The sequence below is a fragment of the Allobosea sp. LjRoot9 genome (assembly GCF_964252745.1).
In the GTDB taxonomy this organism is placed as follows: Bacteria; Pseudomonadota; Alphaproteobacteria; order Rhizobiales; family Beijerinckiaceae; genus Allobosea.
This window is the reverse complement of sequence record NZ_CAXUPC020000005.1, coordinates 111404-221876: the sequence shown is the minus strand read 5'-3', so window position 1 is coordinate 221876 and position 110473 is coordinate 111404. Positions and strand designations below refer to the sequence as shown.

The following is a 110473-nucleotide window of genomic DNA, read 5'->3' as shown; positions in this document are numbered from 1 at the left end:
CCCGCTGATCTCGCCGACCCCACAGCCGTCGAAGCGATCCTGCCGGCGGTAGAGGCGGTGCTCGGCCCGGTCACCCTGCTCGTCAACAACGCATCGAGCTTCCTGCTCGACGATGTCCGCACGATCGACGTGCCGACCTGGAACCGGCAGTTCTCGATCAATCTGCGCGCGCCTTCGGTGCTCGCCGGCGCAATGGCCAACCGTCTGCCCGCCGGGACAAATGGCGCGATCATCAACATCATCGACCAGCGTGTCTGGAAACTGACGCCGCAATATTATTCCTACACCCTCAGCAAAGCCGCCCTGCTGACGGCGACGCAGACCATGGCGCAGGCGCTGGCGCCGCATATCCGCGTCAACGCCGTCGGCCCCGGCCCGACCCTGCCCAATTCGCATGATGGCGCCGCGCTGATGGAAGCGGAGATCGCCGGAACCCTGCTCCGGCACAAGGTCGACGCGGCCGAGATCGCCGAGGCCGTGCTCTACCTCGCCCGGGCGCGCTCGGTGACCGGACAGATGATCGCGGTCGATGCCGGCCAGCATCTCGGCTGGCGTACGCCCGATATCGTCGGCTGATCAGGTCGGAGCATTGCTCACGCGAAAAAACGGGTGCCGGCTTTTTCGCGTGAGCAATGCTCGCGACACTTGGAAGCGCGGAACTTCGGGCCAGCGTCAGACTCGCGCGTCGGTCAGACTTGCGCGTCGGTCAGATCTGCGCGTCGTCGCGATAGGCCGCGCGCTGGCTGCTCAAGGCATCGTCCAGCAATTCGAGCCGGTCCTGCCCCCAAAACACCTCGCCATCCAGCACATAGCTCGGCGCGCCGAACACGCCGGCCGTGATGGCGCTGTTGATCGTCGCTGCATAGAGCTGAAGCACGGCCTCGCTGTCGGCAGTCTCAAGCAGGGCGGCGCCGTTGAAGCCAGCCGCATCGGCGATACCGGCGATCAGATCGCGCCGCGACAGATCCTCGTCCCGCGCCCAGACGCCGGCGAGCACCTCTCCCACGAAAACGGAAGGATCGCCCCCCGCCTCCCGAATCGCGATCACGACCCGGTCCGCCAGCGAGACGTCGAATGGGAAATGCTGCGGGTAGAGCACCAGCGGCAAGCCGCGCTTCTCGCGCCAGCGCTGGAGTTCGAGAATGCGATAGCGCTGGCGCACCGGATGACGCTTCGGCAAAGGCAGGCCGCCGGTCTCGTCGAAGACCATGCGCAGCGGCGTCGGCCTGTACACGATCTCGCAGCCATGCCGCCGCGCCATCGCGACGAAAGCGGAATGGCCGAGATAGGTCCAGGGCGAGAGCAGCGTGAAATAGTAGTCGATGGAGCGGGGCATGCTTGTTTCAACTCGTTGGAGGCAAACGAAGCTACGATCCTTCGGCACAACGAAACAAGGGCGCGCCCGATCCAGGCGCGCGCCCTTGTTGCGTCAGGGCGTTTTCGAGCGAAGTGGCTACCGGTTTCCCCGCGACAAACGCGAAGCGTTTGCGCGGAGAAAACGCGTTAAAACAAAAATCGAGAGCCATTTTCGATCCAATCGGATCGGAAATGGCTCTCGTGTCGGATAAAATCAGCCTCGGATCTTTCCAGCGACAGCCGGCCAGACCAATCGCCGCTAGCCCAGGCTCAGGCCGCCTTGTTCTTCACCGCACCGATGATGGCAGTCAGGATGGCGCCGCCAGCGCCGCCGCTGATCAGGCTCGTGAGGATGCTGCCCACGCTGAAGCCGCCGCCTTGCGCCGCCGTGGCGAGGGCTGGCAGGACGAGCGGGATGAGCTGACCGAGAACGCCGCCGCCGACAAGGCCGGAGATGGTATTGCCCAATGTGCCGAGATCGAAGGTCGGAGTGGCCTTGCCCGCCGCGTTTCCGCCGATGGCGCCGGCGACGAGGTTCATCAAGATTTGTTCCATGTTCCCCCCAAGAGACCACCCCATGTGGCGCATGGACGATGACTCCGTCTGCGGATCGATGCAACTCCCGATCGAAAGACGTAAAAAACTCGCCTTTACCGCTCAATCCAGCGTGATCGCCGAGATCAACCGGCCATAATCCTGCTCGGCGCGGTGAGTTGTGCGGCGATAGCTGAAGAAACGCTGCTCATCGCCATAGGTGCAAAGACCCAGATCGACGAATCGACCGATGCCGGCTTCCTGCGCCCGAAGCCCGATGAAGGCGGGCAGATCGAACATGGCATGGGCTGGCCGCTCGGAGGCCGCGAAGAAGCGCGCATAGGTCGGATTCGCGGCCTTGAAGCGCTCGACGAATTCGGGGCCGACCTCATAGGCCTTGGCGCTGATCGTCGGGCCGAGCACGGCCAGGATGCGCTCGCGCCTCGCCCCGAGCTTCTCCATCGCCGTCACCGTCGCGGCGACAACTCCGGTGAAGGCGCCCTTCCAGCCGGCATGCGCCGCGCCGATGACACCAGCCTCGCTGTCGGCGAAGAGGATCGGCCCGCAATCGGCGCTCGACGCCCCGAGTGCAACGCCATGGGCCGTGCTCACCATCGCATCCGCCTTGGGCCTTTCGCCCGGCCAGGGACCGGTCACGACCTCCACATCGGCGGAATGCACCTGGTAGAGGCTGATCAGATGATCGGGCGCGACCTTGAGATGGGCCGCCATGCGCGCCCTGTTCTCGGCGATGGCCGCAGGTTCGTCGGATGAGCCCATGCCGCCATTGAGCGATGCGAAGATCCCGGTCGAAACGCCGCCCTCGCGGGTGAAGAAGGCGTGGCGGATGCCGGTTTCATTGGCGAGATCGGGGGAGGTGATGAACATCGCTTGTCCGGTTTCATCTGGTAGAGCCGGATGATTTAGGATGGAATCACATAGTGATCCCGTCCTAAATCTGAATCCGTCTCTCATCTAAGAGTTGAGAGCCGGATGCGAAAAACCGGTTCCCACCTTTTCGCATCCTGCTCTCGTGCAGCGGGCTTCAGACCTGCTCTGGCAGCCGATGAAGGTCAAATCCGGGCAGCGGCGGCAGGTTCCGATGCGATAGCGACAAAACCTTGAATAATTCGCCCATGCCGGTCGCGCCCTGCTCCGTCAGGCGTTCGAAGGCAGCAGAGATCGCGGCCGCCTGGTCGCGACTGGCCTTGTGCGACAGCGCCTGCGCACGCGCCGCCAGGCCCAGCGCCAGCAGGAAATCTCGCTGGGTCGCAGGACCATGCGCCGCCGCACCGGACGACAGGCCGGCCTGCGCCACACGCGCGAAATCGACATGAACGGTGAGATCGGCCTCGCCCGGCTCGCTGAGCGGCGGCGTGAAGGCGTGGCGCTTCATCGCCTGGAGCGTGTCGCCAAAGCCGGACCGGGCTGAGCCATAATCGATCAGCAGCGCCACCCCGCCGGCCTCGGCAAGGTGACGGGCAAGCACTGCGACGATATCGAGCGCCACAAGCGGCTGCTCGAGGAGCGCCCCCTGTGGCGCAGCCAGCGACAGCCCGGCATCGACTGCAGCCAGGCCAAAGCCCAGCTCACCCGCGGCATCGAGCCCGACCAAGCGCTCGCGCCAGCCCTGCGGCGTCATCACGAACTGGTCGAGCGGCAGCGCGTCGAGGAATTCATTGGCGAGGACGAGCACCGGGCCGTTCAGCGCAGTCGCGATGCCGTCATGCCAGACCGGCGCGGCCTGCCCTGCCAGTGCCAGTGCCTGCACGGCGCGCAGCGCCGGGCTGGTCTCGACGAGATGGACAGAGACAGCCTCGCGAAAGCCGGGAACGATTTTCGTCGCACGCAGGACATCGGCCATCAGCGTGCCGCGCCCCGGCCCGAGCTCGATCAATCGCAGCGAGGCTGGCGCGCCCATCGCCTGCCAGGCATGCGCGGCCCAGAGTCCGATCAATTCGCCGAACATCTGGCTGATCTCGGGCGCAGTGGTGAAATCCCCCTGCGCGCCGAAGGGATCGCGCTTCATATAGTAGCCATGACGCGGGTGGCCGAGGCAGAGCGCCATGTAGCGCGAGACGCTGATCGGCCCCTCCTCGCGGATCAGGCCGACAAGCTCGGCCTTGAGCGCACTCACGCGCTGGAGCCGGATTCGGACATCTGCTGGGGGCGCCTTGCCCGCAGCACCAGCACGAGCCCGGCGAGGAAGAGCGGCAGCGAAAGCAGCATGCCCATGGTGACGCCGCCACTCAGCGCGTCGACATTGCCGCCGAACAGGAAGCCGAGCTGCGGGTCAGGCTCGCGGAAGAACTCGCAGACGACGCGCGCGACCGCATAGCCCATGCCGAAGACGCCGGCGACCAGCCCCGGCCGCTTGAGGCCGCCGAGGCGCACGACGAGCCCGAGCAGCACAAACAGCAGCAATCCCTCGCCAAAAGCCTCGTAGAGCTGGCTCGGATGGCGCGGCAACGGCCCGGCATTGGGGAAGACCATGCCCCAGGGCAGCCCGGGCGCCGGCCGGCCCCAGAGCTCGGCATTGATGAAATTGGCGATCCGGCCGAGGAACAAACCGATCGGCACGACAGCAGCGGCAAGGTCGAACATCGCCAGCACCGGATAGCCGCGCCGCTTCGCGAACAGCCACAGGCCGGTCGCCGCTCCGAGCAGCCCGCCATGGAAGGACATGCCGCCCTGCCAGATCGCGATGATGTCCTGCGGGCGAGCGAGGTAGCGCTGCAGGTCATAGAACAGCACGAAGCCGAGCCGCCCGCCGAGCACGACGCCCAGCGCCACGAACAAGATCATGTCGTCGAGCTCTTCCGGCTTCGGCCGCGACCGCCCGGCCCAGAGCGGATCAGCCGAGACCAGCCGGCGCGAATACCACCAGCCGCCGAGCAGGCCCGCGACATAAGCAAGCCCGTACCATTTCACCGAAAGCGGGCCGATCGACAGCGCAACCGGGTCGATCACCGGGAAGGGAATGGCGAAGACGGGCATGGGCAAAGGGTCCGGTGGCGATGCGGATGTTGATGGCCATCCGAATGAGGCAGGGTCAAGGGGGCCGCGCCCCGGATAGTGGGATCGACGATGCAATCATTGATGCTATAATGATAGCATTGATATCATCGGAAAGGATGCTGGCAATGCCATCCGTCACCATTCGCCAGCTCTCGGCGGAAACCCATCGGGCGCTGAAACTGCGGGCGGCTCATCACGGCCGCAGCACGGAAGCTGAGATTCGCGCGATCCTCGATACCGCCGTAAAGCCCGAGACGAGCGTTCGGCTAGGTTCGCTTCTCGCCGAGATCGGCCAGGCAAGCGGCGGGGGCGAACTCGACATCATCCGCGATAAAGCGATTTCCGAGCCGATGCGCTTCGAATGATCTTGCTCGACACCAACGTCGTCTCCGAGCCGCTCAGGGCAAACCCTGACCCGGCCGTGCTGCGCTGGCTCGATGCACAGACCATCGAGACGCTCTGCCTGTCGGCGATCGGGCTCGCGGAGCTCCTGTTCGGGATCGCGGCGCTTCCCGATGGGCAGCGCAGGAGCCAGCTTCAGACACGGTTGGAGCGGGACGTATTGCCTCTGTTCGAGGGCCGCATTCTGGCTTTCGACATCGCAGCCGCAAGCGCCTACGCATCCCTACACGCAAAGGCGCGCGCGGACGGCAAGGCGATCGCCACAGTCGATGGCTACATCGCGGCGATCGCAGCGGCCAACCGACTGACCGTAGCAACGCGTGACACGAGCCCCTTCGAAGCAGCTGGCGTGCCTGTCATCAATCCGTGGACGATATGACGATCGCTCGAGAGATGTCTCGTCGGGCAGCTCTCAAATTTTGACGATCAGCTTGCCGAAATTCTTGCCCTCGAGCAGGCCGATGAAGGCCTCGGGCGCATTGGCCAGCCCCTCGACGATGTCCTCCTTGTATTTCAGCGCGCCTTCCGCGATCCAACGCGGCATCTCCTGTTCGAAGGCCGGGCGCTGCGCGACGAATTCACGTTGGATGAAGCCACGGATCGTCAGGCTCTTGGACAGCACCTGGCGCATGACGACCGGCAGCCGGTCGGGTCCCTCGAAATCGCCCTCGCTGTTATATTGGGCGACGAGGCCGCAGACCGGAATCCGCGCAAAGCTGTTCAGCAGCGGGAAGACGGCGTCCCAGACCTTGCCGCCGACATTCTCGAAATAAACGTCGATGCCGTCGGGACAGGCCGCCGCCAGTTTCTCCGCAAAATCGGGAGCGCCATGATCGATGACGGCGTCGAAGCCGAAGGTTTCGCGGACAAAGGCGCATTTCTTCTCGCCGCCAGCGATCCCCACGGCGCGCGCGCCCTTGATCCGGGCGATCTGGCCGACGGCCGAGCCAACCGGCCCGCTGGCCGCCGCCACGACCACGGTCTCGCCGGACTTGGGCTGGCCGATCGTCAAAAGGCCGGCATAGGCGGTGAAACCCGGCATGCCGAGCACGCCCAGCGCCGTGGTGACGGGCGCCACAGTGGGATCAAGCTTGCGCAGATGGGCCCCGCCAGCCACCGCATGGGACTGCCAGCCGGAATGGGAGAGCACGATATCGCCGGGCTTGAAGCCGGGATGGCGGCTCTCCAGCACCTCCGCAACCGTGCCGCCTTCCATCACCTGGCCGATCTCGACCGGCGCGGCATAAGATTTCGCGGCGCTCATCCGCCCGCGCATATAGGGATCGAGCGAGAGATAGAGGATACGCAGCAGCACCTGCCCCTCGGCCGGGCTCGGGCAAGCGACGCTCTCAAGCCTGAAATTGCCGGGCGTCGGCCGGCCGGCGGGGCGGGAGGCGAGCACGATGCGCCGGCTATCCTCTGCGGTCATGATCGATCTCCCATCCTTCGGCGCAAACCGTAGCGTTCGACGTCGCAACGATGCCGGTTTCCTCTAAGCTCGGCACAACAGGGCCGGAACGCAAGACACTCCGGAACGCAACACTCCCGAACGCAAGATTCCCCGAACGCAAGACTTCGGAGCCGCCCCATGAAACGAGAAGTCATTCGCGTCGAACCGTTCTCGAGCTGGGGCGAGCGCCTGAAGGTGCCGGTCTCGACACTGGTCCGCCATGGCGACACGCTCTATCTCTCGGGCATTCCGCCCTTCGATCCAGCGACCGGCGCGATCGTCCAGGCATCGATCGAACGCCAGACCGAGATCGTGTTGGAGCAGATGAAACTCTGTCTCGAAACCGCCGGTTCGTCGCTGGAGAATGTGCTGAAATGCAATGTCTATTGCACCTCCGTCGAACAGTTCGCGGCCGTGAACGCGGTCTATGCGCGCTATTTCCCCAAGGACCCGCCGGCTCGCATCTTTCTTTGCGTGCCGGCATGGTTCGGCCCGTTCGACATCGAGATCGACTGCATCGCGGCGGCGTGAGCGCATCGTCGCCAGACCATCGATCTTCGAGACCGACCGGCACGGCACAGGATTGCGGCACTTGCACTCCGGCACTTGCACTCGGGACTTGCACTCGGGACTTGCACTCAGGCAGAGCTCAGCGATAGCCGAGCGCCGTGAACTGTTCCTTGAACCACCAGAATCCGGCCGCGGTCGCCACTGCGACGAGCACGAACATGAACCAGCCGGTCGCGGTCAGGTTCTGATGCGAGGCGTCCCGGTATTTGAGCCTCTCGCCGAACAGGACGAAAGCCAGTCCGCAAATGACGCAGAGCGGTACGACCGCGAAGATCTTGAGGAAATACCGTACTTCCGGCGCGCCTTGCCGAGCTTCCTGAAGCGGTCCCAGGACGAAGTACCAGCCCAGGCCCAGCCCGAGTGCGATAAGGACAAGGCCACCCAGCCGCGCCTTGAGATCTTGCCACATGAGCCGAGCTTTCCGCTTGTTCTCGAAGCTGAGGAATCGACCGGCCTTGTATCGACCAATGACAGCGGAGAGGATCCTCGCGTACCTCTTTGGCGTTCCGAGCCAGGCGGCCAGCCCGGTATCGACTTCTGGGACGGCCGGTGCCTCAATGCAATCTCTCGAAGGGTCAACCGCCGGGATCGAGAATCGCACGCTCCTGACATGACGAAACCCGCATCACGTCCTACATGCGTGGCATGAATCGCGAACGTCCAGACGACCTGCCGGATGCCGAGATGGAGGATGAGGAGGAAAGCCTCCCGCTTCCCGTCCCTGCGGCTGATCTCACAGAGGCAACTCCCGGCGCGCTGAAGCACGGCATCGAGGTGATCGCCGGTTTCGCCAGGCATCTGCCGGGCAAGCCCGGCGTCTACCGCATGTTCGATCGTGCGGGCGAGGTGCTCTATGTCGGCAAGGCCAAGAACCTGAAGAACCGGGTCACGGCCTATGCCCGCGGCATGGCCCACACCAACGCCGTCGCACGCATGATCGCCGAGACGGCGAATATGGAGTTCGTTACCACCGGCACCGAAGCCGAGGCGCTGCTGCTCGAATCCAACCTGATCAAGCAGCTGCGGCCGCGCTACAACGTGCTGCTGCGCGACGACAAGTCGTTCCCCTATATCCTGCTCAGTGGCGACCACGAGGCGCCGCAGATCGCCAAGCATCGCGGCTCGCGCCAGCGCAAGGGCGATTATTTCGGCCCCTTCGCCTCGGTCTGGGCGGTGACGCGTACCATCGATGCGTTGCAGAAGGCCTTCCTGCTGCGCTCCTGCACCGACTCATTCTACGAGAACCGCACCCGGCCCTGCCTGCTTTTCCAGATCAAGCGCTGTTCCGGCCCCTGCACCGGAGAGATCTCGATCCCCGACTATCAGGGCCTCGCCAGCCAGGCCCGCGATTTCCTGTCGGGGCGCTCATCGACCGTGAAGCAGACCTTGTCCGCCCGCATGCAGGAGGCGGCCGAGGAGCTCGAATTCGAGAAGGCGGCGCGCTATCGCGACAGGCTCGCGGCACTCTCGGCCGTGCAGGCCGGGCAGGACATCAATACGCAAGACGTAGAGGAGGCGGATGTCTTCGCCATCGACGAGCAGGCCGGGCAGTTCTGCGTCGAAATCTTCTTCTTCCGCAACCACCAGAACTGGGGCAACCGGGCGCTGTTCCCGCGCGCCGACAAGAGCCTGACCCCGGCAGAGGTCCTGGCCTCGGTGGTCAGCCAGTTCTACGACGACAAGCCGCCGCCGCGCCTCGTGCTGCTCTCCCATCCTGTCGAAGAGATCGAGCTGATCGCGCAGGCGCTCTCGACCCGCGCCAACCGCAAGGTCGAGGTCACGGCACCCAAGCGCGGCGAGAAATACGATCTCGTCGCCCATGCCCAGAAGAACGCTCGCGAGGCACTCTCCCGCAAGCTCGCCGACAATGCCGGCCAGCAATCGCTGCTGGCGGCGCTGGGGGCCGCCTTCGGCATGGAGAAGCCGCCGCGCCGCGTCGAGGTCTACGACAACTCGCACATCATGGGCACCAATGCGGTCGGCGGCATGGTCGTCGCCGGCAAGGACGGCTTCATGAAGAGCCACTACCGCACCTTCAACATCTCGACGGACACCATCGCGGGCGACGATTTCGGCATGATGCGGGAGGTGCTGCAGCGACGGTTCGCGCGGTTGGCGAAGGAGAGCGGAGGAGCCGGCCCGGCCACCGAAGAGGGAGATGTCGGGGGGGCGAGTCCCTCTCCCGCTACCAATTCCCCGACTGTCTTGGAGCCCGAAAGCGACGCCGCCTTCCCCTCCCGGCCCGACCTCGTCATCGTCGACGGCGGCAAGGGGCAGTTCGAGGCGGCGCGTAAAATCATGGCCGAGCTCGGCGCAACCGACATTCCCCTCGTCGCCATCGCCAAGGGCGCCGACCGCAATGCCATGCGCGAGACCTTCTTCATGGCCGGCCGCGAGCCCTTCAAGCTGCCGCCGCGCGATCCGGCGCTCTATTTCATCCAGCGGCTGCGCGACGAGGCGCACCGTTTCGCCATCGGCACCCACAGGGCCAAGCGCAAGCGCGACACGATGACGAACCCGCTCGACGAGATTCCCGGCATCGGCCCCTCGCGCAAACGCGCGCTGCTGCTGCATTTCGGCACCGTGAAGGCGATCCAACGCGCCAAGCTCGACGACCTGATGCGCACGCCCGGCGTCAACGCCGCCACCGCCAAGGCCGTGCACGACCATTTTCACGAGCACTGACGGCGCGTCGCCTCAGAGCTTCGCAGCGATCTGCTCCACCGCCTGGTCGGCCGCGTTCTGCAAGCCGAAATCCCAGGCCGGATAAGGGATGGTGCCGACGCCGCTGCCGACGAGGCGCGCCGTCGGCCGCCTGGCCCGGTCGAAGAACACGATGTTGATCTCGACCGTGGACTTGTCGCCGCTGACCTTGCCGGGACGTGTGCGTACGTCGACGACGGCCGTGCTCGCATGGCCCGCCGCAATCGACGACGACAGATCCTTCGCCACGTCGACGCTGGGATAGCGCCGCTTCAGGGCTGCGATCAGGCGCGCATGGAGATAGGTCGGATCGATGTCCTGCTGCGCGGCTGTGTTGACGAGCACGAAGCTCCCCAGGCTTTCGTGAATCTTCTTGGAGTCCTGCAAGGAGCGCTCGGTATTGGCGTTGACGACCAGCCCGATCCGTCCGGCGCTGGGAGCGGAGCCGGAAGAGGCGAGCGCGCGTCCCCCGCCGAGCGCCGCATCGTCGTATTTGGGCGGCTCATAGGCGACGCAGCCGGCAATCGCAGCAAGTAACGGCGTCACGCAGAGCACAAATATTCGCCTGCCGCGGCTGAACTGGATCATATTCCCCCCTATGGCGCCGAACAGCAGGCCGATTTATGATGCGACGATCACTGCTGCATTCTTCCGGGGGGCGATGATGCGCGAGATCACGAGCAGACGAAAGTGGCTCGCCATGGCGTTCACAGCGCTTTTCACCATAGGCATGCCGCAAAGTCAGGCTCAGGAGCTGGCGGCGAATTCGTCCTGCGGACCCGTCTATCCCTATCGGCTCGAGGGCAGCGTTTGCAGAAAGATGCGCCAGGCCAGCGGCCAGGATGATTACGGCGGCTCGGGCGTCCATGTCAGCGTGCCGCCCGGAGCCACGCCGGTATGCTGCGTCACCAAGGAGTTCGCGACCCAGAACGACTATCTCCGGCGCGATACCCAAGCCGAACGCTGCGGCGGATATTTCAAGGACTGGCAGGAGGCCTCCGCCGCGGGGAACGGCCAGGCCTCCCGCCGGCTCTACGACCGGATCAAGTCGAGATGCCCCGCGGAGCTGCGCGCAGTCGCAGCCGCGGCCAATGTCCGGCTCGACCGACCCGCCCGGCCACAGGAGCCCGCGACCGGACAGCTCGGCGGCGACCTTTATCGCAGCCTCGCCGGCAAGAGCTCCGGAGAACTCGAGGGCATTGCCGCCGCGCGCCGGCGCGACCCGAGCCAGGACATGACCATTGCCGACGCGATGATGCTTGGAGTGCAGATCGGCTCGATGGCGGCGAGCATGTATCCCGCCCGTTCGATTTCCTATGGCCGCGCCTATGCGCCGTCGCACAACGCCGCTCCGTCGCGGCCGGTCTATATCCCAAGCGGCCCGCCCCGACGCTCGAGCAGCGATATCACGGGACTCGGACGCTAAAGCTAGCGGCTAGTCACGCTCCTGACGCCATTGCGTGTTGACGCTGCCGCAAACGCGCTGCTTTGGTGTTTTCGTGACGATTCTTCCAGAAGCCATAAGGCGGCGGGGCCCCTGGTCGCTGCCAAACCTCCTGACCTACGGCCGGATCCTGGCGATTCCGGCGCTGGTCGGCCTGCTATTCTGGCCCAAGGACGACTGGGTCCGCTGGATCGCGCTCGCCGTCTATGTGCTGGCGGCCGTCACCGACTATCTCGACGGCTGGATCGCGCGCGCCTGGAGCCAGCAATCGGCAATCGGCCGCATGCTCGATCCCATCGCCGACAAGCTGCTCGTCTGCGCGCTGCTCTTGATGCTGGTCCACACCGAGACGATCAAGGGCTGGGCGATCTGGGCCGCGATCGTCATTCTCTGCCGCGAGATCCTGGTCTCGGGCCTGCGCGAGTTCCTGGCCGATCTCAAGGTCAGCGTTCCCGTCAGCAAGGTCGCGAAATGGAAGACCGCGGCGCAATTGCTGGCGCTCGGCTTCCTCGTCGCCGGCCCCGCGGGCGACACGGTGCTGCCTCACAATACGCAGATCGGCATCGTCATGCTCTGGATCGCTGCGGGGCTGACGATCTATACCGGCTGGGATTATTTCAACGCCGGCATCCGCCACCTCGTCGAGGAGGATACCCGCACGCCATGACCGAAACGCTGACCCAGGTTCGCACTGTAAAGCTGGTCTATTTCGCCTGGGTTCGCGAGCGCATCGGCGTGTCCGAGGAGACCGTCGCGCCGCCTGCCGGCACGGAGACGATCGCCGATCTGGTGCGCTGGCTGAAGACACGCGACGAGGGCTATGAGGCCGCGTTCGAGAATGAGGCGATCGTGCGCGCCGCGATCGACCACCATCACGTCAAGCCGAATGCGGTGATCGCCGATGCCCGCGAAATCGCCTTCTTTCCCCCGATGACGGGTGGATGATAGTGCGCGCCGCCCCATTGTCATTCCGGGGCGCGTCGAAGGCGCGAACCCGGAACCCACGACCGGGCGAGCCTTTTTCGATGCGCAATCCAATCCACTACACCCGGTCATGGGTTCCGGGTTCCGCGCTGTGCGCGGCCCCGGAATGACAGGTGGAGCCATGACGCCCGTCATCCGCATCCAGCGCGAGGATTTCGATCTCTCGGCCGAGATCGCAGCGCTCACGGCCGGCCGCAGCGATATCGGCGCCGTCGTCAGCTTCGCCGGGCTCTGCCGCGACGAAGGCGGGCGGCTGAAGGCGCTCGAACTGGAGCATTATCCAGGCATGGCCGAGGCCGAGATCGCCCGCGTCGCAGAGGAGGCGACGCGGCGCTGGCCGCTCTTGGGCCTCGTTGCGATCCATCGCCATGGGCTGGTCGCGCCGGGCGAGCAGATCGTGCTGGTGATTGCGACTTCCGCCCATCGCCGCCCCGCTTTTGAGGCGGCCGAGTTCCTGATGGACTATCTCAAGACCCGCGCCCCGTTCTGGAAACGCGAGCATCTGGTCGACGGCACGATTGGCGGCTGGGTCGAGGCTAAGACGGAAGACGACGCCGCAGCGCAACGCTGGGACTAGGATATGGTTCGGTTGGGACATTCTTTGGCTGGAGGGTTGGCTCTCGCTCTGCTGCTGTCAGGTGTTGCCTGGGCCGCCGGCCCGGCGAGCAAGACATTCCGCGATTGGGTCGCCGGCTGCGACAACGTCAAGAGTTGCACGGCCCTGTCCCTACCGGGCGAGGCAGGGGAACAGATCGCCTTCCTCAAGCTCGAACGGCCGGCCGGGCCGGCTGGCCTCGCAAACCTCGCGATCAAGGTCCGGAGCGAAAAGCTGAAAGCCCCGCTCGCGGCCGATCTCGCGATCGACGGCGCGCCCTTTCCCGCGGCAGGAAAGCGCCTCACGGCCGCGATAGTCGACGAGGAGAACGCGACGATCGCGCTCTCGCCCACGGAAACCGAGGCGCTGATCTCGGCCGCGCGCAAAGGCACCAAGCTCACCGTGAAGCTCTCCGGCAAGAACTATGGCGTCTCGCTCGCCGGCTCAGTCGCCGCGATGCTCTGGATCGACGAGCAGCAGGGAAGGCTCAACACCACTTCGGCGCTGATCCGAAAGGGGCCCGGCACGACCGTCCCGGCCGCGCCGGCGCTGCCCGTCATTACGGCGAAGAGCTCAGCCCTGCCCGCCATCCCGCCCAAGGCGGCGAAGGCGCTGACCGTGGCGCTGCGCAAGCAGCTGAAGCAACTCGATCCCGACGCCTGCGAGGACAATCCCGAGGATTTGGCAGATACCGAAAATGCCTGGCCGCTGGACGCCGCGACGCGGCTCGTTGGCCTACTCTGCTCGCGCGGCGCCTATAATCTCTCGACGGGCTTCTGGATCGTGCCGGGCATGGATGTCGCCAAGGCGCACAAGGCCGTGTTCCCCCAGCTCGACGGCGGCAAGGACAATCTCCTCGTCAATGCTGCGTTCGACCCCGCCAGTGGGCAGGTCAGCTTCTTCAGCAAGGGGCGAGGCATAGGCGATTGCGGCGCCAACGGCAGCTATGTCTGGACCGGCTCAAGCTTCGCGCTGGCCACGTTCCAGGCGATGGACGAATGCAAGGGCCTGATCGGCGACGACTGGATCACGCTGTTCCGCAGCGAAGTGAAAGTCACGAAGTAGATTGGCATCACTCCGGCCGTCGTGCCCGGCCGAAGTGCAGCGGAGACCGAGAATCTCCGGAGATAGATGCTCGGGACAAGCCCGAGCATGACGAGTTTGCCTCACGCCGCCTCGGACTGCGGGCGCACCGCAGCTGAGTAATCCTCCATGATCACCTTGCCCATATTGCCGGTGATGAAGGAATAAGGCCCGATCTCGGAGACCAGCGTCACTTCGGCGGCCGAACCGGTGATGAAGCACTCGTTGAAGCTCTCCAGCTCCTCGGGGCGGATGCGGCGCTCGATCACCTCGAAACCGCGCTTCTTGCACTGCTCGATCACCGACTGGCGGGTCAGGCCGTTGAGGAAGCGGTCGGCGAGCGGGGTATGGACCACGCCATCCTTGATGAAGAAGATGTTGGCGCCGGTGCATTCGGCGACATTGCCTTCCCAATCCAGCATCATCGCATCGGCATAGCCGGCGCGCTCGGCCTTATGCTTAGACAGCGAGCAGATCATATAGAGGCCCGCCGCCTTGGCGTGGACCGGGGCGCAGGCCGGATCGGGCCGGCGATAGGCCGCGACGTCGAGGCGCACGCCCTTCAGCTTCTGCGCCATGTCGAACATGCTCGGCCACTCCCAGACCGCGATCGCGGTATGGATCGTGTTATTCATGCCGGACACCGCCATCATCTCCGAGCCGCGCCAGGCAACTGGGCGAATATAGGCGTCCTTCAGTCCGTTTTCCTTCAGGCAGAGATATTTGGCGGCGTCGAGCTCGGCGACCGAATAGGGGATCGTGAAATCCATGATCTCGGCCGATTTGTGGAAACGCTGCGAATGCTCGGTGCCCTTGTAGATGACGCCGTCATAGGAGCGCTCACCCTCGAACACGCAGGAGCCGTAGTGCAGCCCATGGGTCAGTACGTGCACCTTGGCGTCCTTCCAAGGCACGAGCTTGCCGTCGAACCAGATGACGCCGTCGCGCTGGTCGAAAGGAATGACTGACATGGGGTGCTCCTCTTGCACATCCGATTTTGGACATCCGGTTCGGCCAAACACCGCCACAACGGCGCAAAACGCGCAAGTCCGGACCGAAAAATGCGTGGCGGCAGCCTATTGCGACATATTCCGTCGCCATGCACGCTTGACCGGTAATCTTACGTCTGAGATATGTCAACATCACTGACGTATAGCGGGGATGCTTCTGGTGACGGACACGCACGCTCGACCGATCGACCCGGCCAAAGTCCCGGCAATGACCGAAGAGGTGCCCTTCGATCTGATCGAATTGCTATTCTTCGCCTATCGCGATTTCGTTGGCGATCCCGACCGCATCCTGTCCGAATACGGCTTCGGACGAGCCCATCACCGCGTACTGCATTTCGTTCTGCGCCGGCCGGGCCTCACAATCGCCGAGCTGCTCGACATCCTCCAGATTACCAAGCAGAGCCTGAACCGTGTCCTCAAGGAGCTGGTCGAGACCGGCTATGTCGAGCAGCGCACCGGCGTCCAGGACAAGCGTCAGCGCCATCTCCACAGCACGCCGGCGGGCGAGAAACTCGCACTCAGCCTGGTGCAATTGCAGGCCAAGCGCATCAACGCCGCACTCGACGGCATCGGTCCCGAGGCGGCCCCAATCGTCGCACGCTATCTCGCGGGGTTGATCGACACGTCGGAACGCCACAAAGTGCTGGGATTCCTCGCCAAGCCTCGATGAGCGAGGGGGCCGGGGGCCAGCAACACGCCAGCGTCACCATGGCGTGCCAGAAGGATGGCTTGACCGGCATGCCGGGTGCCGCTCCGGCCCGAAAACAAGGATGTGAACAGCCGATGGCCGCCGCCAGCGCGCGACAACCGCTCCCCGACGAAGCACCCCATATCCTCGTGGTCGATGACGACCGCCGCCTGCGCGATCTGCTGGGCCGCTTCCTCGGCGACAATGGTTACCGCATCACCACCGCCGCCAGTGCCGCGGAAGCCGATATGCGGCTGACAAGCTTTGTCTTCGACGCCATCGTGCTCGACATCATGATGCCGGGCGAGAACGGTTTCGATTTCGCCAAGCGCTTCCGCTCCGATTCCGCCATTCCGATCCTGATGCTGACCGCTCGCGCCGACAGCAAGGACCGCATCAACGGGCTCGAACTCGGCGTCGACGACTACCTCGCCAAGCCCTTCGAGCCGCGCGAATTGCTGCTGCGGCTCGGCAACATCCTCAAGCGCACCATCGTCGTCGATACCGCGCAATCCGCGACGCGCCCGGATTTCGTCCGCTTCGGCCCCTTCGTCTACGGGTTGGCGCGCGGCGACCTCCACAAGGGCGAGGAGATGATCCGCTTGACCGAGCGCGAGCGCGAAATCCTGACCGCACTGGCCGAACGCGCCGGCGAGGTCGTGCCGCGCGAACAGCTCGCAGCCCAAGGCAGTGCCGCCAATGACCGCACCGTCGATGTGCAGATGAACCGTCTGCGCCGCAAGGTCGAGCGCGACCCCGCCGATCCGCTCTATCTGCAGACCGTGCGCGGCGTCGGCTATCGCCTCGTGACGGATCGCGCGTGACGCCCGTGCAGCCCGCCGATCGCCGGTCGCGCCTGACCCGGGCGGCAGGGCTGGGCGTGAACCGGGCGCTGGCGGCGAGCGCGCGCTGGCGCGCCAGCCTGCACAGCACGCTGAAACCGATGTTGAAGGCCGCTGGCCGGCCGCTGCACGGCATCGCCCGCTACATGCCCAAGGGGCTCTATCCGCGCGCCCTCGTCATCGTCATCGCGCCGGTCGTATTGCTGCAATCCGTCATCGCCTATGTCTTCATGGAGCGGCATTGGCAGACCGTGACGCAGCGCCTGTCTTCGGCCGTCTCGGCCGACATCGCCATGTTGATCGACGTCTATGAGAGCTATCCGCAGGACGCCGACACCACGATCCTGTCGCGTATCGCGGCCGACAGGCTCGGCATGGATGTCGATATCCTGCCCGATTCCGATCTGCCGGCACCGGGCCCGCGGCCCTTCTTCTCGCTGCTCGACAACGCGCTCTCGACCGAGCTGAGCCAGCAGGTCGCGCGGCCGTTCTGGCTCGACACGGTCGGCCGCTCCAGCCTGATCGAGATCAGGATCAAGCTCGGCAAGAACGTGATGCGCGTGCTGACGCGGCGCAACTCGGCCTATGCCTCGAACAGCCATATCTTCCTGCTCTGGATGCTCGGCACCTCGCTGATCCTGCTGACGATCGCGGTGCTGTTCCTGCGCAACCAGATCCGACCGATTCTCAAGCTGGCCGATGCGGCGGAGGCCTTCGGCAAGGGCCGCGACGCCGAGTTCCGCCCGCGCGGTGCGCGCGAGGTCCGCCGCGCCGGCAACGCCTTCATCGAGATGAAGCGCCGCGTCGAACGCTCCATCGGCGAGCGCACGACGATGCTGAACGGCGTCAGCCACGACCTGCGCACCATCCTGACCCGCTTCAAGCTCTCGCTCGCGCTTCTTGAGCGCTCCACCGAGATCGACGCACTTGAGAAGGACGTCGACGAGATGAGCCGCATGCTTGAGGACTATCTCGCCTTCGCGCGCGGCGACGCCGGTGAAGCGGCGGTCGAAACCGACATCCGCGCTCTGCTCGAGGAATTGAAATTCGACGCGGAAAGGCAGGGCCACCAGACCGAGCTCGAGGTCGTCGGCGACCCGCTCGTCGTAATCCGGCCCGACGCCTTTCGCCGCCTGCTGACCAACCTCGTCTCCAACGCCGCCCGCTTCGGCGACCGCATCGCCATCCGCGCGACGCATGACGCGCGTTATCTGATCGTGATGGTCGAGGATGACGGCCCTGGCATCCCGCCCGAGCAGCGTGAGGAGGTCTTCCGCCCCTTCTTCCGGCTGGACGAGGCCCGCAATGTCGATAGCGGTGGCACGGGGCTCGGCCTCGCCATCGCCCGCGACATCGCCCGCGCCCATGGCGGCGACATCATCCTGGCGGATTCGAGCCTGGGCGGATTGCGGGCGACGGTACGGCTGCCCGTCTGACCAAGCCCCAGCAGATCATCTCCGGACGTTTGTCGGTAAACGCCAGATCGTCCCGGCGGCAGCCGGAACGATCTGTTATTCTTCTATGTCCCGCTGAAGCCGGCCTACTGCTACCGGCGCTTCCAGAACGCCCAGCGGGCCGTCTCGTTCACCCGCTCCACATCGCTGCGCGACAGCGCGATGTCCGAGAGCGCGGAATCGTCCATGCGATAGAGCGCGCGTGCGCTGGCCCGCGCCGTGAGCCAATCCTCCAGGCGCAGGAACAGGCCGTACAGCCCGTGCGCGCTGCGGTGTGTGGCAAAGGCAAGATTTTCTGTGGCGATCATGGCCGGCATAGCGGCCTCCTGTGATAGATTTCCTGCCCGTAAATTTGGGGGTTGTGGCCCCTGCAAGCAAATGAGAAGTTCTTCGCTCATGCCCAAGCATAACTTGGCCTCACGATGACCCGCCGCCAACTCCCGCCCCTCACCTCCTTGCGCGCCTTCGAGGCCGCGGCGCGGCACCTCAACTATGAGCGAGCGGGTGACGAGCTCGCCGTCACCGCCAGCGCGGTCGGCCAGCAGGTAAAGACGCTCGAAACCTGGCTCCGGCGGCCTCTCTTCGTCAGGCTGCCAAGCAAGGGCATCGCGCTGACCGGCATCGGACAGCGCTATGCCGCCTCGATCTCGCAATTGCTCGACCAGCTCGACGAGGCCACGGCGCGGGCGCTGCGGCCCGATGTGTCGAACGTCCTGACGGTCAGCACCATGCCGAGCTTCGCCCTGAGCTGGCTGATCCCGCGGCTCGGCTCGCTCAAGCAGCGCCACCCCGAGCTCGAGGTTCGCATCTCGGTTTCGCTGCACCTGACCGACTTCGCGCGCGAGGACGTCGATGTGGCGGTCCGCTACGGTCCCGGTGGCTATCAGGGCCTGCACTCGGAGCTGCTGATGGCGGAGAGTTTCTTCCCCGTCTGCAACGCGGCACTGCTCAACGATCCGGCGCGCCCGCTGCGCCAGCCCTCGGATTTGCGCCACCACACCTTGCTGCACGAGCACGCGGAGGGCATCCCGGACTACGTCACCTGGCCAAAATGGCTCGCCTTCGCCGGCGTCGACGACATCGATGCGACGCACGGCCCGCGCTTCTCGCACACCTTCCTCGCCTTGCAGGCGGCGGCCTCCGGCCAGGGCATCGCCCTGGCGACGAGCGCCCTGATCGGCGACTATCTCGACGCCGGGCGCCTTGTCCGCCCGTTTCCGCAACAGCTGCAGAGCTCCTTCCAGTATTATGTGGTCTGCCCGGAAGCCTTTGCCGAGCGGCCCGCAATCGCGGCGTTCCGCAGCTGGATCCGCGAAGAGGCGGCCGAGCACGCCGATCTGCGCTGATCACCAGTAGCGTCCGACCCCACCCCGTCGCATCATGGCTTCCGGCGAACGAGCCACGGCTTCCCGAGCGGAGACAGGGGGAACGGATGACGGTGACGATGAGGATGCTCTTGCTCACGGCGCTGCTGGCGCTGCCCTGCGCTGCTTCGGCCGAAGAGGTCGTCGAACTCGGCGGCGGCCTGTTCGGCAGTGGCCGGGCCTTGCTCAACAAGCCGGCCGGCAAGGCCAGGGCCGGGCTTGTCCTGCTGACAGGTGGCGACGGCTATGTCGGCATCGGCAGCGGCGGCGATGTCGCCCGGCAAGGCAACTGGATCGTGCGCATGCGCGGCGCCTATGCCCGCAGCGGCATCGCCAGCATCCTCGTCGATGGCGACGCCGACCCCAGCAAGGCGATTGACCTCATGCGCAGCATCGCACCGCGCGTCATCGTCGTCGCGATGAGTCGGGGTTCGCTCAAGGTTCCAGGCCTGCTCGCGTCGCGGCCCGACGGCGTCGTCTTCGTCTCGTCGATGCTCGACGACGTCCGCGCCACGCTGGGCGATCCCGCGCGCCTGCCGCCGACGCTGGTCGTGCATCATCGCCAGGATAGCTGCCGCGTGACGCTGGCTGACTCGGTCGCGCCTTTCCAGGCTTGGGCAGGCAACCGCGCCAGGACGGTCTGGATCGATGGCGGCACCTCGGCGGGCAATCCCTGTCAGGCACAAGCCTATCACGGCTTCATCGGCCGCGAAGGCGCCGTCGTCTCCGCGATCACCGGCTTTGCCGGATCGCTGCGCTGAAGCATTCCGGATGTCGCGGCGTCAGCGGCCGGGCTCGGGCCGGATGACGCTCAGATGCAGCAGGCGCGCGGCCGCGAAATCGATGAAGGCGCGCACCTTCGGCGCCAGGCGCTGGCCGCTCGGCACCACGAGCTGGACCGGTGACGGTGGAGGCTCGAATTCCGGCAGCAGGCGAACGAGCACACCGGCAGCCAGATCGTCGGCCGCCTGATAGGAGAGCAACCGCGCTAGTCCGCGCCCGGCGCGCGCTGCGATCAGCACCGCCTCGACCTCGTTGATGATGAGGCGCGGCGTGATCGTGATGCGCGAGGACCGCCCCCCTCCCCCGAAGCGCCAGATCAGATCGCCCCCGGCGCCGACATTGGCGATGACGTCGTGCCCAGCGATGTCGGCAAGGCGCTTGGGCGCCGGCCGGCGCTGCAGATAGGCCGGAGACGCCACCAGCACGCGCCTGACCTCGCCGACCTTGCGCACGACCAGCCGCGAATTGGGCAGCGCCCCGATCCGGAGCGCGACATGCAGGTCCTCCTCGATCAGATCGAGATTGCGGTCGGCCAGCACGAGCTCGACCTGCAGCTCGGGATGAAGATCGAGGAACTCAGCAACCAGCGGCGTCACATGCCTCCTCCCGAAGGCAAGCGGCGCCGTCACGCGCAACAGGCCGCGAACCGGCGCCGCCGCCACGCCGCCCAGCGACTCCGCATAATCCGCCAGCATGCGCCGCGCCGCGACCGCCAGTTCTTGCCCGGCTTCCGTCGGTGTGAGCTGGCGGGTGGTGCGGGCGATCAGCCTGGCGCCGACACGCTCCTCGAGCCCGGCGAGCGCGCGTGTCACGGCAGGACGCGAGCGACGTAGCCGCCGCGCCGCCCCTGCAAGGCTGCCGGCATCGATGATGGCGACGAAAATCGCGAGCTCGTCGAGACGATCCACGGACTGTTCCGGATAATGAAATTCTGAAGTCAACGGATAGCAGATTTTCCGCGATGACTGGAATGATCATCTTACAGGCGTTCTTCAGCGAGGTTCCCGTTCTTCAGCGAGATTCCAATGACACAGCCCCGGATCGTTCTCCACGGCACGCCGCTCTCCGGCCATGCCCACCGCGTCGAATTGCTGCTGCTGGCGCTCGGCCTGCCCTATGAGCTTGCCTCCGCGCCCGCCGACATCCGCCGCAGCGACACCTTCCGCAAGCTGAACCCGCTGCAGCAGATCCCGGTACTGCAGGATGGCGCGCTCACGCTCTGCGACAGCAACGCGATCATGATCTATCTCGCCAAGCGCTATGGCGCGGGCAGCCAATGGCTGCCGGAGGAACCAATCGCGGCGGCGCAAGTGCAGCGCTGGCTCTCGATCGCGGCCGGCGAGGTCATGCACGGGCCAGGCAGCGCCCGCCTGATCGCGCAGTTCGGCGTGGTCGATGACCCCGCACGCGCCGGCCGGATCGCCAGCAAGCTGCTCGGCTTCATGGAGGAGCACCTGACCGGGCGCGATTTCCTTGCCGCCGAGCACGCCACTCTCGCCGACCTCGCCTGCTTCTCCTATGTCGCGCATGCGCCGGAAGGCGGCATATCGCTGGCGCCCTATCCCGCCTTGCGGGCCTGGATTGCCCGGATCGAGGCGCTGCCCTTCTTCAAGGCGATGCCCGCATCGCCCTTGCCCCAGGCGAGTTGAACGCCATGGACGACACGCCCTTCCACCCAGGTGAGCTAGAGGCACAGGCCCTTGCCGGAACCGGTTCGCGCGGCGCCGGCATCCGCGACCTCATGCCGGAACAGCACCGCATCTTCTTCGAGCAGCTGCCGCTGCTCTTCGCTGCGCTGGGCGACGAGGCGGGGCACCCGATCGCAACCGTTCTGAGCGGCGAACCCGGTTTCGTCCGCAGCCCGACGCCGACGACGCTCTCGATCCGCGCCCTCCCCGCTTCGGACGATCCCGCCGCCCTTCACCTCAAGCCGGGCCGGCCGATCGGCCTGCTCGGCCTCGAATTTCCGACGCGTCGGCGCAACCGCGCCAACGGCCTGATCACGGCGCGCGACACCGGCGGCTTCTCGGTCGCGGTAACGCAGAGCTTCGGCAATTGCGCGAAATACATCCAGGCCCGGACGCCACAGCCCATCGCGCCGGCCGGCGGCGGCTCGTTCGAGCCGATCGGGCGGCTCGACGACGCGGCGCGCGACTTGATCGGCCGTTCAGACACCTTCTTCGTCGCCAGCACGAGCGAGACGCGCAAGCTTGGCGGCCTCGACATCTCGCATCGCGGCGGCAGGCCGGGCTTCGTCGGCGTCGATGGCGAGGTGCTGAGCGTGCCGGATTTCGCCGGCAACAGCTATTTCAACACGCTCGGCAATCTGCTGCGCGATCCCCGCGCCTCCGTGCTCTTCATCGATTTCGAAAACGGCGCGATGCTGCAGCTTCAGGGCCGTGTCGAGATCGTCTGGTCGGGCCCCGAGGTCGCACGGTTGACCGGCGCCGAGCGGATCTGGCGTCTGCATGTCACCGGCGGCTGGCGGCGCCGCGCCGCGCTGCCGCTGCAATGGTCGCCGCCCGAACCGGCCGCGACCACGCTTGCGACGGGCGTCTGGGCTTAGAGCCATCCGCCCGAAAAGCGGGAGCCGGTTTTCGGGACGACACGATGTAAAATCAGAGCGCCTCAGCCCGCCTGCGGATACCGCGCCAGTTGCTGCGTCGATGCACCGTCGAGCATGATCTCGCGCTCGAAGACGAAGCCGGATTTCTCGAGCACGCGGCGCGAGGCCGGATTGGCTGGGCGCACCAGACCGATGACGCGGCCTGCCCGCAGCGGACCGAACGCGACCGCCAGAGCCTCCGCCACGAACTCGGACGCGAAGCCTCGCCCCCAGGAGGTGGGGTCGAGATGATAGGACAGGTTGAGGCCGTCGACGCCCGGCTTCACCGTCAGGCCACCGAAACCGATCAGCGCTCCCGACTGCTCGATCGCCCAACGCCCGAAGCCATGCTGCCGCCAATGCGCGATGTCGCGGGCCAGACGCTCGGCGCTCGCCTCGGGCGTGTCTGGAAGTGGGTGCGGGCGATGTGCCACAAGCTCCGGCCGCTGGAACAGCGCGACCGTGAAATCGAGATCGTCTGGCCGCGGGATACGCAGCACGAGGCGGCTGGACCGGCGAGAGGCCACCGCCTCATGCTGCTGCGAATGCTCCGACATGGGTCGTTCAAGCAGAACCGCGTGGCAGGCTCAAAAGAGCCGCCCGCCATCCGGCACGGCCAGGGTCGGGGCGAGCAGCACGACCTCGCCATCGGCGTCCGGCACGCCCAGCGTCAGGACCTCGGACATGAACTTGCCGATCTGACGCGGCGGGAAGTTCACCACCGCCAGGACCTGCCTGCCGGGCAGATCCTCCGGCCGATAATGCTTGGTGATCTGGGCCGAAGACTTCTTCAGCCCAATTGTGCCGCCGAAATCGATCACGAGCTTGATCGCGGGCTTGCGCGCCTCGGGATAGGGCGCGGCCTCGACGATCGTGCCGACGCGGATGTCGACCTTGAGGAAATCGTCGAAGCCGATCGTGGCGGCGGATTCCGAAGAGATGCTCAAAATTCCTCCCAAGCCTTGTCATGGTCGCGTTTCGACCCAGTCGCCACTGCAGCGGCGCTCGCGGTCCGCGCAGGCCTGGGCGCAGCCGCGCGCGGCGTTGCAGCTACCACCGCCTGCATCGTCTTGGCCATGGCCTTGAGCCCGCCGATATCGCCGCCGAGTTGGAAGCGCGCCACGAGCCCGCCGAGCCTGTCGGCTTCCTGCGAGAGCGAATGCGCGGCAGCGGTCGATTGCTCGGCCATGGCGGCGTTCTGCTGCGTCCCCTGGTCCATCTCGTTAACGGCGCTGTTGACCTCCTGGAGGCCGGCCGCCTGTTCCTGCGCCGCGCTGGCGATCTCGGCAACCAGTGAGGTCACGCGCGTGATCTCCTCGGCCATGCGCTGCAGCGCACCGCCGGTCTGCCCGACCAGCGTGACGCCCTTCTCGACCTCGATATTCGAGGCCGAGATCAGGCCCTTGATCTCCTTGGCCGCCTCAGCCGAGCGCTGCGCGAGCGCACGCACCTCGGAGGCGACGACGGCGAAGCCCTTGCCGGCATCGCCGGCGCGAGCCGCCTCGACGCTGGCGTTCAGCGCGAGCAGATTGGTCTGGAAGGCGATCTCGTCGATGACGCCGACGATCTGCGAGATCTCGTCGGCCGATTTCTCGATGCCGCCCATGGCCGCCACCGCGTCACGCACGATCGAGGTCGACTGCTCGGCCTCCGTCTTGACCTGGCTCGTCGCCTGGCTGGCGAGGCGAGCGCTCTCGGCGGTCTGGCGCACGGTCGCGGTCAATTCGTCCAGCGCGGTCGCGGTTTCTTCGACGGAGGAGGCCTGCTGCTCGGTGCGCCCGGCGAGGTCGTCGGCCGCCTGGCTGATCTCGACCGAGCCCGCCTTCATGCTTTCTGTGTTGGTCGCGATCTGCCGCATCGTCTCCTGCAGCTTGGCGATGGCAGCGTTGAAATCGTCCTTCAGCTTGGCGTAGTCGGCACCGAAGGCCTCGTTGATCCGGTAGGTCAGATCGCCCTCTGCGAGCCGCTCGAGGCCAGCGCCGAGCGCCTGGACGACGCCCTCCTGCGTCCTGGACGCCTCGGCGCGCTCGGCTTCATTATGCCGCCGCTCGCTGTCGGCCGTGTCGCGCTCGGCATTGGCCTGTGCCTCGACCCGGATCTTGTCGGCCTCCATCTCGGCTTTGGCGAGGCCGGCGTCGCGGAATACGACAAGCGCGCGCGCCATCGAACCGACTTCGTCGGACCGCTCCTGGTGCGCGATCGTGGTCTGCAGATCGCCTGCGGCAAGGCCGTTCATCGTGTTCGCGATCGAGGCAAGCATGCCGGAGGCGCGGCGGCTGAGAAAGATCACGACGCCGAGCATGACGAGACCCAGCGGCACCAGCACCTTGGCGACATCGCCGATTACGCTATTGAACGCGGCATCGACATCGTGGACATGCAGACCGGAGCCGATCGCCCACTGCCATTTCGGCACGGCGATGACATAGGAGATCTTGAGCGAAGGTTCCTTGTCGCCCGGCTTCGTCCAGCCATAGTCGATGAAGCCGGCGCCCTTCGTCTTGGCCATTTCGACCATGTCCTTGACGAAGAACCTGCCGGTCGAATCCTTGAGCGGCGACATGTCCGTCGTCTCGATCTTCTTGTTGGCGTGCGAGACGCTGATGTTGTCGAAGTTGATCACGAAATAGTAGTTGCCATTGTCGAAGCGGGCGCTGGAGATCGCGTCGATCGCCATCTTCTTGGCATCGGCCTCCTTCAGCTCGCCTTTCTCGGCACGCGCGAGATAGCTGTTGACCGTGGAGGCCGCGGCCTCGACCGCATTCTTCATCTCCGCGCGCTTGAGCTCGATCATCTCCTTGCGCGCCTCGAACAGCGTGAAGCTCACACTTCCGATGGCGATGATGGATGCGAGGATCGCGACCAGCCCGAAGGAGCGGCCGATCGACAACGTGGCAAGTTTCTTCATCGGCGACACCGCGCCCCCCGCGCAAAGTGAGATTCCCCACATTTGCGTGAAATGGCTAAGGGTCGCTTAACGATGCCTCGTTTTCGCCATGTTTCTGGCAGGCCTCAGATCGCCGGCACGTAGTCCTCGGCATCGCCGCCGCGCGGGCGCTCGTCACTGCGTTCCCGGCGGCGGATATGCGGCCGCTTGCCCGAACACAGCGCCCGCGCCAGCCCGCGCAGCGGCGAGGTGAGCCTGTGAACGTCCTCGATGCGCGCCATGATCGCGCCGGCCGTCTTCAATTCGCGATCCAGTCGAGCCATCGTGCGCGAAAGCTCGGGCTCGTCATCGCCGAGCCAGGTCTCGCCGACGCGCGCCATCAACAGCACCGCGCCCTGCACACGCAGGCCGCCAAGCGCATCTTCGGTCGGGATACCGGCCGAGGCGAGCATGTAGCGCCAGGAATTCACCGCGCCACGATTGAGCGCGGCAAGCGTCAGCGGATCGCGCCGGATGACAGGCATGATCCGGCGCAGACCCGCCTTATAGGGTGCGAGCGCATCGAGCCGGCGCATCACGAGGTCGAAGAGCCGCTCGCGGATGGGCTCGCCCGCGAGATCGTCGGAAGAGCCCGCCAGCACGGCGTCGTCAACGAGGCGCGTCAGCCCGCCGAGCATGGCGAGCTTCGAGGGAAAGAGGCCGCGCAGGCTGGAGAGCGACAGGCCAGCCTCCGCGGCGATGTCGCCGAGCTCGATCTCGCTCCAGGCGCGATTGGCGGCCAGGCGCATCAGCGCCTCGATCGCCCGCTTGCGCGGATCGCTTGGCGGCGCGGCGGTTTCGGATGTCGGGGAAACGGGTTTGCGGGCCATAGGAGATCTCCTCTCGCGACGCGATCGGATAAAACTAGGCCCCGATCGCGACCGTTGAAAGGCCGATCAGCCCGAAAGCTCCTCGGCGCGACGTTTAGCGGCAGCCACCGCCCGGCCCATCAGGGGCTTGAGCCCGTCATCGGCCATCAGGACCTCGAGGGCCGCGGCCGTGGTCCCGCCCGGCGAGGTCACGTTCTGGCGCAGGGTCGCAGGCGAAAGCGACGACTGGAACAGCATCTCGCCCGCCCCCTCGATCGTGGCGCGCGCCAGCCTCTCGGCGATCTCGGGCGGCAAGCCCGCCGCCGCGCCCGCCGCCGCCAGGCATTCGACGAGATGGAAGACATAGGCCGGCCCGGAACCGGAGACGGCTGTCACAGCATCGATCAGGTTCTCATTGTCGAGCCACTCGACCTTGCCGATGCTGCCGAGCAGCGCGTCGGCCGTCGCCCGCTGCGCCGCGCTGACGCCGGGTCCGGGAGCCGCCGCCGTGACGCCGCGCTGCACTGACGCCGGCAGGTTCGGCATGGCGCGGATCAGCGCGGTCGCGTTCGGCAGGCGCGCGGCGAGATCGCCCAGCGTCTTGCCGGCGAGGATCGAGATCAGCAGCGTCTTGGGATGGATGAACGCCTGAACGGCGGGGGCCGCCGTGTCGAGCATCTGCGGTTTGGTCGCCAGCACCACGACCTCGGCTGGGGCGATGGCGCCGGGCGCGGGGTTGAGCACCATGCCCTTCTCGGTCGCGAGCGCCACCATCTCGTCGGAGGGTTTGGGATCGATCAGGCTGATGCCGGCCGGATTCATGCCGATGCGCAGCCAGCCCTCCAGCATCGCCCCCCCCATCTTGCCCGCACCGATGAGGACGAGGGTTTGCGGCAAGGGATTGGACATGGCGGTCTCTCGCAAGGCGGCAACGGGCGTCATGCTCGGGCTTGACCCAAGCATCTCTCTTCAGGAAGCCTTCTCGTCATGAGATGCCCGGGTCAAGCCCGGGCATGACGAAAACCGAAAGCTCAGGCTTCGCCGACCGTCTCCAACATCGCGCCTTCGAGGCCTTCCTTGGCCGTCTTTCCCGCCCAGACCACGAATTGGAAGGCCTGGAAGTAGCGCTCGCAGGCTTCGATCGCCGCCTTGATCAGCGCAGCGGCCTGCTCGTCGGTCGGCTCCGCTCCACCCGAGAGCAGGAGGGCGTGGCGATACATCACCACGTTTTCCGAGCTCCAGAGGTCGAAATGGCCGAGCCAGAGCTGCTCGTTGACGAGGCTGACGAGCTGCAGCACCTCGGCCCGGCGGCGATCGGGCACCTTCAGGTCGAAGGCGCAGGCGATATGGATCGCCTCGACCTCGGCGAGCCAGGTAATGGCGACATGATAATCGGACCAGCCGCCCGTGACCGCGACGGAGAGTTCGTCGTCGCTGTCTCGGTCGAAGGTCCAGTTGTTGAGAGCGGCTAAGCGTTCGATCAGGTCGAGGGGGTTGGAAGGCCGGTCGATTTCAGCGTCCAGGTCAAGATCCATCATGCCCTAAGGTCCAACTGTCGACATCCGCACAAGCGGTCCGACACGTTCGAGAACGGGAACACGGCGACTGGAAAGCGCAACGGACACAACCCGACTGCCAGAGCGCGCTGGTCTGCGCCCCGTTTCCGGCGGCAGATCCCGAGGCGCGGGATCGACCGTCGAATCAACTCTCTTCCTCGACGATAGCGCAGGCGCTGTGACGCTCCCAACACGGCGTGACGCTCCCCGGATTCGGGGGTGCGGCTCAAGACCCGGCAGCCCCTGTCCACAGCACATGGTTGTGGATGGCGCAACCTAAGGGCACGCAGGGCGCGAAACGCTCAAGGCGAGATCTCGGAGCCTGGTTTCGGGGAGCTGGCCTCAGGACTTGGCTTCAGGACTTTTGGCCTTCTTGCCTTCCAGCACAGCGAGGCGCTGCGCCAGCTTGTCATTTTCCTCGCGCGCCAGCAGCGCCATCTCGCGCACGGCCTCGAACTCCTCGCGGGTGACGACATCCATGTCGCGCAGCAGGCGCTCGATCTGCGTCTTCACGACGGTCTCGACCTCGCGGCGCACGCCCTGGGCCGCGCCGGCGGCATCCGTGGCGAGACGGGCGATGTCGTCGAGGAAGCGGTTGCTGGTGGTAACCATGGGGCTCTCCGAAAAGGGGCCTCGTCAGCCCGCGCTCGCCCACATATGGGTGACAAGGGCAAAACCCGCAATCTTTCGCGCAGCGCCCCGTGCCGACTGCCGTGCCGCATCCGCCCGAGCGCTCAACGACGAGATCAGCCCGCCCCGGGGCCGTCTCACGAGACTCCGATCGATTCGACGACCGGACCGGCGATACGCCTGGGGCGGGTCTGTTTCGCACGCGAAAACCGCACTGAGGCCCTGAATCTCCCCGAACTGGACCTCGCCATCCGTTGAGCTTACAACCTGCGGCGCAGGGTACAGCAATCCAAGCTCGAACCAACCGAGCGGAGGCGTCATGATCCAACGTTTGAGCGGCCTCGTCCTGGGGCCGGTGGTAGCGCTTGCACTCGCGGGCTGCCAGGAAACCACGACAGCGGCACGGCAGCGGGTCGATGCGCCCGGCGTGCCTGTCTCGGTTCAGAGCATTACCGGCGCGCCCGATTCGGTGACGACGCGCTTTGCCGGCCTGCTCGGCGAAGCGGCGGCCGAGCGCAGCATGGAGATCGTGCCCGGCGACAAGCCCGCCCGCTTCCGGGTGCGCGGCTACCTCACGGCGCAGCCGACAGAGGACGGCCAGACCTCGCTCGCCTTCGTCTGGGACGTTTATGATGCGGGCAAGAAGCGCGCCCAGCGCGTCCAGGGCGAGAGCCTCGGCAGGCGCGGCAGCGGCACCGATCCCTGGGCTGGCCTCGACCAGACCATCGTCGCCAAAGCGGCCTCCGAATCGATGGATGCGATCGCGAGCTTCCTGGTGACGGCGCCCGCCGTGGAAGCGCTGAATCCCAGCGACAAGACCAAGGGCAAGACCGCGGCGGGAGCCAAGACCGCTTCGGCAACCGGCAATAAAAAGCTCTAGGGGTTGTTAGGGGCTATGGGGCTGATTTGACGCCTTCCGCCTCAGCCAGCTGGCCCCTGACATCGCGCTGAAGGTCGAGCTGCGACCGCGCCTCGGACAGGGGCCCGGGCGCCCCTGGCACGGCGCAATCGCGATGAGGCGCCCAAGGATAGGCGGTTTTACACGCTTCTGTTGCAGTGCAGCGGTCGACTCGCTGTCATCTCGCTGTTATGAGCCCTGCGAAATGAGCCAGCTTCGTGCTGGCCCAGCCCAGCCAAGTCTCAAACGGTGCGCCCCGGCATGCCCTCTTCGATCAAAGTCGTCGCCGGCAATTCCAACCGGCCGCTCGCGGAGGCGATCTGCGCGCATCTCGGCATTCCGCTCGCCAAGGCCTCCGTCAGGCGCTTCGCCGACATGGAGGTCTTCGTCGAGATCCAGGAGAATGTGCGCGGCCAGGATGTCTTCATCATCCAGTCGACCTCGTTCCCAACCAACGACCATCTGATGGAGTTGTTGATCATCACCGACGCGCTGCGCCGCTCCTCGGCCAGGCGCATCACGGCGGTGATCCCCTATTTCGGCTATGCGCGGCAGGACCGCCGCGCCTCCGGCCGCACGCCGATCTCGGCCAAGCTCGTCGCCAACCTGATCACCCATGCCGGTGTCGACCGCGTGCTGACGCTCGATCTTCACGCCGGCCAGATTCAGGGCTTCTTCGACATCCCGACCGACAACCTGTTCGGCGCCCCCCTGATGTCGCGCGACATCAAGGAGCGGCTCGACTGGAAGAACGCGATGGTGGTCTCGCCCGATGTCGGCGGCGTGGTCCGGGCCCGTGCCCTCGCCAAGCGCATCGACGCGCCACTGGCCATCGTCGACAAGCGCCGCGACCGCCCCGGTGAATCCGAGGTGATGAACATCATCGGCTCGGTCGAGGGACGCTCCTGCATCCTGCTCGACGACATCGTCGATTCCGGCGGCACGCTCTGCAACGCCGCCGAAGCGCTGCTCGACCAGGGCGCGAAGGAAGTCTACGCCTACATCACCCATGGCGTGCTCTCGGGCGGCGCGGTGGCGCGCATCGCCAACTCCAAGCTCAAGGAACTGGTGATCACCGATTCCATCCTGCCGACCGAGGCCGTGAAGGTGGCGCGCAATATCCGCGTCATCTCGATCGCTTCGCTGATGGGCGAGGCGATCGAGCGCACGGCAAGTGAATCGAGCGTCTCCAGCCTGTTCGACTGAGGCAAGGGGCGGTTTGATGGCGACAGCGGCCTCAGCCAGTGAAAGCCGGGCACTCGTGCTGTTCTCCGGTGGCCAGGATTCGACCGTCGCTCTCGCCTGGGCGCTGGAGCGCTTCGCCAGCGTCGAGACCGTCGGCTTCGACTATGGCCAGCGCCATCGCGTCGAGCTGGAATGCCGGCAGACCATTCGCGACAAGCTGCCCGCCCTGTCCACGCTCCATGCGGAACGGCTCGGCCCCGATCATCTCGTCGACCTCAAGGCGCTGGGCGCGATCTCCGACACGGCGCTGACGCGCGAGACCGAGATCGCCTTCGCTGAGACCGGGCTTCCCACCACCTTCGTGCCGGGCCGCAACCTGATCTTCCTCTCCTTCGCCGCAGCGCTGGCCTATCGCCGCGATTGCAGGCACATCGTGCTCGGCGTCTGCGAGACCGACTATTCCGGCTATCCCGACTGCCGCGACGACACGATCAAGGCGATGCAGGTCGCGCTCGGCCTCGGACTCGACCGCAGGCTCGTGCTGCACACGCCATTGATGTGGCGCGACAAGGCGCAGACTTTCGCTCTGGCCAAGGCGCTCGGCGGACAGCCCTTGCTCGATCTGGTGGTCGAGGACAGCCATAGCTGCTATCTCGGCGACCGGGCGACGCGCCATGCCTGGGGCCATGGCTGCGGCCATTGCCCGGCCTGCGAATTGCGCGCCAACGGCTACTCTGCCTATCTGATTTCTCCAGACGACACCGGACCAAGCCATGATACTTGACCAGCAGCGCCGCACCGAGGGCCTCGTTGCCCTCGCCCTCTTCGCCCTCACCATCCCCGCCGCGAATTGGCTGATCGGCAATGTCGGCACGGTCTGCGTGCCCAATGGCCCCTGCCTCGTGCCGGTCGCGCCCGGCATCGCCGCGCCGAGTGGCGTGCTGATGATCGGCCTCGCGCTCGTGCTTCGCGACATCGTCCAGCGCCGGCTCGGCCCCGTGGCCGGCCTTGGCGCGATCGCCGTCGGCGCCGCGATCTCGGCCTTCCTCGCCCCGTCCGCCATCGTCCTCGCCTCGGTCGCCGCCTTCCTCCTCTCCGAGCTGGCGGATTTCGCGGTCTATACGCCGCTTCAGCGCCGCCGCTTCGTCACGGCCGTCGTCGCATCGAGCATTGTCGGCCTCATCGTCGACAGCATCGTCTTCCTCTGGCTCGCCTTCGGCAGCTTGGATTTCGTCGCCGGCCAGATCATCGGCAAAGCCTGGATGGTGCTGTTCGCACTGCCATTGATGCATCTGCTGCGCCGCCGCGATGAGCGGCTGGGGCTGATGCCGGCCTGAAGCCGTTCCTCGAAGCAGACAATTCGACACAACGCCGCAACCCGGGTTTCACGCCTCGATCTCATAGTCGCTTGCTCATGGGAAACGAGTACCGCGATGCGGGTGATGGATTCGGTCGAACGCCTTCAGTCCTTGCAGAACGAGACCCTTGAGGCGATTGCACGCGGCGAACCGCTCGCCGCGATCATGGATAGCCTCTGCCGGCAGGTCGAAGTGATCGCACCCGGCGTGATCTGCACCGTGATCGCGGCGGACGCCGAATACAGGCTCAAAACGCTGGCCGCCCCGAGCCTGCCGCAGGACTATTCGACCGCGATCACCGGAACACCGATCGGTCCGACGGTCGGCTCGTGTGGCACGGCGATCCATCGCGGTGAAGCGGTCGAAGTCACGGACATCGAGAACGACCCGCTCTGGGCCGACTACAAGACACTGGCCTTGCCGCTCGGGCTGCGCGCCTGCTGGTCGAGCCCGATCACGGCGCGGGACGGCCGCGTGATCGGCAGCTTCGCCTTCTATTACATGCAGCGACGCGGCCCTGACGATCTCGAGCGCCAGATCGTAACGACCTGCCTGCATCTCTGCGCGATCGCGATTGAGCATGAGGAGGTCAGCTCCCGCAATCACAGGCTCGCTTATTACGACACGCTGACCGGCCTGCCGAACCGCGTCCATTTCAATGACGCCATCGCCCGCATGACCGCCGCGTCGCCCCTGGCTTTCGGCCTGATGCTGATCGACATCGATCACCTCAAGACGATCAACGACACCATGGGCCATGCCGTCGGCGACGCGCTGATCGAGACGGTGGGCGCGCGGCTCGCGCGGGTCGCCGTCAACGGCATGGCCTGCCGGATCGGAGGCGACGAGTTCGCCGTGCTGCTGCCCGGTTGCTCCCAGACGACGCAGCTGCGCTCGGTGGCCTGTGGCATTCTCGCCGCCATGCTCACACCATTCGAGCATGACGGGCACAGCATCATCCCGAGCGTCACCATCGGTGGAGTCCTCGCTGGCGAGGACGGCACGGACAGCACGACCCTTCGACAAAATGCAGATTTCGCGCTCTACCATGCCAAGGAGACGCGGCGCGGCGGTTATGTCCACTTCAGGGACGGCCTGCGCACCTCGATGACGCGGCGCATCCAGACGATCCGCAGCGTTGCGGACGCCCTGACCGAAGGACGCATCGTCCCCTACTACCAGCCGATCATCCGTCTCGACACCAGCGAGATCGTCGGCGTCGAGGCTCTGGCCCGGATGCGCCTCGACGATGGCAGGATCGTCGCGGCCAGCGAATTCCACGAGGCCATGCTCGACCCCAAGATCGCCTACCGGATCTCCGGGCAGATGCTGGCCGCCGTCGCGGCCGACATGGCCGCCTGGAAGCGGGCCGGCATCCACGTCCAGCATGTCGGCCTGAACGTCACCTCCGCAGACTTCCAGAAGGGCGATCTCGTCCAGCGCATCAGCAAGACCTTCGAGCGCTTCCATCTCCCGCTGGAACATCTCGTCGTCGAGATTACGGAGCAGGTGTTCATGGGAGACCGCAAGGACAGCGTCGCCCGCACCATGGCAGCGCTGCGCGAACGGGGCACTCTCGTGGCGCTGGACGATTTCGGCACCGGCTTCGCTTCGCTGACGCATCTGCTGGATTTCCCGGTCGACATCATCAAGATCGACCGCTCCTTCGTCGGCGGCATCGAAAGCGGCGCCAGGAGCAGCGTGATCGTCGAGGCGCTGGTCGGGATCGCCAACCGCCTCGGCATGAAGGTCATCGCCGAGGGGATCGAAACGCAAGGGCAGTGCGAGCGATTGCAGGTGATCGGCTGCCGCCTTGGCCAAGGCTATCTCTACTCGCGCGCGGTTCCTGCTGGCATCGTCACCGAACTGCTGCAGCATCTCGGCGAGAAACCCCGGGCGCAGACACAGCAGCCCGCCGCCGTCACGGCCTCCGCCGCCTGAGCGCGCCGATCTCCCGTCAACGGACTTGAGATTGCCGGCCAATTCGCTTATGAGCGCTGCCAGCGCCCGACTGACACCCTTGGAGGCACGGGCGCGAACCGAAAGAGGCCGCCGACTGGCGGCCTTGTCATTTGAAGCAAGGACTAAAATCATGACCGCCGTGAAGCAAATCGAGGCTTCGGCGCGCGCACAGGTCGGCAAGGGGGCCGCCCGTGCAGTTCGTCGTCAAGGCCTTACACCTGCCGTGATCTATGGTGGGGGCGCTGCTCCCGAAGCCATCGCTCTCGACGCCAACAAGACCCGCCTCTTGATCTATGCCGGACATTTCCTGACCACGCTGTTCGAAGTCAGCGTCGACGGCAAGAAGACGCGCGTCATCCCGCGCGACTACCAGCTCGACCCGGTCAAGGATTTCCCGATCCATGTCGATTTCCTCCGCGTCGCGGCGGGCCAGACCATCAAGGTCGAAGTGCCGGTCCACGTCGTCGGCCAGGACGCCTGCCCCGGCCTCAAGGCTGGCGGCGCGATGCAGCTCGTCGAGCACGCCGTCGAGATCGACGTCTCTCCCGAGAGCATCCCCGAATTCCTCGAGATCTCGGTGGCTGGGCTCAATATCGGCGATTCCATCCATGTCGACGCCCTCAAGCTGCCGGCTGGCGTTTCGCTGACCTCGCGCGAGAACCTGACGCTGGTCTCGATCGTGCCGCCGTCGGTCGATAGCGAAGTCGTTGCGGCCGAGCCGGCGGAAGCCGCCGCCAAGCCGACGGCCTGAGTCCATCCCTTGCCGTGAGGCATGCATGGCGGCCGGGCTTGCCCGGCCGTTTTGCGTTCGACGCCCCCGATCACGTCGCCTTCGGCTCGGCATCACGCTCTGACGCTGGAAATGCCCCATGCTGATCTTCGCCGGTCTCGGCAATCCAGGCACCCGCTATGCCCGCAACCGCCACAATATCGGCTTCATGGCGGTAGAGACGATCGCGCGCGCCCATCGCGCATCGCCTTGGCGCGCGCGCTTCCAGGCCGAGGCCTGCGAGGCGACGATCGGCTCCGAGAAGGTCATCCTGCTCAAGCCGCAGACCTATATGAACGAATCCGGCCGCGCCATCGGCGAGGCGGCACGCTTCTTCAAGGTCGCACCTGAGGACGTCATCGTCTTCCATGACGAGCTCGACCTCGCTCCCGCCAAGCTGCGCATGAAGCTCGGCGGCGGCAATGCCGGCCATAACGGCCTGCGCTCGACCACGGCCGCGATCGGCAACGAGTATCGCCGCGTCCGGATGGGCATCGGCCATCCCGGCCTCAAGGAGCTCGTCCACGCCTACGTGCTGAACGATTTCGGCAAGGCCGAGCAGACCTGGGTCGAGGATCTTTGCATCGCCTGCGCCGACAACGCGACCTTGCTCGCCGCCCATGACGATGCCGGCTTCCAGAACAAGGTCCACCTCTTCATGGACGCACGCGGCCATGCGTCAGTGAAGCGGCTCGGCGAGAAGACCCCCGAATAGATCGAGGGGTCGAAGCCTCAGCCCGTCACAGCGGCAATTGCGCGCCTGCCTTGGCGATCGTGATGCGGCTGGCGACCAGGCTTCCATCCGGTTGCCGGTTCGCCGTCAGCGCCACCTGAGCCCCAGCCGCCAGATCCGAGGCCTGCGCCGGCGCCGCCATGATGATGTTGGCGTCGGCGGTGATCGTCACCTTCTGCTCGCCGCCGGGATAGCTCAGCACGATATTGGCACCGTCGACGCGGGTCACCGTCTCCGCCACCGTCGCATTGGTCATGGTCGATTCGGGCAGGACGCTCCAGGGTCTGTGGCCCTCGCCGGTGCCGCGCATCGCCTCGGGAAAGATGAAGACCTGCACGGCGAGCAGCGACCCGTCCGCCTGCGGCCGCGCGCCGACGCCGATGAAGCCGCCTTTCTTGATGTCGGCGACGGAGGCCTTGACCACGCCGCCGACCGCATAGCCCGGTGCCAGGGCAACCGTCACGGCATCCCCTGCCGGGGTCTTGAGGCTCAAGGCCGAAGCCTCGACCCGTTCAACCGTACCCCGGACGCGCGTGGTCGGCGCCTGGGCCTGCACCAGGCTGGATACGAAGATGAGGCCGGCGGCAAGCAGGCTGACGGGAACACGGCGCATGACAGAGGTCTCCGAATGCGGCCCGGCATGCCGCCGCGCCCTACCCTATGTCGTGCATGCCCCCGCCATCGTCGCCATGCACGTTCGCGTGAGCCTATCAGCTGAGAGCGTTTTCGAGCGAAGTGGACACCGGTTCGCGTGAAGAAAACGCATTAAAACAAAGCGCTGGAGTTGTTGAACGATCCAACTGGATCGGAAATTGCTCCAGCCTATCGCAGCGCGGCATCTTGTGTTTATCGCGCCTCACCCGCAATAAGACGCGAACCATTCACGAGAACATCAGCGCGACCGCGATTTTGGGCGGCGACGCAACGGACCAGCCATCATGGGTTTCAAATGCGGTATCGTCGGCCTGCCGAATGTCGGCAAGTCGACCTTGTTCAACGCGCTGACGCAGACGGCGGCGGCACAAGCCGCGAACTATCCCTTCTGCACGATCGAGCCCAATGTCGGCGACGTGGCCGTGCCCGACGATCGGCTTGAGCAGCTCGCCGCCATTGCCGGCTCGAAGGAGATCATCCCGACTCGGCTGACCTTCGTCGACATCGCCGGCCTCGTGCGCGGCGCCTCGAAGGGCGAAGGGCTCGGCAACCAGTTCCTCGCCAATATCCGCGAATGCGACGCCGTCGCCCATGTCGTGCGCTGCTTCGAGGACGGCGACATCACCCATGTCGAGGGCAAGGTCGCTCCGATCAACGACATCGAGATCATCGAGACCGAATTGATGCTCGCCGATCTCGAAAGCCTCGAGAAGCGCGTGCTGCCGCTGGAAAAGAAGGCCAAGACCGGCGACAAGGAGGCCAAGGAACTGGCCGATCTGATGAATCGCTGCCTCGTGCTGCTGCGCGAGGGCAAGCCTGCACGATTGGTGCAGGTCGCCGCCGACGAGCGCAAGACCTTCGAGACGCTCGGCCTGCTGTCGTCGAAGCCCGTGCTCTATGTCTGCAATGTCGAGGAAGCCAGCGCCGACAAGGGCAACGCCTTCTCTGAAGCAGTGAAGGCGCGCGCAGCCGAGGAAGGCGCAGTCGCCGTCGTCGTCTCCGCCAAGATCGAGAGTGAGATCGCCGTCCTGCCGGCAGCCGACCAGAAGGACTATCTGGAGGCGGTGGGCCTGGAGGAACCTGGCCTCAACCGCGTCATCCGCGCCGGCTACACCCTGCTCGACCTCGTGACCTATTTCACCGTCGGTCCGAAGGAAGCCCGCGCCTGGACGATCGAAAAGGGCACCAAGGGGCCAGCGGCCGCCGGCGTGATCCATAGCGATTTCGAGAAGGGCTACATTCGCGCCGAGACGATCGCCTATCCCGACTACATCGCCAACAAGGGCGAAGCCGGAGCACGCGAGGCCGGCAAGTTCCGGCTCGAAGGCAAGGAATATGTCGTCGCCGACGGCGACGTGCTGCATTTCCGTTTCGCCAACTGAACCGGCTTTCCGGACTGCCGGGCGGGGCAGCTATGCGTCTTGCTCATGAAAGATGACGAAACTGTAAGTTGAATTGCCTCTTCGTCGGGCCGATATTCCATGGACGCAGCAAGGGAGGTTCCAATGGACACTCTCGAGACCGTGTTCGAAACAGCGAGCGGCTTTGCCGGTATCCTGGCAATAGCCTCCAACGAATTGGTTCTTGGCCTGGGCGTGGCATTCGGCCTGATCATCTGGCTTGTCACCGGGCGCAGAGACGACGAAACCGATACGAAGCATCAGCCGCGGCATCTGTGACCGGCAGGATCTGTGACGGGCAAGCGCAGCCTGCACGCGGCTTTTGCACGGACAGGCCTTCCACCCCCGTTTCGGCGTGATACACCCTCGGCGCATTGCAAGCCGAGGGTCGCGCTTCATGATCTGCTTCGAAGATTTCATTGCGGGCGAGACGGCGCAGGCCGGCAGTATCAGCATCTCGCAATCCGACATCATCGCCTATGCCTCACGCTATGACGCGCAGGACTTCCACACCGACCCGATTGCCGCCAGGCAGAGCTTCGTCGGAACCCTGATAGCCTCGGGCTGGCACAGCTGTTCGCTCTTGATGCGGCTGATCGCGGAAAACGTCCTGCTCGACTCGACCGCGATGGGCGCGCCTGGCATCGAAGAGGTCAAATGGCTGCGGCCGGTCAAGCCGGGCGATAGATTGAGCGCGCGCCGCACCGTGCTCGAAAGCAAGGCTTCGCGCTCACGGCCGGAGATGGGGCTGGTGCGCTTCCGCTTCGAGCTCCTGAACCAGCGCGACGAGCCCGTCCTCGAACAAACCAACTGGATCATGTTCGGTCGCCGCGGCTCCGCCATCACCTTCTATCCCGGCGACTGGCTGGCGCATCCCCCGCTTTATGTCCGCCCGGCCGTCGAGAGCCCACTCGAAGAGCCTCGTGGGGAGATCGAGTCGGCGCGCTTCTTCGAGGAGCTGGAGATCGGCAGCAGCCACGAACTCGGCAGCTTCCTGTTCACGGCCGAGGAGATCATCACCTTCGCCCGCTCCTTCGATCCGCAGCCCTTCCACATGGACGCGGAGGCAGCCGCCAAGAGCTCCTTCGGGCGCCTGGCCGCGTCGGGCTGGCATACCGGCTCGGTCTGGATGGCGGCGATGGTCGCCCATCGCAAGCGCCAGGTCGCAGCCAGCCTCCCCGAGACAGCGCCGCGCCTTGGCCCCTCGCCCGGCTTCAACAATCTGCGCTGGTCGAAGCCGGTCTTCGTCGGCGACCGCATCACCTATCACTCGGCGGTGACCGATAAGCGCGCCAGCGCCTCGCGCCCGCAATGGGGCCTGTTCTTCCACCACAACACCGGGGTCAACCAGCATGGCGAAGAGGTCTTCAGCTTTGACGGCTGCGCCTTCGTGGAGCGCCGCTCCTGATCAGCCCGCAATCTGCAGCGGCATCTGCGGCAGATTCAGGATTTCGATGCGATCGCGGCCGTTGCGCTTGGCCGCATAGAGGGCCTCGTCGGCGCAGGCATGGAGGCGCGTACCATCCAGCGGGCCTTCATCGGCGCAAAGTCCGATCGACACGGTTACATCAGCCAGATTCGGGTGCAACGCCCGCCATGGCGCCCGCGCCAGGGCGGTGCGGATGGCGGCAGCGATCTGATAGGCCGCCTCGATCCGCATGCCACCGAACAGGATGCCGAACTCCTCGCCTCCGATCCGCGCGACGAGCGCCGAGGCCGACGAGACTTGCCTGGCCACGACATCGGCGATCGCCTTGAGGCAGGCATCGCCCACCAGATGGCCGAAGCGGTCGTTGATCGTCTTGAAATGATCGACATCGATCATCATCAGCGCAAGCGGCTGCGCCAGCGCAACGGCCTCTGCAAGGCCGGTCACGAAGCGGCGGCGGTTGGCAAGGCCAGTCAGCACGTCCGTCTCGGCGAGCTCCGCAAGCGCCGCATTGGCCTGGCGCAGGGCCTCCTGCGCCTCTAGCAGCTCCATCTGCTGGCGTTTTGCAGAAGTGATGTCGGCATGGGTGAAGAAGCCGACGCCGTCAGCGCTGTGCCGCGCGATCACCCTGAGCCAGCGCTGCCCCGGCAATTCGATCTCGAAAGGCGCGCCATCGTAGCGCAGGCCGTTGCGGATGGCGGCGCGCCAGGCGCCGGCCGGCGAGGCATCGCGCCAGCACGAGGCGATGATCTCGTCCAGCGTACGGCCGACGACGGTGTGGCCGCGGGGCAAATCGTAGAGCCGGGCGAAGGCATCATTCGCCGCGATGATGCGATCCGACGCGTCCAGAATCGTGGCGCCGTCGGGAATGAAGGGCAGCGCGTCGATGATCGGCAGCGCGAATGCCGGCGAGCTGCCGGCATGGCGCTCATTGTCCAGCCACTGCCACAAGCGCACGCGGCCGCCATCGGACGCACGCAGCGAAGAGGCGCGGAGGCGACGGCCATGATGCTTGAACTCGAACGGCTGCGTCTGGTTCTCGTGGCGAGCGACGCCCTCCGCGATGTAGCGCTCGATCTCCGGCATCTCTTCCGGCGACAGGCGGCCGCTATAAAACCGCCGGAGATTGTCGCGATAGGTTTCCCCGACGAAAATCTCGCCATCGTCCTCGGGGAAGAATTGCAGGAAGGTCTTGTTCCAGCCCAAGGCCTTCATGCCCGCATCGTATTCGCAAGCACCGGTGCCGAGCATGTCGAGCGAGTCGAGCAGGTAAGGCGAGAGCTTCATGCCTCGACATTCGGCGAAAGGCCTTAACAAGCGGTATGGGGCTCCCTAACAGCCTCTAAGGTCAGCCCACCTTGCCATAGCCGGCGAACTTCGCGCTCACCCGCGCCATCTCGGCCTCGTCGAGGATCGCCGGCTCCAGCCCCGCCGCCAGGATTTCGAGATACTGCCCGGCGAGGTTCTCGACCTCGGCCACGATCTGATGTGCGCCCGCAAGCGACCCGCCCAGCGCGATGACGCCGTGATTGGCGAGCAGGACCGCCTTGCGACCCTCCAGGGCCCTGACCGCGTTCGCCGCCAGTTCCGGCGTGCCGAAGGTGGCGTAAGGCGCGCAGCGGACATCGGCCCCGCCGCAGAGCGCGATCATGTAGTGGAAGGCCGGGATGCCGCGCCGCGTGCAGGAGAGCGCGGTGGCGCGTGGCGAATGCGTGTGCACGATCGCCTGAGCATCGGGCCGCGCCTTGTAGATCTCGACATGGAACGGCCACTCCGAGGAGGGCTTGCGCGCACCGCTGAGCACCATCCCTTCGAGCGAAAGATGGATCAGGTCTTCGGGCGCCGTCTGCGCATAGGGCAGGCCCGACGGCGTGATCAGCAGGCCATCACCGAAGCGCGCCGAGACATTACCGGATTTCGACGGGCAGAAGCCGGCCTTGTCGATCGCCTGGGCGACCGCGACGATCTGCGAGCGCAAACCTGCCTCATTCATGCTGCGGCTCCGCGCGCGAGATCCGGAAAGAGAGCGGCCAGCCCTTCGGCTGTGGCCGGTGCGACGCCGCGCTCGGTGATCAGCGCCGTCACGAGCCGGGCCGGCGTGACGTCGAAGGCGGGATTCACCGCCGGACTGCCGGGCGCAGCGATGCGGAACGAAGCGACCTCGCCATCCTCATTCAGGCCCGAGAGATGCGTAACCTCGCGCGCTGCGCGCTCCTCGATCGGAATGCTGAAGCCATCGCTCAGGCTCCAGTCGATCGTCGGTGAGGGCAACGCGACATAGAACGGCACGCCGTTGTCATGCGCGGCGAGCGCCTTGAGATAGGTGCCGATCTTGTTGGCGACATCGCCGGTCGCGGTGGTGCGGTCGGTGCCGACGATGACCATGTCGACCTGTCCGCGCTGCATCAGATGCCCGCCGGCATTGTCCACGATCACGCTATGGGGCACGCCATGAGCGCCGAGTTCATAGGCCGTCAACGCCGCGCCCTGGTTGCGCGGACGCGTCTCGTCGACCCAGACATGGACGGGTAGGCCGGCATCATGAGCACGGTAGATCGGCGCCAGAGCCGTGCCCCAATCGACGGTGGCGAGCCAGCCGGCATTGCAGTGGGTCAGGATGTTGATCGGTTCGCCGGCCAGCTTGCGCGACGCGATCTCGCGGATCAGCAGCAGACCATGGTCGCCGATCGCCCGGCAGAGCGCGACGTCCTCGTCGCAAAGCAGGGCAGCCTCGGTATAGGCCGCCTGGGCGCGCGACCTGGGCTTCAGGCCCACGAGCCGGGCACGCATGCGGTTCAAGGCCCAGTGCAGGTTGACGGCGGTCGGTCGCGTCGCGCCCAGCAGCGCCAGCACAGCGTCCAATGCGGCATCGGACGGATCGCTCCGCATCGCCAGCGCCACGCCATAGGCTGCCGTCGCACCGATCAGTGGCGCGCCGCGCACGATCATCGTCCGGATCGCGTCGGCCGCCTGCTCGACGGAGCCCAGCGTCACCGTCTCGAAGCGGAAGGGCAGCCTGGTCTGGTCGATGACGCAGACACGCCAGCCATCCTGCGCGAGCCAGATCGTGCGGTAGGGCTGACCGTGAATCTTCATGGGCTCAATGTCCGGAGAAGGAGACCAGCGTACGCACCGGCACGCCGAGCCGCCTGACCTTGTCGGCGCCCCCCAGATCGGGGAGATCGACGATGAAGCAGGCGGCCACGACCTCGGCGCCCAGGCTGGAGAGCAGGCTGACCGCCCCCTCCGCCGTGCCCCCGGTCGCGATCAGATCGTCGACCAGCAGCACGCGCTCGCCGCGCTTGACCGCGTCCTTGTGCACCTCGATCTCGTCGGTGCCGTATTCGAGCTGATAGGTCACGCTGACCGTCTCATGCGGCAGCTTGCCCTTCTTGCGCACCGGGATGAAGCCGGCCGAAAGCTGGTGCGCGACTGCGCCGCCGAGAATGAAGCCACGCGCCTCGATGCCCGCGATCTTGGCTATCTTCAGCCCGGCGAAAGGCTGGACCAGTTCGTCCACGGCACGGCGAAAGGCGCGCGCATCGCCCAGGAGGGTGGTGATGTCGCGGAAGGTGATACCGGGCTTGGGATAGTCCGGAATCGCGCGGATCGTGTCGGCGAGGTTCATGAAAGACCGTCTCGAACGGAATGGCAGCGCCGTCTTGGTCGGGCCTCGGAGGCCCGACGTCAAGAGCACGCCGCTCAACCGGCCTTCAGTACGCGCCCGGCAACCGCATCGAGCTTCGCCAGCAAGGCCGGGTCCCGATAGTCCGGCGCGGTGATGATGGCGTGTTCGAGCGCGTTGTGCGAGCCGGCCGGACAGGCCTCGCGCTCAGCCGGAAAGTCCTGCGCCAATCGCGCCACCAGCCGGCGCGCCTTCTCGGCATTGCCGTGCAGCACAGCGACCACCGAGGCGACGTCGACGATGGAATGCTCGGGATGCCAGCAGTCGAAATCCGTGACCATCGCCACGGTCGCATAGGTGATCTCGGCCTCGCGAGCGAGCTTAGCCTCGGGCATCGCCGTCATGCCGATCAGATCATAGCCGAGGCCCTTATAGGTCAGGGATTCGGCATAGGTCGAGAATTGCGGGCCTTCCATCGTCACCAGCGTGCCGCCGCGCACGAAGGCGAGATCCTCGGCTGTGGCGGCTTCGGCGATACGTGCCTGCAGCACCGGGCCAACCGGATGCGAGAAGGAGACATGGGCGACGCAGCCCTTGCCGAAGAAGGAGCTCTCGCGCCGCGACGTGCGGTCGACGAACTGGTCGACCAGGACGAACAGGCCGGGATAAAGCTCCGACTTGTAGGAGCCGCAGGCCGAGAGCGAGACGAGGTCGGTGACGCCGGCGCGCTTCAGCACGTCGATATTGGCGCGGTAGTTGATCTCCGAGGGCGGGATCGCGTGACCGCGGCCATGGCGCGGCAGGAAGACGATCTTGGTCTTGCCGATGCGGCCGATCCGCAAGGCGTCGGAAGGCTCGCCCCAGGGGCTTTCAATGCGCTCCTCACGCAGATCGGTCAGGCCCGGCAGATCGTAGATGCCCGATCCGCCGATGATTCCCAGAACGGCTTCGCTCATGCGTGTTACCTCGATGTCAGACAGGACGGCCCCAATGTGCAGGACAGATCAGCTTTGTATGACGGTTGTGACGACAACCGGGCAGCCGACGCGATAAGCCTCAACGGCATCGACTTGTCCCGAAAACCGGTCCCCTCTTTTCGGGCCGATGCTCCCGAATGAAAAAGGCCCCGTCGCCGGGGCCTTTCCTGATTGTCGCGGACCGCTCAGTGAAGCGGCGAACCGTCGGGCATGCGCGCCCAGACCTTCTTCTTGGTGTAGTAGAGCAGCCCCGCCAGGATCACCATGAGGCTGATCCAGAACAGGCCGATGCGCTTGCGCTCCTCGAGGTGAGGTTCGGCCATCCAGACCATGAAGGCCGAAATGTCCTTGGCGTACTGATCGACCGTCTCCGGCACCGGCGACTTGCCGTCGGCCCCCTTGGGATACTCGACCTGCCCATCCGAGATCGGCCTGGGCATCGCGATCAGATGGCCCGGCATATACTCGTTGTAGTTCTGGCCAGGCAGGAGCGGCGGAAAGCCCTGCGGCGCATCCTTGTAACCGGTCAGGAGCGCATGGATGTAGTCCGGCCCCTGCTCCTGATACTGGGTGAAGATGTCGAAGATGAAGCGCGGGAAGCCGCGCTCATAGGTGCGCGCCTTGGCGAGAACCGAGAAGTCCAGCGGATAGGCGCCGCCATTGGCCGCGCGAGCCGCCTGCTCGTTGGGAAACGGCGACGGGAAGGCGTCAGCAGCCCGGCCTGGCCGGTCGAACATCTCGCCCTGATCATTGGGGCCGTCCTTGACCTGGAAGGTCGCCGCCAGCGCCGTGACCTGGCCCCGGGAGAACTCGGGACCGCCGGGCTGCGCCAGGTTGCGGAAGCGCACCAGCGTCGCCGAGTGGCAGCTGGAGCAGACTTCCTTGTAGACCTTGTAGCCGCGCTGCAGCTGGGCGCGGTCGAACTTGCCGAAGGGTCCGGAGAAGGACCAGCTCTGCGCCGGCGGCTCGACGCGCCCTTCGGCGGCGAGCGCCGACGGGACCGTCAGGGAGAGCGAGAGGCCTGCAGCGAGGCCGGCGAGAGCCAGGCGAAACGAAGTGGTCGTCATGGTTTCGTCAGCCCTTGGCGTTCGGTTCTGAAGCTGTGGCGGTGGCCAGGCGCGCTCCCGAGCCACCCTTCAGCGTGTCCAGCACGGAGTCGGCGATCGAGTTCGGCAGCGCCTGGGGCCGCTCGAACAGGCCGATGACGAACAGGGCAACGAAGAAGCCGAAATACAGCACCGTGAAGATCTGCGAGGCGGTGACGTAGCCGCCCTCGGCCGGCATGGCGCCGAGATAGCCAAGGCCGATGCAGACAGCCACGAAGGCCCAGAAGAGCTGGCGCGCGATCGGCCGATAGGACATCGAACGAACCTTGGAGGTATCGATCCAGGGCAGGAAGGCGAGCACCACGATGGCCGAGCCCATGGCGACCACGCCGCCGAGCTTGTCGGGGATGGCGCGCAGGATTGCGTAGAACGGCAGGAAATACCATTCGGGCACGATATGCGACGGCGTCACCGCCGGGTTGGCCGGGATGTAGTTGTCGGCATGGCCCATGAAGTTCGGCTGGTAGAAGACGAACCAGGAGAACACGATGGTGAAAACCACCATCGCGAACATGTCCTTGATCGTCGCATAGGGCGTGAACGGCACGGTGTCCTTGGCGACATTCTTCACCTCGACGCCGGTCGGGTTGTTCTGCCCGACGACATGCAGCGCCCAGATATGCAGGATCACCACGCCGAAGATCATGAACGGCAGCAGGTAGTGCAGCGAGAAGAAGCGGTTCAGCGTCGGATTGTCGACGGAGTAGCCACCCCAGAGGAAGGTCACGATCGTCTCGCCGATGACGGGCAGCGCCGAGAACAGGTTGGTGATGACGGTCGCGCCCCAGAACGACATCTGTCCCCAGGGCAGGACGTAGCCCATGAAGGCGGTCGCCATCATCAGCAGGAAGATGACCACGCCGAGGATCCAGAGCACCTCGCGCGGCGCCTTGTAGGAGCCGTAATAGAGACCGCGGAAAATGTGGACATAAACCGCGACGAAGAACATCGAGGCGCCGTTGGCGTGCAGGTAGCGCAGCAGCCAGCCATAGTTCACATCGCGCATGATGTGCTCGACGGAGTTGAAGGCCAGCGTCGATTGCGGCGTGTAGTGCATCGCCAGGATGATGCCGGTGACGATCTGCGCCACCAGCATGAAGGTCAGGATGCCACCGAAGGTCCAGAAATAATTCAGGTTCCGCGGCGTCGGGTAGGACACCGCCGAATCATGCGCCAGCCGCACGATCGGCAGGCGCACATCCAGCCAGCGTTCGATGCCCGACTTCGGAACGTAGGAGCTATGACCACTCATGAGGAATGCCTCGGGGCTGTATCGTCTTGGCGAAGGCGCGTCGGGCAGGGAAGACCCGCAAGGAAACCAGAGGAAACCGGCATGGTTCAGCCGATCCTGATCTTGGTGTCGGCGCTGAATGCGTAGGGCGGCACCGGCAGGTTGAGCGGCGCAGGGCCTTTGCGGATGCGGCCGGAGGAATCGTAGTGCGAGCCATGGCAGGGGCAGAACCAGCCATCGAAATCGCCCTTCGGGTCGCCCGGCGAATTGCCCAGCGGCACGCAGCCGAGATGGGTGCAGTTGCCGTAGACGATGAGGAAGGGCTCATGGCCCGCCTTGGTGCGCTGCTGGTCCGTCTGCGGGTCGCGCAAGGTCGAGATATCGACCGCCAGCGCCTCGTCGATTTCCTTCTTGGTGCGGTGCCGCACGAAGATCAGCTTGCCGCGCCAGAACAGCTTGATCGCCTGTCCTTCGGCGATCGGGGCGAGATCGACATCCATCGGCGCGCCGGCGGCGATCGTCTGCGCGTCGGGGGCAAGCTGGCTCACCAGCGGCACGACGATGGCGCCCAGGCTGACGACGCCGGCCGCGCCGGTCGCCAGAATGAGGAAGTCGCGGCGAGTGGTTTCGGTCGATGTCGTATCGGTCGCGTGCGCCACGATCCAATCCTCTGCAAGTCGCTCTGGCCCGGCAATTCATCCAAGTCTGGAATGACTCGAAATTTACCGCCTGAATTCGGTCTTACGGGCGTGTCGTTACCACCGCAATGCGACGGCACGTCACTGTCGCGCTCTTTGGCATGCAGTTTGGACGAAGTCTACTGTTGCGGTGCGCTCGCCCCACCCTCTTGCGACGCGAGGCTTGAGGCGCCGCCGCAGAGATTCAAACCGAAACCATTTCGGGGTCGGTGGCGGCCAGGAATCCACCCGATTGCCGCGACCAGAGCCGGCCATAGAGCCCGCCCCGCGCCACCAGCTCGGCATGGCTGCCGGAATCGACGATCCGGCCCTGATCGAGCACGATCAGACGATCGAGCGCGGCGATGGTGGAGAGCCGGTGCGCGATCGCGATCACCGTCTTGCCCTGCATCAGGCTGGTCAATTGCTCCTGGATCGTCGCCTCGACCTCCGAATCGAGCGCCGAGGTCGCCTCGTCCAGGATCAGGATCGGCGCATCCTTGAGCAGCACGCGGGCGATAGCGATGCGCTGGCGCTGCCCGCCCGAGAGCTTGACGCCGCGCTCGCCGACGCGCGATTCGAAGCCCTGGCGGCCGTCCTGATCGCTGAGGCCCTGCACGAAGTCATGGGCCGAGGCGCGCTCGGCCGCAGCAGTGATCTCGGCTTCCGTCGCGCCGATGCGGCCATAGGCGATGTTGTCGCCGATCGAGCGATGCAGCAACGAATTGTCCTGCGTCACCATGCCGATCTGCGCGCGCAGACTGTCCTGGGTCACCAGCGCGATATCCTGGCCGTCGATCAGGACGCGCCCGCCAGCGACCGGATAGAGCCTGAGCAGCAGGTTCACCAGCGTCGATTTCCCGGCACCGGAAGGACCCACGAGACCGATGCGTTCGCCCGGCTTGATATCGAGCGTCAGATCTTCGAAGAGCCCGGCCTGACGGCCATAATTGAAGCGCACATGATCGAAGCGGATACCGCCCTTGTCGACGACGAGCGGCACGGCGTCGGGCGCGTCGGTCAGGTCGTGGGGTTTGGCGATCGTTTCCATGCTTTCCTGCACGGAGCCGATATTCTCGAAGACGCCGCGCACGAGATGGATCAGCCAGCCCGACATCTGCACCAGCCGCAGCACGAGGCCGATCGCAGCGGCAACCGCGCCCGGCGTCATCTCGCCATGGCTCCAGAGCCAGAGGCTCAGACCGGCCGTCACCACGACGAGCAAGCTGTTCATCGTCTGCAGGATGACGCTGACGCCGGTGATAAGGCGCGAGAGATGCAGGAAGGAGGCGTTCCAGCGCGTCAGCGAATCGCGCACCGATGAGCGCTCGGCATCGGCGCGCGCGAACAGCTTGACGGTGAGGATATTGGTGTAGGCATCGACGATGCGCCCCGTCGTCGAGGAGCGGCCAAGCGAATTGGCCTCCGAACGCTTCTTCGCGCGCGGCACGAAATAGATCAGCAGCGCAACATAGGCCCCGAGCCAGGCGACCACCGGCAAGGCGAGCCAGAGGCTGGTCTTGCCGAAGAAGCCGAGCGCCACCGTGACGAAGATCAGCGCGTACCAGAGATCGTCGATGACCTCGATCGTCGCGCCGCGGATCGACTGCCCGGCCTGGATGACGCGCGCCGAGAGGCGCCCGGCGAAATCGTTCTGGAAATAGGAGAGCGCGTGACCAAGCGTATAGACATGGTTGCGCCAGCGAATCTGGTTGGTGATCTGCGGCACCACGACCTGGTCGACGAGGGCGTGATTGGCGAAATAGACGATTGGCCGGACGATGACGAGCAGGAAGGCCGCGCCGGCCAGAAGCCAGCCATGGTCGCTCCAGATCGTCTGCGGCGACTGCGTTGCCAGGAGATCGACGAACCAGCCGACCATCAGATACATCAGCGCCTCGATGCCGCTGAAGGCGAGCCCCGTCAGCATGATCAGGGCCATCCAGCCCTTCACGCCCTTGATGTGGTGCCACATGAAGGGCCACACGCCGCGCGGCGGCGTCTCGCGCTCGTCGAAAGGCGCGAACACATCGATGCGGGTTTCGAGATAGCGGAACAGAGCGGCAAACATAATCGTCTGATTAATCCCGTATATCTTTGAAATTAAGGCATAAACTATTCTGAAAAAACACTCGCCCCGACCATCCCGGGATGAGACGGTCGATTATGGGCTGAAACGAACGGCCAATCACGTCAGGAGCCGTCACTCGACGCCCACGCGCCACGATTCGCAATGTGTTGTTCGGCGAGAGCAGGATGTGAAAAACCGGTACCCGCTTTTTCACATCCTGCTCTCGCAGCAATACAACTCCGCCGCGACGCCGCAGGCGCGGCCGGACCGTTGCCGAGTGCTGGCAGCGCCCACCTCGATCCGCGGGAATGAACTCTCGACATGCACGGCCATCAGCCATGCCCGCCGCCAATGCACGCCGGTTTAGGACGAAAAACACGCCGTCATCCCGGGCGCCCGAAGGGAACCTGGGATGACGGCGTGTTTTCGGCAGAAAGCGATAAAAAAAGCCCGCTCTATTGCGGCGCCTGCCCGGGCTCGGGCACGTCATACCCCCCGGACGCGTAGGCACTGAGCCTGTTGCGCAGGGTTCTTATCGATATGCAGAGCATGTTGGCCGCATGCGTGCGGTTACCGCCGGTTTCCCTCAGCGTGGCCAGAATAAGCTCACGTTCAACATCGGCAACCGGACGCCCGACGAGATGGTCCGTGGCATTCGGATCGGAGTTGAAATCGTGCATCGCATCGTCCTTCGAGAGCCCCCAGCTCCAACTCAGGAAGGCCGGATGAGGCCGAGAAAACGGTTAATGCTTAGTTAAACCAAGGGGTGCACGGCCCTGGGCCGGGCTTTGCGCCTGGGGCCCGGGGGCCACGCCAAGCGCATCTCCTTTGCGAATCGCCCTGCGCCCGCTTGACGCTCATCGGATGGCCAGCCCATGACGGCGGCCATGTTGCGTCTCGCCCTCTATCAGCCCGACATCCCGCAGAACGCCGGCACGATGATCCGGCTTTGCGCCTGCCTCGGCGTTACGGTCGACATCGTCGAGCCCGCAGCCTTCGACGTCTCCGATCGGCATTTCCGGCGCTCGGGCATGGATTATCTCGAACGAGCCGCGATCGCGCGCCATGATTCCTTCGCCGCCTTCGACGCCTGGCGGCGCGGGGCCGGCCACCGCCTGATCCTGGCCGAGACCGACGGCGTGACCACGCACACCGCCTTCGCCTTCCAGCCGGACGACATCGTCATGGTTGGGCGGGAATCCGCCGGCGTCCTGCCGGAGGTCTATGCGGCGGCCGAGGCGAGCGTGCATGTGCCAATGCGCTCCGGCTTGCGCTCGCTCAACGTCGCGGTTGCGGCCGCCATTGTTCTGGGCGAAGCCTTGCGCCAGGTCGGCGGGTATCCCGAGGTGCTTGAAGGGCGTGGGGAACCCTCTCCCACCAATCTCGGACTTGCCCGAGATTGGCCGCTAAAGTGACCCAAGTCGGAAACATCCGACTTGGGGTGAAGAGGGTTCCCCGCGCCTCTTTGATGAAATCCTGCGACGACGGTGACGAGCATGACTGAATACGAGGCTGAAACCCTGGCGGAATCGATCGCGCTGGCAGAGGCGATGAAGCCGCGCGCAGCCGCCTGGTTCGCCAGCCTGCGCGACCGCATCTGCACCGCCTTCGAGGCGATCGAGGACGAGGCCACCGGGCCTTTCCCACCCGAGAGCTCGCCCCCGGGACGCTTCGTGCGTACTCCCTGGCAGCGCAAGAACCATGACGGCGCCGAGGGCGGTGGCGGCGTCATGTCGGTGATGCAGGGCAGGGTCTTCGAGAAGGTCGGCGTCCATGTCTCGACCGTCTATGGCACCTTCCAGCCTGAATTCGCCGGCCAGATCCCGGGCGCCTCCGAGGATCCGCGCTTCCATGCGACGGGCATCTCGCTGATCGCCCACCCCTGGAATCCGCATGCGCCGACCGTGCACATGAACACGCGCTTCGTGGTGACGACGAAACCCTGGTTCGGCGGCGGCGCGGACCTCACCCCGGTCCTGGTCCGGCGGCGCTCGCAGGAAGACCCGGATGCGATCGCCTTCCATGCCGCGATGCGCGACCCTTGCGAGCGCTTCGCGCCCATCGCTGACTATCCTCGCTTCAAGCAATGGTGCGATGAGTATTTCTTCCTGAAGCATCGCAACGAGCCGCGCGGCATCGGCGGCATCTTCTACGACTATGTCTGGTCGGGCGAACCGGAGGGCGATTTCGCCTTCACGCAAGCGGTCGGCGAAGCCTTCCTCGGCGCCTATCCCGCCATCCTGCGCGCCAACATGGCCACGCCCTGGACGGAGGAGGACCGCCACGAGCAGCAGGTCCGGCGCGGCCGCTATGTCGAGTTCAACCTGCTCTATGACCGCGGCACGATCTTCGGGCTGAAGACCGGCGGCAATGTCGATTCGATCCTCTCCTCACTGCCGCCGACGGTCCGGTGGCCGTGAGCTGAGCGGCGCCGGCGCGCCGCAGTACGGTCGCGCAAAAGATCAAGGCGCTATCGGCTGCTCTGCGACGACCCGGTTTGACCGTTGGAATGGCCATCGTCGGTCCGCTATTGCGACCATGACCGCGATGCTCAAGGCAACGAAAACAAGCTCGACAGCGATCGAGGGAAGAGACTTTGCCCCGAAAAAATGATGGGCGGCGAAAAGCGCCTCATCCGCGGCAACCGAAACGACTGCGCCGAATGCAAAGATAGGCAGTGATCTGCGCCCCAGCCGGCAGAGAATGCTCCGTGGATCCGCCTGATGCAGCAACCTTATCAAGAGCGCCCTCGGGCAGGAAATGAACAGATAGACCAGCGACAGAGCGTGCAGCAGCCGCAACGGCGACTGATAGGTCTTGCTTCCGCCCAACCAGAAATGATCGTTGCGCGTTGCGAACCAATCGCTTGCAGCGGGCCAACGAGGCATGATCAGCGTGACGAAAACCACATATCCGAGCACATAGGCAAACGCTAAACCCTTGAGAAGGCGCGATTGCGGCACGCGGACGCCCTGCTTGATCGCGGCCCCGAGCGCAATTCCGCATGTAAAGATCAATGTCCAGGGCAGGATCGTCAGCGCAAACGGCTCCCCGGTCAGACTGTTGCGCGAGACCAGATCGAACTGCCCGGCCATAGCCCAGATAAGGACCGCTGGAGGAAGCGCATACCACCACATCCTGGACGACAGCCATATCAAAGCCGGGCACAACAACATAAAATACATATAGAGCTTCAATACGACGGAATAACCGACACTCTGCTGAAAACTAAACATAAACCACAGAGAACGATTTAAACCATTCGATTGAATGGCATCAACAAGATCTTGATCAAGAATATCGAGATCGCCCGTCAAATAATCGATCACCATAATCACAATCAACGTCAATAAAACGACGGCGGCATTGACGACATATAGTTTTATCGCACGACCCCAAAGACCACGCGTCATAACTTCGATTTGGAACGTTCCGTAAAACAGATAAGTAGATACCCCCGAAATCAGCACAAAGATTTCGGCAGCATCAGATAGTCCAATTTTTGAGAATGATATTTCTTTACTGAATCCAAGAGTGATGTGGTTAATGAAAATATTCAGAAGGCACAGCCCTCGAACCGCATCAATGGAATGAATCCGACCTGTCATTAACCTGCAGCCATCCTAGCAAAGCGACACACGCGTCGCTTACCGGAGGTTGTAGAATAATCTATGAAGTCGCAAACCCGCGTCAGATAAAACCTGGCGTTGCAGGCACCTAAACGGCCATTGCTTCAATTCATGATTGCGGATTGGTAAAATCGATGGCCGTCGCGGCATCATCGAGCATCTCGACAGCAGCCTTGACGAAAGCCGCCTGCTCCACCTGCCCGGCGGGACAGCCTGCATCGATCCAGGCGCTCCGCGCCGCCTCCAGAACGCGCCCGACCTTCGGCCCGGCCGGGACGCCACGCGCCAGCGCATCGCGGCCGCTCGGCAGGAAAGGCGGCGTCCGGCCGAGATCGGCGGTCAGCGCCCGCGCTTCGATCTGCCGTGGCTCGCGAGCGCGAGCCGTGAGAAGGACGAGCCCCGCGGCCACCGCATCCGCCCCGATCCGCTGCGCCAGATGACGCAAGGCTGCGATCGTCGGCAAAGCGATATGTCCCGACAGCGCCTCCAGCGCAGCCGCGAGGCGCTCGATCCTGTCGAACTCCTCATTCGAGAGGCGCAACCGCTCGCGCAACCGGAGTGCATCCTCGCCGACAGCGACAGCCAGAGCCGCGAGCCGTAAGGCGGGGTAGAGCTGCGCCTCCCTTCCCGTCCCCGCATCCCCACCCGCAGTCGCCGCAAAACGCGACAGATAGGGCACGCCGCCGATGAGCGGCAGCAGCAGCCCCGCTCCGGCCATCGCTGTGACGGCGTCAACCGCGCCGGGCGCGGCCAGCAGCTTCAACAACTCAGCCCGCACGCGCTCCCGCGACAGGCCCTGCAGCCCGGCGCGCCCGGAGATGCAGGCCGCGAGCCCCAACGGATCGGGGCTCGCATGTCCATAGCGGGCATGAAACCGGAAGAAGCGCAGGATGCGCAGATAATCCTCGCGGATGCGCTCGGCCGGATCACCGATGAAACGGATGCGCCGCGCCGCGAGATCGGCCAGCCCCTCGCCGTAGTCGTGAAGTCCGCCATGCCGATCAAGGCCCAACGCGTTGATGGTGAAATCGCGCCGCAGCGCGTCCTCGGTGAAGTCGCGCCCGAAGGCGACCTTGGCGCGACGTCCATCGGTCTCGACATCGCGCCTGAGCGTCGTCACCTCGAAGCTCGCCCCGTCGCGAACGAGCGTCACCGTACCATGCTCGATGCCGGTCGGAACCGCCTTATATCCCGCCGCTCGCCCAAGCCGGATCGTCTCTTGCGGCAGCGCCGTGGTGGCGAGATCGACATCGCCGACAGGCTCATCGAGCAGGAGGTTCCTGACGGCCCCGCCGATGACGCGGGTCTCCTCGCCCTTCAGGTTCAGCGCCACGAGCACAGCGGCAACGGCGGGGCGCGCCAGGAAGGCCGCGATCCGCGTTGTCGCCGCATCGTTCATTTGAACCGTCCCGGCACGAGCTGGCCGTTTTCCATATGCGGCGGCTCATAGGCGCCCCGGTTGCGCGGCGCGATCCATCCGGCGACGAAGAAGAAGGCGATACCCAGAACAAGTCCCACGACAGAGAGCCGGAACAGATGCGGGCTCCAATGCTCGACATCGAGCGGATTGCGCCGCCTGATCACGAGATAAGCCGCAAAGGCACAGAAAGGCAGGACGAAGAGCAGGAACTCCTCGATCAGCGAACGCAGCATCGGCGTTTCTTCCCAGTCAGGTCAGCCGGCGAGCCGTTCGTAAAGGTTGCGGATCATGCCAGCGGTTGCACCCCAGATATAGTGATCCCCGAACGGCATCGCATAGTAGGTGCGATAGCGACCTTCCCACAGGCGTCCCTCGCGATGGTGATTGGCAGGGTCGAGCAGAAAGGCGAGCGGCGTCTCGAAGGCTTCATCGACCTCATACCGGTTGATCGTCAGTGAGAATGGCGGTTCGATCAGCGCGACCACCGGCACGATGCGATAGCCGGTGCCGGTCAGATAAGCGTCGAGAAAACCGAGCGTCCGCACCTGCTGGCGCGGCAGGCCGATCTCCTCTTCCGCCTCGCGCAGCGCCGTGACCACCGGCGAGCCATCGACCGCATCGACCCGCCCGCCGGGAAAGGCGATTTGCGCGGAATGGCTGCGCAACGCCGCCGCGCGCTGTGTCAGCAGCACGGTCGGCCCTTCCGGGCGAGCCACGATACCGATCAGCACCGCCGCATGTATCGCGGTCGCCTCGTCGGGCATGGCAAACGGCTCGGACTGCATGTCTTCGGGCTGCATGTCATGGTCGCCGCGCAGGCGGCTGATCAGGTCGCCAAGCGCAGGCGGCTCATGGCGCAGCCGTTCGCGCGCCAGCGCCGCGAACGCATCCGCTGTCAGGTTCAACGCCGTCATTCCGCCTCGCCGTCCTCGATCTCACTGGCCGGCACGGCCGGGTAGAACGCACCGCCCGCAGCCACGCCGAACATCGGCATGCCGTCGACCTCACGCACCTCGCCGAGCGCGAGCAGGTCATAAGTTACGGCCCGCGTCACCCGCGCCCAGAGATCGCGCCTGACGTGGATATAGGGTTTGAGCCCGCCCTTGACCGCACGCTCAAAGCGAATCGCATGGCCGGGCCCCGCGCTCACGACATCGTCAACTTGCGTCCGGAAGGCCAGCGAGCGGCCCTCTCCCTCGCCGGCCACCGCCATCTCGACGGCCTGGAAAGGCGCGTCCTCGACCGTGATCCCGACCTTCTCGACCGGGGTCACAAGAACGTAATCGCCATCATCCCTGCGCAGAACGGAGGAGAAAAGCTTGACCAGGGCCGGCCTCCCAATCGGCGTTCCCAGATAGAACCAGGTGCCATCGGCGGCGATGCGCATGTCGATATCGCCGCAGAAAGGTGGATTCCAGCGCTCGACCGGCGGCAGCCCCCGGCCCTTGCCATCGCGCAGCGAGGTCAGCAGCCGGTCCATCGCGGAAACAGATTCTGTCATCGAAAACCCCGGCTGCGCCGTATGCGGCATATTGGTTGCATCGCGTTCTTTGCCTTGAACTCCACATAATCGTGAAGCGGAGTTTATGTGCACCGCGCCATCGGGCCCCTTGAGCCGGCATGGCGACCCGTCCACACTCAACGGCTCAAGGCCTTGTGGGTTCGGGACGGGCCGGAAGCGAAGACGCCGGGACCAGAAGACGCAAGCTGCGACGACAAGGGTGAAGGAGATCGACATGGTGGCGCAAGTCCGTGCGGCGGAGAGCAACCCGCCAATCAATCTCGACACCGGCATCGTGGAGGCTGCCGAGGCCGCGCTCAGTGCCATCGGCGCAGCGCGCAAGGAAATCGGCCAGGTCATCTTCGGCCAGCAGAAGGTGGTCGATCTTTCGCTCATCACCCTGCTCGCCGGCGGCCACGGCCTGCTCGTCGGCGTGCCCGGCCTCGCCAAGACCAAGCTGGTCGAGGCGATGGGCACGGTGCTCGGCCTGAACGCCCGCCGCGTCCAGTTCACGCCGGACCTGATGCCCTCCGACATCCTCGGCTCCGAAGTGCTCGACGAGAGCCCGGAGGGCAAGCGCCATTTCCGCTTCATCAAGGGTCCGGTCTTCGCGCAATTGCTGATGGCCGACGAGATCAACCGCGCCAGCCCCCGTACCCAGTCGGCGCTGCTGCAGGCGATGCAGGAGCACCATGTCACCATCGGCGGCGAGCGTTACGACCTGCCGGCTCCTTTCCATGTGCTCGCAACCCAGAACCCGATCGAGCAGGAGGGCACCTATCCCCTGCCTGAGGCCCAGCTCGACCGCTTCCTGCTCGAGATCGACGTCGCCTATCCCGACCGCGAGGCGGAGCGCCGCATCCTGCTCGAAACCACCGGCGCCACCGAGCACAAGCCGGTCCAGGCGATGACAGCCGAGACGCTGATGTCGACGCAGCGGCTGGTGCGCCGCCTGCCGGTCGGCGAGACCGTGGTCGATGCGATCCTCGACCTCGTGCGCTCGGCCAGGCCCGAGGGCGGCGACGCCGCCATCACCGACAAGCTCGCCTGGGGCCCAGGGCCTCGCGCCAGCCAGTCGCTGACGCTGGCCTGCCGCGCCAGGGCGCTGGTCGAGGGCCGCCTCGCCCCATCGGTCGACGATGTCGCGGCGCTGGCCATTCCCGTTCTGAAGCATCGCATCGCGCTCACTTTCGCCGCGCGGGCCGATGGCGAGACCGTCGAGGGCATCATCGCCAAGCTTGTGGAACGGTTAGGATAGGAGGCGACACGACAATGCTGCGCATGCGCGTTCTCGGGACCTCCGAACGCCAACCGGCCCGGCCGGTTCTCACCGCCTCGCTCGATCTCGCCGCGCGTCTGCCCCGGCTGATCCTGGAGGCGCGACGGGTCTCGGCCAGCGTGCACGGCATCCATGGGCGCAGGCGCGCCGGCCCCGGCGAGACCTTCTGGCAATATCGCCCGCTGGTCACCGGCGAATCCGCCTCGCGCATCGACTGGCGCCGCTCGGCTCGTGACGGCCATCTCTTCGTACGCGAGCGCGAATGGGAAGCCTCGCATGCGATCTGGCTCTGGATCGATCGCTCGGCCTCGATGGGTTTTGCCTCCTCTCTCGCCCTGGCCTCGAAGGTCGACCGTGCGCTCATCGCCGGCTTCGCCCTGGCGGAGACGCTGGTCGAGGGCGGCGAGCGCGTCGGCCATCTCGGCCTGACCCGTGCCCTCGCCTCGCGCCGCATCGTCGAGACATTGGCGCAAGCGATCCTCGTCGACGCCAAGGGCACCGAGGCCGACCTGCCGCCGGACGCGCCGCTGCCGCGCCTGGCCGACGCGATCATCATCACCGATGGCCTGTCCCCCGCCGCCTCGCTGGCCAAGCGCATCACGACGATGGCGTCATCAGGCGCGCGCGGCCATGTCCTGCTGATCGCCGACCCGATCGAGGAGACCTTCCCCTTCACCGGCCAGGCGGAACTCTTCGACCTCGAGGACGGTTTGTCGCTCAGGGTCGGCGATGCCGGCTCCTGGGGCGAGGAATACCGGCAGCGGCTGGAAGCGCATCGCGACGCGATCAAGGAAGCTTGCCGCAAGGTGGGCTGGACACTGACGCTGCACCGCACCGACCGGCCGGCGAGCGAAGGCGTGCTGCGCATCGCCAGCCTGATCGCCGCGTCGCGCGGCCCCGGACGCTAGGGAGGAGAGACCCATGCTCGCTTCCCTGCCGATCGCCTTCTCCGCCCCGCTGGCGCTCGCCGCTCTGGCCTTGCTGCCGGCGCTGTGGCTGATCCTGCGCGTGACGCCGCCGCGCCCGAGACGCATCGACTTTCCGCCGCTCAAGATCATGGCGGACCTCATCGCCAAGCGGGAAATGCCGGCCCATACGCCTTGGTGGCTGCTGGCCTTGCGCATGGCTGTCGCCGCGCTCGCGATCCTGGCCGTCGCCGGCCCGGTCTGGAATCCGCCGCGCGAGGCCGGCCCGATGCGCGGCCCGATGCTGCTGCTGATCGACAACGGTTTCGGCGCTGCGACCGACTGGCCTGAGCGGCAGGCGATCTCCGAATCCCGCCTCGCCGCCGCCACCCGCGAAGGCCGCCCCGTCGCCATCGTCGGCCTTGCCGAGGCGCCCGGTGAAATCACCCTGTCGGAGCCCCGCGCCGCGCTCGACCGGTTGCGCGCTTTGGCGCTGCAGCCGCACGCGCCCGACCGCTCCGCCCATCTCCAGCGTATCGAAGCCTTCCTGCGCAGCGCGCCGGAGGCCGAGACCGTCTGGGTCAGCGACGGCCTTTCGATCGCCGATGACGGCCCCTTCCTCGCTCGGCTGAAGCAGGAAGCCGATGCCCGCCGGCTCTCGATCCATGCCGCCCCCCCCGGCCAGCTCGCGCTGACATCGCCCGAGAACCTCGCTGGCGCGCTTGCCGTGAAGGTGCTGCGCCCCACCAGCGCCGCCACGGCCACGGGCCATGTCCGCGCGCTCGATCTCAAGGGGCTCCCGCTCGGCGATGCGTCCTTCATCTTCAACGGCTCGGACCTGCAGACCTCGGCGCGCCTGACCTTGCCGATCGAGGTCCGCAACGCCGTGTCCCGGCTCGAGATCGTCGGCGAGCGCAGCGCGGCGGCCGTGGCGCTGCTCGACGACCGCGCCAAGCGCCGGCGTGTCGGCATCGTCTCCGGCACCACCACCGACACGGCCCAGCCGCTGCTGTCGCCGACTTATTACGTCTCGCGCGCGCTCTCGCCTTTCGCCGAGATCCGCGAACCGCGCCCGGGCTCGACCGACCCGATCGGCGAATTGCTGGCGCAAAACCTCTCCGTGCTGGTGCTCGCCGATATCGGCGCACTGGACGGCGACACAGTCGGCAAGATCAACAGCTTCATCCAGCGCGGCGGCGTGCTGCTGCGCTTTGCCGGAGCGCGGCTGGCGGCGGCCGCCGATGACCTCACGCCGGTGCGCCTGCGCCGCGGCGGCCGCACGCTCGGCGGTGGTCTCTCCTGGGAGACCCCGCGCAAGCTCGCCCCCTTCACCCGCGAGAGCCCCTTCTTCGGCATCGCCATCAATGACGATGTCCGCGTCTCCAGACAGATCCTGGCCGAGCCCGAAGCCGACCTCGCCAGGAAGACCTGGGCTGCGCTGGAGGACGGCACGCCGGTCGTCACCGGCGAACGCCGTGGCGACGGCATGATCGCGATGATGCATGTCACCGCCGACACGACATGGTCGAACCTGCCGCTCTCGGGACTGTTCGTCGACATGCTGCGCAAGGTCGTCGGCCTTGCCGGAACCGGGCCGAGCGAAGCTCAAGGAGAGGATGCGCGCGTGGACACGCTGTCGCCGACCCGTGTGCTCGATGGCCACGGCGCCTTCCGCAGTCCACCCGCGACCGCCCAGCCGGTGGCCCGGACCTTCGCCGGACGGGCGACCTTGGCACATCCGCCAGGCATCTACGGCCCCGCCGACGGCTCGCTTGCAGTGAACGCTCTGAACCCGGCCGACAGCCTGAGGGCGATCGATCTGGCGGCGCTCGGCGCGCCGATCCTGCCGGTCGACAAGCCGGTCGCGTTCGACATCCGCCCGCAATTGCTGGTGCTGGCGCTGCTGTGCCTGATCGCCGACACGCTGGCGACGCTCTGGCTCGGCGGCCGGCTGAACATTGCTCGTCGCGCCGGCCGCGCCGCGCCAGCCGCGATTCTGCTGGCGCTCGTTCTCATCGGCGCCGCAACGCCCGAGATGGCGCGCGCTCAAGCCGTGCCGGCAGCCCCGGCGGATGACCGCCCGCCGATTCCGCGCGAGCTTTTCGCAGCCGGCGCCGTGACCCGACTGGCTTATGTCGTCACCGGCGACAAGACCGTCGACGACATGTCCAAGGCCGGTCTTGCCGGCCTCAACATCGTGCTCGGCGCGCGCACCGCGCTCGAACCTGGCGAGGCCGTCGGCGTCAATGCCGACCGCGACGAACTCGCTTTCTTCCCGGTGCTGTACTGGCCGATCGTGGCCGGCCGCCCGATCCCCGCGCCCGAGACCCTGCGCAAGCTCGAAGCCTATATGAAGGGCGGCGGGCTCGTGATCTTCGACACCCGCGACGCGATGAGCGCGCGGCCCGGCGGCGGCACCACGCCCGAGGGCGAACAATTGCGCCGCATGCTGCAGACGCTCGACATCCCCGAGCTCGAGCCGCTGCCGCGCGACCATGTCCTGACCAAGACCTTCTACATCCTCGACGGCTTCGTCGGCCGCTACGACGCCGGCACGACCTGGGTCGAGATCCTGCCGCCCGCAGGCGAGGACGGCCGCCGCCCGGCACGGGCCGGCGACAATGTCTCGCCGATCGTCATCACCTCGAACGACCTCGCCTCCGCCTGGGCCGTCGGCCGGCGCGGCGAGGCGTTGGTGCCGCTATCGGGCTCCGATCCGCGCCAGCGCGAGATGGCGCTCAGGGCCGGCGTCAACCTCGTGATGTATGCGCTCACCGGCAACTACAAGGCCGACCAGGTCCATGTCCCGGCCCTGCTCGAGCGTCTGGGACAATAGGTCATGTGGAGCCTCTCCTTCGCCCCGCTGGTGCCGCTGCCGCTGCTGATAGGCCTGAGCCTGCTGGCTGCGCTTGCGGCTGGCGCAGCGATCGTGCTGGCGGGGCGTAGCGCCATCCTGCGCGCATTTGCGCTCGTCGTGCTGACGCTGACGCTGGCCGACCCATCGCTCGTCTTCGAGGATCGCGAGCCGGTCAAGGACGTCGTCTCGGTGGTGGTCGACCGCTCCGGCTCGAACCGGCTGGCCGACCGCGCGGCGCAGACGCAGGCCGCCCAGGCCGAGGTCGAGCGCCAGCTGCGCGGCCTGAACAATGTCGAATCCCGCATCGTCGAGGTTCGCGATGCGCAAGGTTCGGGCGACGGCACCCGCCTGTTCGAAGCGCTGGCCGCAAGCCTCGCCGACGTACCCTCCGAGCGCGTCGCCGGCGCGATCATGATCACCGACGGCCTCGCCCACGACGCCCCGGCCAATGCCGAGGCGCTCGGCCTGCGCGCACCGCTGCATGTGCTGACCACGGGGCGCAACGCCGAGATCGACCGCCGTATCGTGCTGGTCGATTCCCCGCGCTTCGGCATCGTCGGCAAGGACCAGAATGTCCGCCTGCGCGTCGTCGAGAGAGGCGGACCGGGCCGGGCCGGGCTGACCATCCGCCGCGACGGCGAGATCATCGCGCGCCGCGAGGTCACCGCCGGCGAGATCGTGCAGGTGCCGATCCGGATCGATCGCGGCGGCCCCAACGTCGTCGAGATCGAAGCCGACCCGCTCGATAACGAGCTCACCCTCGCCAACAACCGCGCCGTGATCACCATCGAAGGCGTGCGCGACAAGCTGCGCGTGCTCCTGGTCTCGGGCGAGCCGCATCCGGGCGAGCGCACCTGGCGCAACCTGCTCAAGGCCGATGCCAATATCGACCTCGTGCATTTCACCATCCTGCGCCCGCCGGAGAAGCAGGACGGCACGCCGATCAACGAGCTTTCGCTGATCGCCTTCCCGACGCGCGAGCTATTCCAGGTCAAGATCAAGGAATTCGACCTGATCATCTTCGACCGCTACGCTAACCAGTCGATCCTGCCGCTGATCTATTTCGACAACATCGTCCGCTATGTCCGCGAGGGCGGGGCTTTGCTGATCGCGGCGGGGCCGGAATATGCCGGCTCGCAAAGCCTGTCGCGCACGCCGCTCGGCCAGATTCTGCCCGCCGTGCCCGACGGCTCCGTGATCGACGAGGCCTATCGCGCCCGCGTCAGCGAACCCGGCAAGCGCCATCCTGTCACCCGTGAGCTGCCGGGTTCGGAGGTCGAGCCGCCGCGCTGGGGCGAATGGCTGCGCATGGTCGGCGCCCGCGCCCGCACCGGTTCGGCCGTGATGACCGGCCCCGGCGAGCGGCCTTTACTGATGCTGGCGCGCGAGCAGAAAGGCCGCGTCGCGCTGTTCCTCTCCGACCATGCCTGGCTCTGGGCGCGCGGCTTTCGCGATGGCGGCCCCTATCTCGATCTGCTGCGCCGGCTCAGCCATTGGCTGATGAAGGAACCCGAGCTGGAAGAGGAAGCGCTGCGCGCCTCGGCCCGCGGCGGCATCATCGAGGTCGAGCGCCAGACGCTGGGCGACACGCCCTCCCCCGTGACCATCACCGGGCCGGACGGGCAATCGCGCTCCGTGCCGCTCGAGGCCGGCCGGCCCGGCCTCTTCACCGCGCGCATCCCGACCAGCGAGTTCGGCCTGCACCGCGTCGCGGCCGACAACCTCACCGCCTTCGCCAGCGTCGGCCCCGAGAATCCGCGCGAATTGATGGAGGTGGTCAGCAACCCCGCCCAGCTTCAGGCCTTGGCCGAGGCCAGCGGCGGCTCCTCACGGCGGATCGGCCAGGAGATCGGCTCGAATGTGTCGATTCCGCGCATCGTGCCGGTACGGTCCGGATCGCAATTCGCCGGATCGGACTGGATCGGCCTGCGCATCAGCGATTCCGGCATCGTGCGCGGCGTCCAGGTCTCGCCGCTCTTCATCGGCCTGATCGGTCTGGCACTGCTGTTCGGCGCGCTCGTCGCCGGTTGGCTGGGCGAAAGCGGCAGACGGTTCAACCGGAAGCCCGACGCAGCGTAGCCCTGTCATTCCGGGGCGGCCCAAAGGGCCGAACCCGGAACCCACGACCGGGCGAGCCTTTTCGACGGCGAATCTCCAAGGCCTCACCCGATCATGGGTTTCGGGTTCTCGGCTTCGCCGAGCCCCGGAATGACACGCCCCTCAACGATACGGCATGACAGCGCCCTTGCGCTGCGCCAGCACGCCCTCGACCAGCTCCAGCGCAAGGAACCGCGCCGGGTCTGCCGGCCCCGGCAGGACGAGCTGGCCCGGCGGGATCGGCCTGAAGCCGAAGCGGGCATAATAAGGCGCATCCCCCACCAGCATGATCAAATCGTACCCTGCGGCCCGAGCCGCCTCGATCGAGCGGTTCATCAGGGCCGCCCCGATGCCGCGTCCCTCAAAAGCGGGATCGACCGTCAGTGGCCCTAGCATCAGCGCGGTGTTGCCGCCCGCAGACACCGGCGTCACCCTGATCGAGCCGACCAGAAACGTGCCGACATGAGCGGCGAAGGTCAGGTTTGCATCGGGTGGCACGCCTTCGCGCAGGCGGAAGGCCGTGCGCGCGAAACGCCCCGGCCCGAAGGCGCGCTCGTGCAAGCGCTCGATCGCGGCGGCATCAGCGGGAAGTTCATGGCGAATGGTCAAAGGCAAGGAAGTCATGACGGGCAAACCTGCGGGCGGGCAGAAACCTGCGGATAGGCAGAAACTTGCGGATAGGACGGTGAGGACATGGCCGCGCATCGGCGGCATGCCTCGAGGGCGCGCTCAGCGCGCCGGTCGTCGCAGGGTGGAAAGGCGTTGCCCGTTCGTCATGGCGGCGGGCTGTAGCAGAGTGGCGCGCAGGCGTCCATCACGCTGCCCAAGATAAGCGCGGCCTTACCAGACCGCCGGGGCTCTTGCGCCAGCTGCGATCTCATCCAGCCGCCGCCGCGTGCCGGCCGTCGTTCCCTCCGGTAGCGCATCGAGCGGAAAGAAGCCGGCTTCAGCGATCTCGCGGTCGGGCCGCTTGACACCATCGACCGCAAACTCCCGGACCACATAGACCGCGACATGATCGCGCCGCGAGAGAGGCCGGTTGAACAGGACGCCATGGAGCACGACCGGCCCGGTGACGCGAATCGAGGCCTCCTCGCGCAGCTCCTTAGCCAGCGCCTCCTCGAGCGTCTCGCCGACCTCGACGCCCCCGCCCGGCAGGTGCCAGCCGGGGGTGTAGGTATGGCGGACCAGGAAGACGCGGCCCTCGCCGTCTAGCACGGCCGCCCGCACGCCCAGCGTCATGCCGCGCACAAGACGGAAATACAGATGCGCGACCCGGAACAGCGCGCGTTGCGCGCGATTCGGACCGGAATCCGGCTTCAAAGCAGCGCGTGGGTCGCCATCCACGGTCATGGACTCGTCAAATCCAAACGAAATCCTAATTGTCTATGCAAATAACGCATGGCAGAGGCCCGATTCCGGTTCCGTTACGTCACAAACGCGCCGCAAATGAGGTAGAGAAGACGGCATCACCGCTGGGGATTTTCGTCATGCTACTCTCTTTCATCATCGCTCGTCTGCGCGCCAAGCCGGCCTATGTCTGGAAGCCCGCCGTCACCCTGACCGATTCGTTCATCGTCTCCGAACTGACCGGCACCGCCAACTGAGCCGACCAGCGCGAGGCTTGCGTCGCTATCGACGCATCTTTCGCGCTTGACGGCTGGCGGGCGGCAAGGGCAAGCGCTTAGGCTGTGTTCAAGCTCGCGCATCTGTCCGACCCGCATCTCGGCCCTCTCGCCGGTTTTTCGCTGCACCAGCTCCTGGGCAAGCGCGCGACAGGCTATGTCAATTGGCGGCGCAAACGGCGCCATGCCCATGACATGAACGTCCTGGCGTTGATCGTCGCCGATATCCGCGCGCAAGCGCCCGACCATGTCGCCTGCACCGGCGATGTCGCCCATATCGGCCTGCCCAACGAATTCAAGACGGCTGTCACTTTCCTCGACACGCTCGGCCCGCGCGATGCCGTCAGCTTCGTGCCGGGCAATCACGACGCCTATGCCCCCTCATCCCTGAAGCCGCTCGCCAGCCATCTCGGCCCGTGGTGCGCCGATGATGTCGGCGTGGCCGGCTATCCCTGGTATCGGCGGCGCGGCCCGGTCGCGCTGATCGGCCTCAACAGCGGCATTCCGACCCTGCCGCTGATGGCGACAGGCCGCCTCGGCCAGGCGCAGATAGCCAAGGCCGAGGTCCTGCTGAACCACGCCCGTAATGAGGGGCTGATCCGCGTCGTTCTGATCCACCACCCGCCCTATGTCGGCGGCGCGCGGCGCTCGCGCGAACTCGTCGATGCCGAGGCTTTCGAGGCGATGCTGGCGCGCAGCGGCGCCGATCTGATCCTGCATGGCCACAACCACACATTCTCGCTGGCCTGGCGGCCGGGGCTGGGCCGCGACGTGCCCATCGTCGGCGTGCCCTCGGCCTCGATCGGTCCGCTCGGCCATGGCGAGATGGCGACCTGGCATCTGTTCAAGATCGAGGGCGACGCAAGCGCACCCCAGATCAGCGTCGAGCAGCGCGGCTTCGAGCCAGACGGCACGGTGATGCTGCGCCAGGAGATCGCGCTGCACGCCAAGCCGGTGTGAGCGTTGTCATCCCGCACGCGCTGCGGCATGCAATGCCGCCGCGCAGATACGGGACCGTGCGACGAGAACGCATTTTTTCCTGATGACGGTCCCGTATCTGCGTAGCGGCACTTCGCGCCGCGACGCGCACGGGATGATGCGCTGCATCAGACGCAGCGCCCGCCACCAACGTCCGTGAGCACCGGAAGCGCAGAACGTCGCGTCAGGCGGCCGCGATGGCGGATTAGCAGGCCCTCTCAGATGCAGCGCCCGCCATCCACGGCCAGAACCGTACCCGTCACCATCTCGGCATCGTCCGAGCAGAGATAGAGCGCCGCATTGGCCATGTCCTGCGGCGTCGAGAGCCGGCCCCAGGGAATCGTCGCCTTGAACTGCGCGCGCTTCTCCGGCGTGTCCTCACCCATGAAGGTCGCCAGCAACGGCGTCTCACCGGCGACGGGCGCGATCGCGTTGACGCGGATGCGGTCGGGCGCAAGCTCCACCGCCATCGATTTCGAGAGCAGGTTCACCGCCCCCTTGGAGCCGTTGTACCAGGTCAAGCCCGGGCGCGGCCGAATGCCGGCGGTCGAGCCGATGTTCAGGATGACGCCGCCGCCATGCTCGCGGAAATGCGGCACGGTCGCGCGCGCCATGAGGTAGATTGACTTCACATTCACCGCGAAGACGCGATCGAACTCCTCCTCGGAGACATCCAGCATCGGCTGGTTGCGATGGCTGATGCCGGCATTGTTGATGACGATGTCGAGCCGCCCGAACTTCGCCAACACGCGCTCCACCGCCTTGTCGACGCTCTTGCCCTTGCCGACATCGCAGCCGACGGCGAAGGCCTTGCGCCCGATCGCCTTGGCCGCCTCCTTGGCCTTGTCGGCATTGATGTCGAGCACAGCCACTCGCGCGCCCTCGCGCACGAAGGTCTCGGCAATGCCGAGCCCGAACCCCTGTGCCGCGCCGGTGATCAGCGCCGTCTTGCCCTTCAATCTCATCGTGCTTCCTCAGCTTTTCCCAGGGTCCGTTTTTCTCGGGGTCCGCGACATTGGTGAGATTTGCCGCCGGCAACAAATGCGTTTTCGCGATTGGGCGGAGACGGAAATTGTATGGCGGCGTCGCAGCCTCATTTTCGGGCGAAGCACCCGGGCCCGGCCTATGGCCGGCCCAAAGATAAACTCCGTGCGGATCCGAGAATCTCCGGCAGGAGACGCTCGGGACAAGCCCGAGCATGACGCCTGGGTCTCACGCCCCCAGCTCTTCCTGCAGCATCTCCAGCGCCAGCCAGCGTTCTTCCGCCTGCCCGATCTCGCGTGTCACCTCTTCCAGCCGCGTCGTCGCCTTGGCGAACAGTTTGGGGTCGCGCGTATAGAGATCGCCCGAGAGTGCCTGGCTGAGCTTGGCGGCTTCCGCTTGCAGAACCTCGATGCGCTTGGGCAAGGTCTCCAGCGCATGCTTCTCGTTGAAGGAAAGCTTGCGCTTCGAGACCGGCGCAGGAGCGGCCGCCACCGTGGATTTGTCCTCGGCAGGCGCCGATTTCCCGGGGACCACCCTCACCTTCGCGCCGACGCCGCGCCCGCGCTGCGCCAGCATGTCGGAATAGCCGCCGGCGAATTCCGTCCAGATGCCGTCGCCATCCGAGATCAGCGTCGCCGAGACGACGCGGTCGATGAAGTCGCGGTCATGGCTGACCAGCAGGACCGTGCCTTGATAGTCGGCCAAAAGCTCCTGCAGCAGGTCGAGCGTCTCGAGGTCGAGATCGTTGGTCGGCTCGTCCAGCACCAGGAGGTTGGAAGGCTTTGCCAGCGCCCGCGCCAGCATCAATCGACCGCGCTCGCCGCCCGACAGCGCTCCCACCGGCGTGCGCCGCTGCAGCGGCTGGAACAGGAAGTCCTTCATATAAGCGATGACATGGCGCGGCGTGTCGCCGACCATGACCTGGTCGGAGCCGCCGCCGGTCAGCGCATCGCCGAGCGGCGTTGCAGGGTCGAGACTTTCGCGGCGCTGGTCGAGTGTGACCATGTTCAAGGAGACGCCGAGCTTGACCTTGCCGGAATCGGGCGCGAGCGCGCCGGTCAGCAGGTTGATCAGCGTGGTCTTGCCGGCGCCATTGGGGCCGACGATACCGATCCGGTCGCCACGCGCCACCCGCAGCGACAGCGACTTCACCACCGCGTTGTCGCCAAAGGATTTAGCGACGTCGATCGCCTCGATCACGAGCTTGCCGGAGGTCTGCGCCTCGCTCGCCTCGAGCCGGACATTGCCGACGACATTGCGGGCCGTGCGGCGCTGCTCGCGCAGGCCATGCAGTTCGCCAAGGCGACGCTGGTTGCGGGTGCGGCGCGCGCTGACGCCGTAACGCAGCCAGTCTTCCTCGCGGGCGATCTTGCGGTCGAGCTTGTGGCGGTCGAGTTCTTCCTGGGCGAGCACCTCGTCGCGCCAGGCCTCGAACTCGCCAAAACCCTTGTCCATGCGCCGCGTCAGGCCGCGATCGAGCCAGATCGTGGCCCGCGACAGCGAGGTCAGGAAGCGCCTGTCATGGCTGATCAGGACCATCGCCGAGCGCAAGGATTTCAGCTCCTGCTCCAGCCATTCGATCACGGGCAGGTCGAGATGGTTGGTCGGCTCGTCGAGCAGCAGGATGTCGGGCTCCGGTGCGAGCACACGCGCCAGCGCCGCGCGGCGCGACTCGCCCCCCGACATCGTGGCGGGGTCCTCCTGCCCGGTCAGGCCGAGCTCATCGATCAGATATTGCGCGCGATAGGCGTCGTCGCCCGGTCCGAGGCCGGCCTCGACATAAGCGAGCGAGGTCTTGTAGCCGGTAAAATCCGGCTCCTGGGGCAGATAGCGGACCGTGCAGCCCGGCTGCACGAAACGGTCGGCACTGTCGGCCTCGACGAGCCCCGCCACGATCTTCAGCAAGGTCGACTTGCCCGAGCCGTTGCGGCCGACCAGGCAAACGCGCTCGCCGGCGGAAACGGCAATCTCCGCCGCCTCGAGAAGCGGCTGTCCGCCGAAGGTGAGCGCGACGTCGCGCAGATGGAGCAAGGGGGCCATGGGGTGTCCGTGAGGGGAATGCAGGCGGGATAGACCGGCGCGGCGGCTCTGTCACGCGCCGTGCTGCGATGAGTTCGATCTTGGTGCGGCGCACAACCGCTATTATCGTGAGCGCAGGAGCCCCTTTCGAACGAGCATCCACCCGGAGCGCCCCTTGGCCAAACCGAAGCGACTGCGAGATGAACGCCCGGCCCGCATGGGCGATAATGGCGGCCCACCGCTCGATGAGCTGCCGCCACACGAGCCGGAATGGGGCAAGGGCGAGATCAACCGCTATTTCGAATGGCGCACGGCCCATCGCCGGGCCTGGCGCAAGCCCCCGGCGATCGCGCTGCGCCGCGAGGAGCGCGCCGAGGCCCTGGGCCTGACCTATGAGGAATATACGCTCGAACTGCTGGAGCGCGGCCGCCATCCCCAGCCGGAGGATGTTGCCGGCATCAAGGCCAAGCGCGCCGAGAGACGCCGCTCCGGAGGCGTCGTCGGCCAGTCGCTGAAGGGGATGCGCTTGAAATAGAGCATTTTCGAGCGAAGTGGACACCGGTTCGCGTGAAGAAAATGCGACAAAACAAGGAGCTGGAGTCTTTCCGCGATTCGAAGAAACCCGGAAAGACTCCAGAGCATCGGCTCTGAAAACTGGGAACCGGTTTTTCGCAGGAGCAATGCTCTAAGCTTTTAGGCGCCGAGCTTTCGCCGCATGAAGCGCGTCGCCGGCTTCTCGAAGGCACGGTGGACCAGGAGCGCCGCAGCCACAGCGCCCGCAAGAGCCAGGATGATGAAGAGCAGCGGCGATCCGAGAGCCAGGCGCTGGAACAGCTCACGCAGGCCCCGAATGACGAAGGGGTGCACCAGATAAAGCGCATAGGAAGCGTCGCCGACCAGTGCCAGCCAGCGAACCGGTGCTGAGGGCGCCTCCCGCCGCCTGCCGCATGCCGCCGCCAGCACGAGCAGGACGGCCGCCGAGCCTCGCCATGCAAGCGCCGCCCAGGGCGCATCGCTGCCCGGCACCTGGGCCGCGACCAGGAGCAGCGCCACGCCAAGCGCCGCGACCGCGACGCGCGAGGCGAGCCCTAGTCGCAATCCGCGTCGCCATAGCAGGGCGATCCCCATCCCGGCCACGAATTCGAGCACGATCGGCTGGCCCCAGAAGCGCAGCGGCACGGCAAGCGGCCCGGCCAGGTTCTCGCCCGCGACCAGGCCCGCCAGGGCCAAGGTGATGACCGGCAGCGTCCAGGCGCGCGGCAGCAGCAGCCCCAGGGCGAGGAGCGTGTAGAACAGCATCTCGTAGTTCAGCGTCCAGCCCAGCGAATAGACCGGCTGGACGAGCCCTATCGTCGAAACCGTGGGCCAGAACAGATAGGAGCCGGCGATCTGCGCCAGATCCGGCGCGCCCGAATTCAATGCGCCCGGCAGGACCAGTCCGACGAGCAGGAACAGCGTCGTCGCGGCCCAGTAGAGCGGCACGATGCGCGCGAGCCGGCGCTGCAGGAAGAGCCTCGCACCATCCGCTCGGCCGAAGAGGTCGGCGGAGGCATGCACCATGATGAAACCGGAGACGACGAAGAAGATGTCGACGCCCGCCATCCAGGGCAGCAGCAGCGAAGGTGAGAAGCTTGCCCCGCTCCGCGCGGCCAGCGCCATGGCGTCATACTGGACATGGTGCACGGCGACCATGAAGGCCGCAGCCGCGCGCAGGGCCTGGATGCCGTAAAGCTGGAACAAACCGGAAAGAGCCTCAGACGCGCGAAACCGACGCGCTCACGCAAACCATAGCCGCGCAGGGTCGTCCAGCCCGAACCGCGCCGGCGCAGCCGCAATGGCGGCTAGCCCCTGCTCGGCGGCATCATGTGTCGTGATCACATGCAAAGCGAAACGCTTCGCCAGATCCTCCATCGGAGGCTTGCCATGGAACACGGCCTGGATCGTCGTAGGATCGGCCAGCGGCAGGAGCCGCGGCACGATGCCGCCCGCGACATAGACGCCCCCCGTCGCCTTGAAGGCGAGCGCAAGATCGCCTGCGACCCGCGCCAGCAATCGCCAGAAGCAGATCACCGCCATCAGCGCTGCGGGGTCGCCGTCAAGCGCCAGCGTCGTCACATCGGCGGCGCTGACATCGGCCTCCAGCATGCCCGATTGCTTCGCCACCGCGCGGTGGAAACGCACCAGGCCGTCGCCGCTGAGCAGCCCTTCGACCGTGACGCGCGGCAACTCGGCGGCAAGCGCCGGCCAGATCTTGTGCTCGGTCGGGTCTTCCGGGCCGATGCCGATATGACCGGCCTCGGTCGGCACCAGGACACCGCGCTCGCCCCGCATCAGGAGCGCGGCAGCGCCAAAGCCGGTTCCGGGCCCTAGCACGAGGCGAAGCCCTTCAGGCTCCAGCTGGCCCGAAACCAGCGTCGTCAAATCCGCCTCGCGCAACGCGGAGAGCGAAGCCGCCAGCGCCTCGAAATCATTGACCAGCAGGCCTTGTTCGAGCCCAAGAGCCTTGGCGAGCCGCGGTCCGTCGAAATGCCAATTGGCATTGGTGAGCTGCGCCTCGCGCCCGTCCAGAGGACCCGCGACGGCAAGGATGGCGCTGCGCGGCCGCTGCGTGAGCGTCGACAGCACGGCCTCCAGCGCCGCCTCCGGCGTCGGGTGGCCGCCGGTGCTGATCCGCGCCAAGGGCTCATGCGGCGCCCCGGCCCGAGATACGAGCGAAAGCCGGCAATTCGTGCCGCCGATATCGGCGACCAGAACCGGATGGGCGAAAGGCGAGGTCACGCCGGCTTCCTGAAATCGGAGAACCAGCCAAGCCCTTCGAGCGTGCCGGCCGCCGGTCGGTACTCGCAGCCGACGAAGCCCTCATAGCCGAGCCCGTCCAGTTCATCGAAGAGGCGCGGATAGTCCGGTCCGGAGGCGTCTGGCTCGTGGCGGCCATTGGCGCGCGCGATCTGGACATGGCCAATGAGCGGGTAGAGCGCCTTCAGCTTGCCCGAAACGTCGCCATGGATCAGCGCGCAATGATACATGTCGAACTGCAGCCTGACATTCTGGCGGCCGGATTCCCGGACGTAAGCTGCCGCCTGGTCGAAATCGTTGAGGAAATAGCCCGGCATATCCTTGCCGTTGATCGGCTCCAGCAGCAGGTCGATGTCGTGCTCGGCCAGCCTGTCGGCGGCATAGGCGAGCGATGCGCGATAGGCTTTCTGCGCGGCGGGATCCTGCGGGTCGGCATGGCCCGCCATCATGTGCAGGCGCTTGACGCCGGTCTCATGCACATAGGCCAGGGCGGTCTCGATCCCTGCCTTGAACTCGTCCTCGCGGCCGGGGATCGCCGCCATGCCGCGTTCTCCCTTGGCCCAATCGCCCGGCGGCAGGTTGAACAGCGCCTGCTCGACTCCGGCGCCAGCGAGCGCCAGGCCGACCTTCTCGGGCGCGTGCTCATAGGGGAATAGGAACTCCACCGCCTCGAAACCGGCATCGGACGCCGCCTTGAAGCGGTCAAGGAAGTCCCACTCGGTGAACATCATCGAGAGATTGGCGGCAAAGCGCGGCATGTCGGCCTCAAGGCTGGATCAGGGCGGGCAAACTAGCGCGAAGCGCCGCGGCCGTCATGATCAAACGCGCTCGGAGAGGTTGCGTTCCCGATCACAGCCTCTCCGCGTCATTCCAGACGAGCTGCGAAGAAGCGCCCGGAATGACGACGGGAGACGGAGCCGGCCTACTTCTTCTCCGGCTTCGCCGGCGGGTTCGGGTCCTTCGAGAAATTGCGGAACACCATGTCGGGCGAGGAGGTGTTGTGGCGCGAATGGGTGGTCCGGCCCATCCAGATATCGGTCGCCTTGCCGCCCGTGAACGGCATCAGCGGCTCCTCGCGCCAGCCCTTGGCGCCGGGCTCGCGCACCGCGATGCGGGCGACATCGTTGTTGAACTCGGTGACATACATCGAGCGCAGCGCCACGAAACCCTTGCCGCCGGTCACCGGCTTGTCGAGCACCGCGTCCAGCACCATGCGGTTCTCATCGACGCTGTCGAGTTTCAAGCTGCCCGACGAGCCGTCCTTGAAGCTCAGCTTGAAGGTGGTGGTCTTGGGATCGAACTCGATCTCCTTGATGTTCACGACCGGGCGTCCATCGGTCTCGATCGGCCCAAACAGGAAGGACGAGCCATAGGCTGAGGACGCAAGCTGCTGCGGCGGCATCGGCCTGGCGCGCCAATAGCCGTCCTGCGGATAGACCACGAGCAATTCATGCGAGCGATCCTTGCCGAGTTTCCAGAGCTGGACGAGATGCAGGCCTTTCTCGACCCTGTCGCCGACCCGGAAGGTGGTATCGGCCGGCCGCCAGAAGGTCGGGAAGGTGTAGCCGACGAGCCAGTAGTCGATGCTCTCGTAGAAGGTGACACGCCGGGGCGGCACAGGGGCTGCGAAGGAGGGGTCGCCCTTCATCTCGCAATCGGTCCAGTCCGCGTCCCAGTTATCCCGCAAGAGACCTGCGTTATAGGCAGGATGTGCTGCCTCGATCTGGAAGCGCCGCACCTCGGGCGAGATCGCCTTGATGGTGACATTGTCCTTCTCGGCGCAGAGCACCGGCTCGGACTCGTTCTTGACCTCGACGGCGACATCGCCGGCAGCAAAAGCCGGACAAGCGGCGCAGGCCAAGGCGAGCGGCAGGATCACGGAACGCAAGCGGGAGAGAAGGGTCATCATCGATATCAACTCGTCAGCATGGCGTAGACATCGCCGGAATTAGCGGAATGAGGCAGGTCGCGCAGGAAGCCGCCAATCGCCTCCGCGCTCGCCGGCTCGGCGAGTTCGAGGCTCTGGCTTTCGCCGAGCGCGACATTGAAGCGATAAGGTCCAAGCGTATCCAGCAGCGCGAGGCAAGCCTCCGCGACGTCGCGCTGGATCGTCGTGAACTCGAAGGAGATCACCGGCACGGCCTTGGTCAGGCCCGCCAGCACATGCGCCTCGAAGCCCTCGACATCGATCTTGATGAGCGCCGGCAGGCCATGGCGCCAGATCAGCTTGTCGAGCGTCGTGCAGGGAACCACGATCTCATGGTCCCAGACCTGCCCCTCCCAGCCACCAGCGCCTTGCGCCGCGCCGACGAAAGCCGGCGAAGCAGTCGAGACCGTTGGGTTGGCGCTGTTGATCTGCAGCGTCACCGCCCCTTCATTGTCGCCGCAGGCAGCCTCGATCAGCGTCACCAGCGGGTCGCGACCATGGATCAGGCGGATCGCACGCGCCGGCCCCGGCTGCGGCTCCAGCGCCACGACGCGCGCGCCCAGCCGACGAAACGAGGAGATCCGGTCCCCGACATGCGCGCCGATATCGAAGGCGAGATCGCCGGGTCTGAGGAAGCGCGCATAAAGCGCGTCCATCGCGGCATTGCGCGCAGGATCGCCGTGATAGACCCGCAAGGAGCGCGAAACCGCTTTGGCCATGCCCTTGGGAGAAGCAGCGGCGTTCATCGCTGCGCCTCATTCGCGATCGCCGGGAGATTCGCGATCGCTAGGAGCTCGACCGGTGGGTCGAAATCCTCGGGAATCCCGCAAAGCCCGCTTTGCGCGAACCACCTCCCCAGTGCCGGCAAAGCCGTCAGCATGGCGAAGGGGATCGCCAGCACATAGCCCGCGGTCAGCGGCAGCGACCAGAGCAGCACGGTCGGCGAGAGCAGCATCAGCGCGCCGAAGATGGAGAGGCCAAACAGCAGATGCGGCCACAAGCCGGCGAAGGCCGTGGCGAAGGACAAGGCATGCGCATCGCGCGACTGGCCGTTCCAGCCGATCCTGGCGCGCCCGAAGGCGAGGCCGACCATGAACAGCGTCGTCCGGAAGGTCGAGACCGCGCCTTGCAGGAAGGCGAAGACGATCTCGATCAGCGCCGAGGCGATGAAGCGCCCCGTGCCGCCATAGCGCCGGGTGCCGCCCTCGGTCAGCAGGATGTCGATGAAGCCGGCGAGCTTCGGCGAAAGGTACATCGCCAGGAACAGCAGATAGAGGGAGGCGGCCAAGCCCGAGGGATAGCCCGCGATGCCGGCATCCTCGATGACCTTCACCGGCACGAGCGCGATCATCAGCGTCCAGGCCGGTAGCCCCAGGAACATCAGGATCGCCCAGACCAGTTGGAAGCGGCTCATCGGCTTCAAGCCGGGCAGGTCGAGCAATTTGAGATATTGCAGATTGCCGAGGCACCAGCGCAGGTCGCGCTTGGCGAATTCGAGCATGGTCGGCGGGTTTTCCTCCCAGCTCCCCATCTCCTGCGGCAAGACGCGGACCTCGTAGCCGGCGCGACGCATCAGCGTCGCCTCGACCTGATCATGGCTCATCACCGCCCCGCTGAGCGGCCCTTCGCCGGGCAGGATCGGCAGATGGCACTCATCGCGGAAAGGAGCGATCCGCACCATGGCGTTGTGGCCCCAGAACGGACCGCAATCACCGATCCACCAGGCCGAGCCCATGGTGTAGGGCCGCATGCCCTGGCGCATGCCAAACTGGAAGATGCGGGCAAAGGCCGACCTGCTCGGCATGCCCACGACCAGGCTCTGCAGGATGCCGAGCTTGGGATGCGCCTGCATCATCCGCGCCAGCTTCACGATCGCATCGCCCGACATGACGCTGTCGGCGTCGAGCGGCAGCATGACCTCATAGCGATCGCCCCAGCGCTCGCAGAAATCCCTGACATTGCCGGCCTTGAAGCCAGCGTTGTCGGTGCGGCGGCGATAGGTGAGGCGCGAGGCTGCGCCGATCTCGCTCACCCATTGCGCCGCGAGCCGGTCTTCCGCCGCCGCGACAACGGCATCACTCGTATCCGACAGCACGAAATAGTCGAACCAGGCGCCTTCGCCCGTCGCCTCGACGCTGTCCTTGACCACGCGCAGCCGGCGGAAGGCGCGTTCGGGATCCTCGTTACGCAGTGTCATCAGGATGGCGGTGCGGATCGCGATTGGCGTCGCGACCTCGCCATCGGCGGCGAAGGGCGCGACCTGGTCGAGCCCGTCATCGGCGCCGTGCAGCAGCCAGAGGCCGATCACCGCATTCCAGAAACCGAGCACCGTCCAGGGCGCACCGAACAGGAAGGCAATGAGGATGACCACATCCGTCACCGTCCAGCCCCCAGTCCCGAGTACACGCCCGAGCCCCAGCAGCAATGCGCCAAGCGTGACGAGGTTCAGCGCCAGCACGAGCCAGCGCCGGGCGCTCAGCGTCGCTTTCGCCTGCACGCCCGCCGGCGTCAGGCCCCGCAGGCTCTCGGCCTCTTGCGCCGCCGACTGGAACGTGGTCGGAGCGGGACGCTGGTTCATGGCGGTCTCTGTCATGATATCAGTCGAAAGGCCTGCAGTCGGTAAAGGCTAGGCTTGGTCGGGAACAGGGATCGGCTCGATATGGCGAAGGAGCTAAAGCCGGCAACCGTAGCGAGCGCAAGCGCGAAGGCGACCGCTCTCTGGTATATTTCGCCGCGTGAATGCGCCCTGAACGCTGGCGCTTTTCCCGAGGCCGGCCCGCAGGATTGTCGGATCCGCACGCTCTGGAGCGGCATCAGTCGCGGCACGGAGCGTCTTGTCCTCGAGGGCCGTGTGCCGGCCTGCGAATATGAGCGCATGCGTGCCCCCTTCCAGGATGGGGAATTCCCCTTTCCGGTGAAGTACGGCTACTGCGCGGTGGGCCAGGTGGATGCAGGCCCGCCCGGCATGCTCGGCAAGACCGTCTTCTGCCTGCATCCGCATCAGGACCATTTCACCGCGGCCAGCGACCGATTGACGATCGTGCCCGAGAATGTATCGGCGCGCCGGGCCGTACTCACCGCCAATATGGAAACCGCGCTCAACGCGCATTGGGATGCGGGCTCCGGCCCGGGCGACAGGGTCGTCGTGGTCGGCGGCGGCGTGCTCGGACTGCTGGTCGCGTGGCTCGCGGCCCGGCTACCGGGCGCGCAGGTGACGCTGGTCGATATCGATGCCGGCCGCGCCGCGCTTGCCGCCACGCTCGGCTTCCGCTTTGCTCTGCCAGCGGATGCACCCATCGATGCCGATCTCGTCTTTCATGCCAGCGGCTCGGGCGCGGGGCTGGCGACGGCGATCAATGCCGCCGGCTTCGAGGCCCGCATCGTCGAATTGAGCTGGTATGGCGAGGGCGCCGTCCCCGTTTCGCTGGGCGGTGCATTTCATTCCAAACGCCTGCAATTGATCTCGTCGCAGGTCGGGCAGGTCGCGCCTTCGCACCGTCCGCGCTGGAGTTATGCGCGCCGCAGCCAGGCTGCGATGGCGCTTCTCAGCGACGATCGCTTGGATGCGCTGATCACGCAGGAGATCGCCTTCGCGGATGCCCCGGTGCTGCTTCCAGGCGTCCTCGCTGCCGATTGGCCGGGGCTGACTGCCGTGCTGCGCTATTGACCTGACGCTACGGCTTTGGCCAAGACAGGCTCGGGCCAAGACAGGCTCGGGCCAAGACAGGCCCGTCAGCCGCCCGCCTGCAGGAGCCGTATCCATGTTTTCCGTCGAAGTCCGCGACCGCATCATGATCGGCCATTCGCTGCCCGATCCGTTCTTCGGCCCGGCCCGTAACATGCACGGCGCGACCTTCATCGTGGATGTCGCCTTCTTCCGGGAGAGGCTGACGCGGCACAATGTCGTCGTCGATATCGGAGCCGCGCTCGAGGTGCTGAACAGGACGCTGAAGCCGCTGAACTACCAGAACCTCGACGCGCTGCCGGAATTCGCGGGCGTGCTGACCACGACAGAATTCCTCTGCAAGCACATCTTCGACGCGATGGCGCAAGCCGCCGCATCCGGCGCGCTCGGCGAGGACGGAGCCGGCCTTTCCCGCATCAAGGTGACGCTGCACGAGACCGACCTGGCGCGAGCGAGCTATGAGGGCGTGCTCGCGTGAGCGGCATCGTCCTCGCCGTCCCCGGCGACATCGACCTGCCGACCGGCGGCTATGGCTATGATCGCCGGCTGCTCGCCGAATGGCGCGAGATGGGCATCGCCGCGCGCCACCTCGCACTCCCCTCCTCCTTCCCGAACGCGACGCCTGACGATCTCGCCGAGACCGGGCGGTTGATCCTGTCGCAGCCCTTCGATGCCGCCCTGCTGATCGACGGCCTGGCCTATGGCGCCTTCCCCGAAAGCATCGCAGCGGGCCTCGCCGGCCGCGTCGTCGCACTCGTCCATCACCCGCTCGGGCTGGAGACCGGCTTGAGTCCAGAGCGGGCGCGCGCGCTGCTGGCGCGCGAAGCGGCCGCCTTGCGTCACGCCAGCGCCGTCATAGCAACCAGCCCGACAACGAAACGCATCCTGGTCGCGGATTTCGGCCTCGCCGAGGACAGGATCACTGTGGCGCTGCCCGGCGTCGATCCAGCATCCCGCGCGCGCGGCAGCACCAACGGCAGCCCGCTTGCCCTGCTCGCCGTCGGCTCGCTCGTCCCGCGCAAAGGCTACGACGTGCTCGTCTCCGCCCTCGCCAGCCTCAAGGACCGGAACTGGCGGCTGACGATTATCGGCGCGTCGGACCGCGCCCCCGATACCGCCCGCGCACTCCAAGCCCAGATCAAGACGGCAGGGCTCGAGGACCGCATCGTGCTGACCGGAGCAGCGAGCGAAAATATCCTGGCCGAGGCCTATGATAAAGCTGACCTTTTCGTCATGCCTTCCCTGTTCGAGGGCTACGGCATGGTACTGACCGAGGCGCTGGCGCGCGCTCTGCCGATCCTGTGCACGACAGGCGGGGCAGCTGCCGAGACCGCGCCGGATGCTGCCGCGCTCAAGGTTCCGCCCGGCGATATCGCTGCCTTCACCGAGGTGCTAGGCAAGCTCATCGACGATCGCGCGCTTCGCGAAGGCATGGCGAATGCGGCCTGGGCCGCGGCCGGTGATTTGCCGCGCTGGCGCGACACTGCGACGATCGTCGCGCAAACCTGCCGGAAGGTGATGTGATGGGTGGTTTCTCCCCCGAATGGCTGGCGCTGCGCGAGCCCGCCGACCATGCGGCACGCAATCCGGAGCTGCTCGCGGCCGTCGGCGCGTATTTTACGCCCAAGACCTCGATTTCGATCGTAGATCTCGGCTGCGGCGCCGGCTCCAATCTGCGCGGCGCCTTCTCCGCCTTGCCCGGGCGTCAACACTGGACGCTGGTGGATTTCGACCAGCGCCTGCTCGACGCCGCACGTGAGACGCTCGGACTCTGGGCCGACGAGGCTCGCGAACAGGGCGAGGAACTTGTCCTCGCCAAGGACGGCAAGTCGATCACGGTCGATTTCCGCCAGGCCGACCTGATGAAGGACCTGGAATGGGTTCTCGGCTGGCAGCCCGATCTCGTCACCGCCGCCGCCCTGTTCGACTTGACCTCGAAACGCTGGATAGAGCGCTTCGTCGCGGCGCTCGCGAGCCAGCGCCTGCCGCTCTACACCGTGCTGACCTATGACGGGCGCGAGAAATGGCAGCCGCCTCATGAGGCCGACGCCAGGATGCTCGCCGCCTTCGCGCATCACCAGCACTCCGACAAGGGTTTTGGCCCGGCGGCCGGCCCCGACGCCACGGAGATCATGGCGGAAGCCTTCCGCAAATCGGGCTTCGCGGTCTCGACCGGCGACAGCGCCTGGACCATCGATGCGGAGCAGCGCGACCTGGCCAAGGCCCTGACGCAAGGCATTGCCGATGCCGTTCTGGAGACCGGCCATGTCGAGGCCGACGCGGTCACGGACTGGCTCGGCGCCCGCACGACGGAGGCGTCCTCCGGCCTGATCGGGCACAATGATCTCTGGGCGCGGCCGGTCTGAAACCTGCTACGGCTTCTTCCGAAAACCGGTTTCCACTTTTCGGGCCGATGCTCTACCGCAGCCCAGGCAGCATCCGGCGCAGGACGCCGTCCTTGCGGATCAGATGGTGGTAGAGCGCGGCCGCGATATGCGCACCGACGAGCAACGCCGTCAGAATGGCGAGCTTGCCATGGACGCGCAGCACATTCTCCGCCAGCGCCTGGTTGGGCGCCGCCAGCCGCGGCAGGTCGAACAGGCCGAAGAGCGTCAGCGACGGATAGAGCGAGACGCCGACCCAGCCGAGCAGCGGAACGATCAACAGCAGCCCATAGAGCAGCCAGTGCACCAGATGCGAAACCGCCTTCTCCCACCAGAGCAGACTGGGCTCGTCAGGCGGAGCGCCGCGCAGCAGCCGGTAGGCAAGCCGCCCGGCGACGAGCCAGATCAGCAGGAAGCCGATCAGCTTGTGCGTGCTGAACAGGGCGTCGGTCAGCCCGTCCCAGATATCCAGCGTATTGCCGCGATAGGTCATGGCGAAACCGAGCGGCAGCATGACGAGCACGGCCGCAGCCGTAGCCCAATGGAAATGGCGCGCGGCTGCACTATATGTGGGCGGTGGCGCAGCCATGGTCGCGAATGGGTCGTGATCTTGCGTCATGCAACTCTCCAGGCCGGGTCGATGCCTTCGCATTCATCTCATGTTCAACGTCGCAACCCTATACGCAACGTCATGGGAATTGGACGGCTGCGGGGTCGGGCGAGGAGACAATTCCGGCGGCGGGAACCCCATCGCGGCCGGCACGTTTGGCGATACGGCCATGCGGTCGCATCCATATCGACCTTTCGACCGTAGAAGCTACACTCCACTGCCGACCACCGGCGCAATCTGACGGATACAATCCCGATGCCCAAGTCGCGTACGCTCTTCGGACGCCCGCATGAGACGAGCCTCGTGGCCGTCGACCGCGCGATCTCGGAATTCCGCGCCGGCCGCCCCGTGCTGCTGCGCGCCGGCGAGCGCCTGGCCTTGGCCCTCTCCGCCGAACTTGCCGACGCCGTGCTGGTCCAGCGCCTCGACGAGCTTGCCAAGGGCCATGCCCATCTCGTCCTGAGCGCCGCGCGGCTACGCCGCCTGGGCGCGAAGGGCCGCAGTGAAACCGGCGTGCTCGCGATGCCCCGGATCGATCTGAGCCGCATCGAGACGCTCGCCCTCAAGACCGACGGCAAGGTCGATGCGCCCGTCGCTCCCGCGTCCGAGGTCGACAATGTCGCGCTCGAGCTCGCCCGCCTGGCGCTTGTGCTGCCGGCCGTCATCCTCGTGCCGGTCAGCCCCGAGGCCGTATCGGGCGAGCCGTTGATCGAGGTTTCGATCGAGGCCGTGAACGCCTATCGCGCGGCGCAGGCCGCCTCGCTGACCATCGTCGGCCGCGCGCCCGTGCCGCTGGAAGGCGCGCCCGAAACCGAATTCGTCGTGTTCCGCGGTGGCGAAGGCCTGCGCGACCAAGTCGCGATCATCGTCGGCAAGCCCGACCTCGCTGAGGCGGTCCCTGTGCGGCTGCATTCGGCCTGCCTGACCGGCGACTTGTTCGGCTCGCTGAAATGCGATTGCGGCGACCAGCTCCGTGAAACCGTCCAGTGGATGGCGCAGAACGATGGCGGCATCCTGCTCTATCTCGACCAGGAGGGCCGTGGGAACGGCATCTCCAACAAGATGCGCGCCTACAAGCTGCAGAGCCAGGGCTGGGACACCTATGACGCCGACGAGGTCCTCGGCTTCGACCTCGACCAGCGCCATTACGATTTCGCGGCGACGATGCTGAAGCAGCTCGGCGTGACCCGGGTCACCGCCCTGACCAACAACCCGCTCAAGGTCGGCGCCATCAAGGCGGCGGGGCTTGAGGTCGCAGCGACCCAGCGCGTGCTCGGCCGCCCCAATATCCACAATGTCCGCTATCTCGCCTCCAAGCGCGATCGTGCCGGCCACATCATCGACATGGACGCGCTGATGGCGCGGGCCGCGCCGAAGGATTGATCGCGGGCGCAACTCCGGGCAGAGTCGACCGATGTCGGAGCCCGCGCTCGACCACGCCTCGCCTCCCCGCGCACGCTGGCCGCTCGCCAGCGTGTTTTGCATCGTGGCGCTGGCCTGGTTCGCCTTGTCCTGGCCATGGCTCTCCGGTGCAGTCACGATTCCCTGGGACGCCAAGGCGCATTTCCATCCGCAGCTCCAGTTCCTGGCAAGCGCCTGGCACAAGGGGCTCTCGCCGTTCTGGACGCCTTATGTCTTTTCCGGTTCGCCGCAGGTCGCCGATCCGCAATCGCTGATCTTCTCGCCCTCCTTCGCCCTGATCGCGGCGCTGAACCCGACGCCTGATTTTCGCTGGAGCGACGGCGCCGTACTCGGCACGCTGCTGGCCGGCGCCTTCGCCATCATCCTGCTGTTCCGGGACCGCGACTGGCATCCGGCGGGTGCGGTCGTCGCCGCGCTCGCCTTTGCCTTCGGCGCCTCGGCGGCCTGGCGCATCCAGCATGTCGGGCAGGTGCTGAGCCTCGGCTATTTCGCGATCACGCTGCTGCTGGTCGCGCGCGCACTGGAACGCGGCTCGGCCTTTTACGGCTTCGCGGCGGGCGTCATGGCCGGCTTCATGGTGCTGGGGCGCGACCAGGTCGCGCTGATCGGCGTTTATGTGCTGGTCGGGCTCGTCGTCGCGGCGATCGCCATGGCCCGCCATCCCTGGCGGGCGCTGCGCGCGAGCCTGTGGCCACTCATGGCCGGCGTCCTCGGCGCAGCCCTGGTCGCGACCGTGCCGATCCTGCTCACCGCCTTCTTCGCCCAGGAATCCAACCGACCCGAGATCGATCTGGTCGGAGCGGGCAAGGGCTCGCTGCATCCAGCCGCGCTGCTCACCGCCCTCTTCGCCAATCTCTACGGCGCGGCCGGCCCACTGGAAAACTTCTGGGGGGCGCCGAGCCCGGCCTTCGAGGCGCGCTTCGGGCCGCTCGATCTCTATCTCGCGCGCAATATGAGCCAGCTCTATCTCGGCCTCCTGCCGATGCTGCTGATCCTCACCGTGGGGATCGTGCGCGGGGCGCTGCTGCGGCGCGAAATCATCGCGCTGAGCGCAGCCGCCGCGATCGTGCTGATCTATGCGCTCGGCCGCTACACGCCGGGCTTCCGCCTGCTGTTCGAACTGCCGGGTATCGATTTCTACCGGCGTCCGGCCGATGCTCTGTTCATTCTCGGCGCGCTTCTCGCGCTGCTCGGCGGCTACCTCACCCATCTTGTCATGACCGACACTGCGCCGCGTGCCCGGCCCTGGCACTATGCCATCGAGGCCGCGATCTTCCTTGGCGCGCTTGGCCTTGCATTCTGGCTTGCCTGGACGGTCGGCCGGCTGCCCGTTGCGGCCATGCCGCTGCTGATCGCGCTGCTCTGCGCCGTGCTCAGCCTGGGCGCGTTGGTTGCAGCGCGCGGCTTGAGCCTGCGTGGCTCGGGGCTGGCGGCGGCGATCGTGTTGGCCGCGACGCTGACCGTCGATCTCTCCGTCAATAACGGCCCCAGCGAATCGACCGCCCTGCCCTCGCAGAGCTATGAGGTGCTGCGCGCCGACAGCAAGAACGAGACGATCGCCCTGCTCAAGCGCGAGACCGCCCGCACCGCCGCGCCCGACCGGCGCGACCGCATCGAACTCGCCGGCATCGGCTTCCACTGGCCCAATGCCAGTCTCGTCCACGAACTCGACAACACGCTGGGCTACAACCCGCTCAGGCTTGGCCTCTACAGCAAGGCGACCGGGGCCGAGGACCACGTCGCCCTGCCCGAGCAGCGCCAATTCTCCCCGCTGATGCCGGGCTATCGCTCGCTGCTCGCCGACATGCTGGGCCTGCGCTTCATCGCGACCGGCGTGCCCGCCGAACAGATCGACAAGCGCCTGAAGCCCGGCGACCTCACCCAGATCGCCCGCACCAAGGACGCCTATGTCTATGAGAACCCGCGCGCGCTGCCGCGCGTGCTGCTCGTCACCCAGGCGCAGAAGGTCGATTTCGACGCGATCCTGACGAGCGGGCAATGGCCGCAGGGCTTCGATCCGAAGACGACCGTGCTGCTCGACCGCACCCCGCCGCCGGTCCCGACCGGTCCGGCACAACCCGGCTCGGTCATCATCACCGACTACGGCACCACCGAGGTATCGCTGAGGGTCGATGCGCCGCGCGGCGGCTTCGTCGTGCTCAACGATGTCTGGCACCATTGGTGGCAGGTCGAGATCGACGGCAAACCGGCCGAATTGCTGCGCGCCAATGTCCTGTTCCGCGCCGTCGCCGTGCCGCCCGGCCGTTCGACCCTGCGCTTCGTGTTCAGGCCGTTCGAAGGCCTGTTCGAGGATATAGGCAAGCGGCTGCGCGCGGAGCGGACAAAGCTACAGGGGTGAAGAGAGGCGCCGTGCCCCTGCCCGAAGCGCCGTCCTTCCGGGATCTGCTGCACCGGGCTTATCAGGCAGAACCGCTCGCCTCACTAAGAAGATTGCGCTTCGCGTTCAGGCCTGCTCGAAGACGCGCTGGCAGTCTCGTCACGGGGACGAGTTGATACACCATCTCCTGCCAGCTTCGGCCGCACTTCCGTGGCAAGAGGCCCGCTCCGGAAAGAACGGCTGCGAGAGAATAATGACTTCGGCATCCCCGTCGCAAGGCGGCAGAAAGGCGACGCGACGCGAATGGCTTGGCCTGATCGCGATCGCCCTGCCCTGCATGATCTACTCGATGGATCTGACGGTGCTGAACCTCGCAGTGCCGACACTGACACGCGAGCTGAAGCCGAGCGCGAGCCAGCTCCTCTGGATCATCGACATTTACGGCTTCATGGTCGCGGGCTTCCTGATGACCATGGGCACGCTCGGAGACCGAATCGGCCGCCGCCGCTTACTGATGCTCGGCGCCGCGTTCTTCGGCCTGGCATCGACCGTCGCCGCCTTCTCGAACAGCGTCGAAATGCTGATCACGATGCGCGCCGTGCTCGGCATCGCCGGCGCGACGCTCGCTCCCTCCACGCTCTCGCTCATCGCCGAGATGTTCGAAGACGAGAAGGAACGGACCTTCGCGATATCGATGTGGATCGCGAGCTTTTCCGCCGGGGCCATCATCGGCCCGGTCGTCGGCGGTTTGCTGATCGAGTATCTCTGGTGGGGCTCGGTGTTCCTCATCGCCGTGCCGCCGATGCTCTTGCTGCTTGTCATCGGCCCCATCTTGCTGCCGGAATACCGGGCGCCGAATGCCGGACGCATCGATATCCTCAGCGCGCTGCTCTCGCTGGCCGCGGTACTTGGGCTGATCTACGGCATCAAGCACTGGGCCGAGTCCGGCTTCGGGCCGCTGGCCGCGGCGACGATCCTGGCGGGGCTCAGCCTCGCCTTGGTCTTCCTGCGGCGGCAGGCCAGGCTGGCCGACCCGATGGTCGACCTCGCCATGTTCCGCATCCCCGCCTTCAGGGCTGCGCTGGCGATCAACCTCGCCAGCATCCTGTTCATGTTCGGCAGCTTCATCTTCCTGGCGCAGTATTTCCAGCTCGTCGCCGGCCTGACGCCGCTGCAGGCCGGCCTCTGGTCGCTGCCCTCAGCCATCGCCTTCACGCTCGCCTCCTTCGTGACGCCTGCGCTCGCCGCCCGCTGCAAGCCTGCCACGTTGATGGCGAGCGGCCTGGCGGTCTCCGCGCTTGGCTTCATCTGGCTCGTCTTCGCCCCGGACCTCGTCCAAATCGTCGCGGCGTCGGTGGTCTTCTCGGTCGGCTTCACGCCGGTGATCACCCTGACGACCGGAATCGTCGTCGGATCCGCGCCCCCGGAACGGACGGGCGCAGCCTCCGCCATGTCCGAGACCAGCGCGGAGCTCGGCGGCGCGCTCGGTATCGCCGTGCTCGGCAGCCTTGGCGCCGCGCTCTATCGCAGCCGCATGACGGATATCATGGTGCCCGGCTTCAGCGCAGACGCACTCGCCCCGGCGCGGGCGACGCTGGGCGGAGCGCTCGCGCTTGCGGCCAAACTCACCCCCGACCAAGCGGGGCCGATTCTGGCGCAGGCGAGCGCGGCCTTCATGGCCGGCTTCCATGCATCGGCCATCCTGTCGGTCGCTGGCATGCTGTTCTGCATCGCCGTCACGCTGACGGTGCTGCGCGACGCCCGTCCGGGAGAGCCGCACTAGATCACGTCGCATTCGGACGGCATCGTCCGAATGCGAAAACCTGATCGATTCTAAAAGTTGAGAGCCGGGCCGAGGCTCAGCCCAGCGCACCCATCGCCGCCCTTGGCTGGACAGGCAGTCCGGCCAGCACCTTGGCAAGCCCGGCCGGATTGACCACGCCACCGCTCATCGTCTCCTGGCGATGGATGCCTCCGGCGATGAACAGGCTGTCGAAGCCCATCATTCGCGCGCCGGCAAGGTCGGTGCGTACCGCATCACCGATGACGAGCACCTTGGCGGGGTCGACCGCACGGCCGCCGCGCGCTGCACGGGCGGCCTCCAGCGCGAGGTCATAGGCCGGCCGGTGCGGCTTGCCGGCCCAGGCGACCTGGCCGCCGAGCTCCTCATAGATCGTCGCCAGCGCGCCGGCGCAGGGCAGGAGATCCTCGCCGACATGGACGACGAGATCGGGATTGCCGCAGATGAAGGGCACGCCGCGCGCGGCAAAGCGCGCGAGCTGCGGACGGTACTGCTCCGGCGTCTCGGTACGGTAATCATTGAGCTCGGTGGCGACGACGAGATCGGCCTCGTCCTCTCCGACCAGGATGATGTCGGCGCCTTCGAAAATCGAACGATCGTCATGCCAGCCGATATGGAAGACCTTATGGTGATGGCTCCCAGCGATCAGCGCCTTCGTCACGTCGCCCGAGGTGACCAGCCGGTCCCAGGCCTGGCGCGGCACGCGCTTCTTGTCGAGCACACCGGCGACCTGTTGCGAGGGGCCCGGCGCGTTCGAGAGCAACACCACCGCCCCGCCCGCCTCGCGGAAGCGGATCAAGGCGTCGCAGGCCGGTTGCAGCGCCCAGACGCCGTCATGAACCACGCCCCAGACATCGCTGATCAGCACATCGTAGCGGGCAAGCAGCGCGCCCGCCTCGGTCAGGACTGGAACGCCCATCACCGCGCAGCCTTCGCCTCGAGCGCCATCCGCGCCTCGACATCGGCGCGGCGGGGCAGCGGCGCGACCGCACCATAGCCCTGCGTCGAGAGCGCGGCGGCGACATTGGCGTAAGCCCCGGCCGCGAAGGCGTCGCCGGTGCGGATATATTCCGACAGGAACGCGCCGTCATAGCAGTCGCCGGCTCCGGTCGCATCGATGGCCTCGACCTTGATCGGCACCAAACGCTCGCGCCGGACAGGCGTCGCCACCAGCGAGCCCTCATGGCCGAGCGTCAGAGCCACCACCCGTGCGCCGAGGCCGAGATAGAAATCGACGATGGCGTCGGGAGAATTCAGGCCGGTGAGCTGGGTCGCGTCGTCCAGCCCCGGCAGCACGATGTCGGACATCGCACAGGCGGCGTGGATGATCGCGCGCGCCCGCGTCAGCGGCCACAGCTTGAGGCGCAGATTGGTGTCGTAGGCGGTCAGCACGCCGGCCTCGCGCGCGGTCGCAAAGGCCTCGAACACCGCATCGCAGGCGCTCGCCGAAATTGCCTGGCTGATGCCGGAAGCCTGGACGATGCGCGCGGAGCGGATCAGGTCGCGCGGCAGATCGCGCGGCCCATAGAGGCTCGCGGCGGAGCCCGCCCGCAGATAGGAGAAAACATGGCCGCTCGGCCCATGATCGACAAAATAGAGCCCCGTCGGCGCGCTTGGATGCGTCGAAACATGGCGATCATCGACGCTCTCGCGCTGCCACAGCCCACGCAGGGAGCGGCCGGCGCTGTCATCGCCCAGCGCGCCCGCATAGGCGACCGAGGCGCCCTGGCGAGCCGCAGCCACGGCGCAGTTGGAGGTGTCACCGCCATGGCCGAACTGGAAGGAGCCGGCATCGCCGCGCGTCGCGTTGAACTCGCCCAGCGGTTCGCCGATGCAAAGCAGATCGATCTTGGGTTCGGTCACGGCAGAAACCATCTCGGACAGGGTCTCGCAGGGATGCGCGGGCGCGCTTTCCTAGAGCAGGATGCGAAAAAGTGGAAACCGGTTTTTTCGCGTTGATCCTGCTCTCACTCTTAGATGAGAGACGGATTCAGATTTCAGATGGGGTCACTTGGTGATCCCATCTGAAATCATCCGGCTCTCGAGCATCCGACGAAAAAGTGGAAAACGGTTTTCGAAGCCGGACCTTACGAAGCCGGACCTTACCAAGCCATGCCGGGTCCGTCGCCGGATCTATTCGGCGGCTTCCTGCTTCGGTCGCCTGGCCTTCAAGCGCCCAGTGACCTTCATGATGTCGCGCCGGAGCGCGGTCTTACCGCCAGCGGGCACAGCGACGGATGAAACCGGCACGGCCGGTTTTGCATCCTCGCGCTTCGGAACGCCTCGTTCGGTCCGCGCCTGCATCAGCGCGCCCTGCAAGGTCTGGATCTCGGCATGCAGCGTCTCCAAGCGCTGCTCACGCTCGCGCAAATGCCCGCGCATGGCCTCGTTTTCCTGCCTGAGCTTATGGTCGGCTCCGAGCCTCGTGGCCTTCGCCTCTTCGGCGCCCTGCTCGGCCGCCACGCGCGCCTGCATCTGCAAAGCGAGCGCCTCGGTCTCCTGCTTCAGCAAACCCTGGATGCGGCGGGTCTCAACTGTGGCCGCAGCGCTCGCAGCATCCGCCGCCGCCAGCCCGGCTTCAGCTTGAGCCGCGCGCGCGGACAGAGTGTCGGCGCGCAGCCTTTCACTGTCGCGATCAATCGTCATCGCAGAGAGCGCGATCTTGGCCACAACGAGCCCCTGCTCGGCTGCCGCAAGACGGCCCGACAGGTCGACGGACTGGCCTTCCAGCACCAGCATCTGCGTCCGATGCTTGAGCTGCGAGGCTTGCAGCGCATCGCTCTCAGCCCGCAGCGCGGCGAGTTCCGCGTCGCGCTCGCCCAGCAGCGCCTGAACTCGGCCCAAGGTCGCGCGCTCCTGGTCGAGTTCCGCGCCGCGCGCAGATAGATCGGCGCTCGTGCCGGTCAGCGCCATGCGCGCCTCAGTGAGGCTGCGCTCGAGGGCGGCGAGGTCCGCGATGCGCTTGTCCAGCAGCTTGCCCGTCTCCGCATGGCTCGCGGTCTCGACGGCGAGCCGGCCTTGCGTCTCCGCGAGCTTGCCGCGCGTCGCGGTCAGGCCCGCGTCGAGATCGGCGATCCGCGCCTCACCGGCGCGCAGATCGCGTTCGAGCTGGCCGATCGTCATGTCGCGCCGGCCGATATCCTGCATTGCCGCCGCCTTGGCGGCAAAGCCACGCTCGGCCTGCTGCTCCAGCCCCCGCGCGCGCAAGGCGAGTTCCGCCCGCAAATGGTCGCGGTCGGCGGCAATCTCGGCAAGCGACAGGGGGAACGCCGCCTCGGCCCGCTTGCGCGCCAGCCTGTCGGCGCGGCGCGCCAAGGCCGGGACCGCCGCCAACGCCAGGAGCGTCGCCGACAGAAAGCCGAGCATCACAAGCATGACGGCTTCGATCAAGACTTGCCGCTCCGCATCTGGACATGATCAGACACGTGAAACTGCCACGCCGGCCGCATCATGACCAGCGCTTCGGCAGAACCCTCTCAGCAGACCCCGTCAGAAGGGGTTCCAGGTCGCCTGAGGCGTGAACTTCAGGTAGCCGAGATTGACGCCCAGGCGCCAACCGATGCCCGTACGGATCGGCACCAGGGTCACGTTCTCGGCCGCCATCGCGGTAAAGCCGAAGCCGCCGATAAAATAGGCCGAGCCGTCGACGCCGACGAAACGCTGGTAGAGCGCCTCGACCGCCGGCAGGTTATAGACCAGCATCATCGTGCGGGCGCCCTCACCGCCAAAATCGAAGCCGACGGACGGCCCTTGCCAGAACACCTTGCGATCGCCGGCATTGCGGGTGAACAGCGTACCTTCGCCATAGCGCAACCCGCCGACGAAGGCGCCGGAGGCCTCCTGGCCCAGCACATAGCCATTGGGCTCGCCCCAGCGCCGCACAGCCTCTTCGATCGTCAAGGCAAGGCCGCGCGAGACGTTTCCGAAGAATTGATGACCGGAGCCGACGAGCTCGTTTTGCGAGAACGACCGGCTCTGGCTGTAGTTCTGCTGGGCGAGGGCGGGAGCGGACGGCATCGCCAAGCCGGCGCTCGCAAGCGCGAGCCCTCCGGCGACGAAGCTGCGGCGTGTCTTTATCATCGAGATCATCTCCGGGCTGGGCGCCAGTTCGTGAATTCAAACCGACCGGAAGACCGTGGAGCCCGCAGTGCAGTCGACTGCAGATCCGTGCCGATCCCCCTGTCGGAGGGGAGCTCTGGACCGCGCAGAAACGCGCGGTTTTCGAACGCGAAGCATGACACCGCGCAAATACGCACCATTTCGGTAACGGGTTTGATACCTCGCAAGTGTATCCAACCCGTGAAGATTCCGGCGCGCTACGGCTCACCGAAGAACTGACATCCAAAGGATTTGACGCGATGAAGGCCGTAACATGGCAGCGCTGGATTTCGATTGCGGTCGGCGTGCTTGCGCTCGCCATCGCGATCCAGCCGGTCATGGCGACGCAGCCGCTCGCCTCCGCGCCAAGCCTTTCCTCCGCGCAAAACCTCTCCTCCTCCGATTCGGTCATACCCGGCCTGCCCTCGGGCCTGCCGCAGCTGCCACGCCTGGGCGAGACGATGCAGCGCGACACGCCCTCCGGCTTCGCGCTCCACGGCTATGACCCCGTCGCCTATCAACTGCTGGGACGCGCGACGCCGGGTCGCCCGGACTACGAACTCATCCATGGCGGCGCAGTCTGGCGCTTCGCCTCCGCCGCCAACCGTGAGGCGTTCCGCGACGCACCTGACGTCTATGAGCCAGCCTTCGCCGGCTTTGACGCCACCGGCGTCGCCGATGGCCGGGCGGTCGAGAGCGATCCGCACCTGTTCGCCGTGATCGATTCGCGGCTCTACCTGTTCCGTACGGCCGAGAACCGCCGCCGCTTCATCAGCAACGCCACACTGTTCCAGCTCGCCGAAGCACAGTGGAAGGATGTCTACGGGACCATCGCGCGCTGAACGTTGTCCGCCGCTGCGGCCGCGCGGCGTGCAAGCGCTTCGCTGCTCGCCGCCACGAAGGGCGGGTTGCGAAACTGGCGCTCGCTCGCACCATAGCGCGGCAAGTCCCCGTCCAGCATCAACACGCTGCCGCCCGCGGCCTTCAGGATCGCGTCTCCGGCCGCAATGTCCCATTCCATCGTCTGGCCGGCACGCACATGCAGATCGGCCTCGCCCGAGGCGATGAGCCCGAACTTGACCGCCGACGACATCGGCATCGTAGCGCGCGATCCCATAGCCACCGCGACCTTGTCGCTGAGCTCGTCGCCATGGAAGCGGCTGACCAGGGTGACCGGCCCATCGGGCGGAAGCGACCGGACATGAATGCGCTCGGGCTCGCCCAGCGCCGCCCCGTCCGATGCCAGACGCTGCGCGAAGGCGCCCTCGCCGGCGAACCAGAGCCGCCCGAGCTGCGGTGCCGCGATCGCGCCAGCGATCGGCCGGCCGTCACGGATGATCGCGATCGCGACGCAATAGCTGTCGCCATTGGCCAGGAACTCGCGCGTGCCGTCCAGCGGATCGAGCAGGATGAAGATCGGAGCGGGCGCGACGGCGTCGGCGCTTTCCTCACTGATCACCGGGAAACCGGGCAGCAGGCGCGCAAGCGCGCCCTTGGCGGTATGATCAGCCGCGAGATCGGCCGAACAGACCGGCGACCCGTCGGCTTTGACCTTGACGTCGCGCGCCATGCGCATCGTCAGCAGCACCGCCGCGCTCAGGCGCGCGGCTTCCGCGAGCCGGCGCGCCAGATCGTTGCAGTCGCAAAGACGGGGGTCGTCCTGGCCGATCATCGTCCCGAAGGCCCCTTCGACAAGAAAATCAGGGTTAACCACATGCAAACCAAGCTGGCACCATATCTATGTACTAATGGCGCCGCTTTACACCGCGCGCTCCGCACCGTCGATCGCAGGACACCAAGCCATGACCGCCATCTCGCTCGAGCCGCTAGACTTGGCCGCGCTCCTCTGCAGCCGCGTCTGCCATGACGTGATCAGCCCGGTCGGCGCCATTGTCAACGCGCTGGAGGTTCTGGAGGAAGACGATCCCTCCATGCGCGATTTCGCGCTGGACCTGATCAAGAAGAGTGCCCGCAGCGCCTCGGCGCGCTTGCAGTTCGCCCGCCTCGCCTTCGGAGCGGCGGGTTCCGCCGGCGCGATGATCGACCTCGGCGACGCCGGCAATGTCGCCAACGGCTTCCTCAACGACGACAAGCTCTCGCTCGACTGGGAGGCGCCACGCGCCCTGCTGCCGAAGAACCAGGTCAAGCTGCTCCTCAACCTGCTCATCCTGGCGACCCATGCCGTGCCGCGCGGCGGCAAACTGGTCTCCCGCGCCACGATCGAGGGCGAGCAGGGCCGCTTCGTCATCACCGCCACGGGCTCGCATGCGCGCATTCCCAACCATGTCGAGGACCTGATCGCGGGCCATTCCGAGACCGGCACGATCGACGCCCATGCCGTCCAGCCGCTCTACACCGGCATGGTCGCCCGCGCCGCCGGCATGGCGATCAGTTTCGCCATCGAGGGCGACACGGTCAGCATCACCGCACAAAAGGCCGATTGAGCGCCGAATCATTGCGCTGCGGGTACGATCGAAACAGATCATAAACCCTTCTCCTGCTTAGATCGCCCGGTATTGTTGCGTGGGTGATGGTCTTCGGCATGGATGATCTGCTGCAAGAGTTCCTGAGCGAGACCGGCGAGAACATCGACACGGTCGATCGGGAACTCGTACGCTTCGAGCAGGAGCCGAATAACCGCGAGATCCTGCGCAATATCTTCCGCCTGGTGCATACGGTGAAAGGCACTTGCGGCTTCATCGGCCTGCCCCGGCTGGAAGCGCTGACCCATGCTGCCGAGTCGGTGATCGGCCAGTTCCGGGATGGGGCCACCGTCAGCGCGATCGCCGTCACCGCCATTCTCGAAACCATCGACCGCATCAAAGAGATTCTCGCCGAGCTCGCCGAGAAGAGCCAGGAACCCGTCGGCAATGACGAGGCGCTGATCACGGAACTCTTGGCCTTGGCCGATCAGGCGAAGGCCGAATTGTTGCATCTGCCGCCGGAGAGCGGCGAATCGAGTGACCCCGTCGCCGCTTATCTCACCCGCCATGGCTCGCATCTGAGCGAGGACGAGCTCGACCTCGTCTTCCGTAGCGCGCCAGGGCCGGAGCGCGGCCGGGACGGGCGCATCGAGGCGCCGGCCGCGGCGAAAGCAGCGGACGAGGCCGCGCCGCGCGAGAGCCGCCCCGGCGGCTCCGCGACGCTGCGCGTCAATGTCGACACCATCGAGCATCTGATGACGATGGTGTCGGAGCTCGTTTTGACCCGCAACCAGCTTCTGGAGATATCCCGCAAGCAGGAGGATGTCGGCCTCAAGGCACCGCTGCAGCGGCTCTCGCTGATCACGGCGGAGCTGCAGGACGGCGTCATGAAGACGCGCATGCAGCCGATCGGCAACGCCTGGTCGAAGTTGCCGCGCATCGTGCGCGATCTCGGCGCTGAACTTGGCAAGCGCATCGAACTGGTGATGGAGGGCACCGACACCGAGCTCGACCGCCAGATCCTCGACCTGATCAAGGATCCGCTCACCCATATGGTCCGCAACTGCGCCGACCATGCCATCGAACCGCGGGAAGAACGGCTCGCGGCGGGCAAGCCCGAACACGGCACCATCCGCCTCGCCGCCTATCACGAGGGCGGCTCGGTGACGATCGCGATCTCCGATGACGGGCGCGGCCTCGACATCGCGCGCATCCGGCGCAAGGCCCTGCAGCAGGGCCTTGCCCAGGAGGCCGAGATCGAGCGCATGAGCGACGCGCAGATCAGCCGCTTCATCTTCCACCCCGGCTTCTCGACGGCAGAAAGCGTGACGGCGGTCTCGGGCCGCGGCGTCGGCATGGACGTCGTCAAGGTCAATGTCGACGCCATCGGCGGCATCATCGACGTCGCCAGCACGCCCGGCATCGGCACCACCATCACCATCAAGATCCCGCTGACGCTGGCGATCGTCTCCGCCCTCATCGTCGTGGCCGGCAAGCAGCGCTTCGCCATTCCGCAGGTCGTGGTGCGCGAGCTCGTCCGGGTGAAGGCGGGCGCGGACCATCGCGTCGAGCAGATCAATGGCGCGCCGGTGCTGCGCCTGCGCGACCGCCTGCTGCCGATCATCGCCCTGTCCGCCCTGATGGGGGCAGCCGGCGCGCCGACCGATGACGGCTTCATCGTGGTGACGCAGATCGGCGAGCGCCAGTTCGGGATCCTGGTCGACGGTGTCTTCCACACCGAGGAAATCGTCGTCAAACCGATGTCGACGAAGCTGCGGCATATCCCGCTGTTCTCCGGGAACACGATCCTCGGCGATGGCGCCGTGGTGCTGATCGTCGATCCCAACGGCATCGCCCGGCTCGTCGGCGCGGCCGCGACCGTCGATGCGCTGCGTGTCGAGGCGCCGGCGCAAGCCCAGTCACCGACCGCCGAGAAGACGACCATGCTGGTGTTCCGCGCCGGGCTCGAAGGCGTCAAGGCGGTGCCGCTCTCGCTGGTGACCCGGCTCGAGGAGGTCGACGCCGGTGAATTCCAGCATAGCGGCGGCCGCGTTCTCCTGCATTACCGCAACCGGCTGATGCCGATCATTCCGGTCGGCGAGGCCGCGATCCGCGCAGAGGGACTGCAGCCGCTCGTCATCATCTCCGAGGGAGAACTGATCCTGGGGCTCGCGGTCGATGCGATCGTCGATATCGTCGATGAGGTGCTCGATGTCGAGATCGCCTCGATGATCGACCGCGGCGTCATCGGCTCGGCCATCATTCGCGGCCGCGCCACCGACATCCTCGACCTCGCCCACTACCTGCCGAAGGACGACCCGGGCTGGCTGAGCGGCCGACGCTCAGACGCGCAGCCGATCGATGTCGCGCGGATCCTGCTGGTCGAACCCTCCGACTTCCTGCGCGAGATGCTGAGCCCCGTGTTGAAAGCCTCGGGACGGCAGATCGCCTTCGCCTCCGATTTCGAGACCGCGACGCGGCTGGCCGCGCACCAAGCGATGACCTGCGTGCTGATCGACCTCGACCGCAGCCCGGACGCCGCCTACGCCTTCGCCGCGGCGCTGCGCGCCTCCGAAAGCGGCGACCGCCTCCGGATTCTCGGCCTGACCTCGCTCGCCACCCCGGAATTGCACATGCGCGCGGCGCAGGTGCGGCTCGACGAGGTCATCGCCAAATTCGATCGCCGCGCCTTGCTGAGCGAGCTGGCGGAACGCAAATCCGGCATGAGGCAGGCCGCATGAGCAAGCACGACGCCAATGCACCCGCGCCCGGCGCCGTCTCGGCGGCTGCCGCTTTCGGCGAATCGCTCGACTATGTCACCGTCACCGTCGGCGAGCAGCTGCTCGGGCTGCCGATCGGGCGCGTCCACGACGTCTTCATCGCCAACCACATCACGACCGTCCCGCGCGCGCCCTCCGAGATCGTCGGCCTGCTGAACCTGCGCGGGCGTGTCGTCACCGCCATTTGCCTGCGCCAGCGTCTCGGCCACCCGGTCGCTGCCCCCCCCCGCCATGACGAGGCCTGCGAACTCGTCGCGGTCGGCATCGACCTCGGCGGCGAGGCCTATGCGCTGATCGTCGATGCGGTCGGAGAGGTGATGCGCTTGGACCAGTCGACCTTCGAACCCGTTCCCGTGCATCTCGATGCCAGTTGGGCCGCGCTTGCGGCCGGCGTGCATCGTCTCGACGAGCGTCTTCTCGTCGTCCTCGATGTCGATGCCGTCCTGAAGCTTGATTTGCCGGTGGCCGCCTGAGGCGTCGCACTACGATTTTTGGAGAAAACCATGAAATATTGCCTTGTCGTCGATGACTCCGCCGTGATCCGCAAAGTCGCCCGCCGCATTCTGGAAGGCCTGCAGTTCCGCATCGCCGAGGCCGAGGATGGCGCGCGCGCCATCGACGCCTGCAAGGGCGAGATGCCGGACGCCGTCCTGCTCGACTGGAACATGCCAATCATGGACGGCTACGATTTTCTGCGCACATTGCGGCAAATGCCGGGTGGCAAGCGGCCCAAGGTCGTGTTCTGCACCACCGAGAACGACATCGCCCATATTGCGCGGGCCATGCATGCCGGCGCCGACGAATACATCATGAAGCCCTTCGACAAGGAAATCGTCGCTTCGAAGTTCCATCAGGTGGGCCTGCTGTGAGCTATAGCGTGGCGAGTTCCCTCGCCGCTGCCTGGCACCTCTACGACCTGTGACAAGTCCGCCGGAGGCGCGACACATGACGAGCCTCTCGCCAGCGAGCGCATCGGCGCAGCGACCCAAGACGGTCGTGATCGCCGACGATTCCGTCGTCGTGCGCGGCCTCTTCGCACGCTGGCTCGGCGAGAGCGGGCAGTTCCATGTCGTCGCTGTCGCTGGCGACGGCGAAACGGCAGTGGCCCATGCCGGGCGCTTCCACCCGGACGTCATGGTGCTCGACCTCAACATGCCCGGCCTCGGCGGAGCCGAAGCCCTGCCCCAGATCCTGAAGGAAAGCCCCCATACCGGCGTATTGCTCGCCACCACGCTGACCGAACGCAACGCCCGCATCGCGCTGGAATGCATGACCAAAGGCGCGATGGATGTGCTCTCCAAGCCGGACAGCCGTGGCGGTATGACGCTGTCGCTCGATTTCCGCAGCGAATTCTTGCTCAAGCTCAGCAACATCGCGCAGTCTCCGGCGCGCGCGGGAGCGCTGCCACCGGAGATCGACCTCGATTTCGCTCCAGTCGGGCCGGTGAACCTGCGCAATCTCGTCTCGGTGATGCCGCGCTATCTGATGATAGGCGCCTCCACCGGAGGCCCCCGCGCCGTCGCCAAGGTGCTCTCCGATATAGGCGATGCGCTGAATGACCTGACGACCCTGATCGTCCAGCACATGCCGCCGCTCTTCACCGCCTCCTTCGCTGAGCAAGTCAGCGCCCAGATCGGCATACCGGCGCGCGAACCCTATGACGGCGAGCGCCTTTCGCGCGGTACGATCTATGTCGCCCCTGGAGGCCGGCATCTCGGCATCGACCGCAAGCTCGGTCATCTCGTCGCGAGCATCAGCGACGCGCCACCGGTACGCTTTTGCCGGCCCGCCGTGGACGTTCTCTTCACCGAGGGCGCCCGCCATCTCGGCTCCGCAGCGCTCGGCCTCGTGCTCACCGGCATGGGCAGCGACGGTACGGAAGGCGCAGGCGCGCTGCGACGGGCCGGCGCTGCCGTCATCGCCCAGGACGAATTGTCGAGCACGATCTGGGGCATGCCGGGCTCCGTGGTGCGGGCACGGCATGCCAGCGCCGTGATTCCGCTCGATGGCATCGGCGGCGCGATCCGCGACCTGCTGCGTGGGGGCAAACCCTCATGACCGAGGCGGATTTCGACTTCCTGCGCGCCCTGCTGCATGTGCGCTCCGGTCTCTCATTGAGCCAGGACAAGCGCTATCTCGCCGAAAGCCGCCTCGGCATGCTCTGCCGCCGCCGCGGTATCGATGGGTTGAGCACGCTCGTGCAGGCGCTGCGCCCGGGCACCGATCTCTTGCTCGAAAACGCCGTCATCGAGGCGATGACGACCAACGAGACGCTGTTCTTTCGCGACCGGACGCCGTTCGATCTGTTCCGTGACGTGATCCTGCCGGAAAAGCTCACCGCCAACGCCGCCAGCCGGACACTGCGCATCTGGTGCGCGGCGGTCTCGACCGGCCAGGAGGCCTATTCGCTCGCCATGATCCTCGACGAGATGGCCACCCGGCTCGTTGGCTGGAAGGTCGAGATTCTCGGTACCGACATCTCCTCGGAGGTGCTGGAGAAGGCGCGGGCCGGCATCTACAGCCAGTTCGAAGTGCAACGCGGCCTGCCGATCCAGATGCTGCTGCGGCATTTCCGGCAGGATGGCGACAAATGGCAGGTTTCCGAACGCATCCGTGCCATGGTCGAGTTGAAACCCCATAATCTGCTGCTGCCGAACAGCCATTTCGGGCAGTTCGACATCATCTTCTGCCGCAACGTGCTGATCTATTTCGACGTACCGACCAAGGCCAAGGTGATGGCGGCGCTTGCCCAGCGCCTGACGGCGGACGGCGTCTTCGTGCTCGGTGCCGCCGAAACCGTCATCGGCATCACCACGACCATCGTGCCCGACAAGAGCCATCGCGGTCTTTATCGCGAAAGCCGCTCGAGCAATGGGCAAAGCGCCGGCCTCGGCCTGCCCTTCGACCGGACGAGGACGCCAACGCTGAGCAGCGTCCGCGGTTGAAACCTCTCCCGTCGGACCGGCGGGCAGCGCGGTCTCCGACTAAAACTGCGGGTTCGTCCAAACAAAAACCCCGCCTCTCGGCGGGGTCCCCGTCGACCTGTCGTGTACATCCGACGATCAGGCCAAGGGCGTTCTGGCATCCGTTCATGACCGCCCGATGACGAGCGGAACGGGCCATCGCATCTCAGGCCGGGATGCGTTCCTCGACGTCCATCGGCTCACGCAGCACATAGCCGCGGCCCCAGACGGTCTCGATGTAGTTCTTGCCGTCCGACGCATTGGCGAGCTTCTTGCGCAGCTTGCAGATAAACACGTCGATGATCTTGAGTTCGGGCTCGTCCATGCCGCCATAGAGATGGTTCAGGAACATCTCCTTGGTCAGCGTCGTGCCCTTGCGGAGCGAGAGCAGCTCCAGCATCTGGTATTCCTTGCCGGTGAGGTGGACGCGCGCGGCATCGACTTCCACGGTCTTGGTGTCGAGATTGACCACGAGGTCGCCCGTCGTGATGACCGACTGGGCATGGCCCTTCGAGCGGCGCACGATGGCGTGGATCCGGGCGACGAGCTCGTCCTTGTGGAAGGGCTTGGTCAGATAGTCGTCGGCGCCAAAGCCGAGACCCTTCACCTTGTCCTCGATGCCGGCGAGGCCGGACAGAATCAGGATGGGTGTCTTCACCTTGGCGACACGCAGAGAGCGTAGAACCTCGTATCCCGACATGTCGGGCAGGTTCAGGTCGAGCAGGATGATGTCGTAGTCGTAGAGCTTGCCGAGATCGACGCCTTCCTCACCGAGATCGGTGGTGTAGACGTTGAAGCTCTCCGATTTGAGCATCAGCTCGATGCTTTGAGCGGTTGCGCTATCGTCCTCGATCAGCAGAACCCGCATGTCACGTCCCCAATTCCGCCCGCAGGCAAGCTGATCGTTCTTCTCATCCGGGCCCCCGCGGCTCAGGACGATGACGTGCTTGCCTGATGAAACGCCACGCGACACGCTACGGAGAAATGGTTAACAAACCGTGATTCCCGAGCGCAAGCGCTTCTTGGGAGAAAGTGAACGATCCTTGTCGAGGTGAGTCGAATTTAACACGGATCGTGGAGCCTTCACCCGCGAAATCGCCTTTCGCGGAGACCAGCGTCGTGGAACAGGGCTGAAAGGCCCTGCGAAACGCCGCAGCCTCGAAACACAGTGTTAATCACACAGGTAAATGAAAGGTTGACGGAAGCAGTTATGAACAGCGCTTCGCGCGGCCCCGACCGACTTTCCAACCTCGCTGCCGTCATTGGCGGCCTCGACAGCGTCACGGTCTACGGCCGTGTCACCGCGGTCCGGGGACTGCTCGTCGAGATTTCGGGGCCGATCGGCGCGATGAGCCTGGGCGGCCGCGTCCAGATCGAGATCGCGCCGGGCATCCGCGTGCCCTGCGAAGTCATCGGCTTCTCCGGAGAGAAAGCACTGGTGATGCCCTATGGCGGGCTCGACGGCGTGCGCCGCGGCTGCCCCGCCTATGTCGACAAGGCCCAGCCCGGCATCAGACCGACCTCCGCCTGGCTCGGTCGCGTCGTCGACGCGCTCGGCCGCCCCGTCGATGGCGGCCCGCCCTTGCCCGAGGGCGAAACGCTCTGCACCTTCCGCAACGATCCGCCGCCCGCTCATTCGAGGCGCCGCGTCGGCAAGCCGCTCGATCTCGGCGTGCGCGCGCTCAACGCCTTCCTGACCTGCTGCCTCGGCCAGCGCATGGGCATCTTCGCCGGCTCGGGCGTCGGCAAGTCAGTGCTGCTCTCGATGCTGGCGCGCTACGCGCGGGCCGACGTCAACATCATCGGCCTCGTCGGCGAGCGCGGCCGCGAAGTGCAGGAGTTCCTGCAGGACGATCTCGGCCCCTCCGGCCTCGCGCGCTCGGTCGTGGTCGTCGCGACCTCGGACGAGCCCGCCCTGATGCGCAAGCAGGCGGCCATGACCACGCTGACGCTCGCCGAATATTTCCGCGATCAGGGCAAGCAGGTGATGTGCCTGATGGATTCGGTCACGCGCTTCGCCATGGCGATGCGCGAGATCGGCCTCGCTGCAGGAGAACCGCCCACGACCAAGGGCTATACGCCGACCGTCTTCGCCGAACTGCCGCGCCTGCTCGAGCGCGCCGGGCCGGGCATCGGGGATGGCGCCATCACCGGCCTGTTCACCGTGCTCGTCGATGGCGGCGACCATGACGAGCCGGTGGCGGACGCGGTGCGCGGCATCCTCGACGGCCATATCGTAATGGAGCGCTCGATCGCCGAGCGCGGGCGCTATCCGGCGATCAACATCCTGAAATCGGTCTCGCGTACCATGCCACGCTCCTGCGACCCGGCTTTCTATCCGGTAGTGCAGAAAGCGCGCGCGACACTCGCGACCTATGCCGACATGGAGGAACTGATTCGGCTCGGCGCCTATCGCCAGGGCGCCTCGGCCGAAGTCGACGAGGCGATCCGCCTCAACCCGGCGCTAGAAGGCTTCCTCAAGCAGGCCAAGGACGAAGCGACCTCTCTGCCCGAATGCTACGCCATGCTGTCGGCGATCATGAACGGTTGAGGCACGGGCGACGGCTGTGCCTGCAACGAGCGCGCGCAGCTTTAGGGTTGTTAGGGGCAGCAGCTTCTGGGGAGGGAACCGGCCGGCCGCTTGCTGAATCCACGCGAATGGAAGTTCACTACGACCTATCTGCCATAACTGGAGCCAGCCCGATGACAGCGACCATCCTGATCTGCCTCGTCGCGCTGATCCATGCCTATATCGTCATGCTCGAAATGCTGTGGTGGGACACCCCGCGCGGCCGCAAAGCGTTCGGCACAACGGCGGAGTTCTCCGCCCAGAGCAAGACGCTCGCCGCCAATCAGGGCCTCTACAACGGTTTCCTGATCGCAGGACTGGTCTGGGGCCTGTGGCTCGGCGAGGCTGGTTTCGCGATCAAAACCTTCTTCCTTGCCTGCGTGATCGTCGCGGGCCTCTATGGCGCGGCGACGGCGAGCCGCAAGATCCTCTACATCCAGGCCGCCCCCGCCGCCCTGGCCCTGCTGGCGCTGCTGATCAGGATCTGAAGCCGCCTCCAGAGCGTTTTCGAGCGAAGTGGACACCGGTTCGCGTGAAGAAAACGCATTAAAACAAAGAGCAGGAGTTGTTGAACGATCCAACTGGATCGTTCAATTGCTCTAGGTGCCTCTCAGCAGGCGCACCAGCCGCAGCATCGCCAGGAAGCCGACGAGTTGGATCGCCGCCGAGGCGACCAGCGTGGCGCGGTTACCCATGCTCTCGATCATCACCGCGAACAGCAGGGGCGCCACGGCGAAGGCGATGTTCTGCGGCACAGCGAGCTTGCCCAGCATCGCCCCGAAACCCTGGCGGCCGAACAGCGCCAGCGGCAGCGTGGCACGTGCAACGGAAATCACCCCCATCGCGGCGCTAAAGCAGACGACGAAGGTAACGGCGGTCGTCACTGAGCCCGGCGCGAACACCATGATCAGGCAGGCGAGCGGCCCCAGCGCGAGCCCGCCCAACGCCACGCGCTCGACGGGAAAACGCTCGCCCGCGACCGCATCGACAAGGCGCGCCAAAAGCGTCGCCGGACCACCCAAGGAGGCGATGCCGACCGCGCTCGCCTGGCTCAGGCCCGAGCTTTGCAGCAAAGCGATGAGGTTCAGGGGCAAGCCCCAGGAGACGAGCCCGCTGGCGGAAAAGATCAAGGCGAGCAACCAGAAGATGCCTCGGCGCTGTGCATGGGGAGCGCTACCCTCATCGGCGGTCTTCGCCGGTTCAGCCACCACCTCCACGGCCGGCGAGCGATGATAGGCCGGGATGGCGAAATGGATCGGCAGCACGATGACGATCTGCATTGCCGCGAAGATCAGCCAGGCGACGCGCCAGCCATAGGCTTGCGACAGGAAAGCGGCGAGCGGCCAGAACACGCTCGAGGAGAACCCGGTCACCAGCATCATCAGACCGAGCGCCCGGCGCGTGCGCTCGCCCATGACCTGAGCCACGGTGACATTGCCGACATTGGCCAGCGTCATCGCATGGCCGATGCCGATGACGAACCAGCTTGCGAGATAACTGACCGGCCCCTGCGCCAGGGCGAGCGTCGCCAGGCCGAGCCCGCAGATCACCGCGCCGACGCACATCGAGCGACGCGTGCCATGTACGTCGAGATGCTTGCCCAGGGCCGGCGCCGCGAACGCCCCGGTGAGCAGCAGGATGGTAATGCCACTGAAGACGAGCTCGGGCCCGAGCCCCATTTCGCGATCGAGATAGCCCGCCAGCACGGACGGCGCGTAATAGGTCGAGCCCCAGCCGATGATGCGGGTCAGCGCCAGGCCGCAGAGCAGCGCTGTATGCCCGGACAGGCGCGAGGAGGCAGGCAGGAAAGGGGCGGACAAGAAGGCGTTTCCGTCGACGGCGGGAGCAGCGCCCCACTCTGTTGCGGAAGCCTTAGCTGAAGCGTGTCAGGAGCGGCAGAGGCCGCGACGCGGTCTCAACATGCACGCAAAGCAACCGATTTCGGTAAGGAACGGTCAACCTCCTTGCCCCATTGTGCTTTTTGTCTCGCGGATGGAGTTCCGGTTGCGTGTCGAGGGGTCGGCGCGCGACCAAGCGTAATCAGGAGTTGGACACAACATGAAGTCGCGAGAGACCCTTTTGCGTCTCAAACGCTTCCAGGTGGACGAAAAGCGCCGCCGGGTTAGCCAGATTGAGATGATGATCGCCGAGTTTCATCGGATGGCGACCGATCTGGATCGCGAGATCCAGAGCGAAGAAACCCGGGCCGGAATTTCCGATCCGGCGCATTTCGCCTACCCGACCTATGCCAAAGCGGCTCTCGGCCGTCGCGACAACCTGCGTCAGTCGGCCGATAACCTGAAGGGTCAGCTCGATGAGGCCAAGGCCGAATTGCAGGAAGCCTTCGAGGACATGAAGAAGGTCGAGATCCTCGACGATCGCGAACGTGCCACCGAGCGCGCCGCCGAGGCCGCCCGCGATCAGGCGATGATGGACTCGATCGGACTGCGCGCCCGCGCCGGCGCCTAGAGCAATTTCCGATCCAATTGGATCGTTCAATTGCTCCAGGTCTTTGTTTTAACGCGTTTCCTTCACGCGAACCGGTAGCCACTTCGCTCGAAAACGCTCTGAGCCAAACCCGCAACGATCAGCCCTCATTCCGGCGAGAGGTGAGCATGGCTCGCTCTCGCCGGAATGAGGGCTTCGTTCGATTCAGGCGATGACCGGATGATGCGGTACGCTATCGCGCCGCATATGGCCGTGCAGCCGCGGATCGTCATCGACCTCGACGCTGCGCTTGAACACGGTGAAGCCGGAGCGCTGATAGAACTCCGGCGCACCCTGGTGGTCCAGCGTGCAGGTGTGCACCCAGAAACGGCCGATCGGCTTCGCCCAGGCCTTGGCGAGGGCACGGTTCATCAGCCAGCGCCCGGCGCCGCGCCCGATCACGCTCTCATCGAGGCCGAAAAAGGCGAGCTCGCCTTCGCCCGGCACGCGGAAATCCAGTTCGAGCAAGCCGACATCGCGGCCATCATGCCGGACGGCGAAAAACTCCACTGCTGGATCGGCCAGGATCGCCTGGAGCTCCGCCACCGGCTTGACCAGCCGGCTGAACCACATCCAGCGTTCGCCCAGTGCGCGGTAGATCGCGAGATAGCGGGCGACATCCTCGCGCCCGATCGAATCGAGCGCGAACCCCGCCATGCCAGGCGGGTCGGAGCGTGGCGGCGGGGCCTCGAACATTTCGAGCGAGGTGACGATGGCGGCGATCTTGCCCGGCGGCAGGTCGGTGATGCCGGTCAGGCTGATGGAAAGGCTTTCGGACATGCTGGCTTCTTGATGCGACGAGGCGGGATGGGCAATGCCGCGATCATGACATGATCGCGGCGGCAGGGTCGGGGGATTTCGCCCGCGACACAAGAGCCATCGCCATGATCAGCACATGAGCCGGCCGCAAGAGCAGGATGCGAAAAAGTGGGAACCGGTTTTTCGCATTGATCCTGCTCTAACTCTTTGATGAGAGACGGATTCAGATTTCAGATGGGATCACTTCGTAATTCCATCTGAAATCATCCGGCTCTAGCGCCCAATCCGCTCCCAAAGGGGCATCCAGCCATGCGCCGCTTGCCCTCGCGCGCGACCGCTGGCAGAGAAGACGCAAGCCCCCGGCTCGCGTGTTTCCCGCATGTGCGATCGATGGCGTATCTATGGCTTTTCGTCTCCTCGCAGCTGCGGGTCCCATGAAAAAGTATCTCGACTATCTCTGGCCGATCATCGGGCTTGTCGCGGTCGTCTGGTCGGTCGACCTGCTCTGGGAGAAGCTCAAGACCGAGGCCGGCACGGACGCTGCGATCCAGGCCCTGCTGGAGCAAGGCAACCTCTGGGACAACATCAAGATCGTCGCGATCCGCATCGGCCAGAAGATCGGCCTGATCTCGCCTGACGCCTTCCTGCATGCCGCGCTCGCCACCCTCGTCGCCTATGCTGCGCTCGCCTGGTATGACCGCATCGCGCTCATCCATATCGGCAAGGAGAAAGGCATCTCCTGGCCCTATATCTCGCTGTGTTCCTTCGTCACCTATGCGCTGTCCCACAATATCGGCGCGTCGGTCTTCTCCGGCGGCATGGTGCGATTCCGGGCCTATACGGCCAAGGGACTGACAGCCGCCGAGGTCGCGGTGCTGGTGGCGCTGTGCTCCTTCACCTTCGCGTTCGGCACGATCCTGCTGCTCGGGCTCGTCCTGGTGATCGAGCCGGAAATCCTGCGCCCCCTGACGCGGCTCTCGACGCGCTTCGCGATCGGCGATCAGACGGCACGATTGATCGGCTTCGGCATGCTCGGCTTCGTCGTGCTCTACACGCTCGGCTCCTGGCTGAAGTTCAAGCCGTTCAAGATCGGCAAGTTCGAACTGATCTATCCGCGCCTGCCGATCGTCGCGCGCCAATATCTGGCGGCGCCGCTGGAGCTCGCCGGTGCGGCCGGCATCATCTATTTCGCCCTGCCAGACCAGGGCAATCCGGGCTTCATGATCGTGCTGGGTGCCTTCCTGCTGTCCTTCTCGGCCGGGCTGCTGAGCCAGGTGCCGGGCGGCGTCGGCGTGATGGAGGCGGTCTTCCTCGCTGTGATGCCGGGCGTGCCGGCCCCGGCCGTCTTCGCCGCGCTTTTGATCTGGCGGCTGTTCTACCTCATTCTGCCGCTGGTCGTGTCGCTGCCGGTGGTGCTCGCCTTCGAGCGCTCCCAACTCAAAAAACACAAATTGGCGGTCGCGGTCGCGCAGGCCGATGCCAAGGCCCGAAGCGCCGACCCACCGATCGTTTGAGGCTCCAGAGCGTTTTCGAGGACATTGCTCCAGGCGAAGGCTGGCCGGGCTATTTCCTGAGTGCGATCGCCGCCGCGCCGAACATCAGGAGCGCGCCGACCGCCTCGGGCCATCCGAAGGGCTCGCCAAGCGCTGCTACGCCAGCGCCCACCGCGATGACCGGGCTGACGAAGGCGAAGAGCCCGGCGTAGAACGCGCCCCAATCGCGCAACAGCCTCAGAAAGATGGTGAAGCCGATCAGCGAGCCGACGATGACGACGAAGGCGAGCGCCGGCGCCGTCGGCCATTCCACGAGCGCGCGCAGATGCGCGCCGCTGACGGGCTCGAGCGCGAATGAGAGCAAAATCAACCCGAGCGCGCCAATCGCGGTCTGCCACCCCGCCAGCGTCAGGGTCGGCATCGTGCCGGCGATCTTGCGGCTCAGCACCGCCCCGACGCAATGGCAGAACGTGCCCAGTGCAATCGCCGCCAGGCCCCAGAATTCCAGCCCATCGCCCTTCGCCGCGCTCAAGCCCCCTAGCGCCCGCGTCGCGAACAGGAAGCCGAGCCCGACCGCCCCGAGCGCGACCGCCGCGATGCGGCGCTCGCTGATGGGATGCCCCTCGATCACGCGGCTCGCCAGCACCGTATAGATCGGGATCGTCGCCATATTGATGATCGCCGCGAGCCCCGAGGGTGCATGCGCCATGCCCCAGAACAGCAAGGCGTAATTGCAGCTATTGACCAGCAGCCCCGTGCCGACGAGCCGCAGCCATGCCTGCGCCGGAACCTTGAACGCGTCACGCCCGGCCCAGGCGAGCAGCAGCAGGCCGGCAAGACTGAAGCGTGCCGCCGCCAGGAAGATCGGAGGCACATGCACTACCGCGATCTTGACCGGCAGGAAGGTCAGGCCCCAGGCCAGGCACATCGCGACGAAGAGAAAAACGTTGAGGGATAGGTATGGGTGCCTGGCCACGCGGCCCCGCGCCTCAATCGAGGCCTGCGCGATGAGGGCCCCAGCACCGCTGCGCAGATCCGTCATAGGAAACGCTGCAGGAAGACGAGGTCGAGCCAGCGGTCGAATTTGCGCCCAACCTGGTTGAAACGCCCCGCCTGGGTGAAGCCGAGGCGCTCATGCATCCGCAGCGACGCTTCGTTCGCCGCGTCGATACCCGCGATCACCACATGCTTGCCGAGCCCGGCGGCATAGGGGAACAGCGCCGAGACCAGGTCCTTGCCGAGCCCCCTGCCCTGCCTGTCGGCGCGGATATGGACGCTGTGCTCGACGGTATGGCGATAGCCCGGCCAGGCCCGGAAATCGCCGAAGGTGGCGTAGCCGACAGCTTCGCCGCCTTCATCGGCAACCAGCACCGGATAGCCCTGCTCGCTCCGCGCCGCGAACCAGGCCTGCCGATCCTCCAAGGTCGCCGGCGTCTCCGTGTAGACGGCGGTCGAGGTCGCGATCACGGCGTTGTAGATCGCCAGGATTGCCGGCAGGTCGGCCGCAAGGGCCGGTCGGATGCTCATGCTCGCGTTCCCAATCGTCCACTATAGAGTATAATATACTATTATAGTGGACAATCAGGCGTCAAGCTTGCTGGGCGCATGCGGCCGGGATGTGAGTTGCAGGAGGCAAGCCCGAGCAGGGTCAGGCGATAGAGCGGTGTCGCCGACAGCCGCCTCAGACGCTGCCGACCGTCTTCAGCCTGACGCGGGGATGGATCTCGGCCTGCGAGAGCACCGGCGTCTCCCTGCGGAAGCGCTCGATGATCTGGCGCGCGAAGGGCCGCGCCAGTCCGGAGGTGACGAGTGCCGGCATCTCGCCGATGCGCGCCGCCTCCTCGAACTTGTCGCGGACATGGCGCACGAATTCCTGCAGCCGCGAGGGCTGCATGGCGAGATGGCGCTCCTCGCCCTGGCCGATGATCGATTCGGCGAAGATGCTCTCCCAGGCCGAGGAGAGCGTGATGATCGGCAGATTGCCCTGGCCGTTGGAGAACTGCGCGCAGATCTGACGGGCAAGGCGTGTGCGGACATGCTCGGCGATGTCGCGCGGATTCTTGATGCTGCCGGCGACTTCCGCGATGCCCTCGATGATGGTGGCGAGATCGCGGATCGAGACGCGTTCCGCCAGGAGCAATTGCAGCACGCGCTGGATGCCCGTGGTCGAGATCTGGCTCGGCACGATCTCCTTGAGCAGGTCGGCATGGTCCTTCTGCAGCTCGCGCAGCAGCTTCTGCACCTCGCCATGCGAAAGCAGCTCGGGCATGTTCGATTTCAGCACCTCGGTGAGATGCGTCGAGATCACGGTCGCGGCGTCCACCACGGTGAAGCCGCGCAATTGCGCCTCGTCCTGCAAGGCGGCATCGATCCAGGTCGCGGGCAGGCCGAAGGTCGGCTCCAGGACATTATGGCCGGGCAGGTTCACCGCGCCACCCATCGGGTCCATGGCCATGTACTGGCCGGCATAGACGATACCGTGCCCGGCATCGATCTCCTTGATCTTGATGTAGTAGTAGTTCGCCTCGAGCTGGACGTTGTCGACGATGCGCACTGCCGGCATGACGAAGCCGAGCTCGGCCGCGAGCTGGCGCCGCAGCGCGCGGACCTGGTCCGTCAGCCTGTCCTGCCCGCCCGCCGCATTGACCAGCGGCAGGAGGCCGTAACCGATCTCGATCTTGAGCTCGTCGAGCTTGAGCAGGTCGTTGAGCGTCTCCTCCTTCGGCGTGCCGTCGGCGGAGAGCGGCGAGGCAGCCTGCGCCGCGACCTCCTCGTCTGCCTGCTTGGTCTTGGCGAGCTTGCCGAAATGAAACGCAAGCCAGGCCGAACCGCCGGCGAGCACGAGGAAGGGCAACATCGGAATGCCCGGCAGGATCGCAATCAGCAGCATCACCGCCGCCGACATGCCGAGCGCCTTGGGGTAGCCTGAGAGCTGCTTGCCGAGCGCCTTGTCGGCGGCGCCGCGCACGCCCGATTTGGAGACCAGAAGGCCCGCAGCGGTCGAGACGATCAGCGCCGGGATCTGGCTGACGAGACCGTCGCCGACCGTGAGCTGGGTGTAGTTGTGGGCGGCCGCGCCGAAGCTCATGCCTTGCTGCGCGACGCCGATGATGATGCCGCCGAGCACGTTGATGAAGGTAATCAGCAGCGCCGCGATGGCGTCGCCGCGCACGAATTTGGAGGCGCCGTCCATCGAACCGAAGAAGTTCGCCTCGTCCTCCAGCGCCTTGCGCCGGACCTTCGCGACCTCCTGGTCGATCAACCCGGCCGAGAGATCCGCATCGATCGCCATCTGCTTGCCCGGCATGGCATCGAGCGCGAAGCGCGCCGCAACCTCGGCGATACGGCCCGAACCCTTGGTGATGACGACGAAGTTGACGATGATCAGGATGGTGAAGACGATCACCCCGATCACGAAATTGCCGCTCATCACGAAATTGGCGAAGGCCTCGATGACATGGCCCGCCGCCGCGGCGCCCTCATGCCCATGCGCCAGGATCAGGCGCGTCGAGGCCAGGTTGAGCGCCAATCGGAACATGGTGACGATCAGCAGCACCGTCGGGAAGGCCGAGAACTCCAGCGGCTCCTCGATGAACAGCGCCGTCATCAAAACCAGCACCGACAGGATGATCGAAAGCGCCAGCAAAAGGTCGAGCAGGAGCGCCGGCAGCGGGAAGATGAGCACCACCAGGATGCCCATGACGCCGATCGCCAGGAACAGGTCCGGCCGGTTGAGGAGCTTCCCCATCGCGCCGCGGGTCGGCATGTTGAAGCCGCCGCCTTGGCCTGCCGTCACATCGGTCATCGACCAACCCACTCCCGTCGCCACGGCGAACCCGTCCGCATGCGGACATACGCCCCGACAGAGGCATAACCCGGCAATTCTTGCCGGGTACATGGTGAACGAGTGGTTAAGACAGCCGGAAAAACTGCCCCGGGAACCTTTCCCTGAACAGGCCGTTATCGAACTGCCGCGTTATCGCCGCATTGCGCCGCGTAACTTGGTGCGGGTCGACAAAACTGGTTTCGCAAGACCGCAGATATTGGAGAAAGACTTGGATAGACGTTCCTTTGTGATGAGCATTTTCGGCGGCCTAGCTGCCGCGAGCCTGGGCGGCACCGCGATTGCGCAAGCTGCCTCCGCGCAACCCGCTTCGCGCAAGCCGGAGATTGCCCCGGCCGTGCCGGCGACCGATGAGATCGACATCGCGAGCAAGACCGCGCTCGATAACACCGAGGCTGAGTTCACCCAGTATGTCGGGCGCCATCGCCCGCACCGGCCCTTCGTCCCTCGCCATCGCCGTCCAGTCATTGTGCGCCGGCCCGTCATCGTCCGGCGCCCGCATCGCGTCGTTCGCCGACGCCCGATCTACGTGCGCTGACATCTGCGCCCGGGCCCAAGCGCCCGGGCCAACGAGGCGGCGCCTGCAAGGCGCCGCCTTTTTCATAAAGAGGCCGCTCGACCGAGAGCAGCCTCGCGACAATCGGGAGGATGCCGGCATGACAGCGCCGGATACGGCTTTGCGGCCGACGATCTCGACCGATATCCCGGCCCGGCTCGACCGCCTGCCCTGGTCGCGGTTCCATACGCTGGTGGTGGTGGCGCTCGGCGTCACCTGGATCCTCGACGGGCTCGAGGTCACGCTCGCCGGCTCGGTCTCCGGCGCGCTGAAGCAAAGCCCGACGCTACGCTTCAGCAACACCGAGATCGGCATCGCCGGGGCAGCCTATCTTGCAGGCGCAGTCCTCGGCGCGCTCCTCTTCGGCTGGCTGACCGACCGGCTTGGCCGCAAACGACTCTTCACGATCACGCTCCTGGTCTATCTCGTCGCGACGGCGGCAACCGCCTTCTCCTGGAACTTTGCCAGCTTCATCATCTTCCGCTTCTTCACCGGCATGGGCATCGGCGGCGAATATACGGCCATCAATTCGACCATCCAGGAGCTCGTTCCGGCGCGGATGCGCGGCTGGGTCGATCTCGTGATCAACGGTTCGTTCTGGATCGGTGCGGCGCTCGGCGCGGTCGGCGCGATTATCCTGCTCGATCCTGCAGTCATCGATCCCGAACTGGGCTGGCGGCTCGCCTTCTTCATCGGCGCGGCTCTCGGCCTCATCATCCTCGTCCTCAGGCAATGGATACCGGAGAGTCCACGTTGGCTGATCAGCCATGGCCGCCCGAATGAGGCCGCCATGATCGTCGCCGGGATCGAACGGCGCGCCGGGGTCTCCGACAGCCCTGACGAGGTCCTGCCGAAGATCCACCTGCATCCGCGCGCCGCGACCCCGCTTCGGGAGGTCTTCCACGCGCTGTTCGTCAGGCACCGGCAGCGGGCATTGGTGGGGCTGGCGCTGATGGCCGCGCAGGCGTTCTTCTACAATGCGATCTTCTTCACCTATGCGCTGATCCTGACGGATTTCTACGCGGTGCCCTCGCAGGCGATCGGCTGGTTCATCCTGCCCTTCGCGGCGGGCAACGTGCTCGGGCCGATCATCCTGGGCCGCCTCTTCGACACCCTCGGGCGGCGGCGGATGATCGCCTTCACCTATGCGATGTCGGGCCTGCTGCTGGCTGTGACGGGTTATCTGTTCTGGCGCGACCTCGTCAGCGCCGCGCAATTGACGGCCTGCTGGAGCGTTGTCTTTTTCTTCGCCTCCACCGCCGCGAGCTCTGCCTATCTCACCGTCAGCGAGACCTTCCCGGTCGAGATGCGCGCCTTGGCGATCGCCGCCTTCTATGCCGTGGGCACCGGCATCGGCGGCGTC

At 66.1% G+C, this 110473-nt stretch carries 110 protein-coding genes and 1 pseudogene (2 of these 111 cut by a window edge); 55 read left to right on the top strand and 56 right to left on the bottom strand.

Annotated elements, in window-relative coordinates; genetic code table 11:
- A protein-coding gene (locus ACSQ3P_RS20820) for an SDR family oxidoreductase (RefSeq protein ID WP_436167391.1) crosses the window boundary here: on the top strand, positions 1 to 576 show its 3' portion. Its footprint begins 171 nt before the window's first position; only the last 576 of its 747 coding nucleotides appear in the window; its start codon lies off the left edge, out of view; its stop codon occupies positions 574 to 576.
- 130 nt (positions 577 to 706) lie between these two features.
- Here ACSQ3P_RS20820 and ACSQ3P_RS20815 read toward each other — a convergent pair whose 3' ends face one another.
- The 5 genes from ACSQ3P_RS20815 to lgt all read right to left on the bottom strand — a co-directional run bounded on the left by ACSQ3P_RS20815 (position 707) and on the right by lgt (position 4887).
- A complete protein-coding gene (locus ACSQ3P_RS20815) occupies positions 707 to 1336 on the bottom strand; it encodes a 2-hydroxychromene-2-carboxylate isomerase (protein WP_436167390.1) in 630 nt (209 codons plus the stop codon).
- Between the two features lie 290 nt (positions 1337 to 1626).
- Positions 1627 to 1896 (bottom strand): hypothetical protein, encoded by a 270-nt coding sequence (locus ACSQ3P_RS20810; RefSeq protein ID WP_436167389.1) that lies wholly within the window; start codon positions 1894 to 1896, stop codon positions 1627 to 1629.
- 117 nt (positions 1897 to 2013) lie between these two features.
- Positions 2014 to 2778, bottom strand: coding sequence for a peptidoglycan editing factor PgeF (gene pgeF / locus ACSQ3P_RS20805; protein WP_436167388.1), 765 nt, complete (start codon positions 2776 to 2778; stop codon positions 2014 to 2016).
- A gap of 157 nt (positions 2779 to 2935) precedes the next feature.
- On the bottom strand, positions 2936 to 4027 hold the full coding sequence (locus tag ACSQ3P_RS20800) for a class I SAM-dependent methyltransferase (RefSeq protein ID WP_436167387.1): 1092 nt from the start codon (positions 4025 to 4027) through the stop codon (positions 2936 to 2938).
- On the bottom strand, positions 4024 to 4887 hold the full coding sequence (lgt, locus tag ACSQ3P_RS20795; protein ID WP_436167386.1) for a prolipoprotein diacylglyceryl transferase: 864 nt from the start codon (positions 4885 to 4887) through the stop codon (positions 4024 to 4026). Before lgt ends, ACSQ3P_RS20800 begins: the two co-directional genes overlap by 4 nt.
- A gap of 146 nt (positions 4888 to 5033) precedes the next feature.
- Here lgt and ACSQ3P_RS20790 point away from each other — a divergent pair, with 146 nt between their 5' ends.
- Both ACSQ3P_RS20790 and ACSQ3P_RS20785 read left to right on the top strand, forming a co-directional pair.
- Entirely contained in the window at positions 5034 to 5273 is a 240-nt protein-coding gene (locus ACSQ3P_RS20790) for a FitA-like ribbon-helix-helix domain-containing protein (RefSeq protein ID WP_436167520.1), read from the top strand.
- The gene (locus tag ACSQ3P_RS20785) at positions 5270 to 5689 is read left to right on the top strand and encodes a type II toxin-antitoxin system VapC family toxin (protein WP_436167385.1); all 420 of its coding nucleotides are present in this window, start codon (positions 5270 to 5272) and stop codon (positions 5687 to 5689) included. The genes ACSQ3P_RS20790 and ACSQ3P_RS20785 overlap by 4 nt, the downstream gene beginning before the upstream one ends.
- A 33-nt stretch (positions 5690 to 5722) precedes the next feature.
- On the opposite strand, the gene ACSQ3P_RS20780 is transcribed toward ACSQ3P_RS20785, so the two are convergent.
- Positions 5723 to 6739, bottom strand: coding sequence for an NADP-dependent oxidoreductase (locus ACSQ3P_RS20780; protein ID WP_436167384.1), 1017 nt, complete (start codon positions 6737 to 6739; stop codon positions 5723 to 5725).
- 159 nt (positions 6740 to 6898) lie between these two features.
- Between ACSQ3P_RS20780 and ACSQ3P_RS20775 the strand changes: the two genes are divergently transcribed.
- A complete protein-coding gene (locus ACSQ3P_RS20775) occupies positions 6899 to 7291 on the top strand; it encodes a RidA family protein (RefSeq protein WP_436167383.1) in 393 nt (130 codons plus the stop codon).
- Between the two features lie 118 nt (positions 7292 to 7409).
- Here ACSQ3P_RS20775 and ACSQ3P_RS20770 read toward each other — a convergent pair whose 3' ends face one another.
- Positions 7410 to 7739, bottom strand: coding sequence for a hypothetical protein (locus ACSQ3P_RS20770; protein ID WP_436167382.1), 330 nt, complete (start codon positions 7737 to 7739; stop codon positions 7410 to 7412).
- A 227-nt stretch (positions 7740 to 7966) separates the two neighbouring features.
- Here ACSQ3P_RS20770 and uvrC point away from each other — a divergent pair, with 227 nt between their 5' ends.
- Positions 7967 to 10015: an excinuclease ABC subunit UvrC gene (uvrC, locus tag ACSQ3P_RS20765; protein WP_436167381.1), complete on the top strand. Its 2049-nt coding sequence runs from the start codon at positions 7967 to 7969 to the stop codon at positions 10013 to 10015.
- Between the two features lie 12 nt (positions 10016 to 10027).
- On the opposite strand, the gene ACSQ3P_RS20760 is transcribed toward uvrC, so the two are convergent.
- Entirely contained in the window at positions 10028 to 10621 is a 594-nt protein-coding gene (locus ACSQ3P_RS20760) for a hypothetical protein (RefSeq protein WP_436167380.1), read from the bottom strand.
- Between the two features lie 112 nt (positions 10622 to 10733).
- Between ACSQ3P_RS20760 and ACSQ3P_RS20755 the strand changes: the two genes are divergently transcribed.
- The 5 genes from ACSQ3P_RS20755 (at position 10734) to ACSQ3P_RS20735 (ending at position 14121) form a co-directional block, all read left to right on the top strand.
- The gene (locus tag ACSQ3P_RS20755; protein WP_436167379.1) at positions 10734 to 11459 is read left to right on the top strand and encodes a hypothetical protein; all 726 of its coding nucleotides are present in this window, start codon (positions 10734 to 10736) and stop codon (positions 11457 to 11459) included.
- A 73-nt stretch (positions 11460 to 11532) separates the two neighbouring features.
- Positions 11533 to 12144 (top strand): CDP-diacylglycerol--glycerol-3-phosphate 3-phosphatidyltransferase, encoded by a 612-nt coding sequence (gene pgsA / locus ACSQ3P_RS20750; protein WP_436167378.1) that lies wholly within the window; start codon positions 11533 to 11535, stop codon positions 12142 to 12144.
- On the top strand, positions 12141 to 12422 hold the full coding sequence (gene moaD / locus ACSQ3P_RS20745; protein WP_436167377.1) for a molybdopterin converting factor subunit 1: 282 nt from the start codon (positions 12141 to 12143) through the stop codon (positions 12420 to 12422). The genes pgsA and moaD overlap by 4 nt, the downstream gene beginning before the upstream one ends.
- A 160-nt stretch (positions 12423 to 12582) precedes the next feature.
- On the top strand, positions 12583 to 13038 hold the full coding sequence (locus tag ACSQ3P_RS20740; RefSeq protein ID WP_436167376.1) for a molybdenum cofactor biosynthesis protein MoaE: 456 nt from the start codon (positions 12583 to 12585) through the stop codon (positions 13036 to 13038).
- A gap of 36 nt (positions 13039 to 13074) precedes the next feature.
- Positions 13075 to 14121 (top strand): DUF1176 domain-containing protein, encoded by a 1047-nt coding sequence (locus tag ACSQ3P_RS20735; RefSeq protein WP_436167375.1) that lies wholly within the window; start codon positions 13075 to 13077, stop codon positions 14119 to 14121.
- A 101-nt stretch (positions 14122 to 14222) separates the two neighbouring features.
- On the opposite strand, the gene ACSQ3P_RS20730 is transcribed toward ACSQ3P_RS20735, so the two are convergent.
- The gene (locus tag ACSQ3P_RS20730) at positions 14223 to 15110 is read right to left on the bottom strand and encodes a branched-chain amino acid aminotransferase (RefSeq protein WP_436167374.1); all 888 of its coding nucleotides are present in this window, start codon (positions 15108 to 15110) and stop codon (positions 14223 to 14225) included.
- 190 nt (positions 15111 to 15300) lie between these two features.
- On the opposite strand from ACSQ3P_RS20730, the gene ACSQ3P_RS20725 reads away from it, so the two are divergent.
- From ACSQ3P_RS20725 to ACSQ3P_RS20715, 3 genes are all read left to right on the top strand, one after another.
- Positions 15301 to 15819 (top strand): MarR family winged helix-turn-helix transcriptional regulator, encoded by a 519-nt coding sequence (locus ACSQ3P_RS20725; RefSeq protein ID WP_436167373.1) that lies wholly within the window; start codon positions 15301 to 15303, stop codon positions 15817 to 15819.
- Positions 15820 to 15932: 113 nt separating this feature from the next.
- Positions 15933 to 16661 (top strand): response regulator, encoded by a 729-nt coding sequence (locus ACSQ3P_RS20720; protein WP_092167267.1) that lies wholly within the window; start codon positions 15933 to 15935, stop codon positions 16659 to 16661.
- Between the two features lie 119 nt (positions 16662 to 16780).
- Positions 16781 to 18115: an ATP-binding protein gene (locus tag ACSQ3P_RS20715; protein ID WP_436167519.1), complete on the top strand. Its 1335-nt coding sequence runs from the start codon at positions 16781 to 16783 to the stop codon at positions 18113 to 18115.
- Positions 18116 to 18225: 110 nt separating this feature from the next.
- Here ACSQ3P_RS20715 and ACSQ3P_RS20710 read toward each other — a convergent pair whose 3' ends face one another.
- The gene (locus ACSQ3P_RS20710; RefSeq protein ID WP_436167372.1) at positions 18226 to 18450 is read right to left on the bottom strand and encodes a DUF1127 domain-containing protein; all 225 of its coding nucleotides are present in this window, start codon (positions 18448 to 18450) and stop codon (positions 18226 to 18228) included.
- A 105-nt stretch (positions 18451 to 18555) separates the two neighbouring features.
- Here ACSQ3P_RS20710 and ACSQ3P_RS20705 point away from each other — a divergent pair, with 105 nt between their 5' ends.
- Positions 18556 to 19479 carry a transcriptional regulator GcvA gene (locus ACSQ3P_RS20705; protein WP_436167371.1) on the top strand — a complete coding sequence of 308 codons (924 nt, stop codon included), beginning with the start codon at positions 18556 to 18558 and terminating at the stop codon, positions 19477 to 19479.
- 86 nt (positions 19480 to 19565) lie between these two features.
- On the top strand, positions 19566 to 20258 hold the full coding sequence (locus tag ACSQ3P_RS20700; RefSeq protein WP_436167370.1) for an alpha/beta hydrolase: 693 nt from the start codon (positions 19566 to 19568) through the stop codon (positions 20256 to 20258).
- Between the two features lie 21 nt (positions 20259 to 20279).
- Here the strand turns inward: ACSQ3P_RS20700 and ACSQ3P_RS20695 are convergent, their stop codons facing one another.
- Positions 20280 to 21188: a LysR family transcriptional regulator gene (locus ACSQ3P_RS20695; RefSeq protein WP_436167369.1), complete on the bottom strand. Its 909-nt coding sequence runs from the start codon at positions 21186 to 21188 to the stop codon at positions 20280 to 20282.
- A gap of 117 nt (positions 21189 to 21305) precedes the next feature.
- On the opposite strand from ACSQ3P_RS20695, the gene ACSQ3P_RS20690 reads away from it, so the two are divergent.
- Both ACSQ3P_RS20690 and ACSQ3P_RS20685 read left to right on the top strand, forming a co-directional pair.
- Positions 21306 to 21929: a glutathione S-transferase gene (locus ACSQ3P_RS20690; RefSeq protein WP_436167368.1), complete on the top strand. Its 624-nt coding sequence runs from the start codon at positions 21306 to 21308 to the stop codon at positions 21927 to 21929.
- Positions 21930 to 21934: 5 nt separating this feature from the next.
- Positions 21935 to 22846: a pyridoxamine 5'-phosphate oxidase family protein gene (locus ACSQ3P_RS20685; RefSeq protein WP_436167367.1), complete on the top strand. Its 912-nt coding sequence runs from the start codon at positions 21935 to 21937 to the stop codon at positions 22844 to 22846.
- A 62-nt stretch (positions 22847 to 22908) separates the two neighbouring features.
- Here ACSQ3P_RS20685 and ACSQ3P_RS20680 read toward each other — a convergent pair whose 3' ends face one another.
- From ACSQ3P_RS20680 to ACSQ3P_RS20650, 7 genes are all read right to left on the bottom strand, one after another.
- Complete coding sequence (locus ACSQ3P_RS20680; protein ID WP_436167366.1) at positions 22909 to 23442, bottom strand: GNAT family N-acetyltransferase; 534 nt, start codon at positions 23440 to 23442, stop codon at positions 22909 to 22911.
- 30 nt (positions 23443 to 23472) lie between these two features.
- Positions 23473 to 23826: a tRNA-binding protein gene (locus ACSQ3P_RS20675; protein ID WP_436167518.1), complete on the bottom strand. Its 354-nt coding sequence runs from the start codon at positions 23824 to 23826 to the stop codon at positions 23473 to 23475.
- A gap of 2 nt (positions 23827 to 23828) precedes the next feature.
- Positions 23829 to 25793 carry a methyl-accepting chemotaxis protein gene (locus ACSQ3P_RS20670; RefSeq protein ID WP_436167365.1) on the bottom strand — a complete coding sequence of 655 codons (1965 nt, stop codon included), beginning with the start codon at positions 25791 to 25793 and terminating at the stop codon, positions 23829 to 23831.
- Between the two features lie 104 nt (positions 25794 to 25897).
- The gene (locus tag ACSQ3P_RS20665; RefSeq protein WP_436167364.1) at positions 25898 to 26641 is read right to left on the bottom strand and encodes a TetR/AcrR family transcriptional regulator; all 744 of its coding nucleotides are present in this window, start codon (positions 26639 to 26641) and stop codon (positions 25898 to 25900) included.
- Positions 26642 to 26707: 66 nt separating this feature from the next.
- The gene (proC, locus tag ACSQ3P_RS20660) at positions 26708 to 27529 is read right to left on the bottom strand and encodes a pyrroline-5-carboxylate reductase (protein WP_436167363.1); all 822 of its coding nucleotides are present in this window, start codon (positions 27527 to 27529) and stop codon (positions 26708 to 26710) included.
- A 122-nt stretch (positions 27530 to 27651) separates the two neighbouring features.
- Positions 27652 to 28158: a YbjN domain-containing protein gene (locus ACSQ3P_RS20655; RefSeq protein ID WP_436167362.1), complete on the bottom strand. Its 507-nt coding sequence runs from the start codon at positions 28156 to 28158 to the stop codon at positions 27652 to 27654.
- Between the two features lie 360 nt (positions 28159 to 28518).
- On the bottom strand, positions 28519 to 28788 hold the full coding sequence (locus ACSQ3P_RS20650; protein ID WP_436167361.1) for an accessory factor UbiK family protein: 270 nt from the start codon (positions 28786 to 28788) through the stop codon (positions 28519 to 28521).
- A 337-nt stretch (positions 28789 to 29125) separates the two neighbouring features.
- Between ACSQ3P_RS20650 and ACSQ3P_RS20645 the strand changes: the two genes are divergently transcribed.
- The 7 genes from ACSQ3P_RS20645 (at position 29126) to pth (ending at position 35693) form a co-directional block, all read left to right on the top strand.
- Positions 29126 to 29686 (top strand): hypothetical protein, encoded by a 561-nt coding sequence (locus ACSQ3P_RS20645; protein ID WP_436167360.1) that lies wholly within the window; start codon positions 29126 to 29128, stop codon positions 29684 to 29686.
- A 279-nt stretch (positions 29687 to 29965) separates the two neighbouring features.
- Entirely contained in the window at positions 29966 to 30910 is a 945-nt protein-coding gene (locus ACSQ3P_RS20640; protein ID WP_310148126.1) for a ribose-phosphate pyrophosphokinase, read from the top strand.
- Between the two features lie 16 nt (positions 30911 to 30926).
- Positions 30927 to 31673: a 7-cyano-7-deazaguanine synthase QueC gene (queC, locus tag ACSQ3P_RS20635; RefSeq protein ID WP_436167359.1), complete on the top strand. Its 747-nt coding sequence runs from the start codon at positions 30927 to 30929 to the stop codon at positions 31671 to 31673.
- Positions 31663 to 32226: a VUT family protein gene (locus tag ACSQ3P_RS20630; RefSeq protein WP_436167358.1), complete on the top strand. Its 564-nt coding sequence runs from the start codon at positions 31663 to 31665 to the stop codon at positions 32224 to 32226. The genes queC and ACSQ3P_RS20630 overlap by 11 nt, the downstream gene beginning before the upstream one ends.
- A 105-nt stretch (positions 32227 to 32331) precedes the next feature.
- Positions 32332 to 34188 (top strand): putative bifunctional diguanylate cyclase/phosphodiesterase, encoded by a 1857-nt coding sequence (locus ACSQ3P_RS20625; RefSeq protein WP_436167357.1) that lies wholly within the window; start codon positions 32332 to 32334, stop codon positions 34186 to 34188.
- Between the two features lie 151 nt (positions 34189 to 34339).
- Positions 34340 to 34960: a 50S ribosomal protein L25/general stress protein Ctc gene (locus ACSQ3P_RS20620; protein ID WP_436167356.1), complete on the top strand. Its 621-nt coding sequence runs from the start codon at positions 34340 to 34342 to the stop codon at positions 34958 to 34960.
- Between the two features lie 118 nt (positions 34961 to 35078).
- A complete protein-coding gene (gene pth / locus ACSQ3P_RS20615; protein ID WP_436167355.1) occupies positions 35079 to 35693 on the top strand; it encodes an aminoacyl-tRNA hydrolase in 615 nt (204 codons plus the stop codon).
- 25 nt (positions 35694 to 35718) lie between these two features.
- Here pth and ACSQ3P_RS20610 read toward each other — a convergent pair whose 3' ends face one another.
- Complete coding sequence (locus ACSQ3P_RS20610; protein ID WP_436167354.1) at positions 35719 to 36324, bottom strand: DUF5666 domain-containing protein; 606 nt, start codon at positions 36322 to 36324, stop codon at positions 35719 to 35721.
- Positions 36325 to 36649: 325 nt separating this feature from the next.
- Between ACSQ3P_RS20610 and ychF the strand changes: the two genes are divergently transcribed.
- From ychF to ACSQ3P_RS20595, 3 genes are all read left to right on the top strand, one after another.
- The gene (gene ychF / locus ACSQ3P_RS20605) at positions 36650 to 37747 is read left to right on the top strand and encodes a redox-regulated ATPase YchF (RefSeq protein WP_436167353.1); all 1098 of its coding nucleotides are present in this window, start codon (positions 36650 to 36652) and stop codon (positions 37745 to 37747) included.
- A 123-nt stretch (positions 37748 to 37870) separates the two neighbouring features.
- On the top strand, positions 37871 to 38044 hold the full coding sequence (locus tag ACSQ3P_RS20600) for a hypothetical protein (protein ID WP_436167352.1): 174 nt from the start codon (positions 37871 to 37873) through the stop codon (positions 38042 to 38044).
- A gap of 118 nt (positions 38045 to 38162) precedes the next feature.
- Positions 38163 to 39173: a MaoC family dehydratase gene (locus ACSQ3P_RS20595; protein ID WP_436167351.1), complete on the top strand. Its 1011-nt coding sequence runs from the start codon at positions 38163 to 38165 to the stop codon at positions 39171 to 39173.
- Here ACSQ3P_RS20595 and ACSQ3P_RS20590 read toward each other — a convergent pair whose 3' ends face one another.
- The 10 genes and pseudogenes from ACSQ3P_RS20590 to ACSQ3P_RS20545 all read right to left on the bottom strand — a co-directional run.
- Positions 39174 to 40481, bottom strand: coding sequence for a diguanylate cyclase (locus ACSQ3P_RS20590; protein WP_436167350.1), 1308 nt, complete (start codon positions 40479 to 40481; stop codon positions 39174 to 39176).
- A 61-nt stretch (positions 40482 to 40542) separates the two neighbouring features.
- Positions 40543 to 41187, bottom strand: a complete 645-nt coding sequence (locus tag ACSQ3P_RS20585) for a class II aldolase/adducin family protein (protein ID WP_436167349.1) — start codon at positions 41185 to 41187, stop codon at positions 40543 to 40545.
- Positions 41184 to 42290, bottom strand: a complete 1107-nt coding sequence (gene mtnA, locus ACSQ3P_RS20580; RefSeq protein ID WP_436167348.1) for an S-methyl-5-thioribose-1-phosphate isomerase — start codon at positions 42288 to 42290, stop codon at positions 41184 to 41186. The genes ACSQ3P_RS20585 and mtnA overlap by 4 nt, the downstream gene beginning before the upstream one ends.
- A 4-nt stretch (positions 42291 to 42294) precedes the next feature.
- Positions 42295 to 42822 carry an adenine phosphoribosyltransferase gene (locus ACSQ3P_RS20575; RefSeq protein ID WP_436167347.1) on the bottom strand — a complete coding sequence of 176 codons (528 nt, stop codon included), beginning with the start codon at positions 42820 to 42822 and terminating at the stop codon, positions 42295 to 42297.
- A gap of 74 nt (positions 42823 to 42896) precedes the next feature.
- Positions 42897 to 43775, bottom strand: a complete 879-nt coding sequence (locus ACSQ3P_RS20570; protein WP_436167346.1) for an S-methyl-5'-thioadenosine phosphorylase — start codon at positions 43773 to 43775, stop codon at positions 42897 to 42899.
- Positions 43776 to 43981: 206 nt separating this feature from the next.
- Positions 43982 to 44863: a cytochrome c1 gene (locus ACSQ3P_RS20565; protein WP_436167345.1), complete on the bottom strand. Its 882-nt coding sequence runs from the start codon at positions 44861 to 44863 to the stop codon at positions 43982 to 43984.
- Between the two features lie 7 nt (positions 44864 to 44870).
- Complete coding sequence (locus ACSQ3P_RS20560) at positions 44871 to 46154, bottom strand: cytochrome b (protein WP_436167344.1); 1284 nt, start codon at positions 46152 to 46154, stop codon at positions 44871 to 44873.
- Positions 46155 to 46240: 86 nt separating this feature from the next.
- Positions 46241 to 46792 (bottom strand): ubiquinol-cytochrome c reductase iron-sulfur subunit, encoded by a 552-nt coding sequence (gene petA, locus ACSQ3P_RS20555; RefSeq protein WP_436167343.1) that lies wholly within the window; start codon positions 46790 to 46792, stop codon positions 46241 to 46243.
- A gap of 223 nt (positions 46793 to 47015) precedes the next feature.
- Positions 47016 to 48881, bottom strand: coding sequence for an ABC transporter ATP-binding protein (locus tag ACSQ3P_RS20550; protein ID WP_436167342.1), 1866 nt, complete (start codon positions 48879 to 48881; stop codon positions 47016 to 47018).
- 455 nt (positions 48882 to 49336) lie between these two features.
- Positions 49337 to 49531, bottom strand: a pseudogene (locus tag ACSQ3P_RS20545) (helix-turn-helix domain-containing protein); the annotation flags it as partial.
- Between the two features lie 237 nt (positions 49532 to 49768).
- Between ACSQ3P_RS20545 and ACSQ3P_RS20540 the strand changes: the two are divergent.
- Together ACSQ3P_RS20540 and hemF are read left to right on the top strand one after the other, a co-directional pair.
- Positions 49769 to 50296, top strand: a complete 528-nt coding sequence (locus ACSQ3P_RS20540; RefSeq protein WP_436167517.1) for a tRNA (cytidine(34)-2'-O)-methyltransferase — start codon at positions 49769 to 49771, stop codon at positions 50294 to 50296.
- Positions 50297 to 50431: 135 nt separating this feature from the next.
- Positions 50432 to 51301 (top strand): oxygen-dependent coproporphyrinogen oxidase, encoded by an 870-nt coding sequence (gene hemF / locus ACSQ3P_RS20535; protein WP_436167516.1) that lies wholly within the window; start codon positions 50432 to 50434, stop codon positions 51299 to 51301.
- A 42-nt stretch (positions 51302 to 51343) separates the two neighbouring features.
- Here hemF and opgC read toward each other — a convergent pair whose 3' ends face one another.
- The 5 genes from opgC to ACSQ3P_RS20510 all read right to left on the bottom strand — a co-directional run bounded on the left by opgC (position 51344) and on the right by ACSQ3P_RS20510 (position 55431).
- Positions 51344 to 52489, bottom strand: coding sequence for an OpgC domain-containing protein (opgC, locus tag ACSQ3P_RS20530; protein WP_436167341.1), 1146 nt, complete (start codon positions 52487 to 52489; stop codon positions 51344 to 51346).
- A 130-nt stretch (positions 52490 to 52619) separates the two neighbouring features.
- The gene (locus tag ACSQ3P_RS20525; RefSeq protein ID WP_436167340.1) at positions 52620 to 53909 is read right to left on the bottom strand and encodes a CCA tRNA nucleotidyltransferase; all 1290 of its coding nucleotides are present in this window, start codon (positions 53907 to 53909) and stop codon (positions 52620 to 52622) included.
- Positions 53906 to 54163 carry a DUF6111 family protein gene (locus tag ACSQ3P_RS20520; protein ID WP_436167339.1) on the bottom strand — a complete coding sequence of 86 codons (258 nt, stop codon included), beginning with the start codon at positions 54161 to 54163 and terminating at the stop codon, positions 53906 to 53908. Before ACSQ3P_RS20520 ends, ACSQ3P_RS20525 begins: the two co-directional genes overlap by 4 nt.
- Before the next feature lie 21 nt (positions 54164 to 54184).
- Complete coding sequence (locus ACSQ3P_RS20515) at positions 54185 to 54844, bottom strand: CoA pyrophosphatase (protein WP_436167338.1); 660 nt, start codon at positions 54842 to 54844, stop codon at positions 54185 to 54187.
- Complete coding sequence (locus ACSQ3P_RS20510; protein WP_436167337.1) at positions 54841 to 55431, bottom strand: DUF1285 domain-containing protein; 591 nt, start codon at positions 55429 to 55431, stop codon at positions 54841 to 54843. The genes ACSQ3P_RS20515 and ACSQ3P_RS20510 overlap by 4 nt, the downstream gene beginning before the upstream one ends.
- Before the next feature lie 235 nt (positions 55432 to 55666).
- Here ACSQ3P_RS20510 and ACSQ3P_RS20505 point away from each other — a divergent pair, with 235 nt between their 5' ends.
- The 4 genes from ACSQ3P_RS20505 to ACSQ3P_RS20490 are packed head-to-tail and all read left to right on the top strand — an operon-like array spanning position 55667 to position 62551.
- The gene (locus tag ACSQ3P_RS20505; RefSeq protein WP_436167336.1) at positions 55667 to 56689 is read left to right on the top strand and encodes an AAA family ATPase; all 1023 of its coding nucleotides are present in this window, start codon (positions 55667 to 55669) and stop codon (positions 56687 to 56689) included.
- A 14-nt stretch (positions 56690 to 56703) separates the two neighbouring features.
- On the top strand, positions 56704 to 57618 hold the full coding sequence (locus tag ACSQ3P_RS20500) for a DUF58 domain-containing protein (protein WP_436167335.1): 915 nt from the start codon (positions 56704 to 56706) through the stop codon (positions 57616 to 57618).
- Positions 57619 to 57631: 13 nt separating this feature from the next.
- Entirely contained in the window at positions 57632 to 60451 is a 2820-nt protein-coding gene (locus tag ACSQ3P_RS20495; protein ID WP_436167334.1) for a DUF4159 domain-containing protein, read from the top strand.
- Positions 60452 to 60454: 3 nt separating this feature from the next.
- A complete protein-coding gene (locus ACSQ3P_RS20490) occupies positions 60455 to 62551 on the top strand; it encodes a hypothetical protein (RefSeq protein WP_436167333.1) in 2097 nt (698 codons plus the stop codon).
- A 141-nt stretch (positions 62552 to 62692) separates the two neighbouring features.
- Here ACSQ3P_RS20490 and ACSQ3P_RS20485 read toward each other — a convergent pair whose 3' ends face one another.
- Positions 62693 to 63193, bottom strand: coding sequence for a GNAT family N-acetyltransferase (locus tag ACSQ3P_RS20485; RefSeq protein ID WP_436167332.1), 501 nt, complete (start codon positions 63191 to 63193; stop codon positions 62693 to 62695).
- Between the two features lie 216 nt (positions 63194 to 63409).
- A complete protein-coding gene (locus ACSQ3P_RS20480) occupies positions 63410 to 63922 on the bottom strand; it encodes an NUDIX domain-containing protein (RefSeq protein WP_436167331.1) in 513 nt (170 codons plus the stop codon).
- Positions 63923 to 64260: 338 nt separating this feature from the next.
- On the opposite strand from ACSQ3P_RS20480, the gene ACSQ3P_RS20475 reads away from it, so the two are divergent.
- Positions 64261 to 65154 (top strand): metallophosphoesterase family protein, encoded by an 894-nt coding sequence (locus tag ACSQ3P_RS20475; RefSeq protein ID WP_436167330.1) that lies wholly within the window; start codon positions 64261 to 64263, stop codon positions 65152 to 65154.
- Positions 65155 to 65390: 236 nt separating this feature from the next.
- Here ACSQ3P_RS20475 and ACSQ3P_RS20470 read toward each other — a convergent pair whose 3' ends face one another.
- Together ACSQ3P_RS20470 and ACSQ3P_RS20465 are read right to left on the bottom strand one after the other, a co-directional pair.
- A complete protein-coding gene (locus ACSQ3P_RS20470; RefSeq protein ID WP_103716634.1) occupies positions 65391 to 66137 on the bottom strand; it encodes an SDR family oxidoreductase in 747 nt (248 codons plus the stop codon).
- Between the two features lie 247 nt (positions 66138 to 66384).
- The gene (locus ACSQ3P_RS20465) at positions 66385 to 68196 is read right to left on the bottom strand and encodes an ABC-F family ATP-binding cassette domain-containing protein (RefSeq protein WP_436167329.1); all 1812 of its coding nucleotides are present in this window, start codon (positions 68194 to 68196) and stop codon (positions 66385 to 66387) included.
- A gap of 154 nt (positions 68197 to 68350) precedes the next feature.
- On the opposite strand from ACSQ3P_RS20465, the gene ACSQ3P_RS20460 reads away from it, so the two are divergent.
- The gene (locus ACSQ3P_RS20460; protein ID WP_436167328.1) at positions 68351 to 68710 is read left to right on the top strand and encodes a hypothetical protein; all 360 of its coding nucleotides are present in this window, start codon (positions 68351 to 68353) and stop codon (positions 68708 to 68710) included.
- A 158-nt stretch (positions 68711 to 68868) separates the two neighbouring features.
- Here ACSQ3P_RS20460 and ACSQ3P_RS20455 read toward each other — a convergent pair whose 3' ends face one another.
- The 6 genes from ACSQ3P_RS20455 to mdoH all read right to left on the bottom strand — a co-directional run bounded on the left by ACSQ3P_RS20455 (position 68869) and on the right by mdoH (position 75476).
- On the bottom strand, positions 68869 to 69915 hold the full coding sequence (locus tag ACSQ3P_RS20455) for an acyltransferase family protein (protein ID WP_436167327.1): 1047 nt from the start codon (positions 69913 to 69915) through the stop codon (positions 68869 to 68871).
- 36 nt (positions 69916 to 69951) lie between these two features.
- Entirely contained in the window at positions 69952 to 70953 is a 1002-nt protein-coding gene (locus tag ACSQ3P_RS20450) for a glucokinase (RefSeq protein WP_436167326.1), read from the bottom strand.
- Positions 70950 to 71729, bottom strand: coding sequence for a 2-oxo-tetronate isomerase (otnI, locus tag ACSQ3P_RS20445; RefSeq protein WP_436167325.1), 780 nt, complete (start codon positions 71727 to 71729; stop codon positions 70950 to 70952). Before otnI ends, ACSQ3P_RS20450 begins: the two co-directional genes overlap by 4 nt.
- Positions 71730 to 71893: 164 nt before the next feature.
- Positions 71894 to 72877 (bottom strand): hypothetical protein, encoded by a 984-nt coding sequence (locus tag ACSQ3P_RS20440; RefSeq protein ID WP_436167324.1) that lies wholly within the window; start codon positions 72875 to 72877, stop codon positions 71894 to 71896.
- Positions 72878 to 72885: 8 nt separating this feature from the next.
- The gene (locus ACSQ3P_RS20435) at positions 72886 to 73644 is read right to left on the bottom strand and encodes an FkbM family methyltransferase (protein WP_436167323.1); all 759 of its coding nucleotides are present in this window, start codon (positions 73642 to 73644) and stop codon (positions 72886 to 72888) included.
- On the bottom strand, positions 73641 to 75476 hold the full coding sequence (gene mdoH / locus ACSQ3P_RS20430; RefSeq protein ID WP_436167322.1) for a glucans biosynthesis glucosyltransferase MdoH: 1836 nt from the start codon (positions 75474 to 75476) through the stop codon (positions 73641 to 73643). The genes ACSQ3P_RS20435 and mdoH overlap by 4 nt, the downstream gene beginning before the upstream one ends.
- Before the next feature lie 81 nt (positions 75477 to 75557).
- Here mdoH and ACSQ3P_RS20425 point away from each other — a divergent pair, with 81 nt between their 5' ends.
- The 4 genes from ACSQ3P_RS20425 to ACSQ3P_RS20410 all read left to right on the top strand — a co-directional run bounded on the left by ACSQ3P_RS20425 (position 75558) and on the right by ACSQ3P_RS20410 (position 78949).
- Positions 75558 to 76565: a zinc-dependent alcohol dehydrogenase gene (locus tag ACSQ3P_RS20425; protein WP_436167321.1), complete on the top strand. Its 1008-nt coding sequence runs from the start codon at positions 75558 to 75560 to the stop codon at positions 76563 to 76565.
- Positions 76566 to 76659: 94 nt separating this feature from the next.
- Entirely contained in the window at positions 76660 to 77061 is a 402-nt protein-coding gene (locus ACSQ3P_RS20420; RefSeq protein WP_436167320.1) for a 6-pyruvoyl trahydropterin synthase family protein, read from the top strand.
- Entirely contained in the window at positions 77058 to 78107 is a 1050-nt protein-coding gene (locus tag ACSQ3P_RS20415) for a glycosyltransferase family 4 protein (RefSeq protein WP_436167319.1), read from the top strand. The genes ACSQ3P_RS20420 and ACSQ3P_RS20415 overlap by 4 nt, the downstream gene beginning before the upstream one ends.
- Positions 78107 to 78949 (top strand): SAM-dependent methyltransferase, encoded by an 843-nt coding sequence (locus ACSQ3P_RS20410; RefSeq protein ID WP_436167318.1) that lies wholly within the window; start codon positions 78107 to 78109, stop codon positions 78947 to 78949. Before ACSQ3P_RS20415 ends, ACSQ3P_RS20410 begins: the two co-directional genes overlap by 1 nt.
- 52 nt (positions 78950 to 79001) lie before the next feature.
- On the opposite strand, the gene ACSQ3P_RS20405 is transcribed toward ACSQ3P_RS20410, so the two are convergent.
- Positions 79002 to 79586, bottom strand: a complete 585-nt coding sequence (locus ACSQ3P_RS20405) for a cytochrome b (RefSeq protein ID WP_436167317.1) — start codon at positions 79584 to 79586, stop codon at positions 79002 to 79004.
- A 246-nt stretch (positions 79587 to 79832) separates the two neighbouring features.
- Here ACSQ3P_RS20405 and ribA point away from each other — a divergent pair, with 246 nt between their 5' ends.
- The 3 genes from ribA (at position 79833) to ACSQ3P_RS20390 (ending at position 85120) form a co-directional block, all read left to right on the top strand.
- Positions 79833 to 80960 carry a GTP cyclohydrolase II RibA gene (gene ribA, locus ACSQ3P_RS20400; protein WP_436167316.1) on the top strand — a complete coding sequence of 376 codons (1128 nt, stop codon included), beginning with the start codon at positions 79833 to 79835 and terminating at the stop codon, positions 80958 to 80960.
- Positions 80961 to 80991: 31 nt separating this feature from the next.
- Positions 80992 to 83358 (top strand): hypothetical protein, encoded by a 2367-nt coding sequence (locus ACSQ3P_RS20395; protein ID WP_436167315.1) that lies wholly within the window; start codon positions 80992 to 80994, stop codon positions 83356 to 83358.
- A gap of 232 nt (positions 83359 to 83590) precedes the next feature.
- Positions 83591 to 85120, top strand: coding sequence for an MFS transporter (locus tag ACSQ3P_RS20390; RefSeq protein WP_436167314.1), 1530 nt, complete (start codon positions 83591 to 83593; stop codon positions 85118 to 85120).
- A 76-nt stretch (positions 85121 to 85196) separates the two neighbouring features.
- Here the strand turns inward: ACSQ3P_RS20390 and ACSQ3P_RS20385 are convergent, their stop codons facing one another.
- The 4 genes from ACSQ3P_RS20385 to ACSQ3P_RS20370 form a co-directional block, all read right to left on the bottom strand.
- Entirely contained in the window at positions 85197 to 86057 is an 861-nt protein-coding gene (locus ACSQ3P_RS20385; RefSeq protein ID WP_436167313.1) for a TIGR01459 family HAD-type hydrolase, read from the bottom strand.
- Complete coding sequence (locus ACSQ3P_RS20380; RefSeq protein WP_310147971.1) at positions 86057 to 87001, bottom strand: sugar kinase; 945 nt, start codon at positions 86999 to 87001, stop codon at positions 86057 to 86059. The genes ACSQ3P_RS20385 and ACSQ3P_RS20380 overlap by 1 nt, the downstream gene beginning before the upstream one ends.
- 270 nt (positions 87002 to 87271) lie before the next feature.
- Positions 87272 to 88528, bottom strand: coding sequence for a hypothetical protein (locus tag ACSQ3P_RS20375; RefSeq protein WP_436167312.1), 1257 nt, complete (start codon positions 88526 to 88528; stop codon positions 87272 to 87274).
- Positions 88529 to 88627: 99 nt separating this feature from the next.
- Positions 88628 to 89218, bottom strand: a complete 591-nt coding sequence (locus tag ACSQ3P_RS20370) for a DUF1134 domain-containing protein (RefSeq protein WP_436167311.1) — start codon at positions 89216 to 89218, stop codon at positions 88628 to 88630.
- Positions 89219 to 89496: 278 nt separating this feature from the next.
- Here ACSQ3P_RS20370 and ACSQ3P_RS20365 point away from each other — a divergent pair, with 278 nt between their 5' ends.
- A complete protein-coding gene (locus ACSQ3P_RS20365) occupies positions 89497 to 90078 on the top strand; it encodes a YHS domain-containing (seleno)protein (RefSeq protein ID WP_436167310.1) in 582 nt (193 codons plus the stop codon).
- Here the strand turns inward: ACSQ3P_RS20365 and ACSQ3P_RS20360 are convergent.
- Positions 90057 to 90908, bottom strand: a complete 852-nt coding sequence (locus ACSQ3P_RS20360; protein WP_436167309.1) for a 3'(2'),5'-bisphosphate nucleotidase CysQ family protein — start codon at positions 90906 to 90908, stop codon at positions 90057 to 90059. The genes ACSQ3P_RS20365 and ACSQ3P_RS20360 overlap by 22 nt on opposite strands.
- Positions 90909 to 91038: 130 nt before the next feature.
- On the opposite strand from ACSQ3P_RS20360, the gene chpT reads away from it, so the two are divergent.
- The 6 genes from chpT (at position 91039) to ACSQ3P_RS20330 (ending at position 97384) form a co-directional block, all read left to right on the top strand.
- Entirely contained in the window at positions 91039 to 91680 is a 642-nt protein-coding gene (gene chpT / locus ACSQ3P_RS20355) for a histidine phosphotransferase ChpT (RefSeq protein ID WP_069692837.1), read from the top strand.
- A gap of 98 nt (positions 91681 to 91778) precedes the next feature.
- Positions 91779 to 94400, top strand: a complete 2622-nt coding sequence (locus tag ACSQ3P_RS20350; protein ID WP_436167308.1) for a chemotaxis protein CheW — start codon at positions 91779 to 91781, stop codon at positions 94398 to 94400.
- Positions 94397 to 94912: a chemotaxis protein CheW gene (locus ACSQ3P_RS20345; protein WP_436167307.1), complete on the top strand. Its 516-nt coding sequence runs from the start codon at positions 94397 to 94399 to the stop codon at positions 94910 to 94912. Before ACSQ3P_RS20350 ends, ACSQ3P_RS20345 begins: the two co-directional genes overlap by 4 nt.
- Before the next feature lie 30 nt (positions 94913 to 94942).
- Positions 94943 to 95308 carry a response regulator gene (locus tag ACSQ3P_RS20340; RefSeq protein WP_043237911.1) on the top strand — a complete coding sequence of 122 codons (366 nt, stop codon included), beginning with the start codon at positions 94943 to 94945 and terminating at the stop codon, positions 95306 to 95308.
- Between the two features lie 76 nt (positions 95309 to 95384).
- Positions 95385 to 96497, top strand: a complete 1113-nt coding sequence (cheB, locus tag ACSQ3P_RS20335; protein ID WP_436167306.1) for a chemotaxis-specific protein-glutamate methyltransferase CheB — start codon at positions 95385 to 95387, stop codon at positions 96495 to 96497.
- Positions 96494 to 97384: a CheR family methyltransferase gene (locus ACSQ3P_RS20330; RefSeq protein ID WP_436167305.1), complete on the top strand. Its 891-nt coding sequence runs from the start codon at positions 96494 to 96496 to the stop codon at positions 97382 to 97384. The genes cheB and ACSQ3P_RS20330 overlap by 4 nt, the downstream gene beginning before the upstream one ends.
- A gap of 184 nt (positions 97385 to 97568) precedes the next feature.
- Here the strand turns inward: ACSQ3P_RS20330 and ctrA are convergent, their stop codons facing one another.
- On the bottom strand, positions 97569 to 98270 hold the full coding sequence (gene ctrA, locus ACSQ3P_RS20325; protein WP_069692841.1) for a response regulator transcription factor CtrA: 702 nt from the start codon (positions 98268 to 98270) through the stop codon (positions 97569 to 97571).
- Between the two features lie 342 nt (positions 98271 to 98612).
- Here ctrA and fliI point away from each other — a divergent pair, with 342 nt between their 5' ends.
- Both fliI and ACSQ3P_RS20315 read left to right on the top strand, forming a co-directional pair.
- Positions 98613 to 99953, top strand: coding sequence for a flagellar protein export ATPase FliI (gene fliI / locus ACSQ3P_RS20320; RefSeq protein WP_436167304.1), 1341 nt, complete (start codon positions 98613 to 98615; stop codon positions 99951 to 99953).
- 152 nt (positions 99954 to 100105) lie between these two features.
- On the top strand, positions 100106 to 100459 hold the full coding sequence (locus tag ACSQ3P_RS20315; RefSeq protein ID WP_436167303.1) for a DUF1304 domain-containing protein: 354 nt from the start codon (positions 100106 to 100108) through the stop codon (positions 100457 to 100459).
- A 111-nt stretch (positions 100460 to 100570) separates the two neighbouring features.
- Here the strand turns inward: ACSQ3P_RS20315 and ACSQ3P_RS20310 are convergent, their stop codons facing one another.
- The gene (locus ACSQ3P_RS20310; RefSeq protein WP_436167302.1) at positions 100571 to 101791 is read right to left on the bottom strand and encodes an MFS transporter; all 1221 of its coding nucleotides are present in this window, start codon (positions 101789 to 101791) and stop codon (positions 100571 to 100573) included.
- A gap of 238 nt (positions 101792 to 102029) precedes the next feature.
- Here ACSQ3P_RS20310 and fliJ point away from each other — a divergent pair, with 238 nt between their 5' ends.
- On the top strand, positions 102030 to 102440 hold the full coding sequence (gene fliJ, locus ACSQ3P_RS20305) for a flagellar export protein FliJ (RefSeq protein ID WP_092167381.1): 411 nt from the start codon (positions 102030 to 102032) through the stop codon (positions 102438 to 102440).
- Between the two features lie 183 nt (positions 102441 to 102623).
- Here the strand turns inward: fliJ and ACSQ3P_RS20300 are convergent, their stop codons facing one another.
- Positions 102624 to 103238 carry a GNAT family N-acetyltransferase gene (locus ACSQ3P_RS20300; RefSeq protein WP_436167301.1) on the bottom strand — a complete coding sequence of 205 codons (615 nt, stop codon included), beginning with the start codon at positions 103236 to 103238 and terminating at the stop codon, positions 102624 to 102626.
- 413 nt (positions 103239 to 103651) lie between these two features.
- Here ACSQ3P_RS20300 and ACSQ3P_RS20295 point away from each other — a divergent pair, with 413 nt between their 5' ends.
- On the top strand, positions 103652 to 104731 hold the full coding sequence (locus ACSQ3P_RS20295) for a lysylphosphatidylglycerol synthase transmembrane domain-containing protein (RefSeq protein WP_436167300.1): 1080 nt from the start codon (positions 103652 to 103654) through the stop codon (positions 104729 to 104731).
- Positions 104732 to 104780: 49 nt separating this feature from the next.
- Here the strand turns inward: ACSQ3P_RS20295 and ACSQ3P_RS20290 are convergent, their stop codons facing one another.
- The 3 genes from ACSQ3P_RS20290 to flhA all read right to left on the bottom strand — a co-directional run bounded on the left by ACSQ3P_RS20290 (position 104781) and on the right by flhA (position 108515).
- On the bottom strand, positions 104781 to 105686 hold the full coding sequence (locus ACSQ3P_RS20290) for a DMT family transporter (protein WP_436167299.1): 906 nt from the start codon (positions 105684 to 105686) through the stop codon (positions 104781 to 104783).
- A 62-nt stretch (positions 105687 to 105748) separates the two neighbouring features.
- Positions 105749 to 106237 carry an N-acetyltransferase family protein gene (locus tag ACSQ3P_RS20285; protein WP_436167298.1) on the bottom strand — a complete coding sequence of 163 codons (489 nt, stop codon included), beginning with the start codon at positions 106235 to 106237 and terminating at the stop codon, positions 105749 to 105751.
- A gap of 154 nt (positions 106238 to 106391) precedes the next feature.
- Positions 106392 to 108515 carry a flagellar biosynthesis protein FlhA gene (flhA, locus tag ACSQ3P_RS20280; RefSeq protein WP_436167297.1) on the bottom strand — a complete coding sequence of 708 codons (2124 nt, stop codon included), beginning with the start codon at positions 108513 to 108515 and terminating at the stop codon, positions 106392 to 106394.
- Between the two features lie 91 nt (positions 108516 to 108606).
- On the opposite strand from flhA, the gene ACSQ3P_RS20275 reads away from it, so the two are divergent.
- Both ACSQ3P_RS20275 and ACSQ3P_RS20270 read left to right on the top strand, forming a co-directional pair.
- Positions 108607 to 109092 (top strand): hypothetical protein, encoded by a 486-nt coding sequence (locus tag ACSQ3P_RS20275; protein WP_436167296.1) that lies wholly within the window; start codon positions 108607 to 108609, stop codon positions 109090 to 109092.
- Between the two features lie 118 nt (positions 109093 to 109210).
- A protein-coding gene (locus tag ACSQ3P_RS20270; protein WP_436167295.1) for an MFS transporter crosses the window boundary here: on the top strand, positions 109211 to 110473 show its 5' portion. 201 nt of this gene lie beyond the right edge of the window; 1263 of the gene's 1464 nt are visible here — the first part of the coding sequence; the start codon lies at positions 109211 to 109213; the stop codon falls past the right edge of the window.

Coding starts and splice junctions, on each gene's coding strand:
- ctrA (WP_069692841.1), bottom strand. CDS start 98,270: ATGCGGGTTCTGCTGATCGAGGACGATAGCGCAACCGCTCAAAGCATC.
- ACSQ3P_RS20760 (WP_436167380.1), bottom strand. CDS start 10,621: ATGATCCAGTTCAGCCGCGGCAGGCGAATATTTGTGCTCTGCGTGACG.
- fliJ (WP_092167381.1), top strand. CDS start 102,030: ATGAAGTCGCGAGAGACCCTTTTGCGTCTCAAACGCTTCCAGGTGGAC.
- ACSQ3P_RS20515 (WP_436167338.1), bottom strand. CDS start 54,844: ATGACGGCGTTGAACCTGACAGCGGATGCGTTCGCGGCGCTGGCGCGC.
- ACSQ3P_RS20730 (WP_436167374.1), bottom strand. CDS start 15,110: ATGTCAGTCATTCCTTTCGACCAGCGCGACGGCGTCATCTGGTTCGAC.
- ACSQ3P_RS20550 (WP_436167342.1), bottom strand. CDS start 48,881: ATGTTTGCCGCTCTGTTCCGCTATCTCGAAACCCGCATCGATGTGTTC.
- pth (WP_436167355.1), top strand. CDS start 35,079: ATGCTGATCTTCGCCGGTCTCGGCAATCCAGGCACCCGCTATGCCCGC.
- ACSQ3P_RS20365 (WP_436167310.1), top strand. CDS start 89,497: ATGAAGGCCGTAACATGGCAGCGCTGGATTTCGATTGCGGTCGGCGTG.
- mdoH (WP_436167322.1), bottom strand. CDS start 75,476: ATGAACCAGCGTCCCGCTCCGACCACGTTCCAGTCGGCGGCGCAAGAG.
- ACSQ3P_RS20585 (WP_436167349.1), bottom strand. CDS start 41,187: ATGAATGAGGCAGGTTTGCGCTCGCAGATCGTCGCGGTCGCCCAGGCG.
- ACSQ3P_RS20490 (WP_436167333.1), top strand. CDS start 60,455: ATGTGGAGCCTCTCCTTCGCCCCGCTGGTGCCGCTGCCGCTGCTGATA.
- ACSQ3P_RS20640 (WP_310148126.1), top strand. CDS start 29,966: ATGCCCTCTTCGATCAAAGTCGTCGCCGGCAATTCCAACCGGCCGCTC.
- ACSQ3P_RS20645 (WP_436167360.1), top strand. CDS start 29,126: ATGATCCAACGTTTGAGCGGCCTCGTCCTGGGGCCGGTGGTAGCGCTT.
- ACSQ3P_RS20740 (WP_436167376.1), top strand. CDS start 12,583: ATGACGCCCGTCATCCGCATCCAGCGCGAGGATTTCGATCTCTCGGCC.
- ACSQ3P_RS20725 (WP_436167373.1), top strand. CDS start 15,301: ATGCTTCTGGTGACGGACACGCACGCTCGACCGATCGACCCGGCCAAA.
- ACSQ3P_RS20705 (WP_436167371.1), top strand. CDS start 18,556: ATGACCCGCCGCCAACTCCCGCCCCTCACCTCCTTGCGCGCCTTCGAG.
- uvrC (WP_436167381.1), top strand. CDS start 7,967: ATGCGTGGCATGAATCGCGAACGTCCAGACGACCTGCCGGATGCCGAG.
- ACSQ3P_RS20630 (WP_436167358.1), top strand. CDS start 31,663: ATGATACTTGACCAGCAGCGCCGCACCGAGGGCCTCGTTGCCCTCGCC.
- ACSQ3P_RS20395 (WP_436167315.1), top strand. CDS start 80,992: ATGTCGGAGCCCGCGCTCGACCACGCCTCGCCTCCCCGCGCACGCTGG.
- ACSQ3P_RS20345 (WP_436167307.1), top strand. CDS start 94,397: ATGAGCAAGCACGACGCCAATGCACCCGCGCCCGGCGCCGTCTCGGCG.
- ACSQ3P_RS20780 (WP_436167384.1), bottom strand. CDS start 6,739: ATGACCGCAGAGGATAGCCGGCGCATCGTGCTCGCCTCCCGCCCCGCC.
- ACSQ3P_RS20465 (WP_436167329.1), bottom strand. CDS start 68,196: ATGGCCCCCTTGCTCCATCTGCGCGACGTCGCGCTCACCTTCGGCGGA.
- pgeF (WP_436167388.1), bottom strand. CDS start 2,778: ATGTTCATCACCTCCCCCGATCTCGCCAATGAAACCGGCATCCGCCAC.
- ACSQ3P_RS20540 (WP_436167517.1), top strand. CDS start 49,769: ATGTTGCGTCTCGCCCTCTATCAGCCCGACATCCCGCAGAACGCCGGC.
- ACSQ3P_RS20425 (WP_436167321.1), top strand. CDS start 75,558: ATGGCGAAGGAGCTAAAGCCGGCAACCGTAGCGAGCGCAAGCGCGAAG.
- ACSQ3P_RS20600 (WP_436167352.1), top strand. CDS start 37,871: ATGGACACTCTCGAGACCGTGTTCGAAACAGCGAGCGGCTTTGCCGGT.
- ribA (WP_436167316.1), top strand. CDS start 79,833: ATGCCCAAGTCGCGTACGCTCTTCGGACGCCCGCATGAGACGAGCCTC.
- ACSQ3P_RS20670 (WP_436167365.1), bottom strand. CDS start 25,793: ATGAAGAAACTTGCCACGTTGTCGATCGGCCGCTCCTTCGGGCTGGTC.
- ACSQ3P_RS20785 (WP_436167385.1), top strand. CDS start 5,270: ATGATCTTGCTCGACACCAACGTCGTCTCCGAGCCGCTCAGGGCAAAC.
- ACSQ3P_RS20275 (WP_436167296.1), top strand. CDS start 108,607: ATGGTGAACGAGTGGTTAAGACAGCCGGAAAAACTGCCCCGGGAACCT.
- ACSQ3P_RS20575 (WP_436167347.1), bottom strand. CDS start 42,822: ATGAACCTCGCCGACACGATCCGCGCGATTCCGGACTATCCCAAGCCC.
- ACSQ3P_RS20680 (WP_436167366.1), bottom strand. CDS start 23,442: ATGTCGGAGCATTCGCAGCAGCATGAGGCGGTGGCCTCTCGCCGGTCC.
- ACSQ3P_RS20700 (WP_436167370.1), top strand. CDS start 19,566: ATGACGGTGACGATGAGGATGCTCTTGCTCACGGCGCTGCTGGCGCTG.
- ACSQ3P_RS20470 (WP_103716634.1), bottom strand. CDS start 66,137: ATGAGATTGAAGGGCAAGACGGCGCTGATCACCGGCGCGGCACAGGGG.
- ychF (WP_436167353.1), top strand. CDS start 36,650: ATGGGTTTCAAATGCGGTATCGTCGGCCTGCCGAATGTCGGCAAGTCG.
- ACSQ3P_RS20770 (WP_436167382.1), bottom strand. CDS start 7,739: ATGTGGCAAGATCTCAAGGCGCGGCTGGGTGGCCTTGTCCTTATCGCA.
- ACSQ3P_RS20755 (WP_436167379.1), top strand. CDS start 10,734: ATGGCGTTCACAGCGCTTTTCACCATAGGCATGCCGCAAAGTCAGGCT.
- ACSQ3P_RS20665 (WP_436167364.1), bottom strand. CDS start 26,641: ATGGCCCGCAAACCCGTTTCCCCGACATCCGAAACCGCCGCGCCGCCA.
- ACSQ3P_RS20685 (WP_436167367.1), top strand. CDS start 21,935: ATGGACGACACGCCCTTCCACCCAGGTGAGCTAGAGGCACAGGCCCTT.
- ACSQ3P_RS20525 (WP_436167340.1), bottom strand. CDS start 53,909: ATGAACGATGCGGCGACAACGCGGATCGCGGCCTTCCTGGCGCGCCCC.
- ACSQ3P_RS20285 (WP_436167298.1), bottom strand. CDS start 106,237: ATGAGCATCCGACCGGCCCTTGCGGCCGACCTGCCGGCAATCCTGGCG.
- ACSQ3P_RS20620 (WP_436167356.1), top strand. CDS start 34,340: ATGACCGCCGTGAAGCAAATCGAGGCTTCGGCGCGCGCACAGGTCGGC.
- mtnA (WP_436167348.1), bottom strand. CDS start 42,290: ATGAAGATTCACGGTCAGCCCTACCGCACGATCTGGCTCGCGCAGGAT.
- chpT (WP_069692837.1), top strand. CDS start 91,039: ATGACCGCCATCTCGCTCGAGCCGCTAGACTTGGCCGCGCTCCTCTGC.
- ACSQ3P_RS20560 (WP_436167344.1), bottom strand. CDS start 46,154: ATGAGTGGTCATAGCTCCTACGTTCCGAAGTCGGGCATCGAACGCTGG.
- fliI (WP_436167304.1), top strand. CDS start 98,613: ATGAACAGCGCTTCGCGCGGCCCCGACCGACTTTCCAACCTCGCTGCC.
- ACSQ3P_RS20420 (WP_436167320.1), top strand. CDS start 76,660: ATGTTTTCCGTCGAAGTCCGCGACCGCATCATGATCGGCCATTCGCTG.
- ACSQ3P_RS20690 (WP_436167368.1), top strand. CDS start 21,306: ATGACACAGCCCCGGATCGTTCTCCACGGCACGCCGCTCTCCGGCCAT.
- ACSQ3P_RS20440 (WP_436167324.1), bottom strand. CDS start 72,877: ATGACCCTTCTCTCCCGCTTGCGTTCCGTGATCCTGCCGCTCGCCTTG.
- cheB (WP_436167306.1), top strand. CDS start 95,385: ATGACGAGCCTCTCGCCAGCGAGCGCATCGGCGCAGCGACCCAAGACG.
- ACSQ3P_RS20495 (WP_436167334.1), top strand. CDS start 57,632: ATGCTCGCTTCCCTGCCGATCGCCTTCTCCGCCCCGCTGGCGCTCGCC.
- queC (WP_436167359.1), top strand. CDS start 30,927: ATGGCGACAGCGGCCTCAGCCAGTGAAAGCCGGGCACTCGTGCTGTTC.
- ACSQ3P_RS20710 (WP_436167372.1), bottom strand. CDS start 18,450: ATGCCGGCCATGATCGCCACAGAAAATCTTGCCTTTGCCACACACCGC.
- ACSQ3P_RS20650 (WP_436167361.1), bottom strand. CDS start 28,788: ATGGTTACCACCAGCAACCGCTTCCTCGACGACATCGCCCGTCTCGCC.
- ACSQ3P_RS20595 (WP_436167351.1), top strand. CDS start 38,163: ATGATCTGCTTCGAAGATTTCATTGCGGGCGAGACGGCGCAGGCCGGC.
- ACSQ3P_RS20370 (WP_436167311.1), bottom strand. CDS start 89,218: ATGATAAAGACACGCCGCAGCTTCGTCGCCGGAGGGCTCGCGCTTGCG.
- ACSQ3P_RS20810 (WP_436167389.1), bottom strand. CDS start 1,896: ATGAACCTCGTCGCCGGCGCCATCGGCGGAAACGCGGCGGGCAAGGCC.
- ACSQ3P_RS20520 (WP_436167339.1), bottom strand. CDS start 54,163: ATGCTGCGTTCGCTGATCGAGGAGTTCCTGCTCTTCGTCCTGCCTTTC.
- ACSQ3P_RS20390 (WP_436167314.1), top strand. CDS start 83,591: ATGACTTCGGCATCCCCGTCGCAAGGCGGCAGAAAGGCGACGCGACGC.
- ACSQ3P_RS20565 (WP_436167345.1), bottom strand. CDS start 44,863: ATGACGACCACTTCGTTTCGCCTGGCTCTCGCCGGCCTCGCTGCAGGC.
- proC (WP_436167363.1), bottom strand. CDS start 27,529: ATGTCCAATCCCTTGCCGCAAACCCTCGTCCTCATCGGTGCGGGCAAG.
- ACSQ3P_RS20360 (WP_436167309.1), bottom strand. CDS start 90,908: ATGATCGGCCAGGACGACCCCCGTCTTTGCGACTGCAACGATCTGGCG.
- ACSQ3P_RS20350 (WP_436167308.1), top strand. CDS start 91,779: ATGGATGATCTGCTGCAAGAGTTCCTGAGCGAGACCGGCGAGAACATC.
- ACSQ3P_RS20510 (WP_436167337.1), bottom strand. CDS start 55,431: ATGACAGAATCTGTTTCCGCGATGGACCGGCTGCTGACCTCGCTGCGC.
- ACSQ3P_RS20590 (WP_436167350.1), bottom strand. CDS start 40,481: ATGAAGCTCTCGCCTTACCTGCTCGACTCGCTCGACATGCTCGGCACC.
- ACSQ3P_RS20775 (WP_436167383.1), top strand. CDS start 6,899: ATGAAACGAGAAGTCATTCGCGTCGAACCGTTCTCGAGCTGGGGCGAG.
- flhA (WP_436167297.1), bottom strand. CDS start 108,515: ATGACCGATGTGACGGCAGGCCAAGGCGGCGGCTTCAACATGCCGACC.
- ACSQ3P_RS20405 (WP_436167317.1), bottom strand. CDS start 79,586: ATGACGCAAGATCACGACCCATTCGCGACCATGGCTGCGCCACCGCCC.
- ACSQ3P_RS20815 (WP_436167390.1), bottom strand. CDS start 1,336: ATGCCCCGCTCCATCGACTACTATTTCACGCTGCTCTCGCCCTGGACC.
- ACSQ3P_RS20715 (WP_436167519.1), top strand. CDS start 16,781: ATGTTGAAGGCCGCTGGCCGGCCGCTGCACGGCATCGCCCGCTACATG.
- hemF (WP_436167516.1), top strand. CDS start 50,432: ATGAAGCCGCGCGCAGCCGCCTGGTTCGCCAGCCTGCGCGACCGCATC.
- ACSQ3P_RS20300 (WP_436167301.1), bottom strand. CDS start 103,238: ATGTCCGAAAGCCTTTCCATCAGCCTGACCGGCATCACCGACCTGCCG.
- lgt (WP_436167386.1), bottom strand. CDS start 4,887: ATGCCCGTCTTCGCCATTCCCTTCCCGGTGATCGACCCGGTTGCGCTG.
- ACSQ3P_RS20330 (WP_436167305.1), top strand. CDS start 96,494: ATGACCGAGGCGGATTTCGACTTCCTGCGCGCCCTGCTGCATGTGCGC.
- ACSQ3P_RS20625 (WP_436167357.1), top strand. CDS start 32,332: ATGGATTCGGTCGAACGCCTTCAGTCCTTGCAGAACGAGACCCTTGAG.
- ACSQ3P_RS20500 (WP_436167335.1), top strand. CDS start 56,704: ATGCTGCGCATGCGCGTTCTCGGGACCTCCGAACGCCAACCGGCCCGG.
- ACSQ3P_RS20340 (WP_043237911.1), top strand. CDS start 94,943: ATGAAATATTGCCTTGTCGTCGATGACTCCGCCGTGATCCGCAAAGTC.
- ACSQ3P_RS20480 (WP_436167331.1), bottom strand. CDS start 63,922: ATGACCGTGGATGGCGACCCACGCGCTGCTTTGAAGCCGGATTCCGGT.
- ACSQ3P_RS20410 (WP_436167318.1), top strand. CDS start 78,107: ATGGGTGGTTTCTCCCCCGAATGGCTGGCGCTGCGCGAGCCCGCCGAC.
- ACSQ3P_RS20435 (WP_436167323.1), bottom strand. CDS start 73,644: ATGAACGCCGCTGCTTCTCCCAAGGGCATGGCCAAAGCGGTTTCGCGC.
- moaD (WP_436167377.1), top strand. CDS start 12,141: ATGACCGAAACGCTGACCCAGGTTCGCACTGTAAAGCTGGTCTATTTC.
- ACSQ3P_RS20295 (WP_436167300.1), top strand. CDS start 103,652: ATGAAAAAGTATCTCGACTATCTCTGGCCGATCATCGGGCTTGTCGCG.
- ACSQ3P_RS20610 (WP_436167354.1), bottom strand. CDS start 36,324: ATGCGCCGTGTTCCCGTCAGCCTGCTTGCCGCCGGCCTCATCTTCGTA.
- ACSQ3P_RS20385 (WP_436167313.1), bottom strand. CDS start 86,057: ATGGGCGTTCCAGTCCTGACCGAGGCGGGCGCGCTGCTTGCCCGCTAC.
- ACSQ3P_RS20485 (WP_436167332.1), bottom strand. CDS start 63,193: ATGACTTCCTTGCCTTTGACCATTCGCCATGAACTTCCCGCTGATGCC.
- otnI (WP_436167325.1), bottom strand. CDS start 71,729: ATGCCGCGCTTTGCCGCCAATCTCTCGATGATGTTCACCGAGTGGGAC.
- ACSQ3P_RS20570 (WP_436167346.1), bottom strand. CDS start 43,775: ATGAGCGAAGCCGTTCTGGGAATCATCGGCGGATCGGGCATCTACGAT.
- ACSQ3P_RS20655 (WP_436167362.1), bottom strand. CDS start 28,158: ATGATGGATCTTGACCTGGACGCTGAAATCGACCGGCCTTCCAACCCC.
- ACSQ3P_RS20720 (WP_092167267.1), top strand. CDS start 15,933: ATGGCCGCCGCCAGCGCGCGACAACCGCTCCCCGACGAAGCACCCCAT.
- ACSQ3P_RS20315 (WP_436167303.1), top strand. CDS start 100,106: ATGACAGCGACCATCCTGATCTGCCTCGTCGCGCTGATCCATGCCTAT.
- ACSQ3P_RS20505 (WP_436167336.1), top strand. CDS start 55,667: ATGGTGGCGCAAGTCCGTGCGGCGGAGAGCAACCCGCCAATCAATCTC.
- opgC (WP_436167341.1), bottom strand. CDS start 52,489: ATGACAGGTCGGATTCATTCCATTGATGCGGTTCGAGGGCTGTGCCTT.
- ACSQ3P_RS20790 (WP_436167520.1), top strand. CDS start 5,034: ATGCCATCCGTCACCATTCGCCAGCTCTCGGCGGAAACCCATCGGGCG.